Annotated in this window: 114 protein-coding genes, 3 tRNA genes and 1 other RNA gene (2 of these 118 cut by a window edge); 73 read left to right on the top strand and 45 right to left on the bottom strand. The window is 56.0% G+C overall.

What is annotated here, in order from left to right:
* The 6 genes from ACR0JG_RS10190 to ACR0JG_RS10215 all read left to right on the top strand — a co-directional run.
* Positions 1-842: the 3' portion of a sigma-54-dependent transcriptional regulator gene (locus ACR0JG_RS10190; RefSeq protein ID WP_170393221.1), read on the top strand. It extends 388 nt beyond the left edge of the window; only the last 842 of its 1,230 coding nucleotides appear in the window; its start codon lies off the left edge, out of view; it ends in the stop codon at positions 840-842.
* A 318-nt stretch (positions 843-1,160) separates the two neighbouring features.
* Positions 1,161-2,162, top strand: a complete 1,002-nt coding sequence (locus tag ACR0JG_RS10195; RefSeq protein ID WP_480438504.1) for a DctP family TRAP transporter solute-binding subunit — start codon at positions 1,161-1,163, stop codon at positions 2,160-2,162.
* Between the two features lie 116 nt (positions 2,163-2,278).
* Positions 2,279-2,956 carry a TRAP transporter small permease gene (locus ACR0JG_RS10200; protein ID WP_170393219.1) on the top strand — a complete coding sequence of 226 codons (678 nt, stop codon included), beginning with the start codon at positions 2,279-2,281 and terminating at the stop codon, positions 2,954-2,956.
* Entirely contained in the window at positions 2,956-4,332 is a 1,377-nt protein-coding gene (locus ACR0JG_RS10205; RefSeq protein WP_170662412.1) for a TRAP transporter large permease, read from the top strand. Before ACR0JG_RS10200 ends, ACR0JG_RS10205 begins: the two co-directional genes overlap by 1 nt.
* 156 nt (positions 4,333-4,488) lie before the next feature.
* On the top strand, positions 4,489-4,800 hold the full coding sequence (locus ACR0JG_RS10210; protein WP_170562909.1) for a DMT family transporter: 312 nt from the start codon (positions 4,489-4,491) through the stop codon (positions 4,798-4,800).
* A 65-nt stretch (positions 4,801-4,865) separates the two neighbouring features.
* Complete coding sequence (locus ACR0JG_RS10215) at positions 4,866-5,312, top strand: nucleoside deaminase (RefSeq protein WP_480569540.1); 447 nt, start codon at positions 4,866-4,868, stop codon at positions 5,310-5,312.
* Between the two features lie 9 nt (positions 5,313-5,321).
* On the opposite strand, the gene tpiA is transcribed toward ACR0JG_RS10215, so the two are convergent.
* Entirely contained in the window at positions 5,322-6,071 is a 750-nt protein-coding gene (gene tpiA / locus ACR0JG_RS10220) for a triose-phosphate isomerase (RefSeq protein ID WP_480569543.1), read from the bottom strand.
* 120 nt (positions 6,072-6,191) lie between these two features.
* Here tpiA and ACR0JG_RS10225 point away from each other — a divergent pair, with 120 nt between their 5' ends.
* Positions 6,192-7,106 (top strand): isopenicillin N synthase family dioxygenase, encoded by a 915-nt coding sequence (locus ACR0JG_RS10225; protein WP_480569546.1) that lies wholly within the window; start codon positions 6,192-6,194, stop codon positions 7,104-7,106.
* On the opposite strand, the gene ACR0JG_RS10230 is transcribed toward ACR0JG_RS10225, so the two are convergent.
* The gene (locus tag ACR0JG_RS10230; RefSeq protein WP_170465407.1) at positions 7,103-7,468 is read right to left on the bottom strand and encodes a HesB/IscA family protein; all 366 of its coding nucleotides are present in this window, start codon (positions 7,466-7,468) and stop codon (positions 7,103-7,105) included. The two genes, ACR0JG_RS10225 and ACR0JG_RS10230, sit on opposite strands and share 4 nt — an antisense overlap.
* Positions 7,469-7,632: 164 nt before the next feature.
* Between ACR0JG_RS10230 and ACR0JG_RS10235 the strand changes: the two genes are divergently transcribed.
* The gene (locus tag ACR0JG_RS10235) at positions 7,633-7,956 is read left to right on the top strand and encodes a hypothetical protein (protein ID WP_170393212.1); all 324 of its coding nucleotides are present in this window, start codon (positions 7,633-7,635) and stop codon (positions 7,954-7,956) included.
* A gap of 304 nt (positions 7,957-8,260) precedes the next feature.
* On the opposite strand, the gene ACR0JG_RS10240 is transcribed toward ACR0JG_RS10235, so the two are convergent.
* The 3 genes from ACR0JG_RS10240 to ACR0JG_RS10250 all read right to left on the bottom strand — a co-directional run bounded on the left by ACR0JG_RS10240 (position 8,261) and on the right by ACR0JG_RS10250 (position 9,887).
* Positions 8,261-8,623, bottom strand: a complete 363-nt coding sequence (locus ACR0JG_RS10240; protein WP_170393211.1) for an SUF system Fe-S cluster assembly protein — start codon at positions 8,621-8,623, stop codon at positions 8,261-8,263.
* 95 nt (positions 8,624-8,718) lie between these two features.
* Positions 8,719-8,997 (bottom strand): NfeD family protein, encoded by a 279-nt coding sequence (locus ACR0JG_RS10245; protein ID WP_480569549.1) that lies wholly within the window; start codon positions 8,995-8,997, stop codon positions 8,719-8,721.
* Positions 8,997-9,887 carry an SPFH domain-containing protein gene (locus ACR0JG_RS10250; protein WP_170584233.1) on the bottom strand — a complete coding sequence of 297 codons (891 nt, stop codon included), beginning with the start codon at positions 9,885-9,887 and terminating at the stop codon, positions 8,997-8,999. The genes ACR0JG_RS10245 and ACR0JG_RS10250 overlap by 1 nt, the downstream gene beginning before the upstream one ends.
* 175 nt (positions 9,888-10,062) lie before the next feature.
* Between ACR0JG_RS10250 and ACR0JG_RS10255 the strand changes: the two genes are divergently transcribed.
* The 4 genes from ACR0JG_RS10255 to lon all read left to right on the top strand — a co-directional run bounded on the left by ACR0JG_RS10255 (position 10,063) and on the right by lon (position 15,314).
* Positions 10,063-10,974, top strand: coding sequence for a nucleoside hydrolase (locus tag ACR0JG_RS10255; protein ID WP_480569552.1), 912 nt, complete (start codon positions 10,063-10,065; stop codon positions 10,972-10,974).
* A gap of 63 nt (positions 10,975-11,037) precedes the next feature.
* On the top strand, positions 11,038-12,168 hold the full coding sequence (tgt, locus tag ACR0JG_RS10260; protein WP_170510146.1) for a tRNA guanosine(34) transglycosylase Tgt: 1,131 nt from the start codon (positions 11,038-11,040) through the stop codon (positions 12,166-12,168).
* 15 nt (positions 12,169-12,183) lie between these two features.
* Entirely contained in the window at positions 12,184-12,672 is a 489-nt protein-coding gene (locus ACR0JG_RS10265) for a DUF6636 domain-containing protein (protein WP_480569555.1), read from the top strand.
* Positions 12,673-12,905: 233 nt separating this feature from the next.
* The gene (lon, locus tag ACR0JG_RS10270; RefSeq protein WP_480569558.1) at positions 12,906-15,314 is read left to right on the top strand and encodes an endopeptidase La; all 2,409 of its coding nucleotides are present in this window, start codon (positions 12,906-12,908) and stop codon (positions 15,312-15,314) included.
* A gap of 51 nt (positions 15,315-15,365) precedes the next feature.
* Here the strand turns inward: lon and ACR0JG_RS10275 are convergent, their stop codons facing one another.
* Entirely contained in the window at positions 15,366-16,952 is a 1,587-nt protein-coding gene (locus ACR0JG_RS10275) for an APC family permease (protein ID WP_170595745.1), read from the bottom strand.
* 248 nt (positions 16,953-17,200) lie between these two features.
* Between ACR0JG_RS10275 and ACR0JG_RS10280 the strand changes: the two genes are divergently transcribed.
* Positions 17,201-17,428 carry a hypothetical protein gene (locus tag ACR0JG_RS10280; protein ID WP_170393204.1) on the top strand — a complete coding sequence of 76 codons (228 nt, stop codon included), beginning with the start codon at positions 17,201-17,203 and terminating at the stop codon, positions 17,426-17,428.
* A gap of 75 nt (positions 17,429-17,503) precedes the next feature.
* Here the strand turns inward: ACR0JG_RS10280 and ACR0JG_RS10285 are convergent.
* Positions 17,504-17,578, bottom strand: a tRNA-Val gene (locus tag ACR0JG_RS10285).
* 213 nt (positions 17,579-17,791) lie between these two features.
* On the opposite strand from ACR0JG_RS10285, the gene ACR0JG_RS10290 reads away from it, so the two are divergent.
* The 4 genes from ACR0JG_RS10290 (at position 17,792) to uvrA (ending at position 21,631) form a co-directional block, all read left to right on the top strand.
* Positions 17,792-17,868: transfer RNA gene (locus ACR0JG_RS10290), tRNA-Asp, on the top strand.
* Between the two features lie 52 nt (positions 17,869-17,920).
* Positions 17,921-17,997, top strand: a tRNA-Asp gene (locus ACR0JG_RS10295).
* A gap of 127 nt (positions 17,998-18,124) precedes the next feature.
* Positions 18,125-18,667 (top strand): methyltransferase domain-containing protein, encoded by a 543-nt coding sequence (locus tag ACR0JG_RS10300; RefSeq protein ID WP_480569561.1) that lies wholly within the window; start codon positions 18,125-18,127, stop codon positions 18,665-18,667.
* Between the two features lie 105 nt (positions 18,668-18,772).
* Positions 18,773-21,631 carry an excinuclease ABC subunit UvrA gene (gene uvrA, locus ACR0JG_RS10305; RefSeq protein ID WP_480569564.1) on the top strand — a complete coding sequence of 953 codons (2,859 nt, stop codon included), beginning with the start codon at positions 18,773-18,775 and terminating at the stop codon, positions 21,629-21,631.
* A 74-nt stretch (positions 21,632-21,705) separates the two neighbouring features.
* Here uvrA and mmsB read toward each other — a convergent pair whose 3' ends face one another.
* The 3 genes from mmsB to ACR0JG_RS10320 are packed head-to-tail and all read right to left on the bottom strand — an operon-like array spanning position 21,706 to position 24,773.
* Complete coding sequence (gene mmsB / locus ACR0JG_RS10310; protein WP_170732084.1) at positions 21,706-22,578, bottom strand: 3-hydroxyisobutyrate dehydrogenase; 873 nt, start codon at positions 22,576-22,578, stop codon at positions 21,706-21,708.
* A gap of 3 nt (positions 22,579-22,581) precedes the next feature.
* Positions 22,582-23,622 carry an enoyl-CoA hydratase/isomerase family protein gene (locus ACR0JG_RS10315; protein WP_480569567.1) on the bottom strand — a complete coding sequence of 347 codons (1,041 nt, stop codon included), beginning with the start codon at positions 23,620-23,622 and terminating at the stop codon, positions 22,582-22,584.
* Positions 23,623-23,630: 8 nt separating this feature from the next.
* Entirely contained in the window at positions 23,631-24,773 is a 1,143-nt protein-coding gene (locus ACR0JG_RS10320) for an acyl-CoA dehydrogenase family protein (RefSeq protein ID WP_480569570.1), read from the bottom strand.
* A gap of 159 nt (positions 24,774-24,932) precedes the next feature.
* Between ACR0JG_RS10320 and ACR0JG_RS10325 the strand changes: the two genes are divergently transcribed.
* On the top strand, positions 24,933-25,793 hold the full coding sequence (locus ACR0JG_RS10325; protein WP_170393198.1) for a hypothetical protein: 861 nt from the start codon (positions 24,933-24,935) through the stop codon (positions 25,791-25,793).
* Between the two features lie 2 nt (positions 25,794-25,795).
* On the opposite strand, the gene ACR0JG_RS10330 is transcribed toward ACR0JG_RS10325, so the two are convergent.
* Positions 25,796-26,911, bottom strand: coding sequence for a carboxylate-amine ligase (locus ACR0JG_RS10330; RefSeq protein WP_480569574.1), 1,116 nt, complete (start codon positions 26,909-26,911; stop codon positions 25,796-25,798).
* A gap of 135 nt (positions 26,912-27,046) precedes the next feature.
* Here ACR0JG_RS10330 and ACR0JG_RS10335 point away from each other — a divergent pair, with 135 nt between their 5' ends.
* Entirely contained in the window at positions 27,047-27,898 is an 852-nt protein-coding gene (locus ACR0JG_RS10335; RefSeq protein WP_480569577.1) for a class I SAM-dependent methyltransferase, read from the top strand.
* Between the two features lie 71 nt (positions 27,899-27,969).
* The gene (locus ACR0JG_RS10340; RefSeq protein ID WP_480569580.1) at positions 27,970-28,446 is read left to right on the top strand and encodes a fasciclin domain-containing protein; all 477 of its coding nucleotides are present in this window, start codon (positions 27,970-27,972) and stop codon (positions 28,444-28,446) included.
* Positions 28,447-28,525: 79 nt separating this feature from the next.
* On the opposite strand, the gene ACR0JG_RS10345 is transcribed toward ACR0JG_RS10340, so the two are convergent.
* A complete protein-coding gene (locus ACR0JG_RS10345) occupies positions 28,526-29,125 on the bottom strand; it encodes a L,D-transpeptidase (RefSeq protein ID WP_170610467.1) in 600 nt (199 codons plus the stop codon).
* Positions 29,126-29,313: 188 nt separating this feature from the next.
* Positions 29,314-30,813 carry a CoA-acylating methylmalonate-semialdehyde dehydrogenase gene (locus ACR0JG_RS10350; RefSeq protein WP_170405524.1) on the bottom strand — a complete coding sequence of 500 codons (1,500 nt, stop codon included), beginning with the start codon at positions 30,811-30,813 and terminating at the stop codon, positions 29,314-29,316.
* Positions 30,814-30,917: 104 nt separating this feature from the next.
* On the opposite strand from ACR0JG_RS10350, the gene ACR0JG_RS10355 reads away from it, so the two are divergent.
* From ACR0JG_RS10355 to coaD, 3 genes are all read left to right on the top strand, one after another.
* On the top strand, positions 30,918-31,820 hold the full coding sequence (locus tag ACR0JG_RS10355) for a LysR family transcriptional regulator (protein ID WP_170393192.1): 903 nt from the start codon (positions 30,918-30,920) through the stop codon (positions 31,818-31,820).
* Positions 31,821-31,882: 62 nt separating this feature from the next.
* Positions 31,883-32,320, top strand: coding sequence for a CBS domain-containing protein (locus ACR0JG_RS10360; protein ID WP_170584269.1), 438 nt, complete (start codon positions 31,883-31,885; stop codon positions 32,318-32,320).
* 82 nt (positions 32,321-32,402) lie between these two features.
* Positions 32,403-32,894, top strand: a complete 492-nt coding sequence (coaD, locus tag ACR0JG_RS10365) for a pantetheine-phosphate adenylyltransferase (protein ID WP_480569583.1) — start codon at positions 32,403-32,405, stop codon at positions 32,892-32,894.
* On the opposite strand, the gene gap (ACR0JG_RS10370) is transcribed toward coaD, so the two are convergent.
* The 3 genes from gap (ACR0JG_RS10370) to gap (ACR0JG_RS10380) all read right to left on the bottom strand — a co-directional run bounded on the left by gap (ACR0JG_RS10370) (position 32,886) and on the right by gap (ACR0JG_RS10380) (position 35,190).
* A complete protein-coding gene (gap, locus tag ACR0JG_RS10370) occupies positions 32,886-33,890 on the bottom strand; it encodes a type I glyceraldehyde-3-phosphate dehydrogenase (protein ID WP_170393189.1) in 1,005 nt (334 codons plus the stop codon). The genes coaD and gap (ACR0JG_RS10370) overlap by 9 nt on opposite strands.
* 81 nt (positions 33,891-33,971) lie before the next feature.
* On the bottom strand, positions 33,972-34,115 hold the full coding sequence (locus tag ACR0JG_RS10375) for a hypothetical protein (protein ID WP_010439846.1): 144 nt from the start codon (positions 34,113-34,115) through the stop codon (positions 33,972-33,974).
* A 73-nt stretch (positions 34,116-34,188) separates the two neighbouring features.
* Entirely contained in the window at positions 34,189-35,190 is a 1,002-nt protein-coding gene (gene gap / locus ACR0JG_RS10380; RefSeq protein WP_170393188.1) for a type I glyceraldehyde-3-phosphate dehydrogenase, read from the bottom strand.
* A 182-nt stretch (positions 35,191-35,372) separates the two neighbouring features.
* Between gap (ACR0JG_RS10380) and ACR0JG_RS10385 the strand changes: the two genes are divergently transcribed.
* Together ACR0JG_RS10385 and ACR0JG_RS10390 are read left to right on the top strand one after the other, a co-directional pair.
* Positions 35,373-36,344, top strand: a complete 972-nt coding sequence (locus tag ACR0JG_RS10385; protein WP_480569586.1) for a DUF808 domain-containing protein — start codon at positions 35,373-35,375, stop codon at positions 36,342-36,344.
* An 87-nt stretch (positions 36,345-36,431) separates the two neighbouring features.
* Complete coding sequence (locus tag ACR0JG_RS10390) at positions 36,432-37,232, top strand: thioesterase family protein (protein ID WP_170510103.1); 801 nt, start codon at positions 36,432-36,434, stop codon at positions 37,230-37,232.
* Between the two features lie 50 nt (positions 37,233-37,282).
* On the opposite strand, the gene tkt is transcribed toward ACR0JG_RS10390, so the two are convergent.
* Positions 37,283-39,304, bottom strand: a complete 2,022-nt coding sequence (gene tkt, locus ACR0JG_RS10395; protein ID WP_480569590.1) for a transketolase — start codon at positions 39,302-39,304, stop codon at positions 37,283-37,285.
* A gap of 234 nt (positions 39,305-39,538) precedes the next feature.
* Here tkt and ACR0JG_RS10400 point away from each other — a divergent pair, with 234 nt between their 5' ends.
* From ACR0JG_RS10400 to ACR0JG_RS10410, 3 genes are read left to right on the top strand one after another with little or no spacing between them, the layout of a single operon-like run.
* Positions 39,539-40,372: a coiled-coil domain-containing protein gene (locus ACR0JG_RS10400; protein WP_170510098.1), complete on the top strand. Its 834-nt coding sequence runs from the start codon at positions 39,539-39,541 to the stop codon at positions 40,370-40,372.
* Positions 40,372-40,764 carry a cell division protein ZapA gene (locus ACR0JG_RS10405; protein ID WP_170393183.1) on the top strand — a complete coding sequence of 131 codons (393 nt, stop codon included), beginning with the start codon at positions 40,372-40,374 and terminating at the stop codon, positions 40,762-40,764. The genes ACR0JG_RS10400 and ACR0JG_RS10405 overlap by 1 nt, the downstream gene beginning before the upstream one ends.
* Complete coding sequence (locus ACR0JG_RS10410) at positions 40,764-41,114, top strand: MliC family protein (protein ID WP_170405544.1); 351 nt, start codon at positions 40,764-40,766, stop codon at positions 41,112-41,114. The genes ACR0JG_RS10405 and ACR0JG_RS10410 overlap by 1 nt, the downstream gene beginning before the upstream one ends.
* A 1-nt stretch (position 41,115) precedes the next feature.
* On the opposite strand, the gene grxD is transcribed toward ACR0JG_RS10410, so the two are convergent.
* The 6 genes from grxD to ACR0JG_RS10440 form a co-directional block, all read right to left on the bottom strand.
* Positions 41,116-41,478, bottom strand: coding sequence for a Grx4 family monothiol glutaredoxin (gene grxD / locus ACR0JG_RS10415; RefSeq protein ID WP_039535352.1), 363 nt, complete (start codon positions 41,476-41,478; stop codon positions 41,116-41,118).
* Positions 41,465-41,755: a hypothetical protein gene (locus ACR0JG_RS10420; RefSeq protein ID WP_170393180.1), complete on the bottom strand. Its 291-nt coding sequence runs from the start codon at positions 41,753-41,755 to the stop codon at positions 41,465-41,467. The genes grxD and ACR0JG_RS10420 overlap by 14 nt, the downstream gene beginning before the upstream one ends.
* A 43-nt stretch (positions 41,756-41,798) precedes the next feature.
* Positions 41,799-42,035 (bottom strand): BolA/IbaG family iron-sulfur metabolism protein, encoded by a 237-nt coding sequence (locus ACR0JG_RS10425; RefSeq protein WP_170393179.1) that lies wholly within the window; start codon positions 42,033-42,035, stop codon positions 41,799-41,801.
* A gap of 138 nt (positions 42,036-42,173) precedes the next feature.
* Positions 42,174-44,333, bottom strand: a complete 2,160-nt coding sequence (gene purL, locus ACR0JG_RS10430; RefSeq protein ID WP_170610483.1) for a phosphoribosylformylglycinamidine synthase subunit PurL — start codon at positions 44,331-44,333, stop codon at positions 42,174-42,176.
* A 189-nt stretch (positions 44,334-44,522) separates the two neighbouring features.
* A complete protein-coding gene (locus tag ACR0JG_RS10435) occupies positions 44,523-46,769 on the bottom strand; it encodes a mechanosensitive ion channel family protein (RefSeq protein WP_170393177.1) in 2,247 nt (748 codons plus the stop codon).
* A 269-nt stretch (positions 46,770-47,038) separates the two neighbouring features.
* Positions 47,039-47,947, bottom strand: coding sequence for a LysR family transcriptional regulator (locus ACR0JG_RS10440; RefSeq protein WP_170393176.1), 909 nt, complete (start codon positions 47,945-47,947; stop codon positions 47,039-47,041).
* 169 nt (positions 47,948-48,116) lie between these two features.
* Here ACR0JG_RS10440 and ACR0JG_RS10445 point away from each other — a divergent pair, with 169 nt between their 5' ends.
* The 10 genes from ACR0JG_RS10445 to ACR0JG_RS10490 all read left to right on the top strand — a co-directional run bounded on the left by ACR0JG_RS10445 (position 48,117) and on the right by ACR0JG_RS10490 (position 59,557).
* The gene (locus ACR0JG_RS10445; protein ID WP_480569593.1) at positions 48,117-51,536 is read left to right on the top strand and encodes an indolepyruvate ferredoxin oxidoreductase family protein; all 3,420 of its coding nucleotides are present in this window, start codon (positions 48,117-48,119) and stop codon (positions 51,534-51,536) included.
* Between the two features lie 78 nt (positions 51,537-51,614).
* Positions 51,615-52,493 carry a lysophospholipid acyltransferase family protein gene (locus ACR0JG_RS10450; RefSeq protein ID WP_170421435.1) on the top strand — a complete coding sequence of 293 codons (879 nt, stop codon included), beginning with the start codon at positions 51,615-51,617 and terminating at the stop codon, positions 52,491-52,493.
* A gap of 8 nt (positions 52,494-52,501) precedes the next feature.
* A complete protein-coding gene (gene murI / locus ACR0JG_RS10455) occupies positions 52,502-53,311 on the top strand; it encodes a glutamate racemase (protein ID WP_170405556.1) in 810 nt (269 codons plus the stop codon).
* A gap of 94 nt (positions 53,312-53,405) precedes the next feature.
* The gene (gene argC / locus ACR0JG_RS10460) at positions 53,406-54,434 is read left to right on the top strand and encodes an N-acetyl-gamma-glutamyl-phosphate reductase (RefSeq protein ID WP_223118092.1); all 1,029 of its coding nucleotides are present in this window, start codon (positions 53,406-53,408) and stop codon (positions 54,432-54,434) included.
* 7 nt (positions 54,435-54,441) lie between these two features.
* Positions 54,442-54,888 (top strand): cytochrome c maturation protein CcmE, encoded by a 447-nt coding sequence (ccmE, locus tag ACR0JG_RS10465; protein WP_480569596.1) that lies wholly within the window; start codon positions 54,442-54,444, stop codon positions 54,886-54,888.
* A 147-nt stretch (positions 54,889-55,035) separates the two neighbouring features.
* Positions 55,036-55,647, top strand: coding sequence for a holin-associated N-acetylmuramidase (locus tag ACR0JG_RS10470; RefSeq protein ID WP_480569599.1), 612 nt, complete (start codon positions 55,036-55,038; stop codon positions 55,645-55,647).
* Positions 55,638-56,216 carry a holin family protein gene (locus tag ACR0JG_RS10475; protein WP_170595715.1) on the top strand — a complete coding sequence of 193 codons (579 nt, stop codon included), beginning with the start codon at positions 55,638-55,640 and terminating at the stop codon, positions 56,214-56,216. The genes ACR0JG_RS10470 and ACR0JG_RS10475 overlap by 10 nt, the downstream gene beginning before the upstream one ends.
* Positions 56,217-56,290: 74 nt before the next feature.
* Entirely contained in the window at positions 56,291-58,255 is a 1,965-nt protein-coding gene (locus ACR0JG_RS10480; protein WP_480571078.1) for a heme lyase CcmF/NrfE family subunit, read from the top strand.
* Positions 58,252-58,707, top strand: coding sequence for a cytochrome c-type biogenesis protein (locus tag ACR0JG_RS10485; protein ID WP_480569602.1), 456 nt, complete (start codon positions 58,252-58,254; stop codon positions 58,705-58,707). The genes ACR0JG_RS10480 and ACR0JG_RS10485 overlap by 4 nt, the downstream gene beginning before the upstream one ends.
* 73 nt (positions 58,708-58,780) lie before the next feature.
* Complete coding sequence (locus ACR0JG_RS10490; protein WP_170393167.1) at positions 58,781-59,557, top strand: enoyl-CoA hydratase-related protein; 777 nt, start codon at positions 58,781-58,783, stop codon at positions 59,555-59,557.
* A gap of 8 nt (positions 59,558-59,565) precedes the next feature.
* Here ACR0JG_RS10490 and bmt read toward each other — a convergent pair whose 3' ends face one another.
* Together bmt and ACR0JG_RS10500 are read right to left on the bottom strand one after the other, a co-directional pair.
* Positions 59,566-60,579, bottom strand: coding sequence for a betaine--homocysteine S-methyltransferase (gene bmt, locus ACR0JG_RS10495; RefSeq protein WP_480569605.1), 1,014 nt, complete (start codon positions 60,577-60,579; stop codon positions 59,566-59,568).
* 121 nt (positions 60,580-60,700) lie between these two features.
* Positions 60,701-61,021, bottom strand: coding sequence for a DUF1476 domain-containing protein (locus ACR0JG_RS10500; protein WP_170393165.1), 321 nt, complete (start codon positions 61,019-61,021; stop codon positions 60,701-60,703).
* A gap of 187 nt (positions 61,022-61,208) precedes the next feature.
* Here ACR0JG_RS10500 and purC point away from each other — a divergent pair, with 187 nt between their 5' ends.
* The 6 genes from purC to ACR0JG_RS10530 all read left to right on the top strand — a co-directional run bounded on the left by purC (position 61,209) and on the right by ACR0JG_RS10530 (position 69,488).
* Positions 61,209-61,964 (top strand): phosphoribosylaminoimidazolesuccinocarboxamide synthase, encoded by a 756-nt coding sequence (gene purC / locus ACR0JG_RS10505; RefSeq protein ID WP_170393164.1) that lies wholly within the window; start codon positions 61,209-61,211, stop codon positions 61,962-61,964.
* Between the two features lie 100 nt (positions 61,965-62,064).
* Positions 62,065-62,295 carry a phosphoribosylformylglycinamidine synthase subunit PurS gene (purS, locus tag ACR0JG_RS10510; RefSeq protein WP_010439914.1) on the top strand — a complete coding sequence of 77 codons (231 nt, stop codon included), beginning with the start codon at positions 62,065-62,067 and terminating at the stop codon, positions 62,293-62,295.
* A 25-nt stretch (positions 62,296-62,320) separates the two neighbouring features.
* Positions 62,321-62,989 carry a phosphoribosylformylglycinamidine synthase subunit PurQ gene (gene purQ, locus ACR0JG_RS10515; protein ID WP_480569608.1) on the top strand — a complete coding sequence of 223 codons (669 nt, stop codon included), beginning with the start codon at positions 62,321-62,323 and terminating at the stop codon, positions 62,987-62,989.
* A gap of 36 nt (positions 62,990-63,025) precedes the next feature.
* The gene (locus ACR0JG_RS10520) at positions 63,026-64,804 is read left to right on the top strand and encodes a sensor histidine kinase (RefSeq protein WP_370644429.1); all 1,779 of its coding nucleotides are present in this window, start codon (positions 63,026-63,028) and stop codon (positions 64,802-64,804) included.
* A gap of 11 nt (positions 64,805-64,815) precedes the next feature.
* Positions 64,816-66,150 (top strand): sigma-54-dependent transcriptional regulator, encoded by a 1,335-nt coding sequence (locus tag ACR0JG_RS10525; RefSeq protein ID WP_170393162.1) that lies wholly within the window; start codon positions 64,816-64,818, stop codon positions 66,148-66,150.
* Positions 66,151-66,656: 506 nt separating this feature from the next.
* Positions 66,657-69,488: an Rne/Rng family ribonuclease gene (locus ACR0JG_RS10530; protein ID WP_480569611.1), complete on the top strand. Its 2,832-nt coding sequence runs from the start codon at positions 66,657-66,659 to the stop codon at positions 69,486-69,488.
* A 56-nt stretch (positions 69,489-69,544) separates the two neighbouring features.
* Here ACR0JG_RS10530 and ACR0JG_RS10535 read toward each other — a convergent pair whose 3' ends face one another.
* Positions 69,545-69,778: a sulfurtransferase TusA family protein gene (locus tag ACR0JG_RS10535; protein WP_170393161.1), complete on the bottom strand. Its 234-nt coding sequence runs from the start codon at positions 69,776-69,778 to the stop codon at positions 69,545-69,547.
* Between the two features lie 105 nt (positions 69,779-69,883).
* Here ACR0JG_RS10535 and ACR0JG_RS10540 point away from each other — a divergent pair, with 105 nt between their 5' ends.
* The 4 genes from ACR0JG_RS10540 (at position 69,884) to ACR0JG_RS10555 (ending at position 74,238) form a co-directional block, all read left to right on the top strand.
* A complete protein-coding gene (locus tag ACR0JG_RS10540; protein ID WP_170393160.1) occupies positions 69,884-70,636 on the top strand; it encodes a cytochrome c biogenesis CcdA family protein in 753 nt (250 codons plus the stop codon).
* An 87-nt stretch (positions 70,637-70,723) separates the two neighbouring features.
* Positions 70,724-71,938, top strand: a complete 1,215-nt coding sequence (locus ACR0JG_RS10545; RefSeq protein WP_480569614.1) for a hypothetical protein — start codon at positions 70,724-70,726, stop codon at positions 71,936-71,938.
* A complete protein-coding gene (locus tag ACR0JG_RS10550; protein WP_480569617.1) occupies positions 71,935-73,284 on the top strand; it encodes a cytochrome P450 in 1,350 nt (449 codons plus the stop codon). Before ACR0JG_RS10545 ends, ACR0JG_RS10550 begins: the two co-directional genes overlap by 4 nt.
* A gap of 72 nt (positions 73,285-73,356) precedes the next feature.
* Complete coding sequence (locus ACR0JG_RS10555) at positions 73,357-74,238, top strand: fructose bisphosphate aldolase (protein WP_170393157.1); 882 nt, start codon at positions 73,357-73,359, stop codon at positions 74,236-74,238.
* Between the two features lie 12 nt (positions 74,239-74,250).
* Here ACR0JG_RS10555 and ACR0JG_RS10560 read toward each other — a convergent pair whose 3' ends face one another.
* Genes ACR0JG_RS10560 through fumC form a run of 4 tightly spaced genes read right to left on the bottom strand, consistent with a single transcriptional unit; the run spans position 74,251 to position 76,701 of the window.
* A complete protein-coding gene (locus ACR0JG_RS10560) occupies positions 74,251-74,853 on the bottom strand; it encodes a DNA-3-methyladenine glycosylase I (protein ID WP_480569620.1) in 603 nt (200 codons plus the stop codon).
* 59 nt (positions 74,854-74,912) lie between these two features.
* Positions 74,913-75,134 (bottom strand): ribbon-helix-helix domain-containing protein, encoded by a 222-nt coding sequence (locus tag ACR0JG_RS10565; protein WP_170405591.1) that lies wholly within the window; start codon positions 75,132-75,134, stop codon positions 74,913-74,915.
* Positions 75,131-75,307, bottom strand: coding sequence for a DUF4169 family protein (locus ACR0JG_RS10570; protein WP_170393154.1), 177 nt, complete (start codon positions 75,305-75,307; stop codon positions 75,131-75,133). Before ACR0JG_RS10570 ends, ACR0JG_RS10565 begins: the two co-directional genes overlap by 4 nt.
* A complete protein-coding gene (gene fumC, locus ACR0JG_RS10575) occupies positions 75,307-76,701 on the bottom strand; it encodes a class II fumarate hydratase (RefSeq protein ID WP_170421467.1) in 1,395 nt (464 codons plus the stop codon). The genes ACR0JG_RS10570 and fumC overlap by 1 nt, the downstream gene beginning before the upstream one ends.
* A 207-nt stretch (positions 76,702-76,908) precedes the next feature.
* On the opposite strand from fumC, the gene ACR0JG_RS10580 reads away from it, so the two are divergent.
* Entirely contained in the window at positions 76,909-77,472 is a 564-nt protein-coding gene (locus tag ACR0JG_RS10580) for a hypothetical protein (protein ID WP_170421470.1), read from the top strand.
* 26 nt (positions 77,473-77,498) lie between these two features.
* Here ACR0JG_RS10580 and ACR0JG_RS10585 read toward each other — a convergent pair whose 3' ends face one another.
* From ACR0JG_RS10585 to ACR0JG_RS10625, 9 genes are all read right to left on the bottom strand, one after another.
* Entirely contained in the window at positions 77,499-77,966 is a 468-nt protein-coding gene (locus ACR0JG_RS10585) for an SspB family protein (protein ID WP_480569623.1), read from the bottom strand.
* A 76-nt stretch (positions 77,967-78,042) separates the two neighbouring features.
* The gene (chrA, locus tag ACR0JG_RS10590; protein ID WP_480569626.1) at positions 78,043-79,293 is read right to left on the bottom strand and encodes a chromate efflux transporter; all 1,251 of its coding nucleotides are present in this window, start codon (positions 79,291-79,293) and stop codon (positions 78,043-78,045) included.
* Positions 79,290-80,105: a chromate resistance protein ChrB domain-containing protein gene (locus ACR0JG_RS10595; protein WP_480569629.1), complete on the bottom strand. Its 816-nt coding sequence runs from the start codon at positions 80,103-80,105 to the stop codon at positions 79,290-79,292. Before ACR0JG_RS10595 ends, chrA begins: the two co-directional genes overlap by 4 nt.
* A 129-nt stretch (positions 80,106-80,234) precedes the next feature.
* Positions 80,235-80,666 (bottom strand): ester cyclase, encoded by a 432-nt coding sequence (locus ACR0JG_RS10600; protein WP_170393148.1) that lies wholly within the window; start codon positions 80,664-80,666, stop codon positions 80,235-80,237.
* Between the two features lie 99 nt (positions 80,667-80,765).
* Positions 80,766-81,112: a transfer-messenger RNA gene (ssrA, locus tag ACR0JG_RS10605) on the bottom strand.
* A 36-nt stretch (positions 81,113-81,148) separates the two neighbouring features.
* A complete protein-coding gene (locus tag ACR0JG_RS10610) occupies positions 81,149-81,511 on the bottom strand; it encodes a DUF4345 family protein (RefSeq protein ID WP_480569632.1) in 363 nt (120 codons plus the stop codon).
* Positions 81,512-81,573: 62 nt separating this feature from the next.
* Complete coding sequence (locus ACR0JG_RS10615) at positions 81,574-82,224, bottom strand: hypothetical protein (RefSeq protein ID WP_170421484.1); 651 nt, start codon at positions 82,222-82,224, stop codon at positions 81,574-81,576.
* A gap of 13 nt (positions 82,225-82,237) precedes the next feature.
* Entirely contained in the window at positions 82,238-83,638 is a 1,401-nt protein-coding gene (locus ACR0JG_RS10620) for a selenium-binding protein SBP56-related protein (RefSeq protein ID WP_480569635.1), read from the bottom strand.
* Between the two features lie 116 nt (positions 83,639-83,754).
* Positions 83,755-84,486, bottom strand: a complete 732-nt coding sequence (locus ACR0JG_RS10625; protein ID WP_480569638.1) for a FadR/GntR family transcriptional regulator — start codon at positions 84,484-84,486, stop codon at positions 83,755-83,757.
* Positions 84,487-84,575: 89 nt separating this feature from the next.
* Between ACR0JG_RS10625 and ACR0JG_RS10630 the strand changes: the two genes are divergently transcribed.
* The 18 genes from ACR0JG_RS10630 to ACR0JG_RS10715 all read left to right on the top strand — a co-directional run bounded on the left by ACR0JG_RS10630 (position 84,576) and on the right by ACR0JG_RS10715 (position 100,687).
* Complete coding sequence (locus ACR0JG_RS10630; RefSeq protein ID WP_170562820.1) at positions 84,576-85,367, top strand: DUF2182 domain-containing protein; 792 nt, start codon at positions 84,576-84,578, stop codon at positions 85,365-85,367.
* Between the two features lie 4 nt (positions 85,368-85,371).
* The gene (locus ACR0JG_RS10635) at positions 85,372-86,076 is read left to right on the top strand and encodes a DUF1326 domain-containing protein (protein ID WP_170393142.1); all 705 of its coding nucleotides are present in this window, start codon (positions 85,372-85,374) and stop codon (positions 86,074-86,076) included.
* Positions 86,076-86,582, top strand: coding sequence for a DinB family protein (locus tag ACR0JG_RS10640; RefSeq protein ID WP_480561530.1), 507 nt, complete (start codon positions 86,076-86,078; stop codon positions 86,580-86,582). Before ACR0JG_RS10635 ends, ACR0JG_RS10640 begins: the two co-directional genes overlap by 1 nt.
* 1 nt (position 86,583) lies before the next feature.
* A complete protein-coding gene (locus ACR0JG_RS10645; protein WP_480569641.1) occupies positions 86,584-87,678 on the top strand; it encodes a dimethylsulfoniopropionate demethylase in 1,095 nt (364 codons plus the stop codon).
* A gap of 50 nt (positions 87,679-87,728) precedes the next feature.
* Positions 87,729-88,724: an acryloyl-CoA reductase gene (gene acuI / locus ACR0JG_RS10650; protein WP_480569644.1), complete on the top strand. Its 996-nt coding sequence runs from the start codon at positions 87,729-87,731 to the stop codon at positions 88,722-88,724.
* A 184-nt stretch (positions 88,725-88,908) separates the two neighbouring features.
* Positions 88,909-89,472, top strand: a complete 564-nt coding sequence (gene frr / locus ACR0JG_RS10655; RefSeq protein WP_170393138.1) for a ribosome recycling factor — start codon at positions 88,909-88,911, stop codon at positions 89,470-89,472.
* A 9-nt stretch (positions 89,473-89,481) separates the two neighbouring features.
* A complete protein-coding gene (locus tag ACR0JG_RS10660) occupies positions 89,482-90,213 on the top strand; it encodes an isoprenyl transferase (protein WP_170421502.1) in 732 nt (243 codons plus the stop codon).
* The gene (locus ACR0JG_RS10665) at positions 90,210-90,992 is read left to right on the top strand and encodes a phosphatidate cytidylyltransferase (RefSeq protein WP_170635686.1); all 783 of its coding nucleotides are present in this window, start codon (positions 90,210-90,212) and stop codon (positions 90,990-90,992) included. The genes ACR0JG_RS10660 and ACR0JG_RS10665 overlap by 4 nt, the downstream gene beginning before the upstream one ends.
* Positions 90,992-92,164 (top strand): 1-deoxy-D-xylulose-5-phosphate reductoisomerase, encoded by a 1,173-nt coding sequence (gene dxr / locus ACR0JG_RS10670; protein ID WP_480569647.1) that lies wholly within the window; start codon positions 90,992-90,994, stop codon positions 92,162-92,164. The genes ACR0JG_RS10665 and dxr overlap by 1 nt, the downstream gene beginning before the upstream one ends.
* A 5-nt stretch (positions 92,165-92,169) precedes the next feature.
* A complete protein-coding gene (rseP, locus tag ACR0JG_RS10675) occupies positions 92,170-93,522 on the top strand; it encodes an RIP metalloprotease RseP (protein WP_480569650.1) in 1,353 nt (450 codons plus the stop codon).
* Positions 93,523-93,613: 91 nt separating this feature from the next.
* The gene (locus tag ACR0JG_RS10680; protein WP_255612105.1) at positions 93,614-93,742 is read left to right on the top strand and encodes a hypothetical protein; all 129 of its coding nucleotides are present in this window, start codon (positions 93,614-93,616) and stop codon (positions 93,740-93,742) included.
* A gap of 128 nt (positions 93,743-93,870) precedes the next feature.
* Positions 93,871-96,231, top strand: coding sequence for an outer membrane protein assembly factor BamA (bamA, locus tag ACR0JG_RS10685; protein ID WP_170800886.1), 2,361 nt, complete (start codon positions 93,871-93,873; stop codon positions 96,229-96,231).
* Positions 96,232-96,237: 6 nt separating this feature from the next.
* Complete coding sequence (locus ACR0JG_RS10690) at positions 96,238-96,822, top strand: OmpH family outer membrane protein (protein ID WP_170405633.1); 585 nt, start codon at positions 96,238-96,240, stop codon at positions 96,820-96,822.
* 72 nt (positions 96,823-96,894) lie between these two features.
* Complete coding sequence (fabZ, locus tag ACR0JG_RS10695) at positions 96,895-97,368, top strand: 3-hydroxyacyl-ACP dehydratase FabZ (protein WP_170393131.1); 474 nt, start codon at positions 96,895-96,897, stop codon at positions 97,366-97,368.
* Entirely contained in the window at positions 97,365-98,150 is a 786-nt protein-coding gene (lpxA, locus tag ACR0JG_RS10700; protein WP_170405636.1) for an acyl-ACP--UDP-N-acetylglucosamine O-acyltransferase, read from the top strand. Before fabZ ends, lpxA begins: the two co-directional genes overlap by 4 nt.
* Before the next feature lie 4 nt (positions 98,151-98,154).
* Positions 98,155-98,949, top strand: coding sequence for a UDP-2,3-diacylglucosamine diphosphatase LpxI domain-containing protein (locus tag ACR0JG_RS10705; RefSeq protein WP_170595679.1), 795 nt, complete (start codon positions 98,155-98,157; stop codon positions 98,947-98,949).
* The gene (gene lpxB, locus ACR0JG_RS10710) at positions 98,949-100,106 is read left to right on the top strand and encodes a lipid-A-disaccharide synthase (RefSeq protein ID WP_480569653.1); all 1,158 of its coding nucleotides are present in this window, start codon (positions 98,949-98,951) and stop codon (positions 100,104-100,106) included. Before ACR0JG_RS10705 ends, lpxB begins: the two co-directional genes overlap by 1 nt.
* On the top strand, positions 100,106-100,687 hold the full coding sequence (locus tag ACR0JG_RS10715) for a cadmium resistance transporter (protein ID WP_170393127.1): 582 nt from the start codon (positions 100,106-100,108) through the stop codon (positions 100,685-100,687). The genes lpxB and ACR0JG_RS10715 overlap by 1 nt, the downstream gene beginning before the upstream one ends.
* Here ACR0JG_RS10715 and mnmA read toward each other — a convergent pair.
* On the bottom strand, positions 100,684-101,829 hold the full coding sequence (mnmA, locus tag ACR0JG_RS10720; RefSeq protein WP_480569656.1) for a tRNA 2-thiouridine(34) synthase MnmA: 1,146 nt from the start codon (positions 101,827-101,829) through the stop codon (positions 100,684-100,686). The genes ACR0JG_RS10715 and mnmA overlap by 4 nt on opposite strands.
* 130 nt (positions 101,830-101,959) lie before the next feature.
* Between mnmA and sciP the strand changes: the two genes are divergently transcribed.
* The 5 genes from sciP (at position 101,960) to ACR0JG_RS10745 (ending at position 107,752) form a co-directional block, all read left to right on the top strand.
* The gene (gene sciP, locus ACR0JG_RS10725) at positions 101,960-102,253 is read left to right on the top strand and encodes a CtrA inhibitor SciP (protein ID WP_170393125.1); all 294 of its coding nucleotides are present in this window, start codon (positions 101,960-101,962) and stop codon (positions 102,251-102,253) included.
* 84 nt (positions 102,254-102,337) lie between these two features.
* Entirely contained in the window at positions 102,338-103,054 is a 717-nt protein-coding gene (gene ctrA, locus ACR0JG_RS10730) for a response regulator transcription factor CtrA (RefSeq protein ID WP_170393124.1), read from the top strand.
* Between the two features lie 125 nt (positions 103,055-103,179).
* Complete coding sequence (gene ligA, locus ACR0JG_RS10735; protein ID WP_480569659.1) at positions 103,180-105,432, top strand: NAD-dependent DNA ligase LigA; 2,253 nt, start codon at positions 103,180-103,182, stop codon at positions 105,430-105,432.
* Entirely contained in the window at positions 105,429-107,519 is a 2,091-nt protein-coding gene (recG, locus tag ACR0JG_RS10740) for an ATP-dependent DNA helicase RecG (protein ID WP_480569662.1), read from the top strand. Before ligA ends, recG begins: the two co-directional genes overlap by 4 nt.
* A gap of 110 nt (positions 107,520-107,629) precedes the next feature.
* Entirely contained in the window at positions 107,630-107,752 is a 123-nt protein-coding gene (locus ACR0JG_RS10745) for a hypothetical protein (RefSeq protein ID WP_255612104.1), read from the top strand.
* Between the two features lie 185 nt (positions 107,753-107,937).
* On the opposite strand, the gene ACR0JG_RS10750 is transcribed toward ACR0JG_RS10745, so the two are convergent.
* Positions 107,938-108,576: a MarC family protein gene (locus ACR0JG_RS10750; protein ID WP_170393121.1), complete on the bottom strand. Its 639-nt coding sequence runs from the start codon at positions 108,574-108,576 to the stop codon at positions 107,938-107,940.
* 56 nt (positions 108,577-108,632) lie between these two features.
* Positions 108,633-109,085, bottom strand: coding sequence for an iron-sulfur cluster assembly scaffold protein (locus ACR0JG_RS10755; protein WP_170405662.1), 453 nt, complete (start codon positions 109,083-109,085; stop codon positions 108,633-108,635).
* Between the two features lie 48 nt (positions 109,086-109,133).
* Between ACR0JG_RS10755 and hisI the strand changes: the two genes are divergently transcribed.
* A complete protein-coding gene (gene hisI, locus ACR0JG_RS10760) occupies positions 109,134-109,523 on the top strand; it encodes a phosphoribosyl-AMP cyclohydrolase (RefSeq protein ID WP_170405665.1) in 390 nt (129 codons plus the stop codon).
* Between the two features lie 23 nt (positions 109,524-109,546).
* On the opposite strand, the gene gluQRS is transcribed toward hisI, so the two are convergent.
* The 3 genes in view from gluQRS to trmFO are tightly spaced (at most 38 nt apart) and all read right to left on the bottom strand, a layout consistent with a single transcriptional unit that may run on beyond the window.
* On the bottom strand, positions 109,547-110,392 hold the full coding sequence (gene gluQRS, locus ACR0JG_RS10765; RefSeq protein WP_223118068.1) for a tRNA glutamyl-Q(34) synthetase GluQRS: 846 nt from the start codon (positions 110,390-110,392) through the stop codon (positions 109,547-109,549).
* The gene (locus tag ACR0JG_RS10770) at positions 110,389-111,003 is read right to left on the bottom strand and encodes a class I SAM-dependent DNA methyltransferase (protein ID WP_480569665.1); all 615 of its coding nucleotides are present in this window, start codon (positions 111,001-111,003) and stop codon (positions 110,389-110,391) included. The genes gluQRS and ACR0JG_RS10770 overlap by 4 nt, the downstream gene beginning before the upstream one ends.
* A 38-nt stretch (positions 111,004-111,041) precedes the next feature.
* On the bottom strand, positions 111,042-111,824 hold the 3' portion of the coding sequence (trmFO, locus tag ACR0JG_RS10775; RefSeq protein WP_480569668.1) for a methylenetetrahydrofolate--tRNA-(uracil(54)-C(5))-methyltransferase (FADH(2)-oxidizing) TrmFO. 558 nt of this gene lie beyond the right edge of the window; 783 of the gene's 1,341 nt are visible here — the last part of the coding sequence; the start codon falls outside the window, past its right edge; the stop codon is at positions 111,042-111,044.

A 111,824-nucleotide genomic window follows, 5' to 3' on the forward strand; every position in this document is an offset into this window, starting at 1 on the left:
AACGGCGCGAACTTGAGCGTGGCGATCCCGCAGCACGCATGCTGTTTGGGTTGTCAGATCAAGCCGAGGCCTTGCGTGAGCGAGTGCGGAGCGTAGCGCCAACACGGGCCGAGGTACTGGTTACCGGGCCAGCGGGTAGCGGAGTTTCAAAGGTCGCTGAAGTTGTCCATCTGATGTCTCCGGTTGGACAGGGGCCATTTGTCAAACGCCCTGCCTCAGGCCTGAACCCGGATGATTTGTTGCGTGTCTGTAAGGATGCGGCAGGCGGATCGCTGTATCTGGATGAGATCTCGGCGATGTCGGATGCCACGCAATACGCCGCGCTGGAACTGATCGAACAAGGGACGGAAGCCAGAATCATCGCAGGGGCAACGGCCGATTTGTCGGACCTTACTGCACAGGGAAGGTTCAATGCCGATCTGTTCTATAGGTTGGATGTCATGCGGGTGCGAATCCCGGCCCTGTCAGAACGGCCCGAGGATATCCCCGTCATCTTTCGCCGCTATGTGGCGCAGGCCGCTGAGCAGGCCGGGATTGCGGAACCTGAAGTGACACCCGAGCATCTGGCCTCGCTGATGGCGCAGGATTGGCCGGGCAATGCCCGATCGTTGATGTCGGCGGCAATGCGGTTTGTGTTGGGGATGCCGGATGAGGTTGCACAGGCCGCTGATCTGGGGTTGAGCGAGCAATTGGCGCGTGTTGAGAGGTCTTTGCTGATTGCAGCCCTTGGGCGCCACAATGGCAAGGCTGCGGATGCCGCCAAGGCACTGAAGCTGCCGCGCAAAACTTTTTATGACAAGCTGACCCGCTACCACATTAGGCCAGAAGACTATCGTCGTTAGCAAAACACTTCCGCTAGGGCGAACTGCGGTTGCGCTGTGGCTTAAGCGAGCGATTCGCTCGCATCGATTCGGATATTGTGCGGAAATTCGCACAAGGTGCTGACTGCCTGTGCGAAAAATCGCACAGCGTAGTTCTGCCGAAACACCAGATTTATAACGGACATCATTTAACCGTAAGAAATTATTTGGAAAAAACAGATTTCAGCAACATCTAAACAAAATGTTGAGAGTGAGGAGCCGATTCGGTTCACTCCGCAACATACGGCGCTGATTGGGCGCTCGATGGAAGTTTTAGGGAAGTCTGGGAGGATAAGACTGATGAAATTCCTGACAACGGCAGCAACCGCAATCGCACTGTCCGTGACAGCGACCGCTGGTGTAGCAGCTTGCGATGATGGCGAGATCGTCGTGAAGTTTGCGCATGTGACCAATACGGACAAACACCCCAAGGGCATCGCCGCTTCGCTGCTTGAGCAGCGCGTCAATGACGAGATGAACGGCGTGATGTGCATGGAGGTTTATCCGAACTCCACTCTTTACAATGATGACAAGGTTCTTGAAGCGATGCTGCAGGGCGACGTGCAGTTGGCCGCGCCCTCGCTGTCGAAGTTTGAGAAGTTTACAAAGCAATTCCGCCTGTTCGATCTGCCGTTCATGTTCAAGAACATCGATGCTGTGGATGCGTTCCAAGCCTCGGCTGATGGTCAGGCGATGAAAGACAGCATGCAGCGCCGCGGCCTGCAGGGGCTGGCATTCTGGCACAATGGCATGAAGCAGATGTCTGCGAACAAGCCGTTGGAAGATCCTTCGGATGCGAACGGCCTGAAGTTCCGCGTTCAGTCTTCGGACGTATTGGTTGCCCAGATGGAAGCAATTGGTGGCAGCCCTCAGAAGATGGCGTTCTCAGAAGTGTACGGTGCTCTGCAACAGGGCGTTGTTGACGGGCAGGAAAACACCTGGTCGAACATCTACGGCAAGAAGTTCTTCGAGGTGCAGGACGGCATCACAGAAACGAACCACGGTATCATCGATTATCTGGTTGTAACCTCAGTTGACTGGCTGGACAGCCTGGAGCCTGAAGTTCGCGATCAATTCCTGACGATTCTCGCCGAAGTGACCGAGACTCGTAACAAGGAGGCCTTTTCCGTAAACGAAGCTGCCAAGGCTTCGATCACTGACGCAGGGGGCATCATCCGGGAACTGAACCCCGAGCAGCGCCAGGCCTGGGTCGATGCGATGAAGCCAGTCTGGGATAAATTTGCCGGTGACGTTGGTCAGGACAAGATCGACGCCGCACAGGCGATCAACGCCGGGTTCTGATCCCGGTTCAAGCCACGCGTCCGGGGACTGGGGAGTTATGGACGCATAGGCTGGGCGGGCCTTAGTGGCCCGCCACACTCCCACCACTCTCATCAAAAAAATGCGGGGACAGAGAGATGTCTGGTGCGAAACCCGGCCAAGGCGGGCTGGTCGACCATATCGAAGAAACCATGATTGCGTGCCTGTTGGGTCTGATGACAATTGTCACCTTCGCCAATGTGATCGCGCGGTTTGTATTCAATTCTAACATTCTTTGGGCGCTGGAACTGACAGTATTCACCTTCGGTTGGTTGGTGCTGCTGGGTGCGTCTTATGCAGTGAAGAAGCATGCACATCTGGGTGTTGATGCGATCCTGAACATGCTGGCCCCCGCGCCACGCCGGGTTTTGGCGCTGATAGCCGTGGCTTGCTGTCTGGTGTTTTCTCTGCTCCTGCTCAAGGGTTCGTATGACTACTGGGCAGTGTTTGCCGATCTGCCGCCCACCTCGGGTCGCTGGTTTCCGACCGGCTTTGACATGAGCGCGCGCAGCCAGAGCTTCTATGAAGTTGATGATATCCCGATGGTCGCGCCGCTGCGGTTTCTGGAAGATATGATCAACTATGGCGAGTATTACGAGAAACTGCCCAAGGTCGTTCCGTATTTCGTTCTGCCTCTTTCGATGTTGCTGCTGGTGATCCGTTTTGCACAGGTCGCAGTACAGATTTGGCGCGGTGAAACTGATCGCCTTGTAGCTAGCCACGAGGTTGAGGACGAGATCGAAGAAGTCCGCGCCCAGCAGGGGGAGCATGACTGATGGACGTCGTACTACTTTTCTCGATGGTCATTGGCCTATTGTTGATCGGAGTTCCGATCGCGGTGGCACTTGGTCTCAGCTCGACCCTCTTCCTGCTGATCTATTCCGACAGCTCATTGGCTTCGGTCGCTGGCACGCTGTTCGAGGCATTTGAGGGGCATTTCACCCTCTTGGCTATCCCGTTTTTCATTCTCGCGTCATCTTTCATGACCACAGGTGGAGTGGCGCGGCGGATCATCCGGTTCTCGATCGCTTGTGTAGGGCACTTGCCCGGAGGTCTGGCAATTGCTGGCGTCTTCGCGTGTATGCTGTTTGCGGCCTTGTCGGGTTCGTCTCCGGCGACAGTTGTCGCAATCGGGTCGATCGTCATCGCTGGCATGCGTCAGGTGGGCTATTCCAAGGAATTCGCCGCCGGTGTGATCTGTAACGCAGGGACACTGGGCATTCTGATTCCGCCATCAATCGTGATGGTGGTCTATGCGGCAGCCGTGGAGGTTTCGGTCGGGCGGATGTTCCTTGCGGGCGTTATTCCGGGTTTGATGGCTGGTCTGATGCTGATGATCACCATTTACGTCATGGCCAAGGTCAAGAACCTTCCCAAAGGCGATTGGAAAGGTTGGGGCGAAGTCTTCACCTCGGCGCGCGAGGCCGGTTGGGGTCTGTTCCTGATCGTCATCATCCTCGGCGGTATCTACGGAGGTATCTTTACCCCGACCGAGGCCGCGGCTGTTGCTGCCGTCTATGCGTTCCTGATCGCAAGTTTTGTCTACAAGGATATGGGTCCGCTCAGCACCGAAGGGAATGCGCAGAACATCTCGCTGCTCAAGAAACCCTATGCATTGATCACGGCCTTTGTGCACCCCGACACCAAGCATACACTTTTCGAGGCGGGCAAGCTGACCGTCACGCTGCTGTTCGTGATCGCCAACGCGCTGATCCTGAAACATGTGCTGACGGATGAGCAGGTGCCTCAGCATATCGCAAGCGCCATGCTATCGGCGGGTCTGGGGCCAGTGACTTTCCTGATTGTGGTCAACGTGATCCTGCTGATCGGTGGCCAGTTCATGGAGCCCTCAGGTCTGCTGGTCATTGTGGCCCCGCTGGTCTTCCCGATTGCTATCGAGTTGGGTATCGACCCGATCCATCTGGGCATTATCATGGTGGTCAATATGGAGATCGGGATGATCACGCCTCCGGTCGGGTTGAACCTGTTCGTAACCTCGGGCGTGGCGGGTATGCCGATGATGAGTGTTGTGAAGGCAGCGTTGCCGTTCTTGGCCGTGCTGTTCGTCTTCCTCATCATGGTTACGTATATCCCGTGGATTTCGACATTCCTGCCCAACACATTCATGGGGCCTGAGATCATAACCAACTAGATCGGTTAAACCGAGCATATGAACCGGGCGGTGTAATCCGCCCGTTTTTTTTGTCTTGAAACTGATGCCCAAACGCATATCTGAGGGTCAGAGGACGACCTCACCATCATGGACGATTATTCGGGACGACCCGATCTCGGAAAGTGAGGTGTTCTTATGCCCTGGATATTACTATTGTTTGCCGGCCTTCTCGAAATCGTCTGGGCCGTCGCGATGAAGCAGACCGCTGGTTTCACGCGGCTGTGGCCGACGGCGATCATGGGTGTTGCGATGATCGGGTCATTTGGCCTACTTGCAATGGCCATGCGGGATCTGCCGCTTGGTACCGCCTATACGATCTGGACCGGGATCGGCGCAGTAGGGGCGTTCACTATTGGCATCCTGTTCCTGGGTGAAGCGCTGACGCCCATGCGGATCGGCGCTGCGGTTCTAATCGTGACGGGTTTGGTCATCATGAAACTGGCCTAAGCGTTGACGGCCATAGTGGTGTCGGGCAGCTTTGCGAAACAACTCCGAACAAAGGACACCTGCATATGCTGACCGACACCGATGCACGCTTGCTCCGCGTCGCCTATGATGAGGCGAAAGCTGGATTTGACGAAGGAGGCTGCCCAATCGGTTCAGTGCTTGCGCGGGGTGGTGAGGTCGTCGCGCGAGGGCGTAATCAGCGTGTCCAACTGGGCGACCCGATTGCCCACGGGGAAATGGATGCGCTGCGCAAGGCAGGGTGGCAGAAGACCTATCGCGATACTGTGCTCTATACCTCGCTGTCGCCTTGCATGATGTGTTCTGGCACGATCGTACAGTTCGGTATCCCGCGTGTTGTGATCGGAGACACCGTGAATTTTGGCGGCAATGAGGACTTCCTGCGCGATCGCGGTGTCGAGGTCATCATCGCAGATGACCCGGACTGCATTGCATTGATGAAGCGTTTTATCGAAGAGAAGCCCGCGCTTTGGGCCGAAGATATTGCCGAATGAGGTTGGCGATCAGGCGCTTTCAAGCGCCTGAATGATGCCCGAGAAATCATTTGCTTTCAGACTGGCGCCACCCACCAACGCTCCGTCAACATTTGAAACGCCAAAAATCTCGGCAGCATTACCGGGTTTGACCGATCCGCCATACAGCAGGCGGACTGACCGGCCGACACCTTCGCCAAATCGGCGTTCCAGACGTGCGCGTATGAAATCGTGCACTTCTCCGATCTCTTCCAAAGTCGGAACCTTACCGGTGCCGATGGCCCAGATCGGCTCATATGCGACAATCAGGTTCTCGCCTGTCGCTTGATCCGGGATCGAACCTGACATCTGTCCACCGATGATATCCAGAGTATTTGCTGCTTCGCGCTGCTCAAGGCTTTCACCGACGCAGATGATCGTCTTCAGGCCTGCATCCATGGCGGTGCGTGCTTTGGCACGGATGTCTTCGTTCTGCTCAGCATGATCTTCACGGCGCTCGGAATGGCCAAGGATCACTGCGCTCGCCCCTGCATCCAACAGCATCTCGGCACTCAGATCCCCGGTATGCGCACCCGAGAGCGCCGCGTGGCAGTCTTGGCCGCCAACGGCAATGCCCGAACCTTCAACCGTATTTGCCGCGCGATGAAGCAAAGTGGCTGGTGGGCATATCAGGATTTCTACCGCAGAAGATGGGTGCGAGGCTTTCAACGCTTCCAACTCGCTCAGCGCAACGCCAGTTCCATTCATTTTCCAGTTGCCTGCCGCCAACTTACGCCGCATCGCGATCCCTCCGGTTTTCTGCTTTGAACCCTCGGATATCACCCGCAGGCGGGGCTGACAATTCCGGTTGCATAGCGCTACGTGTCGGGACACATTGCGCGCGTTGTTGCGGAGGATGGCATGATAGACGATCTCGATCTCGCCAAATTGGATCTGCGTGATCCAGCTGAGATGGAAAAGCTGAGACATGCTGTTCGCCAGATCGGACTTCTAACAATCTCCAATTCCGGCCTAGATGCCGCCCGTGTGCAGCTGGTGATTGACGCGTATCGCGATTTTTTTCGTCAACCCGATGAGATCAAGCAGAGCGTCGATATGGCAGCTACGGGTGCCAACCGCGGTTGGGGTGCGCCGCGTTCCGAACAGGTGGATCTCAGGGCGAACCCGGATTTCAAAGAAGTCTTTGATAGCGGTTTTGAACTGCCAGCCGATGATCCCTATGCGGGGCGGGGATTAAGTGTGTATGCCCCAAATCTCTGGCCAGACGGGGCTGACGCCTTTCGGGGAACGATCCAGAGTTACTATTCAGACGCCTGCTCAGTTGCCATTCGCGTTTTGCGCGCGATTGCGATTGCCATCGGTAGGGATGCAAACAGTTTTGATGCCGCCTTTGATACACCAATGGCGCTGCTGCGCGGTAACTTCTATCCGCAACGCCCTGATTGGGCGGGAGAAAAGGACTTTGGTATCGGCGCGCATACGGATTATGGCTGCCTGACTTTGCTGGCCACGGACGGCACTCCGGGTCTGGAAGTTCGTATGCCTGATGGCGATTGGCAAGCTGTAAACGCCACGCCGGGACAATTCATAATCAATTTCGGGGAGATGCTGGAGTTTTGGACGGCAGGAGAAGTCAAAGCGACCGAGCATAGGGTCAAAGGCAGCGTGAACGAGAGGATCTCGGTTCCGTTGTTCTTTAATCCTTCTTACGACACAAATGTTGCGCCGCCGGGTTCATGCGCCACGATCCGCGCCGGAGAGCACCTGACGCGGCGATTTAATGAGACCTACGTCCACCTAAAAGCTGCGAGTTAGCGTTGTTCAGCCAAGGTTTCGTCGAACTTGATCGATTCTCCGCATCCGCATGCATCGACTACATTCGGGTTTCGGAACTTGAAACCGGCCTCAAGCAGTGAAACCTCGTAGTCGATCTCGGTTCCGAACAGGAACATCTGTGCCATGGGGGCGATCATCACACGCGCGCCATCCTGCTCGACCACTTCGTCATTCGGGTCCGCATCATCGACATAGTCCATGGTGTATTCCATCCCCGCGCAGCCGCCTTTCTTGACGCCGATGCGCAATCCGGTGTGACCGCCGGATTTCATAAGCCGAACAATCTGTTCAGCAGCTTTAGGTGTCATGGTCACGGCTTGTTTGCCGGGAATGCCAAACATGGTGGGCTCCGTTATCGCGCGTTATCTCTAATCTAAGGCCGACACGCGCCGGGCTCAAGAGAGAGCCTGTTCAAATACACACTCCGCGCAGGGTTGTCACGATGGTGCGCGAAGCTTTAGCGTATCTGAAGTAAAGGACAGGCATTCCAGAGAGGTTTGGATCGATGAGAGCGCAGAACTGGGCAGGAGCAGCCATTTTCACATCTATGTTGCTGGCGTCCGCGTCTGCGGCACTTGCGATAGATGACACAAAACGGCACCCGGTCAACTGTGCTACCGCACCCGGTGATCTGCGCGCAATCGCAGCTGAAAAGAAACATGCCGAGGACCAGCAGGCTGAAAGCGTGTTCTCGATCCTCCCTGCCGGTGCCTTGCTGGGTCTCGTCACAGGAACCGAGAGCAAGCACCTGAAGATGCTGTCAGGCGACTATATAAAAGAGCTGGACGCGCGCGCTGCTGAAATCAAGTCGACCTGTAACATCGAATAATCAATCAAAAAGGGCCGCTCTCGGGCAAGAGCGGCCCGGAATGGGCCCATTGAATGGGGGATGGCTATGGTCAGAGGCCCATGCAATTCACGAAGTATGTCAATTTAGCGGGGCAATCGGATAAGACGCCCGCTACTCGACATCCTGCGCCAGCACGTCCAGCAGATCGAAAAACGCATGCTTAATCACTGGGTCAGTACCTGAGGACCTTGTGACCCAGCATTGTGACAACATGAAAACGGTTAAGTAACACGCAGTACACCGTTTTGTAACATCGCCATGTTTTTTGTGAGTAAGTCGAGAGTTACATGAAACCCAGCTCAAGCCGGGCTTCATCTGACATCATTTCCATGCCCCAAGGTGGCTCCCAAGTCAGTTCGACGTCGACCTCTTTGACGCCAGCAACGGGTTCGATTGCTTCCACGATCCAACCGGGCATTTCGCCTGCGACAGGACAACCTGGCGCAGTGAGGGTCATGATCACCTTGACCGCGTTTTCTCCGGTGATGTCGATCGTATAGATCAGACCGAGATCGTAGATATTGACCGGTATTTCTGGGTCAAACACCGTCCGGCAAGCTTCGACCACGGGTTCGTAGAGCGGGTGATCGATGGTCGAGGGAGCGATCAGAGGGCTGCCTTCGAACTGTTCACTGGGGTGGGTCATTGATGCCTCGGGTCTGTTACCTGAGAAATTATATAGGGAAAGTGCCGGGCAGCGTCCAGAGGTGCCGTGGCGCCTGATCAGGGCGCCACGACAGATCAGTCGTTGATGTCGTGCTTGAAGGTTTTGACTTGGCCGTGCGGCAAGGCAAACATACGGCGCAGAACCAGCCATGCGACCAGTGACAGAACAGCAAATATCAACAGCAGAACGGGCAGGGATGGCATGAGGCCAGGGATCAGCAAAACCACTCCGGTAATGGCTGCACCGATGGCAAAACCCAGGAAAATGAAGCCGGGCAGCGCGACCTCAAGGATGCCCAGAGCAAGCGCTCCGGCCAACCAAATCCACCACGTCAGCCAGAAAGGATCGGCCATCATTTTCCTCCTTTAAGCATGTTAAAGGCATTGCCGAAGGCTTCAAGTGCGTTTGCAGGCACAACGATGGTCTGCGAGCCGGTGCCGTTGCCTAGGGCGTTCAGCGATTCCACCTGTTTCAACGCAACCTGATACTGTGCCGCTTCCAGCCCGTTGTCTTGAATGGCCTTTGCTACGACCTGAGTCGCATAAGCTTCGGCCTCAGCCGAGATTCGGCGGGCCTTGGCGGTCTGCTCTGCCGCATAAAGTTCGGCATCTGCTTGCAGCTCAACGGCACGCTTTTGGCCCTCGGCCTCGGTCACCTGAGCGCGGCGGGCACGTTCGGCGTTCAATTGCTGCAACATCGCGTCACGAGTGGCCTGATCGAGGTTCACGTCCAGAATCTCGGCGCGGGTTACTTCGATCCCCCAATCGTCAACAGCGGTTTCGACACTTTCCTGAATACGTTCAATCAGTTGCGCCCGGTTCGATTGCACTTCATCCAGGTCCATCTTACCGATCTCGGCGCGGACGATACCGGCTACAGTCGTTGCAATCGCACCGTCGACATCGCGGATGCGATAGACCGTCTTTTCCGGCTCGAGAATGCGGTAGAACACCGAGGTATCGATCTGCACCAGAACATTGTCCTTGGTAATTGCGTCTTGCGTTGCGTTTGGCAACTGACGCTCAAGGATGGATATCTTGTGGCGGGCAACATCTAGAAAAGGAACGATAAAATTGATCCCGGGCCCAAGCACCGAATGCAGGCGGCCAAACCGTTCAACCACGTATTTCTCGGATTGAGGCACGATCTTGATGCCTTTGAATATGACAATGGCAATAAGCGCCGCCGCCAGCAGGTAGATAATGTTCGAAGTGATCAGTCCGATAATCTGGTCTTCTGTCATACTGTCCTCATTTATTGTGTACTATGGTATACATATGGGGATTGAGTCGCTCAATTTCAACTCTGGTATGGATTGTGCTGGCCGGAATGCAAATCGGTGAAAACGTTCATACCGGCCAGAAATTCCCTTTTGTGGCAGCTTTGCATCCCGCTGGTGTTTGCGTTATCGGACGAGGATGAAACTGATTATCGATACAGACCCCGGCATCGACGACGCAATGGCCATTGCCTATGCCGCCGCTGCGTCCGAAATTGACCTTGTTGGTCTGACCACCGTGTTCGGCAACACCCATGTGCATCAATCCAGCCGCAATGCGCGGTTTCTGGTGGACAAACTAGGGCTGGGCATTCCCGTGGCCCAAGGCGCGCCATTCGCTTTGGGAGAGACCACGCATTCACCTTCGGAACATGTGCACGGCCCCGAAGGCTTTGGTGACCTGACCCAGATTGATGAGATAGGCGAAAACCACGCCCTGTCCGCCGCAGAGTTTCTTGTCGACATGGCGCGCAGCCATCGCGGAGAGCTGGTCGTATGCGCGGTTGGGCCATTGACCAATATCGCTGATGCCATGCGATTGGACCCTGAGTTTGCAGAGAATCTTGGCAAGCTCGTCATCATGGGCGGGGCCGTGTACTGCCCGGGCAACATCACCGAACATGCCGAGGCGAATATCTATCACGATGCCAAAGCTGCAGACGAAGTCTTTGCCGCGCCGCCGCCTACGATTCTGGTGGGATTGGATGTGACTCTGAAAACGCTCTACGAGACCGCTGATTTTGAGGCGCTCGCTGAACGTTCCCCTGACATGGGTGGTTTTCTGCGTGATATCTCGCGCTTCTATTTAAAGTTCTATAAAAAGATCGGTGGGCTTGAAGGGTGCGGACTGCATGACTCGACTGCCGTTATCGCCTGCACCCATGAACCGATGTTCGAAATGGTCGAAACGGGTTTGCAGGTGGCGTTGGACGGGGCTGAAATCGGTGCGACTCGTCCTGACCCTGCACGGCCACCAGTGCGAGTGTGCCGGGATGTGGACGGGGCGGGGGTGGTACGCCTGTTTACGGATCGTGTGGCCTCGCTACCCTGACGGGTTGCATTGCCCCAGCAGATCGGGCAAAGCCTGCCCGGTTCAGCGATCCAAGGCGTTAACATGACCCAGCGATTTTCTTTCGACCTGAAAGCCACTGACGGCAAGGCCCGCACAGGCGTGATCAACACGCCGCGCGGTGAGGTGCGGACGCCAGCGTTCATGCCTGTGGGAACCGCCGCGACCGTCAAGGCAATGATGCCGGAAAGCGTGCGGGCCACAGGTGCCGATATTCTGCTGGGCAACACCTATCATCTGATGCTGCGCCCCACGGCCGAGCGCATTGATCGTTTGGGAGGCCTGCACAAATTCATGAACTGGGACCGCCCCATCCTGACGGATTCGGGCGGGTTTCAAGTGATGTCGCTGGCGGGTCTGCGCAAATTGACCGAGAAGGGCGTGACCTTTAAATCTCACGTCGATGGCTCGAAGCACGAATTGACGCCGGAACGGTCGATGGAAATCCAACGCCTTTTGGGCTCGGACATCGTCATGTGCTTTGATGAATGCCCGGCGCTGCCCGCGGATCGCGACCGGATCACCGAGTCCATGCGACTTTCGATGCGGTGGGCTGCGCGGTCGCGCGAGGCGTTCGGCGACCGCCCCGGCCACGCCCTGTTCGGGATCATGCAAGGCGGGTTGGAACAAGACCTTCGCGAAGAAAGCGCCGAGGCGCTGAAACAGATCGGCTTTGAAGGTTACGCCGTCGGTGGCCTTGCCGTGGGTGAAGGGCAGGAGGCCATGTTCAGCTGCCTTGATTATGCGCCAGACTTCCTGCCCGAGGATAAGCCGCGCTACCTTATGGGCGTGGGCAAGCCGGATGACATTGTCGGCGCGGTCGCGCGCGGGATCGACATGATGGATTGCGTTCTACCTTCGCGGTCCGGTCGTACCGGGCAGGTGTTCACGCGCTACGGCGTGGTCAATATCAAGAACGCCCGCCATGCCGACGACCCGCGCCCGCTGGATGAGAACTGCACATGCCCGGCATGTTCAAATTACTCTCGCGCCTACCTGCATCATGTGTTCCGCTCGAATGAGATGATCTCGGGCATGCTGCTGACCTGGCACAATCTGCACTACTTTCAGGAAATCATGCAGGTCATGCGGGATGCGATTTCCGAGGGAACATTTACTGAGTGGCAGTCGCAATTCCACGCGCAACGGGAACAAGGCGATATTGAACCACTCTAGATTGTAACCCATGCGGTGACAAACGTCGCATTTTTTGCTATACTGTTCCCGCATTATTTTGCCAATTTCATTTGTTTAGTTCAGGAGGATTCAATGCCTCGCTTTGTTGTTTCTATTGCAATCGTTCTCTGCGCATCGGCATCCCATGCGGATGTTTGGACCTTCGAAACCCCGTCCGAGAACATTCAGTGCGTGGTCGGGCAGGGGGCCAGTGTTTCTGACATGTCTTGTACCATTATCGAGCGCAGCGGCGCACCGGCTTTGCCGCGCCCGGCGGATTGCCAGTCGGATTGGGGGCATGCTTTTTTCATGACCAATACGGGTGCCGTCCGCATGCTGTGCCAACCGGTAAACCATAATCGGGACGGATTTGATCGTGCAGATTATGGTGTTACTGGCGAGTTTGGCGGGTTTGTCTGCCATTCTTCTAAAAAGGGTCTGGAGTGCAAAAACGAAGTCGGTCACGGTTTTTTCTTGTCTCGCGCCAAGCAGCGGGTGTTCTGATCTGCGCTTGATGAATTATTGCCGTCTTGGTCAGGTGTTCCGCTAAAATCGGTGGATATGTCTGCGGGATGCCTTGAAGTCCCCAAATCATCGGGTCATGCTGCATCACGACAAACGGCGATGAGGTTGAAATGGGGGAACAGGTGCCCCACCTTTATCGTCCAAGACAGGAGATGGCCAAAGGTTGCCTGAATCAGGGACCAGCGCCGTCTTGCCAATGATAAGGATAGAGCATGCAAGAGCCTCTGAATTCCTCATACCCCGTCCTTCCGCTGCGCGATATCGTGGTCTTCCCACATATGATCGTGCCGCTGTTCGTGGGCCGTGACAAATCGGTCCGCGCCCTGGAAGAGGTGATGCAGGATGACAAGCAAATTCTGTTGTCCAGCCAGATTGATCCTGGTGAGGATGATCCTGAAATCGACGGTATCTACCGCTCGGGCGTTCTGGCCAACGTGCTGCAACTGCTGAAACTGCCCGATGGCACCGTGAAGGTGCTTGTCGAGGGGCAGGCGCGGGTGCAGATCACAGAATTCCTTGAAAACGATCAGTTTTTCGAAGCGCGCGCCGAGTATCTGACCGAGATTCCGGGCGATGTCACCACGACCGAAGCGCTGTTGCGCACCGTCGCGGACGAGTTTGAGCGCTATGCAAAAGTGCGCAAGAATATCCCCGAAGAGGCGCTGGCCGCCGTCGGTGAAACCACCGAGCCTGCAAAGTTGGCCGACCTTGTGTCAGGTCATCTGGGCATCGAGGTTGAACAGAAACAGGAACTGCTTGAGACGCTCTCGGTGAGCGAGCGGCTTGAGAAGGTCTATGGCCTGATGCAGGGCGAAATGTCTGTCCTGCAGGTCGAGAAAAAGATCAAAACCCGCGTCAAATCCCAGATGGAGAAAACGCAGCGCGAGTACTATCTGAATGAGCAGATGAAGGCCATTCAGAAGGAACTTGGCGATGGCGAGGACGGCAGCAACGAAGTTGCCGAACTCGAAGCCAAGATCAACGAGACCAAGCTGTCGAAAGAGGCGCGCGAGAAGGCCGAGGGTGAGCTGAAAAAGCTCAAAAACATGTCGCCCATGTCGGCCGAAGCCACTGTTGTGCGCAACTATCTCGACTGGATTCTGGCGCTGCCTTGGGGCACCAAATCCCGCGTCAAAAAGGATCTGGGTCGCGCGCAGGACATTCTGGACGCCGATCACTATGGGCTTGAGAAGGTCAAAGAGCGGATCGTTGAATATCTGGCGGTACAGCAACGTTCGAAAAAGCTGAAAGGCCCGATCCTGTGCCTTGTTGGCCCTCCGGGTGTTGGTAAGACCTCGCTGGGTAAGTCGGTTGCCAAAGCCACGGGGCGAGAGTTTATTCGCATCTCGCTGGGTGGCGTGCGCGACGAATCCGAGATTCGTGGCCACCGTCGGACTTATATCGGGTCGATGCCCGGCAAGATCATTCAGGCGCTGAAGAAGGCGAAAACCACAAACCCTCTCATCCTGCTCGATGAAATCGACAAGATGGGGCAGGATTTCCGTGGCGATCCAGCCTCGGCGATGCTGGAGGTGTTGGACCCGGAACAGAACAACACGTTCATGGATCATTATCTTGAGGTCGAATATGACCTGTCCAACGTGATGTTCCTGACCACGTCTAACAGCTACAACATGCCTGGGCCTCTGCTAGACCGGATGGAGATCATCCCGCTGGCCGGTTACACCGAAGAGGAAAAGAGCGAGATCGCCAAGCAGCACCTGATCGACAAACAGGTCAAAAACCATGGTCTGAAAGCCAAGGAGTTTGAGCTGACCGATGAGGCGCTACAATCGATCATCCGCACGTATACCCGCGAGGCGGGTGTGCGGAACCTCGAACGCGAAATCGCCAAAGTGGCGCGGAAATCGTTGACCAAGATCATCAAGAAAGACGCGGAGACCGTAAAGGTGACGCCCGACAATCTGGATGATTTTCTTGGAGTGCCCAAGTTCCGTTATGGCTTGGCTGAACAGGACGATCAGGTTGGTGTAGTCACTGGCTTGGCCTGGACTTCGGTCGGTGGTGATCTGCTGCATATCGAGGCTCTGAAACTGCCCGGCAAAGGGCGGATGAAGACCACTGGTAAGCTGGGCGATGTGATGAAGGAATCGATCGACGCGGCGTCGTCTTACGTCCGATCGATTTCGCCTCAGATCGGGGTTAAACCGCCGCAGTTCGACAAAATCGATATCCACGTGCACGTGCCCGATGGTGCGACGCCAAAGGATGGTCCGTCTGCGGGCTTGGCTATGGTGACCTCGATTGTTTCGGTCCTGACCGGTATTCCTGTGCGCAAGGACATCGCCATGACCGGCGAGGTTTCGCTGCGCGGCAACGCGATGCCGATTGGCGGGCTGAAAGAAAAACTGCTGGCTGCCCTGCGTGGCGGGATCAAGACTGTCCTCATTCCCGAAGAGAATGAGAAGGATCTGGCGGATATCCCCGACAACGTGAAAGAAGGGCTGGAGATCATCGCGGTCAAACACGTCTCGGAGGTACTGGAGCAAGCGTTGATACGTAAGCCCGAGTCAATTGAGTGGGATGAGGCCGCTGAAGAGGCCGCTGCCGCTGCCGCCAAGGCGGCCGAAGGGGCAGGACCGTCGGCAACAGCCCACTAAGCCTGAAACAGATTAATTAGAAAGGCGGGGTCATTCCCCGCCTTTTTTTGTTCAAAGTCCAATGACAGGTTTGGCCGGGTCCAGCACCTCTTCGTTTTCGATGTAAGCCTGGAATTTTTTGTCTGACAGCGCCGAGCGTACGGCGAGCGCAAAAATCACTGCCGAAAATGCCGCACACAGCACAATGTCCCAACCAAACGGGATCTGCTTTTGCGCGCCTTCTCCAAACTGACCCATGTAGGAGATCAGCCCCAAACCACAGAAATAGGGCATCAGCCAAAGCGCCTCGGTCGCGTCCATTTCATCGAGCCGATTGTGAAAGCGGATCAGCAGCAGCGCCATGCCGATGAGCAGGGCAATTCCCAGCCTCCAGACCGTGTCCCACCCGCTCCAGTAGACGATCAGGGTAGAGATCGCGAAGGCCGTGAGCCCGACAAGTTTGACGGCGGGAATACGGATTGAGCGCGGGCGGTCAGGCATCAGATCGCGTAAACACACCACGGCGATTGGGCCGACCGCGAATGAAAGCACAATGGCGGCCCCGTTCAGGGCGATTACGGTTGCGAACGGGACCGTCAGTAAAAACAGAGTGCCAATCAGAAAGTTGAGAGCCAAGGCCCAAAGCGGTACTCCGAACGATGACAAGATCTGCAAACGTTTCGGCAGGAACCCGTTTTGCGACAGGGCCAGAGCGATACGGGCGTTCGATCCTGTTGCAACCAACCCATTGCCAAACGGGCCGATGACCGACCCGACGTTCAGCAAGCTGAGGAACCACAATATTCCGACAGACATTATGACGCCATCCAAAGGACCTTGCCCACCGAAGCTGAGACTCGCCCAACCATCGCGGATCATCATGGGATCAAGCGCGCCGATAAAGGCCACCTGTAATCCAAGGTAGATCAAGGCACATAGTACAATGGACAGAACCAGAGCGGCCGGGATGTCGAATTTTGGGTTTCGAACTTCTCCTGCCATATCAACAACATGCCGGAAACCTATAAAGGAAAAGATCACCCCACCGGTTGATACTGCGGCCATGATGCCTTTCAGGCCGTAGGGGGCGAAACCGTCAGGGGCGGAGAAATTCTGCACGTCAAAGCGGGTCGCGATCAACAACACGGACAATACTATCGGAATGGCAATCTTGGCCCAGGTCAGCGTTGCATTTACCTGTGCAAAAAATTTTACGCCCAGTGCGTTCACAGCGACGAACAGCAACATGAATAGCAAGGCGACCGAAACACCAGCGCCGGTCAGTTCGCCGGTATCTGCGGCGTGGAGCCATGACGCGTAGGGCGCGAGGTATTTAAGCATGGCTTCAACTTCGATCGGAGCGGTGGTGTTGTAGCCAATCCAGGCCGTCCATCCCATCGCCATCGACACGATGTTGCCGTGTGAGAACTGAGGGACGCGTGCGATTCCTCCTGGGATAGGTAACATCGCTGAAATCTCGGCGAAGGTTATTGCCAGTATGAACATCGCAACGGCGCCAATAATCCAAGAAAGAACCGCGGCGGGGCCTGCGTGTTGCACGGCGAGTAGGGGGCCGAAAAGCCAGCCTGACCCAATGATTCCTCCAACCGAAATGAAGGTCAGGCCGACCAGGCCAATTTCCCGCTTCAGTTTCGCCATGTTATTTCTCGCCCAAAGAGGGGTGCCTTATTGGTGGCTATGACATCAGGATAAGCAGGCCACGGGAAACATGGCAAGTGCCACATATCATGCAGAAAATTCGTGAAAACGAGGTCTGCCCGATTCATCTTCTAAATCCTGCTGGGCGTGTTCTTCGAAACGCGATCGCCGGCAATAGGTATTTGAAGTGGAATCGACTCGGAACATGAGGCACGCTGGTCGTCTGTGCCAAGGTAGGAGAACCCAGGATGCCTCTGTACAATGATATGTTCGAGCTTTCGGTCGAAGATATGGATATAATCGAAGAGGCCATGCGTCATGCCATAGCTTCCAGATCGAATGGCCCTGTTGACGAGAGGGTAGAAGAAAGGGAAACCCGTGAAGACTTTGTGCGCAAGGCACACGACCTTCTGGGGCGTCTGCATGACCAAAAGGTTTTTTATCGTCCTAAATCCGGCGTGTATGTCGGAGGATGACAGCATTGTGCTCGCAGCGTTGAACCAAATGGCTCCAAAACGCTTCAACTATGCCGCATAAGCATTTGAATAATATGGTGGGTGATAAGAGATTTGAACTCCTGACATCTTCGATGTGAACGAAGCGCTCTACCACTGAGCTAATCACCCATAGCGGCGTTTGATACAGCGGCTTGTGTTTCGCCGCAAGTTCAAAGCGTTCAAATTGCAGCGCGTCAGACGAAATCCGGTTTTCACACATTGCCCGCCAAGTCGGATAGATCGGAAAAAATCAGGTTCGAGCAAAAAACTTGAAAACGCCGCTTGACGATGCCGGGGTGTAGCCATAATACACCCCAACGTTCAGAGATGAACGGGCAGTGGGCGGTTGTAGCTCAGTTGGTTAGAGTACCGGCCTGTCACGCCGGGGGTCGCGGGTTCGAGCCCCGTCAACCGCGCCATCGCTGCCAGCCTTTGATCCGGGCAAACGGATCGCACATAGACCCTAAATGCGCGGTTGTAGCTCAGTTGGTTAGAGTACCGGCCTGTCACGCCGGGGGTCGCGGGTTCGAGCCCCGTCAACCGCGCCATTTTCCTTCGATTTAGAAAGTCATACGCCCTTGTGGGCGTTTTTTTGTGCCGACATCTTACTGATCTTATGATTTATTGCCTGCAAAACATCAGGGGCAAGCAGTGACCAGTCTAAATCGAGTTATCATGGCACGGCGCAGCCGGCAGTGGGTCCGCGGCCTGAAGCCGGAAACACTTGATGTCATTGAGATTTCTGGTTCGTGGGGTAAGCAATTTGGATTTTGCAGCTATGAACAGATTTGGCATAAGCAACATGATATCTGCACCGGACCCGTTCTGAACAAACAACAGCAGGTGCGAAAGGTCGATCTGGTTTTGGCCAATCAGGTGTGGGAGCACTTGGATCGCCCGGTTGAAGCCACGCTGAACGTGCTAGAGATGCTAAGGCCCGGAGGGTATTTCTGGCTGGCCGTCCCGTTCTTCATTCCATTTCACGCTGCTCCGCATGACTGTTCGCGCTGGTCTGCGCGCGGATTGAAAAACCTGCTCACTGAGTGTGGGTTCGACCCGGATCTCATCCGGGCCGAACAGTGGGGCAATCGGCATGCCGCTTTGCGCAATCTCGAACTTGAATGGCCTCCTGTTTATGACCCTGAGACAGACAATTTGGGGAACGATCCCGATTTTCCAATCTGCGCATGGGCTCTGGCTAAGAAAACCAGTGCTTAAGCCGAGTGTCGAAAAATCGCCTGTTCTTACTTTGTTCTAATTTTTTGGTTGGAGACTCAGCCGCTCTCGCCTATCTCTGAGTGACGTTGGTTGTTGGGGGCCTGAATGGCTGAGCTGAAGAATATCGTGGTGCGCGGTGCGCGCGAGCATAACCTCAAGAGCATTGATGTCGACATCCCACGGGATCAGCTGGTGGTGATCACTGGCCTGTCGGGCTCGGGTAAGTCTTCTTTGGCATTTGATACGATCTATGCCGAAGGGCAGCGCCGCTATGTCGAAAGCCTGTCGGCCTATGCGCGCCAGTTCCTCGACATGATGGAGAAGCCCGATGTGGATCACATCAGCGGACTAAGCCCCGCGATTTCGATCGAGCAGAAGACGACCTCAAAAAACCCGCGTTCGACCGTGGGCACCGTAACCGAGATCTACGACTATCTGCGCTTGCTCTTTGCCCGTGCTGGTACGCCTTACAGCCCGGCCACAGGATTGCCGATTGAGGCGCAGCAGGTGCAGGACATGGTCGACCGGATCATGACGATGGAGGAGGGCACGCGCGGCTATCTGCTGGCCCCCATCGTTCGTGATCGGAAGGGTGAATATCGGAAAGAGTTCCTTGAGCTGCGCAAGCAGGGTTTTCAACGCGTCAAGGTAGATGGTGAGTTCTATGAATTGGATGAGCCGCCGACGCTGGACAAGAAGTTCCGCCACGATATCGACGTCGTTGTCGATCGTCTGGTGGTACGAGAGGGCATGGAAACACGCCTGGCCGACAGCCTAAGGACCGCACTGGATCTGGCGGACGGGATCGCAATCCTCGAAACCGCACCGAAAGAGGGCGACCCCGAACGCATCACATTCAGTGAGAATTTTGCCTGCCCGGTCAGTGGGTTCACCATCCCCGAGATCGAGCCGCGCCTGTTCTCATTCAACGCGCCCTTTGGGGCTTGCCCCGATTGCGACGGGCTTGGGGTCGAACTGTTCTTTGATGAACGTCTGGTCGTGCCGGACCAGACATTGAAACTCTATGACGGGGCACTTGCGCCCTGGCGGAAGGGTAAATCACCGTATTTTCTGCAAACGATCGAAGCAATCGCGCGACATTACGAGTTTGACAAGAACACTCCCTGGAAGGACTTGCCCAAGAAAGTCCAGCAAGTGTTTCTGCGCGGGTCTGGTGATGAAGAGATCCAGTTCCGTTATGATGAAGGTGGCCGCGTCTATCAGGTTACCCGAAGCTTTGAAGGCGTCATTCCCAACATGGAGCGCCGCTATCGCGAGACTGACAGCGCCTGGATTCGCGAAGAATTCGAACGCTATCAAAACAACCGACCCTGCGGCACGTGCGAAGGCTACCGTCTACGTGCTGAGGCGCTGGCCGTCAAAATTGCGGGTTTGCACGTTGGACAGGTCGTCGAAATGTCGATCCGCGAGGCGTTGGCCTGGGTCGAGGATGCCCCAAATCATCTGAGCGCACAAAAGAACGAGATCGCGCGCGCAATTCTCAAGGAAATTCGCGAGCGGTTGGGTTTTTTGAATAATGTTGGATTAGAGTATCTTACGATGTCTCGTTCAAGTGGTACCCTGTCCGGAGGTGAAAGTCAGCGTATCCGTCTGGCGAGCCAGATCGGCTCGGGCCTGACCGGGGTATTGTATGTACTCGACGAGCCATCGATTGGTCTGCACCAACGCGACAATGATCGTCTGCTGGGAACGCTTAAGAATTTGCGTGACCAGGGCAACACGGTCATCGTCGTTGAACATGACGAAGAGGCCATTCGCGAGGCGGATTATGTGTTTGATATCGGTCCCGGTGCAGGAGTGCATGGGGGACAGGTGGTCAGCCACGGTACGCCCGAGCATATCGCCGGTGATGCGGCCTCGATCACCGGTCAATATCTTTCGGGCACGCGCGAGATCCCGGTGCCTGTTGAGCGGCGAAAGGGTAAGAAGCAAAAAGTAGCCGTTGTTAAGGCGACGGGAAACAACCTCAAGAACGTTACGGCCGAATTTCCGCTGGGAAAATTTGTTTGTGTGACCGGTGTGTCTGGCGGTGGAAAATCGACGCTGACGATTGAGACTTTGTTCAAAACCGCCTCGATGCGGTTGAACGGCGCTCGCCAGACACCGGCGCCCTGTGAAACGATCAAAGGGCTAGAGCATCTGGACAAGGTGATCGACATAGATCAGCGACCCATTGGCCGGACTCCACGTTCAAATCCAGCGACTTACACCGGGGCTTTCACCCCGATCCGAGACTGGTTTGCCGGGTTGCCAGAAGCCAAAGCGCGTGGATACAAGCCCGGGCGGTTCAGCTTTAACGTCAAAGGCGGCCGGTGCGAAGCGTGTCAGGGTGATGGCGTCATCAAGATCGAGATGCACTTTCTGCCTGATGTTTATGTCACCTGCGAAACCTGTAAAGGCGCGCGATACAACCGTGAGACGCTTGAGATCAAATTCAAGGGTAAGTCCATCGCGGATGTACTTGATATGACAGTGGAAGATGCGCAGGAGTTTTTTAAAGCGGTGCCATCGATCCGTGACAAGATGGATGCCTTGGCTCGCGTTGGGCTCGGCTACATCAAAGTTGGTCAACAGGCGACCACGCTCTCCGGTGGTGAGGCGCAGCGTGTAAAGCTCTCTAAAGAACTGAGCAAGCGATCAACGGGTCGAACGCTGTATATTCTGGACGAACCCACAACGGGTCTGCATTTCGAGGACGTGCGTAAACTGTTGGAAGTCCTGCACGAACTGGTCGACCAAGGAAATACTGTTGTTGTCATCGAACATAATCTCGATGTCGTAAAAACCGCCGACTGGATAATCGACATTGGCCCGGAAGGTGGCGATGGCGGAGGTCAGATTGTGGCTGAGGGTACGCCCGAAGACGTCGCTGAATGTGAGCGTAGCCACACTGGGCGTTATCTGAAGCCAATGCTGGATGGGCAAGCCGTAGCTGCCGAATAGGAACAGAGCGAGAGAAGAAAATGCTGCGAATTTTCTTCTCTGGTGCTTCGTAGAGCGCTGCGTTCTGAGGTTGTTCAGTCTCTGGACCGCTTCTCAAAACGTGGCAGCATGGCGCTGAAATCGCGCCCCAAGCCATCTTCGTGTTCGACAAACAATTCATAGAGCTTTGTCGCAACCTGTCCCATGGGCGTATCAGCGTCCGCACTCTCGGCAGCCTGTTGGCTGAGACGTAGGTCTTTCAACATCAGCTCGGCGGCGAAACCAGGGGTATAGTTATTGTCGGATGGGCTTTCGGGTCCAACGCCGGGGGCAGGGCAATAGGCGTTCATTGTCCAGCTGTACCCTGAGGACGTGCTGACGACATCGAACATCTTTTGTCGATCCAATCCCAATTTATCAGCAAGCGCAAATGCCTCGCAGGTTGCGATCATCGTCACGCCGAGAATCATGTTGTTGCAGATTTTGGCGGCCTGACCCGCGCCAGCTTCACCGCAGTGAACCGCTTTTTGCCCCATGATTTCAAATAACGGGGCCGCCTTGGCAAAAGCTGCGTCAGATCCACCGGCCATAAAGGTCAAAGTGCCTGCAGCGGCCCCACCAATCCCGCCGGATACAGGTGCATCGACTGATAGCAGACCAGCCTGAGCAGCTTGCTGCGCCACCGCGCGGGCGCTGTCGACATCGACCGTAGAGCAATCAATCAGAACCGCACCGTCTTGCATTGCCGGAACAACTTCATCGGCCACAGCGCGCAGAATTTGCCCGTTGGGAAGCATGGTGATGACGGCGTCGGCTTCCGCAGCTGCAGCGGCGCCAGAGGACGCCTTGGAAACGCCTTCGATGGCGACATCAACTTGATCAAATCCGATGACGTCTTGGCCCGCGCGCGCCAGATTGGCCGCCATCGGGCCGCCCATGTTGCCAAGCCCTATGAATGCGATTTTCATCCCTTACTCCTCTGAAAAGCTTAATGCATCCGCACCGAGCGGTTGCAGCATCTTGGACACTGCGACGGCAGGCACATCCAAATCAGCAAACTGCCATTTTGGGTTACGATCCTTGTCGATGATCTGGGCGCGAATGCCTTCCAGAAAATCGCCATGCTCCATCGCGCGATAGGTAAACCGGTACTCCAGATCCAGCGCTTTTTGCAATGTCAGGCCGGTTCCGCGCAGCCGATGCAACATCTCGACAGCACAAGCCATGGAGATAGGTGAGTTTCGCTGCAAGGTGCCGAGAATTTTCGTCGAAAATTCTGTGTCATCATTGCGCAGGCTGTTCAGGATATCGCCAAGTCTTTCTCCGTCGAACAGCCTGTCGATCTCTCCCTGCATTTCAGCCAAGGGGCTATCCGGTGCGGGCACTGCATGCTCATCCACCAGTTCCGCCCTGCCTGAGGCCTCCAACTGGTCAATTAGCTCCGCCCAATGCTCTTGGGGAATGAAATGGTCGGCAAACCCGGCATAGATCGCATCTCCGGGCCCCATGCGGTGGCCGGTGGTGCCCAGATACTCGCCCGATCGCCCCGGCGCCAGCGCCAACATCAGCGATCCGCCCACATCAGGAACCAGCCCGATTGAACATTCCGGCATCGCGATCTTTGAGCTTTCTCCAACCACTCGATGGCTGCCATGGCACCCGATGCCAACCCCGCCACCCATGGTGAAACCTTGCAGGAAGCTGATCACTGGTTTTGAGTACTCAAAAATCAAGGCATTCAGGCGGTATTCGTCGCGCCAAAACGTTTGGCCATAAGCATAGTCCGCCTTGGTGCCGGTCGCATAAAGCTCGGCAATATCTCCGCCAGCGCAAAAGGCTTTGTCGCCTTCGGCATCGAGAATGATGAGATCGACTTGATCATCCTCACGCCAGTTGCGCAGAGCGGTATCAATGGCCATGCACATCTCATAGCTAAGGGCGTTCAGGGCGTGTGGTCGTGTCAGCGTGATGCGCCCGGCACGGCCTGTGGTGCGAATGTCGATATCGGACATCAAAGACCTCAGCGATTGGAGAGCATCTGGCGCGCAACGATCACGCGCATGATCTCGTTCGTGCCTTCCAAAATTTGGTGCACACGCAGATCCCGCACCAGTTTCTCGATGCCATAATCCGCCAGATAGCCATATCCACCGTGCAATTGCAGACACTGATCCACGACATTCGATCCGGTTTCGGTTACGAACTTCTTGGCCATCGCGCAGAATTTTGTGGCGTCCGGTGCGCCCTGATCAAGTTTCCACGCTGCCTGACGCAATAATGTGCGCGCCGCCTGTAGCTCAATCTCCATATCTGCCAGTCGGAACTGCAGCGCTTGAAACTGATCGATCGATTGTCCAAAGGCCGTGCGCTCGGACATATACTGCAACGTCATGTCCAGACCGTTCTGAGCTGCCCCCAGCGAGCAGGAGGCGATGTTCAGGCGGCCACCGTCCAGCCCCATCATCGCGTATTTGAAACCGTCGCCTTCAGCCCCGACCAGATTGCCGGATGGAATTTTGCAATCGTCAAACTGAACTTGCGCGGTTGGCTGGCTTTTCCAACCCATTTTTTGTTCCAGACCACCGAAACTCAGGCCCGGCGTGCCGTCTTCGACATAGACGGTAGAGATCCCTTTAGGGCCGTCTTCACCCGTGCGCACCATGCAGACATAGGCATCCGAATAGCCGCCGCCGGAAATGAACGCTTTTGTGCCATTGAGCGTGTAGCCTTCATTGGTCCGTTCAGCGCGCGTTTTCAGCGCCGCAGCGTCCGATCCCGATCCGGGTTCCGTCAGGCAGTAGCTGAGGACGGTTTCGAGGCTGAGGATACTTGGCATAATGCGGGACTTCAGATCGTCACTGCCAAAGCTGTCCAGCATTTTGGCGCACATGTTGTGAATCGACAGGAACGCCGCGACCGAGGGACAGGCCATCGATAGCGCTTCGAACACCAGTGTCGCATCCAATCGCGTCAAACCCGAACCACCAGCCTCTTCCGAGACATAAAGTCCACCAAATCCTAGTTCGCCGATTTTGGGCCAAAGCTCTTTGGGGATGGTTCCGTCTGCTTCCCACTGACGCGCGAAGGGGGCGATGTGGTCTTGGCCAAAGGCGTAGGCCATGTCGAAAATGGCCGTTTGTTCTTCGGTCAGCGCGAAATCCATGACGTGTGCTTCCTGATGGCTATAGAATTGAACGAGCGTTTTATTCTTCAATCCTTACAGAAATTTTTCAATGACGGCAAACCCGACGATTTAGGGGATTTCTGGACGGTGAGGTATACTGCGGGAATTCTGCTTTCTTGATCATTACGGAGTATTCTTATGTCGTCACACAAGCTTGCTGTTATCGCGATTCACGGCATGGGCAGCCAGTACAATCCTCAGAACCAGCCGCCATCCACGACCCCAACGTTTTCCAAAGGGCTGAAAAGACGCGTTTCGAACCGGGTCGGCGCGGATATGGATGATGTAATCTGGCACGAGGTGGTCTGGGCACAGATCCTGCAAGGGCGGCAGAAGGCATATCTGCGCAAGGTCAACCGCAGCCTTGGATACGACAAGCTGCGCGAGTTTGTAGTGTGCAATCTGTCGGATGCTGCTTCCTACCGACCAACTCCGGATGATGGCGATAAGATCTATGAGGCGATCCACAAGAAAATCGAGAATGTGATGGGGGTCGTCAAATACCAGGTCGGACCACAGGGGCCTGTACTGATCCTGGCGCATTCGCTGGGTGGGCACATAATGTCGAACTATATTTATGACATGCAAAGACATCTGCGCCAGGGTGGTTCACCGGTTCATCCGACAGATGTTGAAAACATGAAAACCGTTGCTGGCCTCGTGACGTTTGGGTGCAATATTCCGATTTTTCTGTTCGCATATCCCGAGAATGAGATTTTTCCGATCATGGCCCCGAACCGCGCGCTGCCGCCTGCGTTGCAGTTTTCGACCTGGTGGCGAAACTACTATGACAAGCATGATGTTTTGGGTTTTCCTTTGGGCAAAAGCGCGCCAAGCTATGAACAACTTGCTCAAAGTGGGGCCTTGAAGGATAAGCCGATCAATGCGGGCAAAATCTTTACGTCGTGGAACCCGCTTTCGCATAACGGATACTGGACGGATCGCGATTTGTATGAACCCGTAGCGGACCGGATCAAAGAGATTTTGGCGGCGGTTTGACTTTAAAGGTCGGCGTGAAATTCCTCGATCAGGTGCTTGACCACCGCCATGCCCGGATCATCCCCGCGCGCCAAAGCTTCAGCGTAAACACGGCGTTGACGGGTGGCGGAGGTGCCATTTTCTGCGATCTGCCGAAGTCGGGCGAGTTCGGTCATGGTACCCAATGCCTCGGTGTCTTCGGCCAACATGCCCATCAGCTCTCCGATCAGTTCAGCCATCGGCTTGATTGAGCGATCACCGAAATCGATCAGACCTTCGCCCACACCGTAGCGCTGCGCGCGCCAACGGTTTTCGCCGATCAGAAACTTATCATATTGCCTCCAACGAAGATTGCGGTCTTTCAGGCGGCACAGCATCCGCGTCAGCGCCTGCACTAGCGCTGCAAGAGAAAGCGTATGTTCAAGCCTTGGCTGTACGTCCATGATGCGTGTTTCTAGGGTGGGGAACCGGTGAGATGGACGTAGGTCCCACCAGATCTTCGAGGTATCCTCGATAACGCCGAGTTCGACCAGCACGCCGGTGGTGCGTTCGTATTCGCCCCAACTGCTGAACACCGGGGGCAGACCGGTCCGGGGCAGATTGTCGAACACGGTGAGCCTATAGGAGGAAAGCCCAGTATCTTCGCCGTTCCAATAAGGAGACGAGGTCGACAACGCCAGCAGATGGGGCAGAAAGTAAGAAATCTGGGGTACCAGGTCGGCGCGCAAGGCTTGATCTTCGACGCCCACATGCACGTGCATTCCGCAGATCAGCATCCGCCGCGCCACGCCGCCCAAAGCATGCTGCAGGGCGTCATAGCGTTCTTTCCGTGTATGGTGTTGATCTTTCCAGTTCGCAAACGGATGGCAAGAGACCGCGATCGGAGCCAGATTATACTCGGACGCACGTTTTGATACACAAGAACGCAGGCGCTTTAGATCTTCGCGCGCCGATCTGATCGTAGCATGTGGGCGGGTCCCGACTTCGATCTGGCACTGCAGAAATTCCGGGCTGACTTGGCCTTCGAAATCTGCCTGACAAGCTTCCATCAATGCTGCGGGCGCCTCGGCGAGCTGCAGACTGTCTTGATCGACCAGCAGGTATTCCTCTTCAATGCCGATCGTGAATTCCTGCTGCATGGCGGCCCTCGTTGGTCAATTCACATCAGTGAATACGGAAATTAGCGTTTTGCCAAGGGTTTGACCTGTCGGTTCTTGCAGAGGTCCTGCGTGCACAGGTAAAGAGCGGGCGCAACGCAATGTGGAGCCGTCCTCGTGAAACCCAGAAAATTTCCGCAGATCAATGCCGCCCTAGATGAGTTGGGCGTCAAGCTGATCGACAAGGTTACGGAACAGGATGAACGGGCGCGACTCGAAGCGTTCGAACGGGCAGGGGGATTGAACAGGCCTGCCTATGCCCTGTCACCGGGGATGGACGGATTCGATATCGCGCAACTGATCAAAGAGTATACGCGCCATGCCGATGAGCTTGCTGCGTTGAAGGACCCGGCGCGAAACCAAACCGGTTATTACACCGGCAACGGATATTACCATAGCCCGGATGCGGATGCGCTTTACTTGATGATCCGCCGCTTTCAGCCCAAGCGCGTGATCGAGGTCGGCTGCGGGAACTCTACCCGCGTGACGCGGCAGGCGATCATAGATGGTGGTTTGGATACGACGATCACGGCAATTGATCCGTACCCGCGCGCAGATATCGCCCATGTCGTCGATCAGTTTGAGCAGAAGCGACTGGAAGAAGTAGATCCCGCGCTGTTCGATCAGCTTGAGGCTGGGGATGTTCTGTTCATCGATTCAAGCCATGTGGTTCGGATGAGCAACGATGTCGCCCATCTATTCTGTCGGATCATTCCGGCGCTGAAACCCGGCGTTGTCATTCATGTCCACGATGTTTTTCTGCCTTATGAATATCCCAAACGGTTCTTCTATGACTGCCCGGGATGGGGTGAGCAATACATGTTGCATGCCTTGCTGCAATCCGGTTTCTATTCAATGCTTTGGCCCGGATATTACCTGCAGCAGGATCGCCCCGACGCCGTCGCAGCGCTGCCGTTTCTAGAAGAGGGCCGTGCGCAGAGCATCTGGGTTCAGCTCAAAGAAAATTGATTTCTGTGTGATCCGGTTCGAACCCAGGCCCGTAACCCTTTCCATAACAAGCTGGAGAGGAGTTAACAGCCATGTTCCGCCGCACATTTATGGGCGCTGCCGCCGCATTTGCACTTGCACTGCCCGTCAAGGCACAGGCCGCTGATATCGTAGATACCGCAGTTGCTGCCGGGTCTTTCAACACCCTGGTTGCTGCCGTTCAGGCCGCGGGCCTGGTTGATACGCTGAAAGGCGATGGGCCCTTCACCGTCTTTGCACCCACGGATGAAGCTTTTGCAGCTCTGCCTGACGGCACTGTTGAAACCCTACTTCTGCCAGAAAACAAGGACCAGTTGGTGTCGATCCTGACCTACCATGTCGTGCCAGCCAAAGTGATGTCCGGCGACATTGCAGGAAAGCGCGCGAAGGTTTTGACCGTGCAAGGCGACCGACTAAGCGTGAACGCAAAAAATGGCGTGAAAGTTAATGGTGCCAAAGTTGTGCAGGCCGACATCGAAGCCAGCAACGGCGTCATTCACGTTGTCGACGAAGTGATCATTCCCGAATAAATCTACCACCTTCACGAAAACAAAAGCCCCGTTCCTGATGGACGGGGCTTTTTTTGTGTTTCGTGTAGAAACTCGCCGTTTAGACCAATCGTACCTGAGTACCGACCTTTACCAGCGGATACAGCTCTTCAACGTGCTGGTTATAGAGACCAATACAGCCGGACGAGCTCTGACGTCCAATCTTGCGGGTATCATAGGTGCCGTGAACCAGGTAGGCAGGCCAGCCAAGATACATAGCGCGAGTTCCCAATGGGTTTCCAGGTTCACCACCCTCCATGCGAATTGGCAACGAGGGATCGCGCTCGCGCATTGATGGGGTTGGTGTCCAGCTTGGGTTCTCCGCCTTGCGTGTGACCTTGGTATAGCCGCGCTTGGTCAGCTCTTCGCTCATCGGGACAGAACTGGGGTACAGCTTGTAGGTTCCATCCGGCCCCCAGTAATGAACAGCCCGGCTGGTGATATCGGCCAACAATGCGCCGACGCCCAACTCGTCAAAGTGATCCTGCCAATTCTGCTGCGAGAACGATGAAATGTTACGACGTACTGGAAGCTGCGTGCTGATTGCTTCCTCGGTCTGTGGGAAAGCATCAGTGCTTTGAGCACGCACGATAGCAGGGGCCGCAATCAGCGATGCAGCGCCCAAAAGGGCGTGACGACGGGTAAAACGATTTTGGGACAAGGTTGCCTCCAGGGAGTTATGAGCTGCTCGGATGGTTGAATTACCGATAAAATATTAGTGATTGCCTGCTTTTTCCAGAGGGCGACCTCTGAATTTCTTGTGAGGTACGCGATCAGGCAGCAACTGGCGCATGCACGAAAAAACCCGACCCATGTAGGGCCGGGTTTCCTGATTTGTAAGCTGAATGATCAGTCCATCGCTTTGAAGTTGAACTCGCCACCTTCCTTGATGCCCGACGGCCAGCGCGATGTCACTGTTTTGGTGCGGGTGTAGAACTTGAAGCTGTCCGGACCGTGCTGGTTCAGGTCGCCGAACATCGATTTCTTCCAGCCGCCAAAAGTGTGGTAGGCCAGCGGAACCGGGATCGGAACGTTGATGCCGACCATGCCGATGTTCACACGGCTGGCAAAGTCACGCGCCGTATCACCGTCGCGGGTGAAGATCGCAGTGCCGTTGCCGTATTCATGATCCATCGCCAGTTTCAACGCCTCTTCATAAGAACCCGCGCGTACGGTCGACAGGACCGGGCCAAAGATCTCTTGCTTGTAGATGTCCATCTCGGGTGTGACGTTGTCGAACAGGTGCGGGCCGACAAAGAAGCCGTCCTCATAGCCCTGCAGGCTGAAGTCGCGGTTGTCGACAACCAGCTTCGCGCCCTGCTCAACGCCCGAGTTGATCAGGCCAAGGATACGCTCTTTCGCGGCAGCAGTAACAACCGGACCCATGTCTACGTCGTCGCCCGCTGTGTAGGGGCCGACTTTCAGCTTTTCTACGCGCGGGATCAGTTTTTCGATCAGTGCGTCTGCGGTTTCTTCACCCACAGGAACGGCAACCGAGATCGCCATGCAGCGCTCGCCAGCCGCGCCAAAACCCGCACCGACCAGCGCGTCAGCAGCCTGATCCAGATCGGCGTCAGGCATAACGATCATGTGGTTCTTGGCGCCACCGAAGCACTGCGCGCGTTTGCCGTTGGCGGTTGCACGAGCATAGATGTACTGCGCGATCGGGGTTGAACCCACGAACGACACGCCCTGAATGATTTCGCTGTCCAGCAGGGTGTCCACGGCCTCTTTGTCACCGTTTACGACTTGGAACACGCCCTTGGGCAGACCAGCTTCGACAAACAGCTCTGCCAGCATCAATGGAACAGAGGGGTCGCGCTCGGACGGCTTTAGAACAACTGCGTTGCCGCAGGCCAGTGCCGGGCCAACGTGCCAAAGCGGCATCATTGCGGGGAAGTTGAATGGCATGATCGAAGCGACCACGCCCAGCGGCTGACGCATCGAATACATATCGATGCCCGGGCCCGCGCTGTCGGTGAACTCACCTTTCAGCATCTGGGGCGCGCCGATGCAGTACTCGATCACTTCCAGACCACGCTGCAAGTCACCCTTCGCATCGGGAATGGTCTTGCCATGTTCCCGGCTGAGAGCCTCGGCCAGCTTGTCCATGTCGCGGTTCATCAAGCCAACCATCGCCATCATAACGCGCGCGCGCTTCTGCGGGTTGGTTGCGCCCCAAGCGACCTGAGCTGCTGCAGCGTCTTCGATCGCAGCGGTGGTCTCGGCGACACTGGCCATCGGGCATTGGTACTGCACTTCACCCGTTGCTGGGTTGAATACATTGTCAAAGCGGCCAGATGTGCCAGCGACATTTTCGCCGTTGATGAAATGGGTCAGGTTCTGCATTGCAAACTCCTCCGGATTAAGTTGCGCGAAGAATAGACTTGCGAAAATCACCTGAACAGAGGCAATATTTCAAATCAGTTTTGCAAAAATGCAAAGGGTAGAGCATGACGCCGAATTGGGATGATTTGCGGGTATTTCTGGCGGTCGCGCGCGATGAAAGCCTTTCGGGTGCGGGGCGGGTTCTCAAGATAGACCCGGCGACAGTCGGGCGCAGAATCGCGCGGCTCGAAGCGGCATTGGACGCGGTGTTGTTCACGAAATCACAGCAGGGCTATGTGTTGACGACTGCAGGACAACGCCTGATGGAGCATGGGCTGCAGGCGGAAGAAGCTATGCGCGCAGCGACTGGTGTCATGTCAGGCTCTGCCAAATCGCTAAGCGGTCAGATCCGAATTGGTGCCCCGGATGGTAGTGCCAATTACCTGTTGCCACAGGTCTGCGCCAAGATCAGCGATGCCAATCCTGATCTCGACATTCAGATCCTGGCGTTGCCGCGCATCATCAACCTATCCCGGCGAGAGGCCGACATGGCGGTAACAGTCAGTGCGCCCACCGCAGGGAAACTGCTGGTGCAGAAGATATCCGACTATCGGCTGCATATGGTCGCAACGAAGGAATACCTGAGTCGTCACGCCGAAATTCGATCCATCGAGGATCTAAAAGGGCATCGGATGATAGGCTATATTCCGGACATGATTTTCGACCGCGAGCTGGACTATCTCAACGACATTGGTGTTGAACGTGTCGCGCTTGCATCAAACTCTGTTTCCGTTCAGCTGCGACAAGTTTCGCTGGGAACAGGGGTCTGCGTGGCACATGATTTCACATTGCCGTTCCATCGGGGATTGCAGAAAATCCTGACGGATCAGGTCAGTCTGACCCGGGGGTTCTATCTGGTCCGCCATCAGGGCGATCAGCGCAATGAGCGGTTGAACCACTTTGCCGAGGCGTTGACGCGCGGAATACGGGACGAAGTAGCGCGGCTTGAGCGCGAAGCTTCACCTTGACACATTCACACATTCCGGCAACGCTTTGGAAAACAGTACGTAATTCCGGAGGTTTTTTGCTTATGCTTGTACAGGCCATTCTCAAGTCCAAGGCCAGCGGTGGCGTGATGACGGTTGAACCAACCGCGACTGTTTCTCAGGCCGCCGAGATTCTTGCGGAGAAGCGGATTGGTACTGTGGTCATTTCCGAGGATGGGGGGCAGACGGCTGCGGGCATTTTGTCCGAACGCGATATTGTTCGCGAACTGGCCGCCAGCGGTAGCGGATGCCTGGATAAGCCCGTCAGCAGCTACATGACCAAGCAACTTGTGACCGCCAGCCAGCAGGATACGGTCGAGTCGATCCTGTCGCAAATGACTGAAGGCCGGTTTCGCCACATGCCTGTACTGGAAGACGGCAAACTGGTCGGCATCGTAACGCTGGGCGATGCGGTCAAGGCGCAACTGGCTGAACTTGCTATGGAAAAAGACGCGCTTGAAGGCATGATCATGGGCCACTGAACGCGGGGGCTGTTTCAGCCTCTTGCACCTGCGGCAAAGTTATGTTTGCTTGCGCAGAAATTTTGTTGCGCTGGAGAACCCTATGCGGGTTGGATTATATCCCGGTACTTTCGACCCGATCACCATGGGTCATATCGACATTATCCGCCGCGCGGCTGCGCTGGTGGATAAGCTTGTGATTGGTGTCGCTATCAACCGCGACAAAGGTCCGCTGTTTTCGCTGGAAGAGCGTGTCGCGATGATCGAGGCCGAGTGCGCCCATCTGACCGAACAGACCGGCACCGAGATTGTGGCGCATCCGTTCGAAAACCTGCTGATCGATTGCGCCCGCGATGTGGGCGCTCAGATCATAGTGCGCGGACTGCGGGCGGTTGCGGATTTCGAGTATGAATTCCAGATGGTTGGCATGAACCGTGCGCTGGACGACTCAATAGAAACGGTCTTCCTGATGGCCGAAGCCCGGCATCAGGCTATCGCCTCAAAATTGGTCAAGGAAATCGCCAGATTGAATGGGGACGTGTCGAAATTCGTCACGCCCCGCGTCAACGACGCTCTGCGCGAGCGGTTAGGATAGCGCGCCCATCGCGGCTGCCGTATCAAGCATCCGGTTCGAGAAGCCCCATTCGTTGTCGTACCAAGCGAGGACGCGCACCAGCGTGCCGTCGGTTACTTTGGTTTCAGCCAGCGAAACGGTCGAGCTGTGTGAGTCGTGGTTGAAATCGATCGATATCAGCGGGCGATTCTCGGCAGCCAATACGCCGGGAATTTTCGCGGCGGCTTCTACGAATAGAGCATTGACCTCTTCTTCGGTCGTCGGCCGCGAAACCTCTGCGACCAGATCAACGACTGAGACATTGGGCGTAGGCACGCGAATGGCTTGCCCGGTCAGCTTTCCGGCCAGTTGCGGCAATACCAGACCCACTGCAGACGCCGCGCCGGTTGTCGTTGGAATCATCGACAGCGCTGCTGCGCGCGACAGGTAGGGGTCTTTGCCCGCAGTGTCGTGAACCGGTTGGCTGGCCGTGTAGGCATGAACCGTGGTCATGTTGCCGTGTTTGATGCCCAGTCCTGCGTCCAAAGCCGCCGCGACCGGCGACAGGCAGTTGGTGGTGCACGAAGCATTGGAAACAACGATATCGTCGGCGGTTAGCTCATGATCGTTCACGCCGAACACGACTGTCTTCACGCCGCCGTCGCCACGGGCAGGGGCCGAGATCAATACTTTCTTTGATCCGTTTTTCAGGTGCCGCTCAGCTGCTTCACGGGTCCGGAAAACACCGGTGCATTCCAGAACCACATCCACATCAGACCAGTCCAGTGCTTCGGGATCACGCTCGCTGGTCAGCCGGATGGGCCCAGCACCCACATCCAGACCTGCATCAGTCAGAGTTACGGGATTGGAATAGCGTCCATGCACGCTGTCGAACTCGAACAGATGTGCGTTCATTTCGGGCTTTGCCAGATCGTTGATTGCGATGATTTCAACATCAGTACGTCCGGATTCCATGACGGCCCGAAGAACGCCGCGCCCGATCCGTCCAAATCCATTGATTGCCAGCTTGAGTGTCATAATGCGCTCCGTCAGAACATGGTCCATAGATGGTTAGCGCTAACAAAGCCAGATTGGCGCGAAAGTCAAGAAAAACCTCTGTCAGCGCCAGAAGGCGAGCCAATCCAGGAAATCGTAGAGCTTCTTGCCCAGGAACAGCAGGTGTTCGGTGCCGAATAGTGCCACGTCCAGCATCAGACCGCCCAGAATTAGGATTCCAAGCCAGATGGCGATTTGATTTGTCATTTCTGCGCCCTGAACGTAAATGCCCGCTCAGATAACCTGAGCGGGCATAAAGGTACAAGCGATGTGCGAAGGGTCAGTTAAGGCGGCCCATCGCGACGGCGACATCCGCCATACGCACCGAGAATCCCCATTCGTTGTCATACCATGCCAATACGCGCACCATTCGGTTGTCGACAACTCGGGTCTGATCCGGCGCAAAGATCGAGCTTTCTTCGGTGTGGTTGAAATCGGTCGAAACCAGCGGCGCGGGCTCATACCCTAGAACGCGCTGCATCGGGCCTTTCGCTGCCTCTTCGACGATGGCGTTGACCTCTTCGACAGTGACGTCGCGCGAGGCGCGGAAAGACAGGTCAACGGCCGAAACATTCGGGGTAGGCACGCGGATGGCCGAGCCGTCCAGTCGCCCTTTGAGGTTCGGCAGAACCTCTCCCAGTGCTGCAGCGGCGCCAGTGGACGTCGGGATCATCGACATGGCGGCAGCGCGGGCGCGATAAAGATCGCTGTGGCGACGGTCCAGCGTCGGTTGGTCGCCGGTATAGGCGTGAATCGTGGTCATGATGCCATGCTCGATGCCGATACCTTCGTCCAGAACCTTGGCAAGCGGAGCAAGGCAGTTGGTGGTGCAAGAACCGTTCGACACCATATTGTCGTTTGCGGTCAGGCTGTTGTGGTTCACACCAAATACGATGGTCTTGTCGACATTTTTGCCGGGAGCCGACAGCAGAACCTTACCAGCGCCGCGCTCAAGATGGGTTTTGGCTTTCAGGCCGTCGTTGAATTTACCGGTGCATTCCAGAACGACATCGCAGCCTTCCCAGTCCAGCTCGTTCATATCGTAGGTCGAGAACATCTCCATCGGGCCGCGACCCAGATCCATGGTGTTGCCTTCGACCGAGACGTCGCGTGGGAAACGTCCATGGATGCTGTCGTATTTCAACAGATGCGCCGAGGTTTCCAGCGGGCCGGTGGCGTTGACCTTGATCACTTCGATGTCGTTGCGCGCCGATGCGGCGATGTGCGACAGAGTACAGCGGCCGATGCGGCCAAAACCATTGATACCGACCTTGATGGTCATCCGACGTCTCCAAAAATGCGCTTGCGTTGCAGGCCATATAGCCGCGAATATTGAATCTCAAAAGGGCAAAAATGGCATATTTTTAAGGTGTTAGCGCAAACCTGCGCCGATTGCGCTAACGCTTGCGCTAGCCGTTGGATCAGGTAGGGTCCGATCGAACAGATGAATGGAAAGGAAGCGCGATGAGTGGTCTGTTGGCCCTGTTGGACGACGTGGCGGGCATTGCAAAGGTCGCGGCGGCTTCGGTGGACGATGTGGTGGCCGCTGCCGGCAAGGCTGGGGCCAAGACTGCGGGTGTGATCATTGACGATGCGGCCGTGACGCCCAAATACGTTCAGGGTTTTGCCCCAGCGCGGGAACTGCCGATCATCTGGCGCATCGCGCGCGGATCGATTTTCAACAAGATCATTCTGTTGTTGCCAGTGGCATTGCTACTAGCCAATTTTGCGCCTTGGTTGATCACACCGCTGCTTATGCTCGGTGGTTCATATCTGTGTTTCGAGGGGGCCGAGAAGATTTTTCACGTCCTGTTTCCACATGGGAGCCATGCGATAGACGAAGATATGAAAAATCCTGATCCTGGCCATCTGGAAGAAAAGAAGGTGAAGGGTGCGATCAAGACTGACTTTATTCTTTCTGCTGAAATCATGACCATCGCTTTGGCGGCCATTGAAGCGCCGAATGTGTGGATGCAAGCCGCGACGCTGGCCGTGGTGGGCGTTGGGGTCACCGTCGCCGTTTATGGCTCGGTCGCTCTGATCGTGAAAATGGATGATGTCGGGCTGTTCCTGGCGCAAAACGCTCCGACGCCGATAGGGCGTGGAACGGGAAGGGGCCTAGTCAAAGCGATGCCCGTTGTTATGAAAGTTCTGTCTATCGTTGGTACTGCTGCGATGCTGTGGGTCGGCGGGTCGATCATGATCCACGGTATGGAGGTCCTGGGCTTTGGCTGGCTGGGCCATCACATTTACGACTGGGCAAATGCTGCGAGTCATGCTGTGTCTGAACAATGGGCAGGCGCGGTAAAGTGGATCGCGAAGGCGACAATGGATGGTGTATTCGGTCTGGCCTATGGGCTGGCGCTGATACCGGTGGCAACCAAGCTGCTGTCCCCCGCGATCAGCGCGATTTCGGGATCTGCGAATAAACACTGAAATCAGGATCATGTGACGTGAGGTTTCATCTGGCACAACGGTAAGAGCGGGGTAAGTTCCATTCGAAGCATACCCGGTGTGAGATCGATGACTAAACTCAGCCTTTCCCAAGTCCTTGCCAGTTCAGATCGGTTGAACGGGATGCTGCAGTTCCCGGTGCCGCCAAACTGGATGCAAGGCCGCACAACATATGGCGGCTTCTCGTCTGCCTTGCTGCTGGCTGCTGCGAGAAATGCGGTCGATGTTCTGCCGCCATTACGCTCGGCCCTGATCAATTTTACCGCGCCCATCGGTTCACCTCCGCTGATCGAAACCGAGGTGCTTCGCAATGGGCGGAATGTCACAACGATCAATACACGAGCAAGGATTGAGGGGAATACAGCCGCGCTTGGGACATTTACGTTTGGCAAGGCACAGGAAAGCCATGTGGCGTTCGAACATCCGGCTAAGGCAGAGATACAGCCAGAGATCACAGAACACTATTTCCCGCCAGATTTGCCAAAACTTCCCATCGCATTTCTTGAGAACTTCGACGTTCGGTTGATCGACGGGGCGCGGCCATTTGCTGGTGCAGAGCGTGGCTATGTGAAGGTTTGGGCGCGCCATAATGATGCCGATATGCGCGATAGGATCGAAGGGTTGATCGCAATTGCGGACCTATTGCCACCGGCCATATTCCCGACATTGAAGAAGCCGGGAAACAACTCGTCAATGAATTGGATTTTCAACGTGCTGTCCGAGGATATTCATACTCGCGATGGATGGTGGTTGATGGAACATCAATTGACAGCTGGACATGACGGCTACAGCTCTCAGGTCATGCGGATGTGGAACACCGATGGTGATCTAATTGTCGATGGTATGCAGTCAGTAATAATTTTCGTCTAACAAAAAAGGCCCCGGTTTTAACCGAGGCCTTCTGACTAATTTGGGTAGGTTCAACCCAGCAGTTCTTTGACCTTGGCGACTGTTGCCTCGGTCGTGATGCCAAAATGCTTGTAGAGCTCTCCGGCGGGTGCCGACGCACCAAAGCTGGACATGCCGATGAACCCGGCTTTGGCCTCGCGACCACGCTCGCCCAGAAGCCAACGGTCCCAGCCTCCGGCGCGAACCGCAGCCTCGATACCGACGCGGACGGCTCCCGCAGGCAATACGCGCTTGCGGTAGGCTTCGTCTTGTTCGGCAAACAGCTCCATACAGGGCATGGAAACGACCCGAGTGCCGATGCCTTCGGCCTCAAGTATTGCTTTAGCTTCCATCGCCAGCGAAACCTCGGAACCTGTGGCAATCAGAATCGCCTGACGCTTGTTTTCTGCGTCAGCCAATACATAAGCGCCTTGCGCGGTCAGGTTTTTGGCTTTGTGCTGGGTCCGAACAGTTGGCACGCCTTGACGGGTCAGCGACAAAACCGAGGGGCTGTCCTTTAAGGTCAGCGCCAATTCCCAGGCTTCGGCGGTCTCGATCGTATCGGCTGGGCGGAACACATAAGTGTTCGGCGTCGCGCGTGAGATCGCCAGATGTTCCACCGGTTGGTGCGTCGGACCGTCTTCGCCCAGACCAATCGAGTCGTGGGTCATCACGAACACCGTCGGGATCTTCATAAGTGCAGCCAAACGCATCGAGGGCCGCGCATAGTCGGTGAAGGCCATGAACGTACCGCCATAGGGGCGAATGCCACCATGCAGCGCCATACCGTTCATAGCAGCGGCCATACCGTGTTCACGAATGCCGTAATGGATATACCGACCCTTGCGGTTTTCCGGAAGGAACACGCCCATATCAGCCGATTTGGTGTTGTTCGATCCAGTCAGGTCAGCCGAGCCGCCAATGGTTTCGGGCATGATCGGGTTAACGACATTCAACACCTTCTCTGAAGAGGCGCGTGTGGCCAGCTTTGGCTGGTCTTCCGACATCTGTTTCTTGAACGACCGGATGGCGCCGGCCAGCTTCTTTGGTGCCTTAAACGCATAGGCGCGGTTGAATTCGGCTTGTTTACGTTCGGAGACTTGCGCAAAACGCTCCTCCCACGCTGCGCGCTCGGCTTTGCCACGTGCACCAATGGCCTCCCAAGCGGCTTTGACCTCAGCAGGGATGACGAACGCATCATGCGGCCAGTCATATGCTTCTTTGGCGGCGTTCAACTGATCCTGATCGGTCAGAGCGCCATGGCCTTTTGAAGTGTCCTGCGCCGCGTGACCCAGTGCAATGTGACTTTCACAAGCAATCATCGTCGGTTTGTTCGACTTCTTCGCCTGCACGATGGCCGCATCGATGGCCTTGGGGTCGTGGCCGTCAATCTCAAGCACATGCCAGCCCGAGGCCGCAAAACGGCGCACCTGATCGGTGCGGTCGGCGATGTCGACTGTGCCGTCGATGGTGATGTTGTTGTTATCCCAGAAGACGATCAGCTTGCTCAGCTCGTGGCGACCGGCCAAAGTGATCGCCTCTTGGCTGACGCCTTCCATCAGGCAGCCGTCGCCCGCAATCACGTAGGTATAGTGATCAACGATCTTCTTGCCATAATGCGCACGCTGAATTTCCTCGGCCATCGCAAAGCCAACGGCATTCGAAATGCCCTGACCCAAAGGTCCGGTAGTGGTTTCGACACCATCGATCAGGAAGTTTTCAGGGTGCCCGGCAGTTTTGGCGCCCAATTGACGGAAGTTCTTGATCTCTTCCAGCGTAACATCGCCATGACCGGTGAGATACAGCAGCGAATAGACCAGCATCGAACCGTGACCCGCCGATAGGATGAACCGATCGCGGTCCGGCCAGTTCGGGGCAGTGGCGTCGAATTTGAGGTGCTTTTCGAACAATACGGTCGCAACATCGGCCATGCCCATCGGCATACCGGAATGGCCGGAATTGGCGGCGGCGACAGCGTCGAGGGTCAGGGTGCGGATGGCCGCAGCCTTGTCCCAGTGTTCGGGGTTGGCATTGCGCAGCGCAGTCAGGTCCACGGGCGTAGTTCCTTTGGTTTACGGGCAGATGGGCGCTGAATACCATCCGATTGTCAAAGTGCAAGCAGAACCGCGTGGCACACCGAATTGGCGCTTCAAGAGCGGTGTGCAAGTGGTTGAAACCAAACAGTGGGTATTTTCTGTCGCATTCCGTTAGACTAGGGCCGAGCGCCGCCGCTTTTGATTCGGGTAGGCGAATATTAGAACGAACCTTGATAAAGAGGTGACACAGGCATGAGTCAGATCGAAGAACTACAACGCCGTATTATCACCGCGATGGAGCGGATCGGTAATGGTGTCGAGGCCTTGCACGATGCTGGATCCGCAGCCGGTGATGATACGTCGCTGCGAACGGCGCTTGAAGAAGAGCGGGTGGCCAATGCCCAGCTTGAGGAACGGCTGAAAACGATCAAAGAGAGGCACGCGCAAGAGATTGACGCGCTGCGTGCGCAACCGGCACCGAGTTCGGAAGTGGATGCGCTGCGTGCGCAATTGGCCGAGGCGACTTCTCAGCTCGCCACGGTTGAGGCTGCGCGGGCCGAGTTGGCGGATGCCAAGGCTGCGCTTGAAAACACGGACGAAGTCGAGGGCTTGAAGGCAGAGATTGAGACTCTGCGCTCACATCAGGGCGCCGCAAAAGAGGCCAATACGTTGCGCGCGCAGGTCGAGAAACTGACCCCAATCGCGGATCGCGCGGAAGAGATGGAGGCCGAATTGGCGCGTCTGCGGGCTGAACTGGTCGATAGCGAGCGGTTAACCGAACTCAATGCCGAGCTTGAGATGCTGCGCGCGGAACGGGCTAGCCATGGGGCCGCGATGTCCCGGTTGGATGATGATTTGCAACGGCTTCGCAATGCAAACGATCAGCTCCGAAGCGCTGTCGATGAATTACGCGCCGCCGCAGAGGACGGTGTCACGGATGCTGACATGCTGAACCGGGCCACGACAGCCGAATTAGAAGCCATACGTGCCGCGCGCGCGTCGGACGCAGCCGAAGCGCATGCGGTCCTGGCTCGGCTTGAGCCATTGCTAAGTCATGCCAATCTGGCCGAGGGAGAGGTGGAATAATGCCCGAAGTAACCATTCATATCGGTGGCCGCGGCTTTGATGTCTCGTGCCAGGACGGTGAAGAACCGTTTCTGCAAGCGGCAGCCAGACTGCTGGATGATGAGGCTCAGGTTTTGTCGGACCAGATCGGACGTATGCCGGAATCGCGGATGCTGCTGATGGCGGGACTCATGTTGGCAGACAAGGCAGCCGCGCATGAAGATCGCATGAAACTGGCCGAGGCCAAGCTGGTTGAATTGGAGACCGAATTGAAGCGGCTCCGCAGCCAACCGCAGCCGGAACCTGAACGGATCGAGGTCGCGGTAGTGCCGCCATCTGTCACGGATACGCTGGCTGAAATGGCGGCGCGCGCCGAAGCCCTGGCGGCAGTCATTGAAGAAAGGACGGCCTAATGCCGATCGCCCGAATGGCCTTTTGCGCGGCCGTCGTCTCGCTGACTGGCACGATGGCAAAGGCCGATATCGACATTCTGTCCGTGACGTTTACCTGTGAGAACAACACGCAAGTGCCGGTGTCCTACTTTAACGCCTCAAATGGCGATGGGGCGGCTGCGATGATGATCGATGATCAGTTGATCCCCATGAAACAGGTTCCAAGCGGCTCGGGCATCCGGTATGAATCCGTCGGAGGGGCAGGGACATACACCCTGCGCTCCAAGGGGTGGGATGCCACGATCAGCCATCAGGCCGAAGGCGACACAGCCCCGGAACTCGTATTGTTCAAGGACTGTAGCAGCCGATAGCTTACGCGTTTGCTTCGCGGATTTTGTCCGCTGCGTCTTTGTTGTAGCCCACATCGTTTTCATCGAACAACGTGTCCAACTCACCCGACAGCGTCATTTCAGTGATAATGTCGCAACCGCCGACAAACTCGCCTTTGACATAAAGCTGAGGCACGGTTGGCCAGTCGGAGTAGTCCTTGATGCCCTGGCGCACAGCTTCGTCAGCCAGAACGTTCACATCGGTGTATTCGACACCCATGTAATTCAGAACACCGGCCACCCGGGATGAGAACCCGCACTGCGGCATCTCTTTGGTGCCTTTCATGTAAAGCACCACATCGTTGGCTTTGACGGTTTCGTCGATCTGGGTCTTAACGTCGCTCATCTTGCTTTTCCTTTTCATCCGCTTGCGCGGCGGTCGTTCGGTTATCGGGCAGTTCAGGTGCCCATCCTTCTTCTTCAAGCCGCCGGTGTTCTGCTTGTGCAAGCGTCACCGGATCAAGCCCGTATCGTTCAATTCCCCCAACCTTGCTAAGCGTATCGGGGTCAGGGCGCATATCCGACAGTTTTCGTTTTCTGTTGCGTTTGACATAGGCTTCGATGAGGGCGGCGACAACTATCAATGCACCAAGAAGAGATATCCAGAAGGGCCAGCCACTCATCTTTTCAAAGCCACTTAGGCGCTTTTTTGAAAGTAGTGCTGTGTCATTCAGGTACCTTCGTCGTCAACGCCAGCGCGTGCAATTCCCCATCAGATCCATCCATCTTGCCTTTCAGCGCGGCGTAAACCGCACGCTGTTGCTGAACGCGGTTTTTGCCGCGAAAGCTTTCGTCCACGACCATGGCGGACATGTGCACGCCATCGCTGCCACCAACCTGAATTTCCGCATTGGGAAAGCTTTCGCGCAGCAGGGTTTCAATCTCGTGGGCGCTCATCGGCATGTAGGTTCACTCCTGTAGGTCTTTCCCAAGATGTAGAGTGATGGGAGCGGGCGTGCAAGATGTCGAGCATTTTTCAGATACGCGAATCCCGCGCCTATGGAAGACGCGAGAATTCTGGAATTCGGAAGAGACGATTTATCAGGCGACCGCGGCGGCAAAGCTCTGACGGAAGGTCTCGGTCAGTTCTGCCAAAGGAGCTTCGGAATTGCCGATCTTCACGCTGTCACCGGTAAATCGACCAACCGAGACCAGCGGGACACCGGCCTGACCGGCCGCGATCATCAGCGCCTCGGCTTGATCGAAGTTGCACGCCACAAGATAACGGGCCTGGTCTTCGCCGAATAGGAACTCGGACGATGCATCATCCAGGCAAACGCCGACGCCTGCAGCTTCAGCAAGTTCAAACGCAGCCAGTGCAAGGCCGCCATCGCTAAGATCAGTACATGCTTTGATCATCTCGCGATTGGCACGGATGAATTCCCCGTTGCGCGCCTCTGCAGCCAGATTAACATGCGGCGCGTCTCCGTCCTCGCGGTTGAATACCTCGGCCAGCAGGGCGGACTGACCCATATGGCCGTTGGTTTCGCCGATGACCAGCGCAACATGGCCATCCCGAACTTCGTTTCCGATTATCTCGTCGCTATGAGCAAGAAGACCAACCGCGCCGATGGTGGGGGTTGGCAGGATCGCCTGGCCGTCAGTCTCGTTATAAAGCGAGACGTTGCCCGACACGATGGGCATATCCAGCGCACCAACGGCGGCACCGATACCTTGGATCGCGCCGACGAACTGACCCATGATCTCGGGCTTTTCGGGGTTCCCGAAGTTCAGGTTGTCTGTGGTGGCAAGTGGTTTGGCCCCCACGGCGGTCAGGTTGCGATAGGCCTCGGCCACCGCTTGTTTGCCGCCTTCCACCGGGTTTGCACGGACATAGCGTGGGGTTACGTCGCTGGTAAAGGCTAGCACCTTGTCGGTGCCATGTACGCGGACCATGCCAGCGCCCAGACCCGGCGTGCGAGTTGAATCCGCCATGACCATGGTGTCGTATTGCTCATAGACCCATTGTTTGCCTGCGTAATTGGGTGAAGAGAGCAGGGCGCGCAGACCGTCGATCGGATCGATCTGTGGTACGTCTTCCAGTGGCGCGGACTCAGGGGTCGGTTCCCACGGGCGGTCGTATTCAGGCGCGGTCGAGGACAGTTTAGACAGGACCAGATCGGCTTTGATCTCACCATTGTGCATGATCAGGAAACGGTCTTCGGCAATGGTTTCGCCTACGATGGCAAAATCGAGGTCCCATTTTTCGAACACGGCGCGGGCCTCGGCCTCAAGCTCAGGTTTGAGGACCATCAGCATCCGTTCCTGAGATTCCGACAGCATCATTTCATAGGCTGTCATGTTCTCTTCGCGCTGCGGGACATTCTCGAGGTCCAAACGCACACCCAGACCACCTTTGTCGCCCATCTCTACAGCCGAGCAGGTCAAGCCCGCTGCGCCCATGTCCTGGATCGAGATCACGGCACCGGTCTGCATCAGTTCCAGCGTTGCTTCCATCAGGCGCTTTTCGGTGAAGGGGTCGCCGACCTGAACGGTGGGGCGTTTTTCTTCGATGGTGTCATCGAATTCGGCCGATGCCATGGTTGCTCCGCCCACACCGTCACGACCGGTTTTTGCGCCCAGATAGACGACGGGCATCCCAACGCCCGAAGCGGCCGAGTAGAAAATCTTGTCACTGTCAGCCAAACCAGCGGCAAACGCGTTCACAAGGCAGTTGCCGTTATAGGCCGGGTGGAACCGAACTTCGCCACCCACGCAAGGCACACCGAAGCAGTTGCCGTAGCCGCCAATCCCCTCGACCACTCCGTTCACCAATTGGCGCGTCTTATGGTGGCCCGGCTCGCCAAAGGACAGTGCGTTCATCGAGGCGATGGGCCGTGCGCCCATGGTGAAAACATCCCGCAGGATGCCGCCCACGCCGGTCGCCGCGCCCTGATAAGGTTCGATATACGAAGGGTGGTTGTGGCTTTCCATCTTGAACACCACGGCCTGACCGTCGCCGATATCGACGACACCCGCATTCTCGCCTGGGCCGCAGATAACCTGAGGGCCAGAGGTCGGAAGGGTGCGCAACCATTTCTTGGATGACTTATAAGAACAATGCTCGTTCCACATCGCTGAAAAGATGCCAAGCTCGGTAAAGGTCGGCTCACGCCCGATGATCTCAAGGATCATGTCGTATTCCTCGGGCTTGAGCCCATGTGCGGCAATCAGATCGGGTGTGATGGCGGGCTCTTGCATCTTCTGTCCTGTGTCCAAGTGGGCCGAGATTGCGGGCCTTTTAGGGCAATGGGCCGCTTGAGGAAAGAGCCAAACCCGCACAGGGGTCATCGGGCAATAAAAAACGGAACCGGCTATAAGACCGGTTCCGATTTGAGAGGCGTGCTGATTTGGTTCAGCCAGCGGCTGAAACGTGTCGAAGCCTAAGTGTCAGGCGGGGTTTTGCCCTTTGTTGACCGCATCTGCGGCGGCTGCGCCGGCGGCAGCTTTTTGTTCTTCAGTTATGTTCTCAGCCTCATCCAACCCCGGGATGGCGACGCGCACCTCGCGGCGGGCGAAGTCGATACCATTTGCGTTGAATTCGGCCTTCACACGGTTAAAGATTTCCTTACGCAGTGTGAATTGCTTACCGGGCTTGGCCATGAACTTGCCTCGGATGATCATACCGACATCGTCGAAGTCGAACACACCCTGAGATTTGAAGGGCTGCAGGAAGCCATCTTTGTGAACCTCGTCCTGCATCATCTCGGCACCGATCTTCTTGAAGATCTTCTTGACCTTGTTGGGGTCGGTGTCGAACGGCACAGTAAATTTCAACTTCATGATCACCCAGTCACGGCTGAAGTTGGTGAGCTTTTGAATCTCGCCATAAGGTATAGTGTGCACCGGACCACGATGGTGGCGAAGCTGCATTGAGCGGATCGAAATTTTCTCGACCGTTCCCATGGTCCCGCCGACATCTACATATTCGCCAACGCGGAAGGCGTCATCGATCAGGAAGAAGATGCCGCCAACGATATCGGCCACCAGTTTCTGCGCACCAAAGCCGATGGCCAGACCCAAAACACCAGCACCAGCCAGCAGCGGCGTGATGTTGATGCCCAAAGCGCTCAGGGCCAGTAGGCCGAAGATCACCGAGATGGTGACTTGTGCGGTAATCCGCAACAAGGGCAGAACGGTCGCCAGACGCGAACCACCCGCGCCGCCACCTTCTCCGCCGGCTTCTTCATCCAGCTCCTCGGCCGCTGTCTGTTCCTTAGCCAGACGACGGTTAATCCACAGCGAGACGATCTCGTTCAGGATGTAACCGACAGCGATGATCAGCAGGAACTCGATGATTGCGCCGCCAACTTCGGCACCGATACCTGCAGACGCAACATGGCGCAGATCAAGCTGCCAAACACGGGAAATCATGAAGACGACGAAGAGGCCAGCAATCACCCGACCGATGCGAATATAGCTGCGCTTGGCCGATCGATAGGCGCGTTCTGCTAATGGCCCTTCGCCCGACATTGGCGGCTGCAGGTGACGCACCAAACCACGTATCAATGTATCAAGTGCAGGTGCAATCAACAGCCAGAACATGGTTGTGAAATGCGCTCCACCGGACAGCACGCGGATCAGCGCCGGGTTGCGTTGTGCCACCAGGAATTCGACCAGCAGCCAAATCACAACCGAAACGCCGATTGCAAAATACGGGTAATACCGCGCGACTTCTTCGTCGAACTTGGTGTGGTCCGGGTCGGTACCCAGCATCATCTGTGACAAACCTTCGCGCGCAGTCCAGGCGATTATGCCAATATAGACGTGGATTGCTGCGTTCAGCCAAAAACCGATGCGCGTCTGATCGCCGGTTACCCCGTTGAGCGCGTTGAACCTTAGTACGAACAAGGTAAAGCCGATAAGGATCAGCAGACCGATCAGGTTGCGATGCAGGTATTTTGCCCAGTGGTCGTCAATGTTTACTAATCGGAATTGTGGCTTTTGCGGCGCAAGAACAAAGCGCGAGACTGCTGCCCCCAGACGCGGCACCCAGATTAGGTAGAATACAAATGGGGCTGCATAGATGATCTGCTCGGGGCTCAGCAATCCTCGGCCAATCGCCCGAATGACGACGTAGAATACGATAAGCCCTGCAATTTCGCGGCAAAATCGGCGGAACAGATAGTTCACAGCGCCTCTGAGATCAGCGTCACCCGAGGGCTCGGTTGCCTCATGCCAGCGGCGGGTCAGAAAAATAAATAGCTTCTCAGCAATGAAGCCGACTATCAGGACCGAGAGCACCAGCCCCATTAGCGTCAGAACACCAGCGCCCCCCAATTTGTCAGAGAAATTGCTAAATGCAGTGATTTGCGCACTGATGATATTGGGAACTGTGGTCAGAACATGTGTCCAGGATGCGACCATTTCTGCCCAGATCTCATTGAGCTCGGTCAGCGGGTCTTCCTGACCTTCCTTTTCTGCCGCTTGCTTTTCGGCAACAGCGTCAAGGCGTTCCAGAAGGATTGCCCGTACTTGGTCGTCAGACATGCGCGCAACCAGATCATCAACCTGTTCTGGCGTCAGATCTTCGGGAATTTCAACTGTAGCGGTTGTGCTTGTGTCTTGTGCATGAAGTGGCACGGCCAGGAACAAGACTGAAATCATCGCCAACAATAGGCGGAATGAGTGGAACATGAATTAGCCCTCGAACACGAAATTTAGGTGTTTTTTCGGGATCATAGGCCTACGCGTTGGATTTTCCCAGTGCTTTCCACTGAATTGCATCAGCCTGGCGCAAAAAAAAGGCCGAGCACTAAGCTCGGCCGTAGTCCAACAGGGAGGTATGAAGATGATGAGCGTTTCAGCATCACCGCCTTCATGTGCTCATTTAGGGATCAGTTTATTAACGATCAAGGTCTATTAGCAGACCCCGGCGTCATGCCCGCTATGCTCTGAGTGCATGGCTATAGCTTGCCCAATTGCCTTAGCTGTTTGCGATGGGCGATTATCTCATCCTGCACAAAGTCACGAAATGCCGCTATCCGCTTGGAATGACGCAATTCTTCGGGGTAGGCGAGGTAAACCGGGACATCAGCACTTTCGATGTCTGACATGACGGGGACCAGATCCGGGAAGTCCTCGGTCACATAATCAGGAAGTACTCCGATACCCAGATCATGCAGCACGCCCTGAAGAACGCCGAAATAGTTGTTCACGGTCAGCAACGAGCCGGGATTGTATGTCATAAGGTGACGCACCATCGACGCGCTTGCCCCAACCTGAGGGGCTGCGGGCGTTTGGCAGATCAATCGGTGCTTGGAAATGTCTTCCAGCGTTTCAGGCGCCCCACCATGAGCATCCAAGTAGCTGCGCGTTGCATAGAGCAGCATCTGCACAGTCATCAGACGTTTGCGCACGAGATCGGCCTGGCTGGGCTCTTTCATGCGGATGGCCACATCGGCTTCACGCATTGGCAGATCCAACACCCGCTCTTCAAGCATGAGGTCGATATTGAGGTCGGGATACTGTTCATAGAGCTTCGGTAGGCGCGGGGCGAGCCACAGCGTGCCGAACCCGAAGGTGGTGGTCACCCTCAGTACGCCAAAGACCTCATCTTCACTATCCCGGATACGCGCCGCAGCGGCATCCAGACGTTTCAGCATGGCCGTCGTGGCATCGAACAGCAATTCGCCTTGTTCTGTCAGAATCAGGCCGCGTGCATGACGGTGGAACAAGGTTGCATCGAGTGATTCTTCAAGCGCGCGGATCTGACGGCTCACCGCGGATTGAGATAAATTGAGCTTGTCTCCCGCGTGTGTGAGGCTGCCAGCGTCTGCAACCGCGTGAAATATTCTGAGCTTGTCCCAATCCATCGCCGCAACTTTCGTTATCCTCGCGCAGCCCTATATGAAACAGGTAACAAATTCCACAATGAAACCCGGAAATCGTTACGGAATAGAGTAAAATCACTATGCAGGTCAGTATTTATGACCTAATATGCACGAGAATAAAGCACACTAATCCGACGAGGGGAGACGTCAGATGAGTCAGCCGAAAATTTCACTCAACGACCGGTTCGACCTGTCCAAAAGCCCGGTCCTTCTGAACGGCACGCAGGCACTGGTGCGTTTGATGCTGATGCAAAAAGTACGAGACACTGCGGCGGGATTGAACACAGCAGGTCTGGTCACAGGCTATCGGGGGTCTCCGCTTGGGGCTGTAGACCTTCAGATGTCTCGTGCAGAAAAGCAACTTGCCGAAAAGGATGTCACCTTTCAATTCGGATTGAACGAAGATCTGGCTGCAACCGCATTGTGGGGCAGCCAACAGGCGGGGCTGCGTGGCGACGGAAAATTCGATGGTGTTTTTGGGCTCTGGTATGGCAAGGGGCCGGGCGTAGATCGATCCGGTGATGTGATGCGCCATGCCAATATGGCGGGCACGGCGCAACATGGCGGTGTATTGATGGCCATGGGCGATGATCACACGGGTGAAAGCTCCACCGTTTTACATCAGTCGGAATGGTCACTGGTGGACATGTACATGCCCGTGGTCAGCCCCGCTGGTGTGCAAGAAATTCTAGACTATGGCATCTATGGGTTCGCGCTTAGCCGGTTCGCCGGGGTCTGGGTCGGGCTGAAAACGATGAAAGACACGATCGAAGTGACTTCCGTCGTAGATGGCCGCCCTGACCGAATGCAGCTGGTCACCCCTCAATTCGATATGCCAGAGGGTGGGCTGAATATTCGGCTGGGTGATACGCCGCATCTGCAGGAAGCGCGCGTAATCGACCACAAGCGCTTTGCGGCAGAGGTCTTTTCGCACGCCAACAAGCTAGACAAAAGGGTCTGGGGAAAACCGGGCGCCAAGATTGGGTTTGTGGCGGCGGGTAAGAACTGGCTTGATCTGACTCATGCCATGTCGCTGCTGAACATCAACGCGGATGAGGCCGAACGGCTAGGCATTACCACCTATAAGGTCGGTCAGACTTTCCCTTTGGATATGAAGGGCTTCCACGATTGGGCTGAGGGACTGGACCTGATCGTGATCGTCGAGGAAAAGCGCAAGCTGATCGAAGTTCAGGTCAAAGAAGCGATCTTTGACGACCGTCGTGGGCGCCGTGTTTATGGCTGGTACAAAGGCGGCGCGGGGACGCTGCACCGCGAAGAACTGTTCCCGACCCGAGGAGCGCTCGACCCGATCATGATTGCCGAGAAGCTGGGTGAGATCCTGATCGAAGAGGGGCGGGATACAGATGGCGTTCGTGCCGGACTGGAGGCGCTGTCCGAAGCGCGCCGGGCTGACAATGCGCAGGAAATCGCGGCGCGTTTACCATACTTTTGTTCAGGATGTCCGCATAACAGTTCAACCAAGCTGCCTGATGGCAGCCGAGCCTATGCCGGGATTGGCTGTCACTACATGGTGCAGTGGATGGATCGCGAAACCACCGGTTTCACCCAGATGGGCGGCGAAGGGGCGAACTGGATTGGCGAGGCTCCGTTTTCAACCACACAGCATGTGTTCCAAAACCTCGGCGATGGCACCTATAACCATTCCGGCGTGCAGGCGATCCGGGCGGCACTGGCTGCGGGCACAAATATCACCTTTAAGATCCTCTATAACGACGCCGTTGCGATGACCGGAGGTCAGGAGAACGAAGGTGGGCTAAGTGCCGAACGCATCGTCGCCGAGGTCCGCGCGATGGGAGTCAGCAACGTCGCTGTCGTTTACGACGAAAAAGAAGATGTGAATTTTGGTGCGTTGCCTTCGGGCGTTGAGACGTTCGAGCGTTCAAAACTGATGCAGGTTCAGGAAAAATTCCGCGAAATCGAGGGTGTATCGGTCATTGTTTATGTTCAGACCTGCGCAGCTGAAAAGCGCAGGAGACGCAAGCGCGGCACGTTCCCCGACCCAGATAAGCGAGTGTTCATAAATACCGATATCTGTGAGGGTTGCGGAGATTGCGGCGTTCAGTCGAACTGCGTTTCCATCGTACCGAAAGAGACCGAACTTGGCCGCAAGCGTGCAATTGATCAGTCAAGCTGCAACAAGGATTTTTCCTGCTTGAACGGGTTCTGCCCGTCTTTTGTAACCGTTGAAGGGGCGAAAATCCGCAAAGAGGCGACGACCGACCTCGACTTGCCCGACCTACCGGACCCCGTTTTGCCACAGATCAACGGCACCCATAATGTCGTGATCACCGGCGTTGGTGGCACAGGCGTTGTCACCATCGGGGCGGTTCTGGCGCAAGCCGCACAAATCGACGGCAAGGGTGCCGGTATGATGGAAATGGCCGGCCTCGCACAGAAGGGCGGCGCCGTACATATCCATTGCCGTCTGGCCAACCGGCCCGATGATATCAGCGCGATCCGTGTTGCCACTGGCGAGGCGCATGCGCTGATCGGCGGTGATCTGGTGGTATCGGCCGGAGCCAAGACGCTTGGCCTCACGCAAACCGGCCAGACCGGCGCTGTTGTGAACAGTCATGAAATTATCACCGGTGACTTCACGCGCGATACAGAATTCACAATCCCCAGCGATCAATTGCAGCTTGCGCTGCAGGCGCGGTTGAAAGATGGGGTGGCACTTTTCGATGCCACCGATCTGGCGCGAGCCGTGATGGGCGACTCAATCTACTCCAATATGATGGTCTTTGGCGCAGCCTGGCAGCGTGGTCTGCTACCGATCAGTCACCAAGCGATTATGGGTGCTATTGAGTTGAACGGCGCGGCGGTCGAGCGCAACAAACGCGCCTTTGAAGTTGGTCGCTGGGCGGTGACCCACCCCAACGACGTGGCCAGTATTTTGCGCCCCAACGTGGCAGAGTTGCCAAAGACCCTCGATCAAGTGATCGAATTCCGCGCTGCGCACCTGATCGACTATCAGAACAAGCGGTTGGCGAAACGTTATCGCAAGCTGGTCGACAGCGTCGAAGATCAACACGTTCGTGAGGCTATTGCCAAAGGCTACCATAAGCTTTTGTCATATAAGGATGAATATGAAGTCGCCCGATTGCTGCTCGACAGTCGCCAGAAGGCGGAGGCCGAGTTTGATGGTGACTTTAAGATGACCTTCCATCTTGCGCCGCCAACCCTGGGGACGAAGGGCGACAATGGACGCCCGGCCAAGAAAGCGTTCGGAGAGTGGTTTCTTGGTCCGTTGAAGGTTCTAGCCAAGCTGAAAGGTTTGCGCGGCACTCCGCTGGATATCTTTGGCTACACGACAGAGCGCAAAATGGAGCGTGCTCTGATCCGCCAGTATGAAAAGGACATGAAAGAGGTTTTGCCCAGCCTGACACCCGAAACCAGTGATGCGATCGCGGCCCTTGCGGCTCTGCCATTGGACATTCGCGGTTTCGGTCCGGTTTTGGTCGCGAATGAAGCCAAGGCTGCGAAACGTCGCGAGGAATTGTTGGCTGTTATTCGCGATGGCGGGCCTCAGATGAAAGCTGCGGCAGAGTGAGGCTTTACAAGCTTGTCATCAAACCTATGCAAACTGGCTACCCGGCCTTATCTAAGCGGCAGCAAACCGGAGTAGCCAATGCCCTCGCGCCATCACGTCGCTCGTGACATCTCTTACGCCCATTCCGCAGAAACGCGGAGCGGGCGGATGGTGATCAAGTTGATGGAAAACACCACCGGTCGTCTGCGTCTTATCCGCCGCGCTGACGGGTATGAGCAGGAGGTCGCACAGGGGCGTGATTTTTGGTCCGTAATGGTGGATCGATATGGGCTGACATTAGATGTGGTGGGCGGTGCGTTGTCGAACATCCCAAAAGATGGGCCATTGATCCTAATTGCGAACCATCCTTATGGCATTCTAGACGGGCTAATGATGGGACACATCCTGTCTCAGACTCGGACAGACTTTCGCATTCTCGCCAATCATGTTTTTCGCAAAGCTGAAGACCTGAACAGCATCGTGCTGCCAATTTCGTTTGATGCCACAAAAGATGCGATGAAGCTGAATCTTGCGACCCGCAAAACCGCTCTGAACTACCTAAGCGATGGTGGTGCAATCGGGATCTTCCCGGGTGGCACCGTCAGCACTGCGGCCAAGCCATTTTCTCATCCGATGGATCCAGGGTGGCGCGGATTTACAGCGCGGATGGTTGCCAAATCCAATGCGACCGTTGTGCCGGTTTTCTTCGATGGTCACACCTCGCGTTTGTTCCAGATTGCCAGCCATCTGCACAACACTCTGCGGATGGGGTTGCTGATCAAAGAGTTCAAGAAACGTGTCGATACCCCCGTCCGCGTGGTTGTAGGAGACCCCATTGGGCGCGACATTCTGGACCCGCTGGGCAAGGATACGCGCAAGATGATGGATTTCCTGCGCAAAGCCACGTATGAGCTGTCTCCAGAGCCATTGAAGTCTTATGACTATGGCTATGAATTCGAGGAACGGCATCGCGCCTGAAGGGGCAAATGGCAGTAGGTATCTTTGATTCCGGATTGGGTGGTTTGACCGTCCTGAACGCCGCGCAGAAACGTCTGCCCGACGTTGATTTTCTTTATTTCGCGGACAGCGCGCATGCGCCTTATGGTGTGCGCGATGCCGAGGATATCTTTAACCTGACACGAAACGCTGTGCAGGACCTTTGGGATCGCGGCTGCAATCTGGTGATTCTGGCCTGCAATACCGCAAGCGCCGCCGCCCTGCGTCGGATGCAAGAAGCGGGCGTGCCAGAAGGAAAGCGTGTACTGGGCGTATTTGTGCCTTTGATTGAGGCGCTGACTGAACGGCAATGGGGCGACAACTCTCCGCCGCGTGAGGTTCAGGTGCAGCATGTTGCGCTGTTTGCGACGCCCGCGACTGTGTCGAGCCGTGCGTTTCAGCGGGAGCTGGCGTTTCGGGCGATCGGGGTTGATGTCGAGGCGCAAGCCTGCGGCGGGGTGGTGGACGCCATCGAAGAGGGCGACATGATCTTGGCCGAGGCTTTGGTACGCAGCCATGTGGATGCTCTGAAGCGCAAGATGCCGGAACCGCAAGCAGCCATTCTGGGCTGTACGCATTACCCGCTGATGGCAGAGACGTTTCAGCAGGCGCTCGGACCGGATGTGAAAGTCTATAGCCAGGGTGATCTGGTTGCGGAAAGCCTTGCAGACTACTTGCAACGGCATCCGAATATGCTGGGTGAGGGCACCGATGGCTTCCTGACAACGGGTAAGCCGGGCGTTGTGACGGATCGCGCGACTCAGTTCCTCCGACGACAAATCACCTTTGAAGCCGCCTGACCTAGGTCAAGGACGGCGCTTTTCCGATTCCGTAATTCGTTGACCGTCACAGCGGCGGTCACCCCATGTGACACATGAATGAAAGAGGTCTGACATGACCCACAAAATCGCAATTCTTGGCGCTTCTGGTTACACCGGCGCGGAACTCGTGCGGCTGATCGCCGGGCATCCGAATATGGAAATCAAAGCTCTGGCCGCCGAGCGGAAGGCTGGGCAGACAATGGCGCAGGTATTTCCGCATCTGCGCCATATGGATTTGCCGGTGCTTTGCAAGATTTCCGAGATCGACTTTAGCCAAATCGACCTGTGTTTCTGCGCTTTGCCGCACAAGACCAGTCAGGAAGTCATTCGTGAACTGCCCAACACCTTGAAAATTGTTGACCTGTCGGCAGATTTCCGGCTTCGCGATGGCGACGAATACAAGAAGTGGTATGGGAATTCACATGCCGCGCTTGGGCATCAGGAAGAGGCGGTTTATGGTCTGACCGAGTTCTACCGTGACGAAATCCGCGGCGCTCGGCTGGTTGCCGGGACCGGATGCAATGCCGCGACGGGTCAGTATGTGCTGCGTCCGCTGATTTCGGCGGGTGTGATTGATCTGGATGACATCATTCTGGACCTGAAATGCGCGGTCTCGGGCGCAGGTCGGGCGCTGAAAGAGAATCTATTGCACGCAGAACTCAGTGAAGGGGCGAACGCATATGCCGTTGGCGGGACGCACCGGCATCTGGGCGAGTTTGATCAGGAATTCACGGAACTGGCTGGACGGACGGTGCATGTGCAGTTCACACCGCACCTGATCCCAGCCAACCGGGGTATTCTGGCCACAACCTATGTAAAGGGTGACCCGCAGAGCGTGTATGAGACACTTCAATCGGCCTATGAAGCCGAGCCCTTCATTGAGATGCTGCCATTTGGCGAGACGCCGTCGACCCACCATGTGCGGGGGTCGAACTTCTGCCATATCGGTGTCGTTGGAGATCGGATCGAACGCCGTGCAATCGTGGTGGCAGCATTGGATAACCTGACAAAAGGTAGCAGTGGGCAAGCCTTGCAGAACGCCAACCTGATGTTAGGTGAGGATGAAACCCTGGGTCTGATGATGGCCCCCTTGTTCCCGTGAGGACGGTATGAAAACGCTTAAGAAACGTCGTCGTGTACAAGTCATTCTAGTGGCTGTTGCGGCCCTGATACTGGCGACGGGTCTGATCGGATATGCGATGCGTGATGGCATCAACTTTTTCCGCTCACCCAGTCAGGTGATTGCAGAACCGCCGAAACCGACCGAGGTGTTCCGTCTCGGTGGATTGGTCGAAGAAGGTTCGATCATTCGCGGGCAGGGTGAGACTGTGCATTTCGTCGTGACCGACGGCGGTGAAAGCGTAAAGGTCGCTTTTACCGGTGTTCTGCCTGATCTGTTCTCGGAAAATCAGGGTATGGTGGGCACCGGAAGTTATGTGAACGGAGTCTTTGAAGCCACTGAAATCCTTGCGAAACACGATGAAACCTACATGCCAAAAGAGGTTGTGGACGCATTAAAAGAGCAAGGCGTTTATCAGGAATCAGGCGATAGCTGAATGCAGCATCGCTGAATGCCATCGGCGTCAAATTTCTAAACAGAAGAAGCGGGGCGTTGCGTGCGAGAGGTAGGCAGCGCCCTTTGTTTTGCAGTGGTGTTAACGAAATTGTCCGACCGTTTGCCAAAATTTGGCATAGGGGTGACGATGTTGACGGTACGACAGATTGCAAAAGGGATCGTGGCGCGGGAAGGTGGTTTTGTGGATGACCCCGATGATCCCGGCGGTGCCACGAAATACGGGGTGACGATCCATACCATGCGCCGATTGGGTCTTGATCTGGACCGAGATGGTTCGGTGACGCAACAAGACGTGCGCATGCTTAGCAAAGCGCAGGCCGTCGATATTTTTCTGGAACACTATTTTGAGAAACCACGCCTTCAGGTGCTGCCGAAAGCCGTACAGGCATCCGTGTTCGACATGTACGTCAATGCAGGAGCTCAAGCGGTGAAAATCCTGCAGAACCTGCTGCGGCAGATGGAGTATTACATTACGGTTGACGGGGTCATCGGCCCTCAGACTGCGCAGGCTAGCCGGGAGGCGGCTAGTCCAAAGCCTCTGGTGTTTCGTGATGCCTATGGGGTCGCAAGACGAAACTATTACTTCCGTTTAGCAGACCGGCGGATCGCTCTTCGCAAATATGCCAGAACTCGCGCGGGCGGCAAAGGCGGATGGATCAAGCGTGCCGAAGAGTTTTTATCGCCCAAGTATCATCTGAGCGAGGACGCGTTTCAGAAAAGGGTTTCAGGATGGGTTTGATCTCGGGTTTGTTGGCGCTCTTGTTTGGCGGAGGTCGCAATGTGGTTCGCGAAACTGCGGAAGTGTTTCGCGAAAATGTAGAAAGCGGTGCCGAGCGTTCTGTCGAACTGCGCGGTGCGGCCATGGCGCAATTCGGCACTGAATTCCAAGCTCCAAGCAAAACCAGGTTTGATCGATTCATGGATGGGCTGAATCGCCTTCCGCGACCGGCGCTGGCTTTGGGAACATTGGGTTTGTTTCTGGCCGCCATGATCGATCCGTTGTGGTTCGCAGCACGAATGCAGGGAATTGCGCTGGTGCCAGAGCCACTGTGGTGGCTGTTAGGGGTGATCGTGTCGTTTTACTTTGGCGCGCGGCATCAGATCAAAGCGCAGGATTTTCAAAGGGAAATCAGCGCGACAATGCTGAGGGCGCCTGAGGTGATCGCCAATCTTGAAACGATCCGCGGGTTGCGTGATGACAGTCCGGGTGTCGCCGATACTGGCTCGGACGCATCGTTGGCCGAAGCAGTCAACCAGCCGGATTCGAACCCTGCATTGGAGGACTGGAAGCGGCTACGAAAGACCTGAGGCGCGACATTATGTGCGGTGATCCGAGGCGAATGTGAATGGCACTTGCACCGGTGCCGCAGTATAAGCAGGCCATGATTACAGAGCTCGGCCACTTCGCACTGATCCTAGCCTTCCTCGTCGCCATCGTCCAAACCGTGGTGCCGTTGATTGGGGCTGCAAAACGCTGGAATGGGTGGATGGTTTTTGCCGAACCGGCAGCCATCACGCAGCTCATTTTGGCCTCGTTTTCTTTTGGTGCGCTGGTCTGGGCGTTTACCACATCTGACTTCTCGTTGCGGATCGTGGTCGAAAACAGCCATTCGGCAAAGCCGATGCTCTACAAGATCAGCGGGACTTGGGGAAACCATGAAGGCTCGATGCTGTTATGGGTCCTGATTGTCGCAATATTCGGCGCGATGGCCGCCATTTTCGGGGCTGGTTTGCCTCCGACCTTGAAGGCACGGGTTCTGGCTGTTCAGGCGTCGATCGGCGTGGCGTTCTATGCCTTTATCCTGTTCACGTCGAACCCGTTTGATAGGCTGCCTGTCCCTCCGTTTGATGGCCGGGACCTGAACCCGCTGTTGCAGGACCCCGGTTTGGCCTTCCATCCGCCGTTCCTGTATCTGGGCTATGTGGGCCTCAGCATGGCGTTCAGCTTCGCCGTTGCCGCGCTGATTGAAGGCCGCGTCGATGCGGCTTGGGGACGTTGGGTGCGGCCTTGGACTTTGGCGGCCTGGGTTTTCCTGACAATTGGCATCGCGCTTGGATCCTGGTGGGCCTATTACGAATTGGGCTGGGGCGGGTTCTGGTTCTGGGACCCGGTAGAGAATGCCAGCTTCATGCCTTGGCTGCTGGCCGCTGCGCTGCTGCATTCCGCCATCGTGGTCGAAAAACGCGAGGCGTTGAAAAGCTGGACGATCTTGCTTGCGATCATTGCGTTCGGGTTTTCGCTGATCGGAACCTTTATCGTGCGCTCGGGGCTGCTGACGTCTGTCCATGCCTTTGCCAATGACCCTGAGCGTGGTGTGTTCATCCTGTTCATTCTGATCATCTTTACCGGCGGCGCATTGACCCTGTTTGCTGCACGTGCGCAGGCGATGGAGGCGAAAGGTGTCTTCGGAATGGTCAGCCGCGAAAGTGCGTTGGTTTTGAACAACATCTTGCTGGCCGTTAGCTGCTTTGTCGTGTTCTTTGGTACGATGTGGCCAATGGTGGCCGAGATGGCGTTTGACAGAAAGCTCTCGGTGGGCGCGCCGTTCTTCAATGCGGCATTTACGCCATTCATGGTTGTCCTTGGAATCGTTCTTCCTGTTGGTGCAATGCTGCCGTGGAAGCGGGGCAGGCTGGGCCGTGCGGCATGGTCTTTGCGCTATGCCTTTGTGCTGGCTGTTGCGATCGCAATTCTGGTCTGGGTAATGCAGACCGGTCGCAGCGCCTTGGGACCAGTGGGCCTGTTCCTTGGGGCGTGGATCACCTTCGGCGCCATTGTCGATCTTTGGAGCCGCACGGGCCGCAAAGGCAATCTGGCACGCCTGTTCCGACTGCCGGGCGCGGATTGGGGCAAGGCGGTGGCCCATACTGGCTTGGGTGTCACAATGTTTGCAATCGCGGGTCTGACCGCGTGGGAGGTTGAGGATATTCGTGTCGCGCAACCGGGTCAGCCATTCGAGGTTGGGCAGTTCACGTTAACGCTGCAAGACGTGCGTCAGGTACAGGGGCCGAACTATTTCTCGACCATGGCGGATGTGATCGCTGAAAAGGACGGGCGCTATATTACAACCCTGAACCCTGAAAAGCGCGACTATCCGGTCGCGCGGATGCCCACAACCGAAGCCGCGATCGATTATCGCTTTCTGCGTGATCTGTATGTCGTGATCGGGGATCAGCAAGCAGATGGCGGCTGGGTGATGCGGACCTATATCAAACCTTTGGCCAACTGGATTTGGGGCGGATGTATCCTCATGGCTCTGGGCGGTGTGCTCAGCTTGTCGGATCGCCGATTCAGGGTTGCAGCCGGTGCACGAAAAACGCCTGCAAGCGGGGTTCCTGCCGAATGAAACGCTTGCTGTTGATCCTGCTTCTGATCGCGTCACCTGTCATGGCTGTTCAGCCGGATGAGGTGCTTGACGACCCGGCGCTCGAGACACGAGCACGGGATATCAGTACCGGTCTGCGCTGCTTGGTGTGCCGGAACGAAAGCATTGACGAAAGCAATGCTGAACTTGCGCGTGATCTGCGTATCTTGGTGCGAGAACGTCTGGTTGCGGGGGATACTGATCAAGAGGTTATGGACTTCATCGTTGATCGCTATGGCGAATATGTGCTGCTGAAACCTACCGCGACCGGCGCCAATCTGTTGTTATGGCTGTCGGCTCCTGTCATGCTGCTGATAGCGGCCGGCATGGGGTGGAACTTTTTGCGCAAGCGTTCGCAGCATCAGGAAGTAGCGCATTCAGAAGGCCTTAGTGAGGAAGAACAAGAGCGTCTGCGCCGAATTCTGGAAGACTGACGCGCGGTTCTTCTTTTCCTTTTTCCGCATTTGCGTCAGTGTTTTGCAGAACGCTGCGCAGCTGAGGTTTTGCATGGAATACGAAGCGGTCCTTCTGGACATTACTGATAACTTGGCGGTTTTGACATTGAACCGGCCGGATAAGATGAATGCGTTGACTACGCAGATGCGGGCCGAGATCACCTACGCAATGAAAGACGCCGCGCAACACGCTCGCGCGATCGTCCTGACCGGTGCTGGACCTGCCTTTTGTTCGGGGCAAGATCTTGGCGACGCGTCGAGCACAGGAAAGATCGACCTCGAACGCGCGCTTCGGGACGAATATGAACCGATGCTTGAGGCTGTCTATGATTGCCCCGTGCCAACTATAGCGGCAGTTAACGGACCAGCAGCGGGGGCGGGGGCTAACCTGGCACTTTGTGCCGATGTGGTGATAGCAACCGAGAGTGCCTATTTCCTGCAAGCTTTCGCTCGGATCGGTCTGCTGCCCGATGCAGGCGGCACCTGGTTCATGCCGCGTCAGATGGGGTTTGCCAAAGCGATGGGTGCAGCGTTGTTTGCAGACAAGATCAGCGCGCGCCAGGCGGATGAATGGGGATTGATCTGGGAAGCGGTTGCGGATGATGAGTTCGACGCTCATTGGCGCAAGAGAGCTGCGTATTTGGCGAATGGCCCAACCTCTGGGTTTCGCGCGATCAAACAAGCGATCCGGGGAACTTACGATAGAACATTACCTCAGCAACTTGCAGCCGAAGCCCACCTGCAGGGCGAATGCGGACGTACCCGAGACTTTGCCGAAGGCGTCGTAGCATTTCTTGAAAAGCGCCCTGCGAAATTCGAAGGGCGCTGATCATTCAATCAGGCCCGGCGGCGGCGACGAGTGCGCCGTTCGGGAACGGCCTCGTCCCCAGTGCCATCTGAGGCTGAGGTAAACGGACCAAGCGCCGATACGATCTGATCCAGGGTCGGGCGCTCGCCGCGCGGACCGTTATCTAACGCCTCGCGCATTTTGCGCAAATGCGCAGGCATAGTGCCACAGCAACCGCCAATGATCGTTGCACCTGCATCGCGCGCCATGGCGGCGTACTGGCCCATCAGTTCAGGCGTTCCATCATAATGGATATGACCGTCCACATATTTCGGGATCCCTGCGTTGCCCTTGGAAATCAGTGGACGTTCGTTTCCTTGGGCAGCGAACCCAAGCACCGTCCGCAGTATATCCGAGGCACCAGTGCCGCAATTCGCCCCGAACGCAACTGGAGGATTGGGCAGAGTTTCCACGATCATTGCGAGATCAGAAGATGTAACACCCATCATTGTGCGGCCAGCCGTGTCAAAACTCATGGTGCCGCACCACGGCATATCTGCCAGAGCGAACGCTTCTGCCGCAGCCCGGAATTCTTCCGGCGCGCTTATGGTCTCAAGCCACAGAACATCTGCGCCTCCGGCCTTCAATGCCTCAGCTTGTTCATGAAACATCTCGACGGCTTCGGCGTGTGAGAGGCTACCGACAGGTTCCATGATCTCGCCGGTCGGACCAACGGATCCGGCCACGATGATTGGGCGGCCTGCTTTATCAGCGACTTCGCGACCCAGTTCAGCGCCAGTACGGTTCAGCTCGGCCACGTGGTTCTGGGCGTCGTGTAACTTCAAACGCGCGGCTGTTCCACCAAATGTGTTTGTCAAAAACAGATCACTGCCGGCATCGACCGAGCCCTGATACAGAGCACGAATCTTGTCAGGCGCATCGACATTCCACAATTCCGGCGCATCGCCTGATTGCAGGCCCATGTTGAACAGGTTCGTCCCGGTCGCGCCATCCGCCAGAATGACGTCTACGGTTTCCAGAAGGTTGCTGAGCGCGTTTGTCATTGGAGTATTCCAAAATTGGGGCCACAGCCCGTAAAAATATGAGACGCCCCGTGTCTCATGACCGGGGCGTCAAATCAAATTCATAAAACTCATGAAGATCATGAGTTTTGAAGCTCAGGCATCAGGACTCGGCTTCTGCCATCACCTGCTCTTTGGCTTCGACCAGAAGTTCGACCATCTTCTCGCGGATTTTAGCCTCATCCGCGAGATCACCGAGGTATCCTTTGACCGCCTCGACAACATCGTCTTCGCTGACATTTTGCAGGTCGGTGTGGACCAGTTCCTGCCCGTATTTACGCGCCTGTTCCACAGTCTCGCCTTTCAGCGCCGAGGCCCATACAGCCATAAATCGATTGCGGCGCATCCGGGCGATGAACTGCATCTTTTCGTCATGAGCGAATTTGTTTTCAAACGCGGCTTCACGTTCGTCGAATGTGGTCATTGGTTGGGGACCTCTTGGGTTAGATGTTCTTTTCTGATGATATGACTATACGACGCCCTGTGCGCAAGGTATTTGCGCTGCGTCAAAGCCTCTCGGGGTTGCGAACTTGCGGGAAAGCGGGGCTTGCACTATGAGGGCGCCAACGTGAAGGGACTCATTCCCTTTCCCCAGACTGGAAAGGTCGCTCATGGCGCGTCGCAAGAAGATTTACGAAGGTAAAGCCAAGATCCTGTATGAAGGTCCCGAGCCGGGCACCATCGTGCAGTACTTCAAGGATGACGCCACAGCTTTCAACGCCGAGAAGAAAGACGTGATCGATGGAAAGGGCGTTCTGAACAACCGGTTGAGCGAATTCTTCATGACCGGTCTGGCCCAGATCGGAGTTCCGACGCACTTTATTCGCCGTCTGAACATGCGGGAGCAACTTGTGCGGAATTGTGAGATCATTCCACTGGAAGTGATCGTCCGCAACTATGCCGCCGGATCGATGTCCAAACGCCTCGGTATCGCCGAGGGTACTCAACTGCCGCGCCCGATTGTTGAATACTGCTACAAGGACGATGCGCTGGGTGATCCGTTGGTGACCGAAGAGCACATTGCGGCATTCGGCTGGGCGAGCCAGCAGGATATGGACGATATCCTGAGCCTTGCACTGCGCGTTAATGATTTCATGAGCGGCGTGATGCTGGCGGTTGGTATTCGTCTGGTCGATTTCAAAATCGAGATCGGGCGTGTGTTCGAAGGCGATTTCCAACGACTGATCATTGCGGACGAAATCAGCCCCGATAGCTGCCGTCTATGGGATATCGAAACCGGTCAGAAGCTGGACAAGGATGTGTTCCGCCGTGATCTGGGTAGTCTGACTGATGCATATTCTGAGGTCGCCCGCCGTCTTGGCGTTCTGCCCAAAAGCAATGTCACAAAACCAACGCTGATCAACTGATCCTGTCTCATATCGACAGGGTTGTCCGACAAGCCCAAGCGGGGTATCCCGCGCCCAACGAAACGGATCGATGCGCGGTCCATCAGTGGAGTTCTCGAAAATGAAAGCACGTGTGCATGTGATGCTCAAGAACGGGGTTCTGGACCCGCAGGGCGAGGCTGTGCGTCACGCATTGGGTGCGATGGGCTTTGATCAGGTCGAAGGTGTCCGTCAGGGCAAGGTGATCGATCTGGAACTGGCAGACGGCGCGACCGAGGCGGACGTAACCAAGATGTGCGAAAAGCTGTTGGCCAACACGGTCATCGAACGCTTCGAGATCGAACTGCTCTGAGTTTTCCGACCTAGGAGGGTCCGCCATGCGCGCAGCCGTCATCGTTTTTCCTGGTTCCAACTGTGATCGGGACCTTGCCGTCGCCTTCGAGCAGGCCGGTTTTTCCGTCGATATGGTCTGGCATAAAGATGCCGCGCTGCCCGAGGGCATAGATATTGTCGGTGTTCCGGGTGGGTTTTCCTATGGTGACTATCTGCGCTGCGGCGCGATTGCGGCCCAATCGCCCATTTGCAAAGCGCTGGCCGCGCATACCGAGCGTGGTGGCTATGCCGTCGGTATCTGCAACGGTTTTCAGGTTCTGACCGAAACCGGAATTCTGCCTGGCGCGCTGTTGCGCAATGCCGGTCTGAAATACATCTGCAAAACGATCGGTCTGAAGGTCGAAACCAGCGATAGCGCCTTTACTGAAGGGTACAATGCCGGGGATGTGATCGATATCCCGATTGCGCATCACGATGGCAATTATTTCGCAGACGATGAGACCTTGGCCGAGTTGAGGGATCAGGATCGCATTGCCTTCACATATGCCGAAAATCCCAATGGTTCGCGTGACGATATTGCAGGGATTTTATCGCACAACCGGCGCGTGTTAGGCATGATGCCCCACCCAGAACGAGCGGCGGATTCAGGCCACGGAGGCACTGACGGGACGGCGCTCTTCCGCGCATTGGCCGGGGTGCTGACGCCCGCGTGACTTGAGGTCATCAGTCGGGACGCGTAGCGTCAGTACATGAGCGCGGAAGATCAAGCAGACAGCAAAGGGTTTCTGAACCGGTTTCGCGGCGCGCCTATGGGCTGGCGGCTGCGTCTTGCCGTGTTTTTGTTGCTGCTTGCTACTGTCGCCACAGTGTGGATCACCAACAGTCTGCTAACCAGTCGCTTCACCGAATCGACCAGAAACCGCGCCGAACTGCGGTTAGCCTTGTATTCCGGCAACCTGCTGAGTGAGTTGCGACGCAACGCCATAGTGCCGCAGTTGCTTGCCCGTGACCCCACCCTGATTTCGGCCCTGCAATCCAGCGATTACACGCTGTCGAGCCAGCGCCTGATCTCTTTCGTTGAAGAAATCGGGGCGGCCTCGCTGGTTTTGCTGGATGGGGATGGCCTGACACGTGCTGCAACCGACCGGAACCGGTTGCAGGAAAGCCACCGGAACTCGCCTTACTTCATCGATGCTATCCGGTCGAATGCCACTATATTCTCGGTTATTCCACGTGAATCCGGCGGTTACAGCTTTGTCTACTCGCGGCGAATCGAGGCGAATGCAGAGATCCTTGGCGTGATCGTTGTCGAAGTTGATTTGCAGAAATTTGAACGCGCCTGGGCTGGTATTTCTGACGCGGTGATGGTCACAGACAGCACTGGTACGATCATCCTCTCGACCGAGCCTCAGTGGCGGGGTCTGGATGAAAGCGGTGCCATGTTGCGCCAACCCCCTCAGAACGCGATCCAGCGCGCAATCCGGGCCACAACCGATTGGAGTGCTTTGCCCCCGGATGCCTATCTTCAGGGCGAGGCTGTGATGCGGATGGAGACCCGTATTCCGTTCCGGGGCTGGCAAATGACCTCGTTCACCACCTATTCATCGATCCGCGAGCGGGTGAACAGCGTTCTGGCGCTTGAGATCATGGCATTTGCGATTCTTCTGGCGCTGACCTTCTATGCGCTCAGCCGCAGGGCGACGTTGCGCATGACCTTGTTCCAGCGCGAGTCGGCGGAGCTTCGCGCATTGAACGTAAGGCTGCAGCGGGAAATCGCTGAGCGTGAACGTGTTGAAAAGACGCTGGAAGTTGCCGAACAAACCCTTGCCCAGAGCTCAAAACTGGCAGCACTTGGCGAGATGTCTGCGGCAGTCAGTCACGAGTTAAATCAACCTCTGGCTGCGATGAAAACTTATCTGGCCGGCGCGCGTCTGCTTTTGCGTCGAAACCGGCCCGAAGAGGCGTTGGCCAGCTTTGGGCGGATCGACGGATTGATCGAGCGGATGGGAGCGATCACGCGCCAGCTCAAATCCTATGCGCGCAAAGGTGCAGATGCGTTTTCGCCAGTAAATCTTGGCGAAGCGCTGGCCTCGTCCCTGTCGATGATGGAACCGCAGCTGCGTCAGCGGCATGTGAAGATAACCCAGATTTTGCCCGAAGAACCTGTTATAGTGATGGGTGATCGGATGCGGATCGAACAGGTTATGGTCAATCTCTTGCGCAATGCGCTGGATGCGACCAAGTCTGTGGATGAGCCGGATGTCGAGATCATTCTCGCTGCAGGTGAAACTGCGGTACTGACCGTGCGGGACAATGGCCACGGGATCGAGGATATCGAAAACCTGTTCGAGCCGTTTTATACGACCAAACGCCCGGGGGACGGCGTTGGTCTGGGGCTTGCCATCTCGTCCGGGATCGTGAACGACCATGGCGGACGGCTGACCGCGCGCAACGGCCAACAGGGTGGCGCGGTGTTTGAGATGCAATTGCCCATATTGGGAAGCGACGGCCTTGAGGCCGCGGAATAGAGGAAGTGACTATGGCACAGGCCATGAAAATCGCCATCGTGGATGATGAACAGGACATGCGCCAGTCGATCAGCCAGTGGCTGGCTTTGTCGGGGTACGACACCGAAACCTTTTCAAGCGCCGAGGATGCGCTCAAGGTCTTGGGGCCAGAATACCCCGGGATCGTGATTTCTGACATCAAGATGCCTGGAATGGATGGCATTCAACTGCTGAAAAAGCTGATGGGGGCCGATAGCACGCTTCCGGTGATCATGATCACGGGACATGGCGACGTGCCAATGGCCGTAGAGGCGATGCGTGTCGGGGCGTTCGATTTCCTTGAAAAGCCGTTTAACCCCGATCGCATGTCCGAACTGGCCAAACGCGCCAGCAATGCGCGTCGTCTGACGCTCGACAACCGAGCCCTGCGGCGTGAGCTGTCTGGCGGTACGCAGATCATGAACAAGCTGATCGGTGCCAGCCCCGTCATGGAGCGGTTGCGTGAAGATATTCTGGATCTGGGGCAGGCGGATGGTCATGTCCTGATCGATGGGGAAACCGGAACCGGAAAGACTTTGGTGGCGCATGCATTGCACGCGGTTGGTAGCCGGGCGGGTAAGAAATTCGTCCTGGTTTCTTGCGCAGCACTTGAGGAAGAAGCGCTGTCGAAACGCCTGTTTGGCCCGATGTTGCCCGAGGACACGCAGTTGCCCGCCATCGAAGAGGCCCGCGGCGGTACGCTGGTTCTCGAGGATGTCGAAGCCCTGAGTGATACGCTGCAGGCCCGTCTCTTGAGCGTTATGAATGAGCAGGGCACCCCTGCGGAAACGCGGATCGTTGCGATTTCGAACCTGCAGGAAGCGGGCAAAACCTCAGAAGATGTATTGCGTCCCGATCTGTTCTATCGGTTGGCGGCGCTGCGCATCACCATGCCTCCGCTGCGACAGCGGGGTGAGGACATCCTGACGCTGTTCACCCGTCTGAGCGAACAGTTCGCAGAGGAATATGGCTGCGACGCGCCTCAGGTCAGTGCGCAGGAAGCGGCTCAGCTGCTTCAGGCCCCGTGGCCCGGGAATGTGAGGCAGTTGATCAACATTGCTGAGCGTGCGGTGCTGCAGTCGCGGCGCGGGTCGGGGACAATTGCTTCGCTGCTGATGTCGGATCACGAAGAGATGCAGCCTGTGATGACAACTGAAGGCAAGCCGCTGAAGGAATATGTTGAAGCCTTCGAGCGGATGCTGATCGACAATACGATGCGCCGTCACAAGGGATCGATCGCCTCGGTGATGGAAGAACTCTGCCTGCCACGCCGGACACTGAACGAAAAGATGGCGAAGTACGGGTTGCAGCGTTCGGACTACCTGTGAAGGTGGAGGAGGGGGCTGGCCCCTCTTGAGCCTGCGGTTCAATTCAACCCCTGGATATTTCTGAACAGATGAAGGGACTCTTCGGCGCGTTCTTGGGTCGCGATGCAGTTTGCCCATTGTCTTTTCCACAGGACTGCTTTTATTGTGATCGAACGGGCCGGGTATTTTGTGCCTGCAAGCCCCGTGTTTTGAGTTTCGCTGCTGAGCTGATGGTGAGGATAGATCCCGCGCGGCGCGGCAGACCGATTATGCCCCAATGGGGCAGATGAACGCCTGAACCCGTCTATGCGGGTGAAAGGAATAAATGGGCAGGCCGCATATAGACGCGCCTGTCGGAGAAGAACCGCGATGACGCGCGCGCAACGATTGAGTATACGGGCAGGGGGCCAAAGCGCCAGACCCTGCCGCGCGCCGTCCGATATCGCCCGTACAAGACACCTCCCCAAAAGCGCCTGTCCGCCTGGACGGGTCAGGACAACGCGTTTGGCGCGGTGCACCAAGGACACATGGCTAAGAAAATGCTTATCGATGCCACCCACGCGGAGGAAACCCGCGTTGTGGTGGTCGACGGAAACAAGGTTGAGGAATTTGACTTTGAATCCGAAAACAAACGCCAGCTTGCTGGCAACATCTATCTTGCAAAAGTAACACGGGTTGAGCCGTCGCTGCAGGCGGCATTTGTGGACTACGGCGGGAACCGGCACGGGTTTCTGGCGTTTTCCGAAATACATCCCGACTACTACCAGATCCCCGTCGCTGACCGCGAGGCGCTGATGGAGGAAGAGCGCGCCTATGCCGAGGCGATGAAGGCGCGGGATGAGGCCGAGGAAACAAAGCCCAAGAAGCGCCGGTCGCGTTCGCGCTCGAAGGCCGCTGACGTCAAGACGGACGATCCGGTTGAGACGCTGGAGGTTTCTTCAGAGCCGACCGGAATGGAAACCATCGATCTGGATGACGGTGAAGAGACGGAGGTGCCCGAAGGGACGTCTCCGATGGAAATCGTTGCCGAGACGCCGGTGGAAGAGCCTGAGGATGCCGCCGAGCCTGTTGCTGAAGAAGCTCCGACCGAAGAAGCCGAGTCCGAAGATGTAGATCAGCAGGCGGAAGCGCCAGAAGAGACTGCTGAGGTAGCGGAAGACGCACCTGTCGAAGCAACTGATACCGACCAAGAAGAACCTTCGGATGAGGTCGAAGCCAAGTCTGACGAAGAGGAGGCGGAAGCTTCTGGCGATGAGCCCGAGGCGGATGGCGAGACAGAAAGCAAAAGCGCTGACGCGGCTTCGAAAGACGATACCATCGAGTCGGTGGCGGACGAAGACGATAGCGAGGATATCCGTCCTCCGCGCAAGCCACGCCCGCGCCGCTACAAGATTCAAGAAGTTATCAAGGTGCGTCAGGTCCTGCTGGTGCAGGTGGTCAAGGAAGAGCGCGGTAACAAGGGTGCGGCACTTACCACGTATCTGTCTTTGGCGGGTCGGTACTGCGTACTGATGCCCAATACCGCACGGGGCGGCGGAATTAGCCGCAAGATCACCAATGCCGCTGACCGGAAGAAACTGAAGGACATTGCCGCTGAAATTGACGTGCCCACGGGCGCGGGTCTGATCGTGCGCACGGCCGGAGCCAAACGGACAAAATCAGAGATCAAGCGCGACTATGAATACCTGCAACGACTGTGGGAGCAGATCCGCGAGCTGACGTTGCAATCCATTGCGCCTGCGAAAATTTATGAAGAAGGCGACCTAATCAAACGCTCGATCCGCGACTTGTATAATCGCGACATCGATGAGGTTCTGGTTGAAGGCGAGGGCGGGTATCGCATCGCCAAAGACTTCATGAAGATGATCATGCCGTCGCACGCCAAGAACGTGAAGCGATACGAAGACGCGCTGCCGCTATTCGCGCGATATCAGGTGGAAAGCTATCTGGCCGGGATGTTCAACCCGACGGTTCAGCTGAAATCCGGTGGCTATATCGTGATCGGGGTGACCGAAGCGCTGGTGGCGATCGATGTGAACTCGGGTCGGGCGACCAAAGAAGGTTCGATCGAGGAAACCGCGTTGAAGACCAATCTGGAGGCCGCCGAAGAAGTGGCGCGCCAATTGCGTCTGCGCGATCTGGCCGGTCTGATCGTGATCGATTTCATCGATATGGACGAGCGCAAAAACAACTCGGCCGTTGAGAAGCGACTGAAGGACAAGCTGAAAACGGATCGTGCCCGTATTCAGGTGGGCCGGATTTCGGGCTTTGGACTGCTCGAAATGAGCCGTCAGCGTCTGCGTCCTGGAATGCTTGAGGCGACGACCCAGCCATGCCCGTCTTGCCATGGTACCGGCCTGATCCGGTCGGACGACAATATGGCACTGTCAATCCTTCGCCAGATTGAAGAGGAAGGCACTCGCCGCCGTTCGCGTGAGGTATTGGTGCGTTGCCCGGTTAGCATCGCCAACTTCCTGATGAACCAGAAACGCGAACACATCGCGCAGATCGAAGCGCGGTATGGTTTGTCGGTTCGGATCGAAGGGGACGTTCATTTGGTCAGCCCCGACTTCTCGATGGAGAAGTTCAAGACCGCTAGCCGCGTTGTTCCTGAAGCAACTGCGCCGGTGGTTTCGGTTGATGCGTCGCTGATGGATATGGTCGACGCCACGGATGAGGACGAAACCGAAGAAGAAACTGCGGTTCAGAGCGAGGAAGAGACCAAGCCCAAGCGTAAACGGCGTCGGCGCCGGCGCAAGAAGAGTTCGGGCAATGGTGACGCGCCGGATGGCAATGCGGACGAGTCTGACGCAGACAGAGTAACCGACTCGAGCAACGAAGCTGAGAGCGTCGATACCAAGCAGACCGAGGCTGAGCCTGTTGCTGAGGAAGATGCTGAGAAAGCGGCCAAACCGAAAAAGCGCCGGGCACCGCGCCGACGCAAAAAGGATACTGAGGCCACAGTCGAAGCAAGTGAGACGCAGACCGAAGCGGATAATGCGAACTCCGATCCGCAGAAAGAGCCGGTCAATGCTGAGGCCGCCGAGGCTGAACAGCAAGAGCCAGCCGATGAGTCTGAAAGCATCGAACCAGCCGTTGAGCCCGATAGTGCTGATGCACCATCAGAACTTGAGATCGCCGAAGCAACGTCGGCTTCTGAAGTCGCTGAAGAAGTGCCAGAGGAACCTGCTGAAGCGCCTGAACTGGTTGCCGAAGAAGCCGAAGAATCGACCGTGGCAGCAGAACCCGAAGTCATTGAGGCTGCCACCCCAGAGCCGGTCTTGGAGGCAGTGGCAGACGAACCCGAACCCGCGCCGGCCAAGCCAAAGCGCCGAGGGTGGTGGTCATTGGGACAGTAAGAAAAAGGCGGGCCAACTGGCCCGCCTATTTCATTAGGGTGCGTTCCAAAGAATCCTCAGGCCGATTTTTGGATCACATATATCTGATGACCATCTACTGTGTCTTGCGAGACAAGTGTATGGCCAGATTCGGTACAGAAATGCGGTACGTCGATAATCGCGGCAGGATCATCGGCCAGCACGCGCAGCATACCCCCCGCAGGCAAGGATTTCAGGCGCTTCCGAGCCTTCAAAACAGGCAAGGGGCACAACAATCCCAACGCATCCAGTGTTTCAATCTCATTGGTCATGGGGCTGAGATATTTCTAACGAGCCATACTGTCCAGCGCGCAACCACGAGGATGTGACCGAATGGCCTCGTGACGAAACCCGCGCGATACCATATGTGCTGAGTCATGTTCGGAATTGAGATCATAGACGCGGGCCTTCTGCCTGCCATGTTTATCGCCATGCTGGGCGGGTTGATAAGTTTTCTGTCTCCCTGCGTGCTGCCGATTGTGCCACCGTACCTCGCGTATATGAGCGGTGTGACTATCAACGAGATGCAGGATGAGGCGCGCGCGCGGCGCAAGGCGACCCTGGCGGCACTGTTTTTTGTTTTGGGTCTATCGACAGTGTTCCTGCTGCTAGGCTTCACAGCCTCGGTCTTTGGGGCGTTTGTCCTTCAGAACCAGGTGCTTTTCGCCAAACTCTCGGGTGCTGTCGTCATTGTCTTTGGCCTGCACTTTCTGAACGTGTTCCGCATTCCTTTGCTGGATCGTGAGGCACGCGTTGATACGGGTGACTCCAGCGGATCTGTGTTCGGGGCATATATTCTGGGACTAGCCTTCGCCTTCGGTTGGACGCCGTGCATCGGCCCACAATTAGGTGCAATCTTGTCGCTGGCCGCCTCCGAAGCATCAGTCACGCGTGGCACCGTATTGCTCGGCGTATATGCGGCAGGCCTGGGCATTCCATTCTTGCTGGCTGCGATGTTCCTGAACCGCTCGATGGCGGTTATGAACCGCATCAAACCGCATATGGGCACAATCGAGAAGGTGATGGGCGGGCTGCTGCTGTTTGTTGGCATCATGCTTGTCACCGGTTTGTTCACCGAATTCAGCTGGTGGTTGCTGGAAACATTCCCGGCATTGGCAAACCTCGGTTAACCCTCTGGCATTAAACGCGGATGGATAGACGCCAGGTCTTACCTTGGCGTCAACGCTGCGCTAATCTTTGGCGCAGAGGGCCGGGTAATGAGCAGTCAGCAATCCAATCCGCAGGTGCGCAAACGCCGGGTGTTTTACATTCCCGGCTACGACCCGCTTCATCCGCGCCGATATCGAGAGCTCTACCGCAAAGAGGGGGGCGCCCAGGCTGAGATATCGGGATACCAGATCGATATTAGCGCTAGGACGGGCGAAGGTCCCTACGGCTGGCAGGTGACTTCTCAGCAGGACGGCAGTCCTGTTGATGCAGATGTTCAGGTTCTGGTCTGGTCGGATATCGTGCGTGACAGCATGGCTCAATCGATACCAGCAACCTATCTGCAACTGGCGAGAACCGCCTGGATATATATCTCGACCGGTACGCTTTGGCGGCTGATGCAGCTGCGCAAGGGGCCCGTAATTGCGGCGCTATACCCGGTGGCAATGCTGCTGCTGCAGCTTTTTGCATCGTTGTTGATTGCTTGGGGTTTAGTCGCTGTATTGAAACCACTCGTTGGGTGGTGGTCTTTGGTACCTGCTGCCGGGGTAATCTATGCTCTGATGCAATGGTTCCGAAAGATCGATAATCGACTGTTCGCTTATTACCTTATGCATGACTATGCCCACTCGGCGAAGCTATACGGCGCGTATTCGCAAGATCTGCAATCGAGGCTGCGGGAGTTTTCTGACCTGATCACCGAGACGCTGGACACAGACACCGATGAGGTGCTGGTCGTGGGTCACAGCTCTGGCGCCCATCTTGGTGTGTCAGTGTTGGCAGATGTTTTACGACGACGGGGCGGTGTACAGGATAAGCCAGTCTTATCCTTTCTGACCTTGGGACAGGTGGTGCCAATGGTTTCGTTTCTACCGCAGGCACACACGCTTCGCGCTGATCTTAAATATCTATCCGAACGCGCGGATATGACTTGGATCGATGTCTCTGCACCGGGAGATGGCTGCGCGTTTGCGTTGTGCGATCCGGTCGCGGTCAGCGGCGTCGCTGGCCCCGAAAAATGCGGGCCGCTGGTTCTTTCTGCGGCCTTCACCCAAACACTGTCCCCCGCGCGATGGCAGCAATTGCGTTGGCGCTTTTTTCGCCTGCACTTTCAATATCTTTGTGCGTTCGATCAGCCTGGACTCTATGACTATTTCCGCATCACCGCAGGTCCTGAAACATTGAAACAGCGGTTTGAAAGGCGCGCCCCATCACGATCGCGCATAGAACGGGCTGTTTCGAAATACGTCGCGGTGGAAGCATGACGCCCCCAAAGCCCGAAGCAAGACCGGATAAAGTCTCGCTGTGGCGGTATCTGCGTCTGTTTCGGCAAGACTTGCTGTCTGCTCAGCCCCAGCGTCTATATCGAGCGTGGATGGCTGAATTCCGAACGCCGTTCTTTCGCTCGTATATGGTCAATCAACCCGATCTGATCCGCGCTGTTCTGAAAGAGCGCCCGGATGCGTTTCCAAAATCAAATCGCATCAGCGAAGGCTTACGCCCCTTATTGGGCCGGTCCGTGTTCCTGACCAATGGCGAAGTCTGGAAACGGCAGCGCAGGATCATTGATCCCGCCTTTGAAGGCGGACGTTTGAAAGACACGTTTCCCGCAATGTTAAATGCGGCGCAGGCTTGTGCGGATCGGCTTTCTGGCAGGGTTGGGCAGAAGGTGGAATGTGAAGAAATCACAAGCCATGTCGCGGCGGATGTGATTTTCCGCACCCTGTTCTCGGTTCCCATCGAACATGAGGTTGCCGCGCAGGTCTTCGATAAATTCCGAATCTATCAGCGCGAACAGCCCTTGCTGAACCTGGCCGCATTCGTTCCGGTTCCAAGCTGGATGCCCCGATTTCATTCTCGCAAAACTCGCCAAACCGCCAGCGAGATTCGGGATCTGATCAGCCGATTGACGGATGAACGCGCTATAGCAATCGAAAACGGGTCGGCCCCCGATGATCTGGCCACCAAGATAATGACGACAACAGACCCGGAAACCGGAGACCGGTTTGATGCGCAGGAAATGGTCGATCAGGTCGCCATCTTCTTTTTGGCGGGGCATGAAACCAGCGCGTCTGCACTGGCTTGGACGCTCTATCTGATGGCGATGCATCCGGACTGGCAGGAAAAGCTGGCTGAGGAAGCGAAAGCTCTGGACATGCCCAAGTTTTCTACCATGTCCCAACTGAAACTCAGCCGCGATGTGTTTCGTGAAGCTTTGCGCCTGTATCCACCAGTTCCAATGATGGTGCGCGAGGCGACATGTCCTGAACGCTTCCGTGATCGGGATATTTCGCAGGGTTCTCAGATCGTTGTAAGCCCCTGGCACTTGCATCGGCACGAAAGGCTTTGGGACCGGCCAGACGAATTCGACCCCACGCGATGGAGGACAGAAAACGGAAAGAAATGCCAGCGCGAGGCCTATATTCCCTTTTCGGCTGGCCCCCGGGTCTGCACGGGTGCAGGGTTCGCGATGGTAGAAGGTCCTTTGATCTTATCGATGCTCTTGCGTCGTTACCGATTCGAAACAATACCAGACAAAACGCCGATACCGGTCGCGCATTTGACCGTCAGATCGAAAGACGGAATTTGGTTGCGCTTGGTTGAGCGCTAACAAACTACCATCGCTCTTCGGCATGCTGTATGCGGATTGAAAATGCGGAATCATATTGAACGGGATTGAGTTATGTCGAAAGCAGAACAGCGCGCGCAGATGTCCGAAGGCGCAGGATTTATCGCAGCACTGGACCAAAGCGGCGGTTCAACCCCCAAAGCGCTGGCTTTGTATGGTGTTGAAGCATCGGATTACGGATCAGACGAAGAGATGTTCGGCGAGATTCAGAAGATGCGCGCGCGGATCATTCTGGCTGACGATTTCACCAAGGATAAAGTGATTGGCGCGATCCTGTTCGAACGGACTTTGGGTGAAGAAATCGACGGCAAGAAGGTCGCGGATTATCTGTGGTCCGAAAAAGGCATCGTGCCGTTTCTAAAAATCGACAAGGGACTTGAGGATCAGGCCAACGGTGTTCAGATGATGAAGCCAATTCCGGGGCTGGCTGAGACGTTGGCCAAGGCGGATGGTGTTTTTGGCACCAAGGAACGTTCAGTTATCCACGAAGCCAATGCTCAGGGCATTGCCGACGTTGTCGCGCAGCAGTTCCAGGTCGCACGCGTGGTCACTGATGCGGGAATGGTCCCAATTGTCGAGCCTGAGGTAAACATCCACTCGGAAACCAAGGCCGAGGCTGAGGACATTCTGAAATCAGAAATTCTGAAGAACCTGGATCAATTGGTCGAGGGTCAGGAAGTGATGCTGAAGCTGACGATCCCCAGCCAGGCCAACCTGTATGATGAGGTGGCGGATCACCCGCGCGTCCTGCGTGTTGTGGCGCTTTCCGGCGGATACTCGACCGAGCAGGCCTGCGACCTGCTTGGCCAAAACAGCAAGATGATCGCGTCGTTTTCGCGCGCACTGACCGAAGGGCTGTCCAAACAGCAATCTGACGCAGAATTCAACGCAGCGCTCGGCGGGAATATCGACAATATCTTCCGCGCCTCGATCTGATCGTGGGGTAATCTATTCGGGCTTGATGAAATCGCGGCGCATCTGCGCCGCTTTTTCGCGCATGACACATCCAATGGCGTGATCATTGATCAACCCCATGGCCTGCATAAAGGCAAAGATCGTGGTGGGGCCTACGAATTTCCAACCGCGTTTCTTCAGATCTTTCGACATCGCAATGGATTCTGCCGATGTGGAAGCGCTTTGCGGGGCGGGTGGCGCCGTAGGCTCGTACCTCCAGACATAAGCGGCCAATGATCCTTCGGAAGCGATTAGGTCCTGCACGCGGCAGGCATTGTTGATAACGGCTTCAATCTTGCCGCGGTGTCGCACGATGCCTTTGTCGTTCAGAAGTCGATTGATATCTGCATCAGAAAATTCTGCTATCTTGTTGAAATCAAAGTTTCTAAACGCTGCCCTGAAATTCTCGCGTTTTGACAGAATGGTGCGCCAACTCAAGCCTGACTGAAAGCTCTCGAGGCACAGTTTCTCGAACAGTCGTCTGTCATCGGAAACCGGATATCCCCATTCGTTATCATGATAGTCAAAGAATTCGGGGGCGGCCTTGCACCACGAACACCGAGGTTTTCCATCTGGGCCCGTTGCCAAATCGTTCATGAATGTACCCTTTTTGTTCTCCGCGAGAATAAGCGACGCGATTGTTTGAAATCAAGTACTCAATCGGTTTGACGATACCAATTCAGAATGAAGACACGAATGGCCGAAGCTAGTCCGGTTTCCGGGTCGCGCTCTGCATCAATATTTGCCGCCAGGACATTGATTGGGATATCTTTTTTCCGCGCGATGTCACGGAAGGCTTGCCAGAACTCATCCTCAAGCGAAACTGATGTTCGATGACCTTGCAAGGTCAGGGAGCGTTTGACAGGACGTCCACTCATTCGTCGACCTTGTGACCGTCAAGGTCCCGGCGCTGGCGGTCTTGCTGCAGCTTTACAACGGTCCTGTCGGCTTTGGATTGTCCGTGTTTCGCAGCGTTTGCATCCGCGCGGGCCTTTTTTTCAGCCCGCGCTTTTTCTTTTCGAAACCGGTTCAGGTTAACCGGTTTACCCATCAGTCCTTGGGTCCAATCATATGCTCGGGCCGTACAACCGCATCAAACGTCGCCTCATCCACAAAGCCCAACGCTATCGCTTCTTCCTTAAGTGTTGTGCCGTTCTTGTGCGCTGTCTTGGCGACGGTCGTGGCGTTGTCATACCCGATTGTCGGCGCCAGAGCAGTCACCAGCATCAGGGATTCCTTCATCAGCTTGTCGATGCGTGGCTCGTTAGCTTTGATGCCCAACAGCATCCGCTCGGTAAAGCTGTCGGTTGCATCGCCGAGCAGCTGGATCGACTGCAGCAGGTTATAGGACATCATCGGGTTGTAGACGTTCAACTGGAAATGGCCCTGCGAGCCTGCAAACTTCATTGCTGCGTCGTTGCCCATCACATGCGCGGCCACCTGAGTCAGCGCTTCGGCCTGTGTCGGGTTCACCTTTCCGGGCATGATGGAGGAACCGGGCTCGTTTTCGGGCAGGATAAGCTCACCCAATCCTGAGCGGGGCCCCGAACCCAACAGACGGATATCGTTGGCAATCTTGTAGCAGGAACCGGCGATCGTGGCCAACGCGCCCGACAGGAAGACCATGGCATCATGTGCGGCCAGAGCTTCGAATTTGTTCGGCGCGGTCACAAAGGGCAGGCCGGTGATATCGGCCATATTCTTGGCGACAGCCTCATCCCAGCCGCCATGCGTGTTCAAACCGGTACCCACAGCAGTACCGCCTTGAGCCAGTTCATAGATACCGGGCATTGCAGCTTCTACACGCGCAATGCCCTGACGGATTTGGTGCGCATACCCGCCGAATTCCTGTTCCAACGTCAACGGCGTGGCATCCTGCGTATGGGTGCGGCCGATCTTGATGATACCGGCAAACTCTTTTGCCTTGGCTTCCAGCGCCGAGGCGAACTTCTCAAGCCCGGGCATCAACACATCGCGCACACTCATCGCTGTGGCGATGTGCATCGCGGTGGGGAAAGTATCGTTCGAGGATTGACCCATATTGCAGTGATCATTCGGGTGAACGGGATCTTTCGAGCCGATCTCGCCACCCATAATCTCAATCGCGCGGTTCGCAATGACCTCGTTCGAGTTCATATTGGATTGCGTGCCCGAGCCGGTTTGCCATACGACCAGAGGAAAGTTGTCGTCAAACTTGCCTTCGAACACTTCACCGGCCGCTTGTATGATCGCGTCGGCGATCTTGGCGTCCAGCTTGCCGATGGCTTTGTTTTCAATTGCACAGGCCTTTTTGATCACACCCAACGCGCGCACGATGGCGACGGGCTGCTTTTCCCAGCCGATGGGGAAGTTCATGATCGAACGCTGCGTTTGCGCGCCCCAGTACTTATCGGCAGGCACCTCAAGCGGGCCAAAGCTGTCGGATTCAGTGCGGGTTTGAGACATCGGTCGCTCCGGTCTGGTATGCAGTCGTATGCCGTTTACCCGCAGCAAGGCTGTGGCGCAATCGGCCAGTTGAGCGCACCTTAAACTTGGGCCGCGAAAAGGTATAGACGCGGCACAGCTACAAATAATTTCTGTTAGCGAAAACAGTGCCATTGTACGTCGGCGGGCTAAAGTTAAGATGGAACAATAACCCTGACGGAGGCAACCATGCGCGTGTCACTTCTCAAAAGCCCTTTGTATACGCTTGCGTTATTGTTTGCCGCGAGTTTTTGGCTGGCAGTATTTGTGCAACACGCTCAGGCGACGGGAATCGAGCCGTTCGTGGGCGACTATACCGGTTCGGCCGACGTTGTTGATGCGGATGGTACGGCGACCCCTAGGGATATGAGCGTTTCAATTCAGGAAATCAAAGGGGGCTTCAACGTGAGTTGGACCACCACGACTTACAAAGCCGACGGTCGCATCAAGGATGAGAAATACTCGGTTGATTTTCAAAGCTCGGATCGGCCCGATGTTTATTCTGCGGCCATGAAGCGTAATGTGTTTGGCCATGAGGTGCCGCTTGACCCGATGAAAGGGGAACCCTTTGTTTGGGGGCGGATCGAAGGAGATACTCTGACGGTGTTTTCGTTGTTCATAGCCGAAAACGGTGGCTATGAGCTTCAGCAATTTGACCGGACACTAGCTGATGGCGGGCTCGACCTGTCATTTTCCCGGTTTCGCGATGGGGTTAAGTCGCGCTCGGTCGAGACATTCCTTCAAAAAGAATAAACCCCGCATCAAGCGGGGTTTTCTGGTCATTTCCGGAAGCTGTCCAGCGAGACCACGTCCGCATCATGCTGCGGTTCTGCCTCTTCAGCCTCAAGCTCAATCGGGGCCTCTTCCGTCACATGGATCTCTTCGTCCTCGTCTTCCGGGCTTTCAAAGCGCAAGCCAAACTCAACCGAAGGATCCACGAAGGTCTTGATCGCCAGATAGGGGATGTAAAGCGGTTCCGGCGCATCCCCGAAATTCAGCGTAATCGAAAAGCCATCGTCACCGACTTCGAGGTTTTCGAACCAGTGCTGCATGACAATCGTCATCTCGCCTGGATAGCGCTCACGCAGCCAATCGGCCAACTCAACGCCCTCATGCCGTGTATCAAAAGTGATAAAGAAATGATGCGAACCGGGCAGGCCGGTTCCGGACACGTCGGTCAGGACGGTCTTGATCAGGCCTCGCATGGCCGTGTGCATCAGATTCCCGTAGTCGATGTCTTGCGACATGGTTGATCCTCGAAAGTGGTTAATCCCAGCATAGTTCATTCGGACGGAAACGAAAGGCTGTGCTGGGCTGTATTGATTACAAAATCTGCATGCCTAGTCCGGCCAGAACCATGATACCAAGTGTGGTTGCTAAACCGGATTTCATACGGAAAATCAACAGGCCAGCCAGAACGGTCAGCACAATTGCGCTGAATTCAAGCGACGAAAGGTCGGGTAGGGGGAGAGAAACTGGTCCCCAATGCCACCCCGGAATTGAGGTGAACAAGACGTTTAGCCCGAACCACACGGAGAGGTTGAGAATCACTCCGACGACCGCAGCTGTGATTCCGTGCATAGCGGCCCCAAGACGCGGACGCTCGGGGATTCTGTCCAGATGCGGGGCTGCAAGAAAAATCCACAGAAAACACGGTACAAACGTCGCCCATAAAGCGACAATGCCCGCCGCAAACGCCAGCGAGGCGCCTCCGGCAATCTGACCGCTAAGCATGGCCACAAACTGAGTCACCAGAATCAGTGGCCCAGGCGTGGTTTCGGCCAGACCTAGCGCGTCGATCATCTGGTCCGTGTTGATCCATTGGTAGGTTTCGACCACGGTCTGGGTCATATAGGCCAGCACCGCATAGGCACCGCCAAAAGTTACAACCGCAAGGCGGGCAAAGAACCAGCCCAGATCGCTGAGCAGTTCCTGACCGCTCAAAGACAGAACAAACAACGGCCCCAGCCAAAGAATAAGCCAGAAAACCGCTGTGCGAACAGGATTGGCAAGTGTTGGGCTGGTTTGAACGGCAACGGGCTTGTCGTCTTTCGAAGTCACGAATCCCCAAACGGCAGCGCACAGTATGATTAGAGGGAAGGGCAGGTTGAAGACAAAGATCCCCAAAAAGGCTAGGCCCGCGATAACCCGGTGCTCGACGTCTGTAAGCGCTTTCCTCGATAGGTTCCGTAATGCTTGCAGGACGATGATGATCACCGTGGCCTTGATGCCCAAGAATCCGGCTTGAACCAAAGGCAATGTGCCATAGGCCGCATAGAGCAAAACCAACAGCGCGATCACCAGAGCACCCGGCAGTACAAACAAACTGCCTGCGATTAACCCACCGGCCACTCCGCGCAGCCGCCATCCTGCATAAGTGGCAAGCTGCATGGCCTCGGGACCCGGCAACAGCATGCATAAGGAAAGCGCGCGCAGATAGGTCTGTTCGTCCAGCCAGGGGCGCCTTTCAACCAGCTCCTGATGCATGAGTGAGATCTGGGCGGCGGGGCCTCCGAAGGACAGCAGCCCGATGCGCCCAAACACCCTGATCAACTCTTGATATGAAGGGGTCATCTGCCGTGACCCGCGGGCCAGTCATGCGTCTCGCTAGAGCCATCGCGCGCCCAGCGATAGAGAGCATCATAGATATGCAATCCAGCCTGCAATTGCTGCTGGTCATCCCGATACTGGCGCGACAAGCCGACCGAAAGGGCCAGTAACCCGGCGGCCTCAGGCGCCAGATCGTGCCTGTTTGTATCGGCGGCACGTATGATCGTCGCCATGCGGTCCAGAGGCTCAGATCGAAGCTTGAAGTCATCCAGCATCGTGTCAAAGGTACAATTGTCGCCGCGATGGCTCCAATCAGTTCCTTCAACATCAAAGGGTGTGGCGCCGAAGTGCTCGGCAACCCCCTGAATTTCATCCGGTGCTACAAACAGGAACCGAGCGCGCCTGTCGACAAACCTGCGGATCAGCCAGGGGCACGCGATGCGATCAATCTTGGGGCGATGCCGCGTCACCCAGACCGTGTTGCCTTTTGCAACTGCAGGAAGGGGAGGCACAGGCACGACCATTGCGCCCGGCATAGCGCGCCAGGCGAACATTCCACCTTCCAGAAATTCTGCCACCACCCCTTCAGCCTGCAGCCATGAAACAACGCCCTGACTCAGCTTTTTGCCTTTCTGGCAAATTACTACGCAAGAATGATCGCCGGTATGATTTCTTATGCCATCAACATTTTGATATGGCATTCGGAATGCGCCGGGTATGAGGGAGGGATCATCGTCGAAATCCCCGTCTGTGCGCACATCAAACAGGATAGGAGCCTGAGGCGTACCGATCAGGCGCAAGAGTTGTCGGGGTGTAATTGCATTGGGGGCAGCCATTGCATGTTTCCTTATTGCTTTGGATACATGCGAACTTGGGCTGCCGCCTCACGGGGTGTTCGCAAGCTTACCCCTTGATCCTCTGCTAGCGCGCAAATGCGGGATGGGTCAAGCTTGCGGTCAAGTTTATCAGGCCCAGTCCAACCTTTGCCCGGTCATGCAAACCGGAAGAGTATCCTGTGGGAACTGCCCCAGCTGTTCAAAAAGTGTAATGAAATCAAACTGATTATAGGCCTCGACCATCTTGTCCCCTTTGAAGCGCGCCATGACTTGTCCGGTAACTTCAAGCGGGGCACCGTTATCGGCCCGGAAAGTGCGGACATGCAGAATACCCGAGACCCAATCACCATTTTCGATGATCTTCGGCAGTTCAACTGTGATCTCGCCCAGAACATGACGAAACGCCATGACCAGATCGCGAAAGTCGTCCGCGCCAACCTGCATTTCGGGTATCAACCCTTCGGCCATCGTATCCGGGGCAAAAAACTGATCGATTGCATCGGTATTGCCTTGTTCCCAGACCTCTGAATACCACGCCCTAAGCCTGTCAGAATTCGTCATCTCAGCCCTCCTGTCGCTTGTTCAGGAAGATGAAGCAGAGAAGTGAATAAACCCTGAATCCCAGGTGAGTTATGGGCATGGAGCAGACATAATCGGTAAAATGCAGGTTTCTGTTGCCAGGTACCTGCGAACCCCGCCTTACGCGGCTAGGCGCAAGGGCTTAAGTTTCGGTCTTGCTACTGCTTACGCAGCAACTGCAACCGGAGCACGATTGTCGTTTGCAATTGTACTAGTTTCGCCGGTAACGGTGGCAGACAGCCGAGACAAAGCTAACCCCTTTAGACGTTCGTCGATCCTATTTCGGCCCCATGATCCTCAAACGAAGGATGTTGGTGGAGCCGCCGGGTACCGCCCCCGGGTCCGATCCGCTTATTACGAGCGCGTTTATGTCCATAGTCCCGAAGGACCCCTCATATATAGGTTAGGACGTGGTCGGATGCAAACCCGGAATGCTAAGGTTGACTTATATCAAATTCAATAAGTTAAGCAGCTCTGTTCATGTTGGCGAGAATAAGCCAAAGGGCCAGAACAAGCTCGATTCCACCAAAAGTCAGCGCCTTGACGAACGGGGGATTATCCAGCGCCAAAGACACAAACCGACCCAACGCCGCCCCTGCATAAACAACGCCCAGCATGACATATGCCATCGGTGTGTTGAGCCAGAGAACCACGGCACCTGTCACCACGAACAACCCGCCAACCGAGGCTCGCATCTCACTAAGTCCCATGGTGCTTTTGGTGGGGGCTAGGTCCAGCGCGTTGGCTGTGTAGGCCGGGGCCAGAAATCCGAACAAACCAAAGCCGATGGTCAGCAAGGCGGCAATCACGTTAAGGGCTGTGATCATGGACTTTTTCCCTTTCTGCTCTGCCCGCAGAGTCTAGCGCAGCGCAATGTAAAGAAAAGCATCTAAATCGCTGACCACAAGCCTATAACTCCGACCGCGATCAGGCTGAGAGCCCAGACAAGTTCCAGATTGAACCAACTGCGTGACAGAAATTGAAGGCCCAGCCAGCGATAGACGGCGAAGGCCAGAATGCCCCCGCCAAGGATCATGGCGGCTGTGTGAAGTGCAGCGACCGTCAGTACGAGCAGGCCATTGCTCGCCATGATCTGAGAGACTGCGATCTGGCCCGTTTCCAGCTCGTCTGATCCACACAATCCAAGATAAATCGGAACCAACATCAACGCCGCGCCGTGTGCAAGCGCAACGAGGAACGACCAAAGTGCCAATTTGCTTGGCGGTACGCGCGACAACATCCGGGGATGCCGGCGTGTTATGGCGATGTAAACACCCATTGTGATCACAATCAACGCAGCACCGATACGAATTTCGCGTTGATATTCAACCAGAACTGCCATCATTGCAAATGGCAGTAGGACCCCCAGCATGGCGACGAAATGACCACCAGCCAGGGCGGTCAATGCGCGCCACAAAGCTGATGGCCGTTGTTCCATCAGCGCCGAAGATACCGCAAGCGGCCAGCCCATTCCGGGATTCAGGCCATGATAAGCGCCGCTAAGCACAACGGCCAGCCAGAGACCAGCCGTTGATGTCATCAGAGTCTCCAACTCAGACCGATGGGTAGCAGAAACTATCGGTAGAACAGTCTCCACCCTCAAGCCGGATTTGGTGGGCCCGATATCCGTCGGGGAAGTCGACCCAGAACTTCGGATCCAATGTCAGGCCTCCGTTTTCGCCAACATCCGCCTTGACCATCGCAGCCCCGCGTTCACCGGGATAGAACTGATCATCCCAAGTGGAATAAAGCGAATTGGTCCAATATACCCGCTTTCCATCGCGGCTGATTTCAACCATCTGCGGCCCGTAACCAAAGTCTTGCCCGTTGGGATGTTTTGTTTTCTTGACGATCCCCCCGATCTCGACTTTGCCCGCAAGGGTCGGGTTCATCGGATCAGAGACATCGTATTGATGCATCTCACCCGTGCCCCAACAGGCCACATAAAGGTATTTATCGTCTAAGCTGAGATCGATATCCGTGACCAGTGGCGGAACGGCAGAGAAGCCTTTCAGCAATTCAGGCAAGTCATCAGGATCAGCGGGCTGCGGATCGATCGTGATGGTCTTCTTGGCCTCGAACGTGCCATCATCATTACGCCACCAAGTAAAAATCGCGCCCTGCAGGTTGGTCGTGTCAACCACCACACCACAGAACCCATATTGTTTGACCGGATCGTGAGCGGGCCGGATTTCCAGGGCCATCTGGTGATTTTCACCCAGATCGATGGTCTGAATATTGGTCCGGCTGCGCAGGTTCCAGAAATGGATGCTGTGCCCGTATTTGTTGGACAGCAGATCCTCGGCCACGATGCCGTTTTCGAATTGCGGAGGCAGTCCCCATTCCGAACTGACCATATAGTCGCGTGGCAGGTTCCACCAGAAATCGTAGTGTTTGTCTTGGATACCTCGCTCGATCTCGTAGCGCCCGATGATCTCGAAGCTCTCGCAATCCATGATGAAAATGCCCGGAGGGCCGTCCGTGCCGTCTTCGCCACCGCCTCCAAGCGTGCTCACGTAGATCCCCTCCGGTCCGCAATGGATCGTGTGCGGGCGGGAATATCCAGTTTTAGCAAGAACTTCTTCGGGTTCGATTATCTTGTGTATCTTGGCCTCAAGCGGGTTCTTGACGTCGATAATGTAGATCCGGCTGGATCGTATGCCAGGAACAATGAGGTAACGGCGTTCCAGAAACGCATGGCCACTAAGCGGTGACAGCGCAGAGGAACAAGCGTTCCACCCGAAATGGTGAAACTCATCGCCTTTCTCTGGCATGATCACCTGATGAACAATTTTTCCGTAATCATCCGAAGTTGGATCCACGTTCACGACGGCCAAACCGTCTGGTTGGGAAAAATCAGGGCTTAGCATCAACGTGAATGCAAGCGTTTCAGTGGGGCCCTCCATCGCCAGTTTGGCTGATGGGTAAAAGGTTGGGTCCGGTCTTTGGTTCATAACGTCCTCCCGTAAGTCATTGATCTTCAATTCATGTTGGAAGTTCCGGTCTTAACGCCGGATGTCATGCTGCCTGCTCGGGCACCTCGCCGTCCTTCGTTCCTTTTTGCCTGTGGTCAGGCGGGTTTGCGTCGTCTTTCGGCCACGTCCTGCGCCAGTTGCCGTGTGTAGGCCTCAAGTTTGATCAATGCTGCATCGACCGAGCCGGCATCACGCACTTCTAGCGCGTCTGTGATGTCACTGTGGAGGGCGATGATCTCTTCGCGGGATCGGGCCGTGAACGTAATCATGTTCATCAGAGGTTGCATAGCCTCGACCGCACCGGCCAATTGGTAGGACAGAACGGGGTTGCCCGCGCCATCCACAAGCGCGCGATGAAAGGCGACGTCGGACGCGCAGAAAGCCTCATCTGTGAGACCTGGTTGCGCCTGACGAAAAATCTCGGCCCGCATGGTGGCAAGTTGATCCGCAGTACGACGTTGTGCCGACAAAGCAGCGCATGCACGTTCGAGCGCATAACGCGCTTCGCATGCGGTGTCGAAACTGACTGCGTTCATCGACAGCAGCAGTGTCGAGGTTGTGACTTGTTGGGAATAGGCGTCCTCAAAACTCAGTCGGTTCACAAACGCACCACCCGATGCCCCGCGTTGCGTGCGGATAAGGGACTGCGCTGCCAGACGTTTCAATGCTTCGCGAACCGTAGGCCGTGATACTTTGAACTGATCGGCCAACTCAGATTCCGATGGCAGACGCTCATCGACGATCAGCCGACCCGAGATAATTGCGTCCCGGATCGCCTGAGCAATTTGAGCGGACAGATCTGCAGTACTCTGAGGGTCGATTTTCATGGTTGTTTTCAGCGGTGCGTAATTTTTATTTGTCTGACATTTAAAAGTCTGACATTTGAAAAGCAAGAGAGTTGAGTCGGGAGGAGCAAGTGAGTCGCTCAATTTTCCGCAGCGCGCTTTGGTTGGGCTTCTACATCACGATCCTTTGGTCGTGGTGGATGATGGTCTCGATGAGCCGCGATATGGACGTGGACTGGATCGGTCGACCTGGACCGATGGGTCAGGCGATGGCGGCCATGGATCCGCGTATGGACATGTATATGCCCATGGCCGAGTTCGGCCCACTTTTCTGGATGTGGGCGATCATGATGGCGGCCATGATGCTGCCGACATTAGTCCCCACGTTGCGCAGTTATGATGATCTGATCCGCAGCGCGAACGGTACGCGGGCAGGGTGGCTGGGCGTTCTATCCGGATATTTCATAGTTTGGGTGGGCTTTGCTGCGCTGATCACTGGCCTGCAATTGGCGCTGCTGTTTGGCGGCGCGGTTGATATGTTGGGAATCGCTAAATCGCCATATCTGGCCGCCGGCCTGTTGATCGCCGTGGGTGCCTTTCAGTTTTCTCGGGCGAAAGAAGTCTGCCACGGTGTTTGCCATGCACCGATGACGTATTTTCTGGGCCACTGGAAAACCGGATTCGGCGGCGGTGTACGTATGGGCGTCGGACTGGGTGCGTTCTGTGTCGGTTGCTGCTGGGGCTTCATGGCGTTGGGCTTTGTCGGCGGCGTCATGAGCCTGCTCTGGATGGGGCTGGCGACCCTGTTCATGGTATTGGAAAAACTTCCCCAGATCGGGCACGCCGTGACCCGTCCTATGGGATTCGTCTTGATTGCGGGTGGTTTTGCACTGCTCGCTCATCACATTGTTTACGGAGGATAAGTCGATGGCTAAAAATAGAAAACCGGATGCAGACAAGCTGCCGGTCAGTCAAAGAATTGACAGCCGGATGCCAAATCCCAAGCGGCGTGAGATGAGCCCGACCGATTGGGCGGTTAAGGGTGAACTGATCCTGAATTGTTCGTGCGACGTATTCTGCCCATGCGTGGTTTCGCTGGGTGCACACCCTCCGACCGAAGGGCATTGCCACGCGTGGATGGGTATCGCGATCGACGAAGGCCATTACGAAGGCGAAGATTTGTCCGGTCTGAATGTAGGTCTGCTGGTTGATATCCCCGGACGCATGGGCGAAGGCCAGTGGAAAGTCGCGGCTTATGTGGATGAACGTGCTAGCGGCAAGGCTTACAATGGACTGTTGCAGATATTCAGCGGTCAGGCAGGTGGCACAACCGGGCTGTTCACTATGTTGGTCAGCGAGATCATAGGGGCTGAACGTGCACCGGTTCAGATCGAAAGGGACGGCACCAAACGCCGGATCATGATAGGGCGCAAGATTCAGGGTGAGATCGAAATGCTGGCGGGCAAAGACCCAGAGCACCCGGTGATGGTTTCAAATTCGAAATACTGGATGGGGCCGGACATCATTGTAGCAAAAGGCACGAAATCCAAGGTGCGCGACTATGGTCGCGTATGGGACTTCGGCGGCAAGTCAGCCGAGATCTGCCCGATTGACTGGCACGGGCCTAAGTAATGATAACCGGTGCCTATGCCCGTGAAATGGCGCGATATAACCACTGGCAAAACAACCAGTTAAAGGGCTTTCTCGAAGCTCTTTCAGACGAAGAATTGGCACGGGATCGCGGCGCTTTTTTCGGGTCGATCATGGGAACTGCCAATCATCTGCTTTGGGGGGATTGGATCTGGATTTCCCGGTTTGACAAGGGACCGGGGCCAGGTGGTGGCATTCCTAAGAGTGTCTCGATCTGCACTGGCATGGCCGACTGGCTGCCGCTGCGCGATACGATTGACGCCCGTATTGCGAGATGGGCCAATACGTTGGGGGATGATGTCCTGAGCGGTTCGTTCACGTGGTACTCGGCTGCAAAAGAGAACGACGTAACAAAGCCTTACGGGCAATGCGTCATTCATATGTTCAATCATCAGACGCATCATCGCGGACAATTGCACCAAATGCTGACCGAGGCTGGTTCGCAGGCACCTGTCAGCGATCTTGTCTTTCTGCCAGAGGATTTCTGACATGGCAGTCATCTCACCGAACCGGCGCGTGCGCAAAACCCCATTCACTCCGGGCGTCGAGGCCGAAGGCGTCATAGGGTATACCGTTTATAATCACATGCTGCTTGCGACGGTTTTTGAAAGCGTCGAAGCTGATGCGGCGCATCTGAAACAGCATGTTCAGGTCTGGGATGTCTCGTGTGAGCGGCAGGTACAGATCAAAGGCCCGGATGCGTTGCGGCTGATGAAGATGCTCAGCCCGCGCGATATGGACAAAATGCAGGCGAACCAGTGCTATTATGTGCCGATAGTAGATCACAATGGCGGCATGCTGAATGATCCTGTTGCGATCAAACTGGCGGATGATCACTATTGGTTGTCGGTTGCCGATGGTGACCTTTGGCAGTTTGCTCTGGGAATCGTGATTGCGCTGGGGCTGGATGTCGATATTTCTGAGCCGGATGTGTCGCCCTTGGCGGTACAAGGCCCCAAGGCGGACGAGCTGATGACGCGCGTCTTTGGTGATGAAGTCAGGGATATAAAGTTCTTTCGATACAAACGGTTGGCGTTTGAAGATACATCATTCGTCGTCGCCCGGTCTGGCTGGTCAAAACAAGGCGGGTTCGAGATATACGTCGAAGGGTCGGATTATGGCATGCCGCTATGGGACATGCTGTTTTCCAATGGCCGCGATCTGAACGTGCGGGCAGGTTGCCCAAACGGGATTGAGCGTGTTGAAAGCGGTCTGTTGAGTTTCGGGTCGGACATGCGGCGCGAGAATACGCCCTATGAATGCGGGCTAGCACGGTTCTGCAATTCTCCGCTAGATTATATCGGCAAAGCCGCTTTGGCGGATCAGGCGAAAAACGGTCCGCCCCGGCAGATCCGTCCGCTTGTCATTGAAGGTGAGATCGGACCGTGCACCGAATCTTGGCCGCTGATGGCCGGGGGCCGGCAGGTCGGGCAGGTGGCTTCGGCTGCGTATTCACCCGAGTTTGGAGTGAATGTAGCCATTGGAATGGTCGACCGGTCCCATTGGGCGCCAGGTACGCGGATTGAATTGGTGACCGAACATGGAATGCGATGGGCCGAGGTGCAGGAAAAATTCTGGCGCTAAGCCCTTGTTTCAGGAACACAGCCGATTGAGGCAATAGAAGGAGTAAGTTCATGTTTAATGCACTTGTCGTTGAAAAAGATGAAGAAAGTGGCCTCGCAAGCGCTTCGGTGAAGCAGATTTCTCTGGATACGCTGCCGGATGGAGAAGTGACGATCGCCGTTGAATATTCAACGGTGAACTACAAGGACGGCCTGTGCATGTCGCCCAAAGGCGGTGGTCTGGTGCGTAGCTATCCTCATATTCCGGGCATCGATTATGCGGGCACGGTCGAGCAGTCCTCGGATGCACGCTACAAACCTGGCGACAAGGTCGTGCTGACGGGCTGGCGCGTAGGTGAAGCGCATTGGGGCGGCTATTCACAAAAAGCAAACGCGCGGGCAGATTGGCTGGTGCCGTTGCCGGATGGGTTGAATACACGGCAGGCGATGGCAGTTGGCACTGCCGGGTTCACGGCTATGCTGGCCGTCATGGCGCTGGAGGATCAAGGTTTGCAGCCGGGTCATGGTCCCGTGCTGGTCACAGGTGCTGCAGGAGGTGTCGGCTCGGTCGCGACGGCCATTTTGGCCCATCTGGGCTATGAGGTTGCAGCTGTGACCGGGCGTCCTGAAACCGAAGATTATCTCAAATCACTGGGTGCAACCACAATTGTCCCGCGTGACGAGTTGAACGAGACCACCAAGCGTCCGCTGGAAAGTGAAACTTGGTCCGGATGTGTCGATGCGGTGGGCGGAGCGATGCTTGCCCGCGTGCTGGGGCAGATGAAGTATGGGGCCTCGGTTGCTGCGGTTGGCCTTGCCGGTGGTGCGGCGCTGCCCGCAACCGTGATCCCATTCCTGCTGCGCGGTGTAAATCTGTTGGGCATCGACAGCGTGATGCAGCCATATGACAACCGGGTCCGTGCCTGGACGCGTATCGCAACCGATCTGCCCATGGATAAGCTTGAGGCGATGGTCCATGCAGCAACCCTTTCTGATCTGCCCCAGTTGGGAGCAGACATCCTGCAAGGTCAGGTAAAAGGGCGTGTCGTGGTAAACGTGAACGCTTGATAGACAAAACAGACAACGGATCGGCCGGAGCATGCATCCGGCCGACCCAATTGTCGGGAATGAGGCCGAAATGCCGGAAACAGTTCTGGCCATTGCCACATTTCGTGACCATGATTGCTATACATCCCATTTGTGATGGCTTAAGACCCATCCGAACATCACCTGAAGACGGGGAGTGAGCAGCATGTCTGATGATTTCGAACTCGATACCGATGATCTGAAACGCCGCATGGACGGTGCCATGGCCAACCTCAGAACCGAATTCGCTTCGCTGCGGACCGGTCGTGCATCGGCTTCAATGCTTGAGCCCGTCATGGTCGATGCTTACGGCGCGATGACTCCGATCAATCAGGTTGGTACCGTGAACGTCCCTGAACCGCGCATGGTAACCGTGAATGTTTGGGACAAGGGCCTCGTCGGCAAAGTTGAAAAGGCCATTCGGGAAAGCGGTTTGGGTATTAACCCGCAACTGAATGGTACCATCATCATGCTGCCGATTCCCGAACTGAACGAAGAACGCCGTCGCGAGCTCGGCAAGGTCGCGGGTCAATATGCAGAAAGCGCACGGGTTTCGATCAGGAATGTGCGCCGTGATGGCATGGACCAGATCAAAAAGGCCAAGGCAGACGGCATGTCCGAGGACGATCAGAAATTCTGGGAAACCGAGGTTCAGGAGCTGACGGATACCATGATCAAATCCGTCGATGATGCGCTCGAGACCAAACAAGCCGAGATCATGCAGGTCTGAGCCTCGGATATGCCAAAGGATCCCGATACCTCTCCGATTGCAGGGCCGCGCCACGTTGCTATCATCATGGACGGCAACGGTCGCTGGGCACAGTCGCGCGGGCGGCCTCGATTGTTTGGCCATCATGCAGGTGCGCGCCGCGTCCGTGAGGTGGTCGAGGCCTGCCCAGGTTTAGGGATCAAGTATCTGACAGTATTTGCGTTTTCGACTGAAAACTGGAAACGCACTCAGGTCGAAGTTGCAGGCCTGATGAGCTTGTTTCGCCGTTACATCGTCAAAGAGACCAAGACCTTGAAAGATAACGGCATTCGGGTCCGTTTCATTGGGGATAGAGTTCGGCTGGATGCCAAGTTGACCGAGCTGATGGATACGCTTGAACGCGAAACACAGAACAATGACCTGGTTCATCTAACCGTTGCCTTGAACTATGGCGGTCGTGACGAGGTGGCGCGCGCGACCAGACGTTTGGCACGTGACGTTGCCGATGGCATTCTGCGCCCCGAGGACGTGGACGAGGAAACTCTGCCCAAATATCTGGACACGCGCGTTCTGCCAGACCCCGATTTGGTGATCCGTACCAGTGGTGAAGCGCGGATTTCTAATTTCCTGCTGTGGCAGTCTGCCTATTCCGAGTACGAATTCATCGATACTCTGTGGCCTGATTTCACCGCTGCAGAACTGGAACGGCTGTGCCGCAACTATGGATCGCGTGAACGGCGGTTTGGAGCGGTCCCGGCATGAGTGATGGCCGATGGTCTGATCTGACTGCCCGGGTTTTGTCGGCTTCGGTTCTTGTGACTATTGCGGCAGTCGAAGTTTGGCTAGGCGGCCTGTGGTTTGAGATATTTATCGGCACCGTCTGCGGTCTGATGATATGGGAACTGATCCGGATGATCGACCCAGAACGTCGGGGTGTCGCGATTCAGCTGGCGATACTGACCGGGTTCGCCGTGGTCCTAAGCTATCATCTACCACCGCTATACAAGCTTCCATGTTTGGTGGCCCCGGCTTTGGTAGGAGCAGGACAGATCAACCGCGCGCGCGGGATATACGTCCTGTTTGCCCTTTGGATAGCGATGTCGGGGCTGGGATTCATATCGATCCGAGAAAACCTGGGATTTGGATGGATGGTTTGGCTGATCCTTGTGGTCGTGGCCACGGATGTCGCCGGGTATTTTGTGGGCAAAACGCTTGGCGGACCTAAGTTCTGGCCCAGAGTTAGCCCCAAGAAGACATGGTCCGGTACGGTTGGAGGCTGGGTTGCCGCCGCGCTGGTCGGAACAGTTTTTGCGCACTATGCCGGTTTCGGCATTGCTTTTATCGTTGTCTCGGTTCTTGCCTCTATGGCCAGCCAGATCGGTGATATTGTTGAAAGCGCGACAAAACGTGGCTTTGGCGTTAAGGACAGCTCAAACCTTATACCCGGCCATGGCGGGTTTCTGGATCGGTTTGATGGGATGATGGGCGCGTCAGTCTTTGTGTTGCTCGCAGGGCTGTTTTACGCGCCCGGAGGTATGTGATGCGAAGGGTATCCATATTTGGCGCGACTGGTTCCATTGGCCAGAATACGATTGATCTGATCGCAAGAAATCCGAATGCCTATGACGTGGTCGCGTTGACCGGTGGACGCAACGTCGCGCAGCTTGCACGCGATGCGGTGCGCCTGGATGCAGACGTGGCGGTGACTGCGTTTGATGACAAACTCGATGATCTGCGTGACGCATTGGCCGGCAGCAGAGTGCGAGCGGCTGCGGGGCAGGCCGCTCTGATCGAGGCCGGGGCGCGACCGGCGGATTGGGTGATGTCTGCAATTGTCGGTTCCGCAGGACTGGCTCCGGGGATCGAAGCGTTGAAACAAGGGGCGACACTCGCGCTTGCCAACAAGGAAACGCTGGTTTGTGCCGGGCCGCTGGTTCTGGAATCGGCTCGGGCGCATGGCGCCACGCTATTACCCGTGGATAGCGAACATTCGGCAGTTTTTCAGGCGCTTGTGGGCGAGGATATGACTAGCGTCGAACGGATCATTATCACCGCAAGCGGTGGAGCGTTCCGGGATTGGCCGCTTGGCGATCTGGCCAAAGCAACTGTTGAACAGGCATCGAGTCATCCGAACTGGAACATGGGACAGCGGATTACGATCGACAGCGCATCTATGTTCAACAAGGCATTGGAAGTTATAGAAACCAAAGAATATTTTGGCGTTAACCCATCGAATATCGAAGTCCTCGTGCACCCCGAATCCATCGTTCACGCACTGGTCGGATTTCAGGACGGCGCCTTGATGGCGCATCTGGGGGCTCCGGATATGCGCCATGCCATCGGGTACGCGCTGCATTGGCCCGAACGGCGCGATTTACCTGTTGCGCGTCTGGATCTCGCGCAACTGGGTCAGTTGCGATTTCATGCACCGGATGAAGCGCGTTACCCGGCTTTGCGTCTTGCCCGCGAAGTGATGCAGCGCGGCGGCTTGTCCGGTGCGATCTTCAACGCCGCCAAAGAGCGCGCATTGGACCACTTTATAGAAAACCGGATACGTTTTTTGGATATGGCAGACACGGTGTCGGCCGTGTTGGAGCGTTTTGAGGCCTCAGACAGCCTGATTGATGCACCATTGACCCTTGATAATGTACAGCAAACGGACCATCTCGCACGTCAGTGGGTCGATGAAACCGTATTGGAACGAGCAGGATAGAACTTTTGGACATACTCTCTTTGATCCCGCAATTTGGCAATCTGCTCTACACGATAATAGCCTTCGTTATTGCGCTTTCAGTGATTGTCGCGGTGCACGAATACGGCCACTACATCGTTGGTCGGTGGTCTGGCATTCATGCCGAAGTGTTCTCGATCGGTTTCGGCCCGGTTCTATGGAGCCGCGTAGACAAGCGCGGCACTCGCTGGCAGGTCGCGCTGCTGCCATTTGGCGGTTATGTCAAATTCCTGGGGGATGCCAATGCCGCGTCCGGCAAAGACGTAGACGCGATGAGTGAGATCTCTGCACAAAGCCCGGAAGAGCTGCGCCGCACCATGCACGGTGCCCCGCTTTGGGCGCGTGCGGCTACTGTTGCGGCAGGGCCAGTCTTTAATTTCGTGATGTCGATATTGGTGTTTGGCCTGATTTTCTGGTCGCAGGGTGTTTCCCGTGAACCTTTGACAGTTGGTGCACTGCAGCCGTTGCCTGGTACAATTCAGGGTCTGCAGGAGGGCGATGAGATTATCGCCGTCGCAGGCATTCCAACACCGGATTTCGATGACGCAAACAACTGGTCCGATTTCATCAATTCGCTGCCTGTAGAACCAGAGCTGGACTATACGGTTATCCGAGATGGAGAGACCACTGATGTCGTGGCACCTTGGCTCTTTCCACCGCTAATCCAACAGGTTACGCCGCGCAGTGCCGCGATGGACATACAGTTGCAGCAAGGCGACGTAATCACGGCGGTAGACGGTGATCCGATCTTTGCGTTCGAGCAGCTTAAGGAACATGTCGAAGGATCGAACGGGCGCGTATTGCTGCTGGATGTATGGCGCGACGGGGCGGATTTAGAATTTGCACTTGCGCCCCGACGCACGGACGAGCCGACGTCGGATGGTGGTTTCATCACCCATTGGCGCATCGGTATCGTAGGCGGCATGATGATCGATCCCGAAACCGTTCCAGCGGGCATTTGGGATTCGATCGAAGGTGGCGTGGTCCAAACCGGGCGCATCATCGAAGGCTCACTGTCGGGAATGTGGCACATGATCACCGGAGCGATCAGCACCTGCAACATTTCCGGGCCGATCGGTATTGCCGAAACCTCGGGTGCTATGGCCAGCCAGGGGGCTCAGAACTTCATCTTCTTCATCGCCGTATTGTCAACGGCGGTCGGGTTGCTGAACCTGTTCCCGATCCCAGCCTTGGATGGGGGGCATTTGCTATTCTACGCTTATGAAGCTGTGTCAGGTAGACCACCCAGTGATAAAGCGCTGAGGGTACTGATGGGGGTCGGTGTCACACTGATCCTGTCATTGATGCTTTTCTCGGTCAGTAATGATCTGTTCTGCTGATTAAGGCGATCTTGGCACCGTTCCGACGCAAAATTGCCGCAATTCAAGCCTATCTTATTGGGGTACATCGATAAGTGTAGGCTTGAGTTCAATGACCAAGGCGTTTCAAAAATCCTATCAGAGTGTCAGCGTCCTGTTCCAGTTGAACTGGGATATGCTGCTCAGCTTTGCCGTGACCGCACTGGCCCTAGCTGTTGGTGGTTATCTGCTCGGTTTGTGATTCTCCTGAACATTTCTGACTTACGTGCAACGGCCTTATGGGCCGTTTTTGCTTTTTCGTCTTTTGACATGGCCCCACAATCGGGCTACTCAGCAGCTAAAGGCTGAAAATTCTGGGTAGTGATAAAAATGACTGACAGCAGGCGCACGGGCACATACTGCGGCTCGCGGGGGCGGAAAAACAACATTTTGTGGCAGGCACTAACGTTCTTTTTCCTTTTTGCTACACCGGGTTTACTGGTTCTGACGCAGCCCGCACAGGCGCAATCTTACACCATCAACAGCTTCGAAGTTGAGGGCAATCGACGGATCGAGACTTCGACGATTATCGCCCGCACCGGAATCGAACCGGGGCAGACTGTTACGGCAGGACAATTGAATGATGCCTTCCAGCGTTTGCTTGACAGTGGTGTTTTTGAAACAGTCGAACTTACACCACGTGGCAGTACGTTGGTCATCGCGGTCGAGGAATACCCGACCATCAACCAGATTAGCATCGAGGGCAATCGCCGCGTAAAAGATGATCTCCTGCTCGAAGCGATATCGTCCCAAACCCGCCGCGTATTCACGCCTCAACAGGCCGAAGCGGACGCTGACCTGATTGCCGAAGTATATTCGGCGCAGGGCCGCGTATCCGCGACGGTTATCCCGCGCATCATTCGTCGCAGCGATAACCGTGTCGATCTGGTGTTCGAAGTCGCCGAGGGAACGACAATCGAGGTCGAGCGAGTCAGTTTTGTAGGAAACCGCGCGTTTTCGGACCGTCGCCTGCGCCGCGTGCTTGAAACAAAGCAGGCGAACATTCTGCGGACCTTCCTTCGCGGCGACACCTTCATTGCCGACAGAATCGAATTCGACAAACAGGTGATCCGAGATTTCTACCTGTCACGCGGTTATATCGATTTTCGCGTCAATAGTGCCAATGTCGAATTCACCCGTGAACGGGATGCATTCTTTCTGGTTATGAACGTCACAGAAGGACAGCGGTTCTCGTTCGGTCAGATTACGACCGTCAGTGAGATCCCGGGTGTGGACCCAGCGCCTTATCAGGCGGCTCTGAAAGTCAAACCAGGTGTAATTTACTCTCCGACGGTGCTTGAGAACTCGATCGCGCGGATGGAGCGTCTGGGGCTGAAAAACGGCGTCGATTTCCTGCGGGTCGAGCCCCGGGTAACGCGTAATCCCCGCGATCTGACGTTGGATGTCCAGTTCGTGCTGACCCGTGGCCCGCGTATCTTTGTGGAACGCATCGATATCGAGGGGAACACAACCACGCTAGACCGTGTGATCCGCCGCCAATTCGATACCGTTGAAGGCGACCCCTTCAATCCCCGCGAAATCCGCCAGAGCGCCGAACGTATTCGCGCCTTGGGTTTCTTCTCGGTCGCTGATGTGGAAACCCGCGAGGGATCGTCGCCAAGCCAGGTCATCGTGGACGTGGATGTCGAAGAACAACCAACCGGTTCGTTGAGCCTGGGTGGTAGCTACTCGGTCTCGGACGGTTTCGGGATCGCAATCGGATTGAATGAATCGAACTTCCTCGGCCGCGGGCAAAACCTGGGTATCACGTTGTCGACAGCTCAGGATTCTGAACAGTACGTTATCAACTTTACCGAGCCTTATTTGCTGGGCCGTAAGCTACGCTTTGATCTTGGGCTTGGTCTGGCCAGCACCAATTCGAGCTTTGCCAGCTACGACACAAAAACAGTGTTCTTCCGCCCACAGCTGAGCTACGCGATCGGTGAACTGTCGGCGCTGCGTCTTCGCTATGGTTGGGATCGCAGCGAAATGACCCAGCAGAGCAATGAGCGGAACGGCGCTGTCATCTCATCAGAGATCGATCAGGGGAAACGAACCAGCAGTTCTCTGGGTGTGTCCTACGTATACGATAGCCGTATTGGTGGCCTGAACCCCACAGCGGGCGTCCTGTTCGAAGTCGGCGTGGATGCTGCTGGTCTTGGCGGGGACAATGAATTCTTCAAAACCACGGCACGGGCGATAGCCCAGAAACGCGTCCTCAACGAAGAAGTCGTATTGCGCGCGACGCTTGAATTGGGTGCACTGAACTGGACCGGGGACGATTTCAGCCGCACGCTCGACCGGTTTGTTCTAGGTCCTAGCACATTCCGCGGGTTTGAGCCTGCTGGTATCGGGCCGCGTGACCTTTCGAACGGGCAGGACGATGCCATCGGTGGCAACTACTACTGGGTTGCTCGTTTCGAATCGGACTTCCCGCTGGGGCTGCCCGAAGAACTGGGGCTGCGTGGCGGCGTCTTCTACGATGTTGGCAACCTCTACAATCTCAACAACGTCAACACCGCTGGCGCTGATATTGTTGGTGAAAGCGGTTCGATCCGGCATGTTGTAGGGGTATCCGTACTGTGGGAAACACCGTTTGGTCCGCTTCGCTTCAACTTCTCGCAGGCCCTCAAGAAAGAGGACTTCGATAAAGAGCAAAGCTTTGACCTGACCGTTCAAGCCAGGTTCTGATCGCGAATGATCACCGAAGTTAAGAACATCCTGCAGGGCCCGCTAAGGGCCCTGTGCGTTTTGGTACTGCTAGCTGTAGCAATGCCGCTGGGTGCGCAGCAATTGGGCGTGCCACAAACAGACGTTCTGACAATCTCCAGTGAGCGTTTGTTTGCAGATTCCGCCTTTGGGCAGCGCGTCTTTCGCGAGATTGAAGCCGAAAGCACCCTTTTGGCTGAAGAAAACGAACGGATTGTGGCGCAGTTGAGCAAGGAAGAAAAAGATCTGACCGAAAAGAGGTCAGATCTTTCGGCGGACGAGTTTCGCCCGCTTGCCGAAGCTTTTGACGAGAAAGTTCAATCACACCGTGACGGCCAGCGCGCCAAACTGGACGCATTAGCGCGGCGCGGCGAAGAGGCGCGTGGTCAGTTTTTTGAAATGGCGCAACCGGTGCTGATCGAACTGCTGCGTGAATTTGGCGCTTCGATTGTGATCGAGCGGTCCAATGTGGTTCTAAGCACGGACGCCTCAGATATTACCAACGCTGCGATCGCCAGGATCGATGCCGCAATCGGCGACGGCGCTACACTTGAAAACAATAACAACGAATAGGCTGGCTTGCCCTTGGGTACGGGTATTGCTAACCACGCTTGAAAGAGACATCCAGAACAGGACATCCGCACCATGACCACGGAAACCAAGAGCGCCGACATTCAGCTGATTCAGCGTATATTGCCGCATCGCTATCCGTTTTTGCTGGTCGACAAGGTTGTGGATATCGATGGCTATCAATCAGCGGTGGGCATCAAGAATGTCACCATGAACGAGCCGCACTTTCAGGGCCATTTCCCCGGAACTCCGATCATGCCTGGCGTGACCATTGTCGAGGCGATGGCGCAGACTGCAGGGGTTATGCTGGGTGTCGGCATGGATGTCATCGACAGCGAGTTGCTGATCTATTTCATGAATATCGACAAATGCAAATTCCGCCGCAAGGTCGTACCAGGCGATGTTCTCGAAATGCATGTCGAAACTGTACGCGGTAAGAAAGGTGGCAAGATCTTCAAGTTCAGCGGCCGCGCGACAGTCGAGGGCGAGGTTGCTGCCGAAGCTGAATTTTCGGCCTATGTCGACTGGGACATGGAAAAAACAACATGAGCGGTATTCATCCCAGCGCCATTATCGAAGACGGTGCGCAGATCGGGCAGGGTTGTACGATTGGTCCATTCTGCCATATCGGTCCGCAGGTCCGTCTGGGCGATCGGGTCGAATTGAAATCCCATGTCGTAGTCACCGGCGATACGTCAATTGGTGATGACACAGTGATTTTTAGCTTCGCAGTAGTCGGTGAAATCCCACAAGATAAGAAATTCGGTGGTGAGAACACACGCCTTGAAATCGGTGAACGCAATCGCATTCGCGAGCATGTGACCATCAACACCGGCACGGATGGCGGCGGTGGTATCACCCGGATTGGCGATGACTGCTTACTGATGGCCGGTGTCCACGTGGCGCATGATGTACAAATCGGCAACCGGGTCATTCTGGTGAATCACGCTGGCGCAGCTGGTCACTGTATTATCGAGGATGACGTCATCGTTGGCGGAATTTCGGGCTTACATCAGTTCGTGCGCGTAGGTCGCGGTGCCATCATTGGCGCGCTTACGATGGTCCCGAATGATGTGATCCCATATGGGCTTGTTCAGGCGCCTCGGGGCGAGCTGGATGGCTTGAATCTGGTCGGTTTGAAACGGCGTGGTGTAACGCGTGAAGATATCTCGGCATTGCGCGCGGCCTTCAAGGAACTGTCAGAAGGAGACGGCACCTTCATGGATCGCGCCACCCGGCTGGGCGAGGATGCAGACAACGAATATGTGCGCCAGATCGTCGAATTTGTGACGGGGCAAACAGACCGTTCGTTCCTGACCCCGAGGAAGTAGGCCAATGCTGGCATTGATCGCAGGAACTGGCGCTTTACCAGACGAGGTGGTCAATTGTCTGCCAAACCGCCCGCTGATCTGCGCTCTGGAAGGGTTTGAGCCCGATACACTGACCACCGACTTGGTTTTTCCATTGGAGCAACTGGGTAGCTTCGTCGCCGATCTCAAAGCCCGCGGCGTGACCGAGATTTGCATGGCAGGGGCAGTGCGTCGTCCGACTGTCAATCCAGCTCGCATTGATGCGGCGACGATGCCGCTGGTGCCGATCCTGCAAAAGGCCATCATGGCCGGTGACGACGGCGCATTGCGCGCGGTCATTGGTATATTTGAGGATGCCGGTTTGACGGTCCGTGCGGCGCATGAGATCGCACCGGATTTGCTGCCGCCTCTTGGCTCATTGACCGAAGCCCAACCTTCTGAAGCTGATCACGCCGACGCAGATCGAGCGGCAGGAATCCTGCGCAACATGGGGACGGCGGATATCGGTCAGGCTTGCGTAGTACTGAAATCCCAAGCGTTGGCGATCGAGGGCATCTATGGCACCGCATGGATGCTGCAATCCTTGACTCAGCGCCCCGACGCGGGCGGTGGCATTCTGTACAAGGGTCCAAAACCAGATCAGGATCGCCGCGCAGATATGCCTGCCATCGGACCCGACACCGTTTCGGGGGCCGTCGCGGCGGGCCTGTCGGGCATTGTCATCGAAAAGGGCGGCGTCATTGTTTTGCAGCGCGACCGCGTGATTGATGAATGCAATCGCCTTGGTTTGTTTCTTTATGTCCGCGAGCGCACGGTCTGATGCGCGTATTTCTGGTCGCCGGTGAACCCTCGGGCGACCGTTTGGGGGCCGCGTTGATGGAAGGTCTGCGTACCCTTTTGCCAGAGGTGCAGTTTGATGGGGTTGGCGGGCCGCTAATGCAGGCGCAGGGGCTGACCAGCCGATTTCCCATGTCCGAACTCAGCATTATGGGGTTGGTCGAGGTTCTGCCCAAGTTCTTTCACCTGAAACGCCGTATCGCTGAGACTGCTCAGGCAGTTCTAGACACGAAGCCTGATGTACTGATCACTGTCGACAGCCCGGATTTCTCGTTGCGTGTGGCTAAGCTGGTAAAGGCCTCCAGCGAGATTCGCACTGTCCACTACGTTGCCCCCAGCGTCTGGGCCTGGAGACCGGGGCGCGCAGACAAGATGGCGAAAGTAATCGATCACGTCCTTGCGCTGTTACCCTTTGAACCGCCTTATATGGAGCGGGCAGGGATGGAGTGTGACTTTGTCGGCCATCCGGTTGTGAACGAACCCATTGCGTCCGATCAGGATATCCAGCGATTCCGCGCGGCTCACGATCTGGGCGACGCGCCCATCGTGCTGGCTTTGCCCGGCTCTCGACGGGGTGAGGTCGAGCGGCTGGCTCCGATCTTTGGCGCTGCTTTGCAGGAATTTCTGAAAGACCGTCCCGGTATGCGCGTGGTCGTGCCCGCAGTTGCACATATGGTTGATGCGGTCGTCGAACAGGTTCGGAACTGGCCGGGGAATCCGATAGTTGTCGATCCGCGGGAATTGCCCTCGGACGACGCGCAAGCGCAGAAACGGGCAGCGTTTGCCGCAGCTGATCTTGCATTGGCTGCATCCGGCACGGTCTCATTGGAACTGGCCGCGCAGGCAACACCGATGGTGATCGCCTATAACCTCAACTGGCTGACCACGCTGATCGCAAAACGAATGGTTAAGCTGGACACCGTCACACTGGTCAATCTGGTCTCGGAGACACACGCAGTACCCGAATGTCTGCTGGATGAATGCCAACCGGACAAGATCGCTTCGGCGTTGGAACAGGTGGCCGCCACCCCCGACGCCCAACATCAAGCCATGGCGACGACGATGGAGCGTCTTGGTCGCGGTGGCGAAGCACCGGGTTTGCGTGCGGCAAGGTCCGTTTTGGACAGAATGAAATCGTGATGCTGGATCATGTGATCTTTGCTGCTTCTGCCTTCATGGCGCAGGTTTTGACCAATCTCGACAACCTTGCAGCTCTTGTAGCGTTGATGATGGTGTCTGGTCCGCGCCGGACCGTTGCGGGGTTCCTGCTGGCGCAGATGTTAATCATCGCTGCCGCCTTATTGTTGGCCTTGGGTGTCGATGATGTGGTGCCACATTGGGCTGGATATCTGGGCGTGATACCACTTGGCCTCGGGCTGATCGGAGTTATCCGTCAGTTCCGCGGATCGGAGACCGAGGAGGCCCCTCAAATATCCACGGGTGCTTCGACATTCGTCACCATGCTGCTGTTCATAAGTTTGTCGATGGACACGTTCGCTGTGCTTGCGCCGCTATTGGCCGACTCAGCCCCCAGCTATCGGATTGCGGGTGTCACCGGCGCGGTGGCAGCAGCGCTGACGCTGACCATGCTGGGGCTTTGGGGTGCACAATCCCCAATCATGACTGGCGGTTTCGCACGTCGGCTTGAGAAACTGGTGCCTTACGTAATGATTTGTGCCGGGATCTATATCCTCAGCAACTCGTGGACTGACGCGATTTAGTAACCGCGCCAGATCCAGCCGCCGCCAAAGATACGGCTGCCATCGGTTTCGTAGAACACACAAGCCTGACCCGGAGAGATACCTTCCTCGGGCGTCAGCAATTCAACCTCGGCTGTTGTGTCCGAAAGGGGGCGAATAATCGCCTCACGCGGGGGGCGGGTCGAGCGGACTTTGACCGAAACATGCCATTCGTTCTTTGACGTGAACGGTTCGTCACCCAGCCAATTGATCTCGCGCACGGGAACGGTTCTTGTGGCCAACATCTCTTTGGGGCCGACAACAACCTGTTTCTTGTCCACATCCAGCTTGACCACATACAAAGGTTCGCTGAGACCACCGATACCGAGCCCACGACGCTGACCGATCGTATAGTGAATCACCCCGTTATGCTGCGCCAGAACGCGGCCATCGGCGTGTACGATCTCACCGGGTTCTGCGGCTCCGGGGCGCAGTTTTTCGATCACGCTGGCATAGTTTCCGTTGGGCACAAAACAGATGTCCTGACTGTCCGGCTTGTCCGCAACGGCCAGCCCATATTGTGCCGCCATCTCGCGCGTGGCGTCCTTGGAGGGTAGGTGGCCTAACGGGAAACGCAAGAAAGCCAACTGTTCCGGTGTGGTCGAAAATAGGAAATAGGACTGATCGCGATTTGCATCCTCAGCGCTATGAAGCTCGGCGCCATTGGGGCCCATCTTTCGCTGGATGTAATGGCCTGTGGCCATGCAGTCGGCCTCAAGGTCCTTGGCGGTCTCAAGCAAGTCCTTGAACTTCACCCGTTCATTGCAACGGATGCAGGGCACCGGAGTCGCGCCGGCAAGATAGCTGTCGGCGAATTCGTCGATTACAGCGTCCTTGAAGATATTTTCATAGTCCAAGACGTAGTGAGGGAACCCGCGTTCTTCCGCCACGCGACGCGCATCGTGGATGTCGATCCCCGCACAGCACGCGCCTTTCTTGGCCAACGCCGCACCGTGATCGTAAAGCTGCAGAGTAACACCTACGACATCATAGCCTTGATCAGCGAGATGGGCCGCCACAACAGAGCTGTCCACACCGCCGGACATGGCCACGACAACCCGCGTTTCCGAGGGTGGTTTGGCAAAGCCAAGCGAGTTTAGCGGGGTCTCGGTATCGAGGGCCATAGGCGGTTCCTGTCCGGGTTAAGAAAGACCGGCAGAATATAAGAAAATTCTAGACACTCTCAAGGGGCGGTTTCACGCCCTTTTAAGTAGGCTGGGTGCAGCTTTGTCGCAGCAGCAGAAGGTATGAGAGATGTATTTGCACAAAGTGGAAGGTCCAAGGTCGGTCACCCTGCCGGACGGGAGCGTGCTGACACGCGCCGATTTGCCTCCTGCGGATACGCGGCGCTGGGTGGCGTCGCGCAAGGTGATCGTCGTGCGTGGTGTACTTTATGGGTTGATTTCGTTGTCCGAAGCCAAAAAGCGCTATGGCATCAGCGATGAAGAGTTCAACTCGTGGGTCTCAGCAGTTGCTGAGCACGGGATCGATGCGTTGAAGGTGACGGCCTTAAAAAAATATCGACAACTTAAAGGTGAAAGTGAATAAATGATTCAACGGTAACGTCAGATTAACCATTTTTATTCAGGCTCAAATCAGTTGAAGAATTTGACCTAAATTGGAGCAGTGAACATGCGCATACTTCTTGTCGAGGATGATCCAACCACGTCCAAAAGCATCGAACTGATGCTGACACACGCCAATCTCAACGTGTATGCGACGGACCTTGGCGAAGAAGGCATCGATCTGGCCAAGCTATATGATTACGACCTCATCCTGTTGGACTTGAATCTGCCGGATATGAACGGCCATGAAGTATTGCGCCAACTGCGCATAGCACGGGTAGAGACACCGATCCTGATTCTGTCGGGCGCTGATGACACCGAAAGCAAGATCAAGGGATTTGGATTTGGAGCAGACGATTATCTGACCAAACCTTTCCATCGCGAAGAGCTGGTGGCGCGCATTCATGCGATTATCCGCCGCTCTAAGGGGCATTCTCAATCCGTGATTCACACCGGGCAGGTCGCCGTAAATCTGGATGCCAAAACCGTAGAGGTGAACGGAAAAACCGTACACCTGACAGGCAAGGAATATCAGATGCTGGAACTTCTGAGCCTGCGGAAAGGGACAACACTGACCAAAGAAATGTTCCTGAACCATCTCTACGGCGGCATGGATGAGCCCGAGCTCAAGATTATCGACGTCTTCATCTGCAAGTTACGTAAGAAACTCAGCAATGCGACCGGTGGTGAGAATTATATCGAGACGGTCTGGGGCCGTGGATATGTCCTGCGGGATCCACAAGCCAACAACATGGGTGAAACCCGCATGGCCGTGGGCGCCTAATCTGATCTGATTGCTACCGTCAATGGTCCGGGGCGGTAAATCCACTCGCGTGTCAGCACAACACTGGACCTGACCATGGCCTCGTCCTATCACTGGTTTTCAAGACGATGTGACAGGGCGGGGCCATGAGCGATACCACAGCAATCGCAGATCTGACAGAAGATGAAGCACGGGAAGAATTGGCCCGGCTCGCCAACGAACTGCTGCGGGCAAACCAGCTTTATCACACTGAAGATGCTCCAGAAATTTCGGATGCCGACTATGATGCTCTCAAGCGTCGCAATGCCGAGATCGAGGCGCGATTCCCCGAACTGAAACGCTCCGACAGCCCTACTGAACAAGTGGGCGCACGCGTTTCAGATGGATTTGCAAAAGTGACCCACGCCGTGCGTATGATGTCACTGGGCAATGCGTTTGATGACACGGATGTTGCCGATTTTGACCGCTCGATCCGCAAATATCTGGGACTGGGAGATGAGGCACCGCTCGCCTATACAGCTGAGCCCAAAATCGACGGCCTGTCATTATCCCTGCGGTATGAGCAGGGTGAACTGATGCAGGCTGCAACACGTGGTGATGGTGAGACCGGTGAAAACGTTACCGCAAATGCGCGTACGCTTTCCGATATTCCACACCGAATTGAGGGTGCACCAGACGTTCTTGAGGTTCGCGGCGAGGTCTACATGTCTCACCATGATTTCGAGGCTTTGAACGCACGTCAGGTCGAAACAGGTGGAAAGACCTTTGCAAATCCGCGCAACGCTGCGGCTGGTTCGCTCCGTCAACTGGATTCCGAAATAACACGATCTCGCCCGCTGAAATTCTTTGCCTACGCCTGGGGTGAGTTGTCTGCACCGCTAGCTGAGACTCAGATGGACGCAATTGATCGCCTCAAAACCTTGGGGTTCCAGGTCAATGCGCTGACAAGGCGTTGCTCAACGACTAATGAGATGTTGGAACATTACCGTCAGATTGAAGCTCAGCGCGCGACCTTGGGCTATGACATTGATGGGGTCGTATACAAGGTCGATGATCTGAGTCTGCAGGCCCGGCTGGGTTTCCGATCTACCACGCCCCGCTGGGCGATTGCGCACAAATTTCCTGCCGAACTGGCTTGGACGCGGCTTGAAGCCATCGACATTCAGGTGGGTCGTACGGGCGCGCTTAGCCCGGTAGCGCGCCTGCATCCGGTAACCGTTGGCGGGGTAGTTGTTTCGAACGCGACCCTACACAATGAAGATTATATTGCAGGGCGGGACGCCAAAGGCGGGGTCATTCGTGAGGGCAAGGATATTCGCGTTGGAGATTGGGTTCAGGTCTATCGGGCCGGGGATGTGATCCCGAAAATCTCGGATGTTGATCTGTCGAAACGACCCGATGATGCGCGGCCCTTCGCTTTCCCGACGAAATGCCCGGAATGTGACAGCGACGCGATCCGGGAAGAGGGGGATGCGGTCCGCCGCTGCACAGGGGGGCTGATATGTCCCGCTCAGGCGGTTGAAAAACTCAAACATTTCGTATCGCGCAAGGCGTTCGATATCGAAGGGCTTGGCGCAAAACAAATCGAGATGTTTTTTGGCGATCCTCTTCTGCCAATAAACACACCCGCTGACATATTTACATTGAAAGATCGTGACACCGAAAACCTGGCTCGGTTGAAAAACCGCGACGGCTGGGGCGAGACATCGGCCAGCAACCTGTTCGCAGCGATCGATGATAAGCGGACCATACCGTTCGCCCGTCTGTTGTTCGCTCTGGGGATTCGTCATGTGGGCGAAGTTGGGGCACGAGATTTGGCGTTGTTTTATCGGGAATGGGATGTAATGGCGGCCTCCATTGATACGGCCCGGCCTGCCGCGCTTGCGCAGCGTGCAGCCGATGAAGCGGAAGACGCCGAGAGAATCGCGGCTACTGCAGAAGCGAGACGCGCGAAAGTTAAAGAAGTTCGGGATGCGGCTTTCGTGCGAATGGATGTTTCGACAGATGCCGCCAGCGCCTGGGCTGATCTGATTGGTATCGACGGAATCGGCGCCACGCTCGGGTTGTCACTATCTGATGCGTTTGCCAATTCGGAGGAACGCCAAGCATTTGATGATCTGCGTAAACATCTGACGGTTGTTCCACCAGAGGCTCCTGCGTCAGACAGTCCGGTCGCAGGAAAAACCGTCGTGTTTACGGGAACGCTTGAAAAAATGACACGCGCCGAGGCCAAGGCCCGCGCCGAAGCGCTGGGGGCCAAGGTATCCGGCTCGGTCAGTCAGAAAACTGATTTGCTCGTGGCGGGCCCGGGCGCAGGGTCCAAGGCGAAAAAAGCGGCTGATCTGGGCATCGAAACCTTGGATGAAGATAGCTGGCTTCAACTGATTGGCGATCTATGAGCGGCAGGCCTGAACAGCTCTTTCCGCTGTTTGCGGGTCTTGAAACACTAGATGGTGTGGGGCCGAAGACCGCGCAGCTTCTGGGCCAATTAGGGATCGATTCACCGCGCGATGTATTGTTTTCGCTACCCTATGCGGTGATTGACCGGCGGCGACGCGATACGATTCAGGGCGCCGACCTTCCGACGACTCTGACTGTTGAGGTGACAATCGGCGCGCATCGAGCATCGCGGAACAAAGGGGGCGCATATCGCATTCATGTTGAAGACAGTCAGGCGGATTTCCAACTGGTGTTTTTTCATGCCCGAGGGGACTATCTGAAGAGGCTGTTGCCGGAGGGCGCACGCCGGGTGGTATCGGGAAAGCTTGAGCTGTTCGATGGCATGGCTCAGATGGTACACCCCGATCATATGGTCGCGCCTGAAAACGCAGGCGAATTGCCCGAGTTTGAGCCAGTTTATCATCTGACGCAGGGTGTAACGCAAAAAACTGCCTATAAAGCTGCTCAAAGCGCGTTGGCGCGAGTACCTGCATTGGCCGAATGGGCCGACCCCGCTCAGGTGGCACAACAGAATTGGCCTGATTGGGCAACTGCTATTCACGCGGCGCATCACCCGCAGGGGGCGGACGACGTAGCACCTTTTTCGCCCGCGCGGGAACGTCTGGCTTACGATGAGCTGCTCGCACATCAACTGACGCTGGCCCTGGCACGACAGCGTGAGCGTAAAGCGCGAGGGATCGTCAGTCTCGGCACCGGCGTGTTGCAATCCAAGGTGCTGGCAAGCCTTCCATATCGACCAACCGGAGCGCAGACACGCGCGATCGAGGAAATCTCGGCAGATATGGCCGCTGAGACGCGGATGAACCGGTTGCTTCAGGGCGATGTGGGGGCAGGAAAGACTCTGGTAGCATTTGTTTCGCTGCTTATAGCCGTCGAAGCTGGCGGGCAGGGGGTGATGATGGCCCCTACCGAAATCCTTGCCCGGCAGCATCTTGAAGGGCTGCGACCATTGGCAGAAGAAGCCGGAGTTGTGCTGGAAATCCTGACCGGGCGCGACAAGGGGGCTGAGCGTCGAGCGAAGCTGGCTGCGCTGAAGCAGGGAGATATTCAGATATTGGTCGGTACCCACGCGGTGTTTCAGGACGATGTTGAATTCAAAGCGCTAAGACTGGCCATCGTTGATGAGCAGCACCGTTTTGGCGTCCGCCAACGCATGGAGCTGTCCGAAAAGGGCCAACGCGCGGATGTGCTGGTGATGACCGCTACGCCCATCCCGCGCAGTTTGGCGCTTGCGCAGTACGGCGATATGGACGTCTCGGTGCTGGATGAAAAGCCGCCGGGTCGTAAACCGATCAAGACCGCAGTCGTCAGCACGCAACGCATGGACGAAGTTGTGGCCCATCTGCGCGGTGCGATTGATGCAGGCAAACAATGCTATTGGGTGTGCCCATTAGTCGATGAATCCGAGGTCTCGGACCTGACTGCAGCTGAAGAGCGTTTCAAAAGGTTGCGCGCGATCTTGGGGGACGATGTGGTGGGTCTGGTACACGGCCAAATGCCGCCCGCCGATAAAGACGCGGCAATGGCGGCGTTTCAGAGTGGTAAGACCAAAGTCCTTGTCGCTACTACGGTGATTGAGGTTGGGGTGAACGTGCCCAACGCCACGATCATGGTGATTGAGCGGGCAGAGATTTTTGGTCTGGCGCAGTTGCATCAGCTTAGGGGCCGAGTTGGACGTGGTGAAGATGCCTCAACCTGTTTGTTGATGTATCAACCACCGCTTAGCGAGGGTGGTCGCAAACGGCTGGAGGTACTCCGAGAAACTGAAGACGGCTTCCGCATTGCTGAGACCGATCTACAGATGCGCGGTGCGGGTGACCTTATCGGAACGGCTCAATCTGGTTTGCCAAAGTTCCGGATTGCTGATCTTGAAAGGCAAGCTGGGCTGATGGCGGTGGCGCAATCAGATGCGCGCGCTTTGCTGTCCGCAGACCCCAAATTGACCTCGGATCGGGGGCAGGCTGCGCGTGTTCTTCTGTGGCTTATGAAGCAGGATCAGGCGATCCGTTTGATATCAGTGGGTTAGACCGAGAATCCCACTAAGTTCACAAATGTTCTCAAAAAGTTCTTTACCGACTCGTTGAAATATGAGAACAAAAGGTCAACAAAGGATTAAACCTGACCGGAGGTGAGACCATGCTGAGCCAGATCAAAACTGCCTTTACCCGTTCACAATCCACGATTTTGCAGGATGCAGCGGGCGCGGTTTCACTGGTTGTGATGCTGGTGGTTGCCCTTCACCTGCCAACCGGGTTCTAAGCCTTTCTGCCTGCGATCTCGTGCCGATCACACCGCGCTTGTCTCCCCGTCATAGTCAAGGGTGACCTGCCTGTCCCATTTCCCTTGAAGGGGCCTGCCTCGGCCCCGTGCGGTGATCCGGACCCTACATGAGAAACGCATGACTTGCCGCCGCCCTTTCCGCCCGGAAGGTGCGGCGGTTCTTTTTACAGCTGTCCGGTTTTGATGATTTCGATCGTGGCGGATAGAACTGAATTTACGGCGACGGATGCAAGGATCATCCCCATCACGCGGCTGATGATCGCCGCGCCGGAATGCCCGATCAACCGGATGATCGGCTCGGCCAGCAGCATCAGCACAAACGCTATGGCAATAACGACCAACATAACCAGTGCAGTGATGCTCTGATCGGCGACGCTGTATCGGTTGTTGTCCGTTAGAACCACTATCGCCAGCATCGCGCCCGGTGACGCAAGCGAAGGGACGGCCAAAGGGAAAATGGCCGGATTGGTCTTGTGCATTTTGTCGTCCAAGTCTTCTTCGGCCTGGCGCTGCTCGATCACCTGTTTGCTTTCGCCAAAGATCATGGTCAGAGCGAAGAGAAACAGAATAATTCCGCCTGCAACCTGAAACGAGTTAAGGCCGATATCCAAAGCCTCGATCACAAGTTGCCCAAAGATCAGAAAGAACAGCAGAATGCCTGCGCTGACCAACGCGGCCAGTAAAGCAGTTTTACGACGCGCACCCGTCGCGATTCCAGCAGTGACAGCGATAAAGACGGGGATGGTGCCGATCGGGTCGATCACGACCCAGAGCGTCACAAAATGTTCCAGCAAATTGTTCACGTTAGCCCCCCCCAATCATTGGGGGCACCCTATACGGCTTTGTATGGAAAAGCCAATCAGGCGCAGTTGGCTTGTTCGGCCTGCTCCATCGCCTCGGCGGTCGCGTCAAGCGCCAGCAGGATTGACGCGTGGCGGTTCTTGTAGTCCCGCGCGGGCATCAGAACTTCGAGCCCGTCAAAGGGCGCCTCGGGGGCAGGGCCGTCTTTCTTCAGCATTGCGGAAAGCTGATCACGTGCGGTTTCGACCTGCGACCGCGTCGCCCCGATCACGGCGCTGCCTACGACCGAAGCCGAGGCCTGACCCAACGCACAGGCCTTGACGTCTTGCCCAAAGTCCACGATCCGCCCATCTTCGAGCTTGACGTCTACAGTCACGGTCGATCCACACAAAGGGGCTCGTTTCTTTACCGTCGCATCGGGATTATCCAAGCGATCCAGATGAGGAATATCCGCAGCTAGCGCCAAGATGCGTCCGGAATAGAGCTTGATCAGATCGGTTTCGCCGCTCATGGCTTTCCCTCGTTGTCCATTCCCCATACATAATGGCGGGATTCTGGGATGCAAAAGGTTTTTGCGATGGCTGACGCAGTCTTGTTCGATCCGTCGACACTGAAATTCAATGAGGCGGGTTTGATCCCCGCGATCGCACAGGACGAAGCGACGGGCGAGGTTCTGATGATGGCCTGGATGAATGTCCAATCCATCGAGCGCACGTTGGGAACCGGACGGGTTACGTATTGGTCGCGGTCGCGACAGGCGTTCTGGATCAAGGGCGAAAGCTCAGGCCACTTTCAGGCCCTGGTGGATTTTCGCGTCGATTGCGACAGGGATTGCCTGCTGATTGTGGTGAACCAAACGGGGCCAGCCTGTCACACCAATCGGCGAAGTTGTTTCTACACGGCCGTCCGCGATGGGACCGAAGTCGAGCTCATGAAGCCGATGGAATAGTGGGGCCTCTGATGGTGGTCAGGTCAAATGCCCACCATCTCTCTGATTTCAGCGGGAGATGCTCCTTGTTCGCGATAAAGCGAGATGGCGCGTGCGTCGTCACGTTTCGCGAGGCGTTTGCCGTTGTTGTCCCGGATCAGACGGTGATGATGATAAACAGGTGTCGGCAACCCAAGCAGCCCTTGTAAAAGGACATGTATCTGCGTGGCATCGAACAAATCCTCGCCCCGGACCACATGGGAGATGTTCTGGTCCGCGTCATCAACCACAACGGACAAGTGATACGAACTGCCCATATTGCGCCGAACGAGAATGATATCGCCAACCGCGTTCATGAGGTTGTGCGCATCAAGCTCATGCGTTCCCAAATACTTCGCACCAGTTTCACAAAATCCACGAAGTTCGGATGCCTTGATAGCCTTGTGCATGTTCAGGCGCAGAACATCCCCATCTGAAGCATCCGACAAAGGGCGGTCGCGGCACGTGCCTGGATAGATGCGCCCGTCAGGTCCGAACTGGGGTACACCTTCCTGCGGAGCATCGGCCGCAGATTCGATATCGGCACGATTGCAGCTGCAAGGGTAGACAAGGCCCATGTTTTTCAGAATTTCCAATGCCTCTCTGTATCGCGGCAGCCTGTCCGACTGGCGCATCGCCGGGTGCGGCCAGCGCAGTCCAAGCCAGTGCAGGTCGTCGTAGATCTGGGTTTCCCAATGGGACCTGGATCGCGATTGATCAATATCTTCGATCCGTAAAAGAAATGATCCACCCGCAGCCCGTGCCTGATCAAACGCAAGAAGCGCGGAATAGGCATGCCCCAAATGCAGCGGACCTGTTGGCGATGGCGCAAAACGCGTTGTGAATATCACTTTTTTTCAACAACATATACGTCAGATTTCATGTCCACACCCGGTAGATGCGGACCGTATTCGCGGAATAACAGCCTTGCGTGACCCATGTCCAGCCAGTCGTTCAGCCGCCCGGTGTAAGTGCGGTCAGCCAAAGTGTGATCGTTGAAGGAAAACGCCAGATATCCGCCACGTGGCAGCGCGTTCATAAGTAGATCAAAGGTTTCAGGCGGCGCGGCACCAACGCCGATGACGCCAATGCATGTTATGGTTGAGTAAGCCTCGGCCTCAATGGGGTTGGGATCAGTAACTTCGAAGTTTATCAAGTTGCGATAAACCCCCTTGGCAGCGGCACCTTCCAGCATCTTTGGTGTTGGATCCATCCCATCGATGACACGAAAACCCGCCTTGCGAAGTGCTAAACCCGACAACCCGGTACCGCATCCGTAGTCCAGCACCGGCACATCAGCATCTGAGACAAAGGATTTCAATGCTGCCGCAACACGGTCCGGGGTGACATATCCGTGCTCACCGACTTCATCATCGTATGAGGCCGCCCATTTTTGGTAGTGATCGTGCGTTTCCTGGGCAGAATTCAGATTGTATGTGTCTTTCAGAAACTTATCGCTCATACCTTACATGTTAGGCGCAGGCTGGGGGCGACGTCCAGTCAACACTGCTTTACCCAATCGCTCCAGACTTCTTTTGCGCGATCGGTATAGGCCTTGTAGCGGTCCTTGCGGCCTCGGCGCCCCCCCTTCAGGCCGTCGACCGGACGAAACAAACCGAAATTCACGTTCATCGGCTGGAAGGTCTTGGCTTCGGCGCCGCCCGTGATGTGGTGGATCAATGCGCCCATCGCACTGTCTTGCGGTACGTCGGGAAGGGATCGGCCTAGTATTTCGGCAGCGGCCAAACGGCCTGCCAAAAGGCCCATCGCTGCGCTTTCCACATACCCTTCCACCCCCGTGATTTGCCCCGCAAAACGAATATTTGGCCTAGACTTAAGCCGCATCTGCGCGTCCAGCAAAGTCGGAGAGTTGATGAAAGTATTGCGGTGAATGCCACCCAATCGCGCAAAGCTGGCATTTTCCAGACCCGGTATCATACGAAATACCTCGGTCTGCGCTCCGTACTTCATCTTGGTTTGAAAACCGACGATATTGAACAACGTGCCCAAGGCATTGTCGCGCCGCAATTGGACGACGGCATAAGGTTTTACGTCCGGTTGATGCGGATTTGTCAGGCCAACAGGTTTCATCGGGCCATGGCGTAAAGTTTCACGACCGCGCTCGGCCATAACCTCGATCGGCAGACAGCCGTCGAAATAACCAGCGGTCTCTCCCTCGTGGAATTCGGTCTTATCTGCAGCCAGCAGCGCATTAATGAAGGCTTCGTGCTGGTCACGATCCATCGGACAGTTGAGGTAGGCGGTGCGCTCTTCCTCAGTCTC

The organism is Ruegeria sp. AD5, from assembly GCF_056542345.1.

Excerpts from the sequence above, each read along its gene's own strand:
- ACR0JG_RS10195 (WP_480438504.1), top strand. The coding sequence starts at position 1,161 with ATGAAATTCCTGACAACGGCAGCAACCGCAATCGCACTGTCCGTGACA.
- ACR0JG_RS10200 (WP_170393219.1), top strand. The coding sequence starts at position 2,279 with ATGTCTGGTGCGAAACCCGGCCAAGGCGGGCTGGTCGACCATATCGAA.
- ACR0JG_RS10205 (WP_170662412.1), top strand. The coding sequence starts at position 2,956 with ATGGACGTCGTACTACTTTTCTCGATGGTCATTGGCCTATTGTTGATC.
- ACR0JG_RS10210 (WP_170562909.1), top strand. The coding sequence starts at position 4,489 with ATGCCCTGGATATTACTATTGTTTGCCGGCCTTCTCGAAATCGTCTGG.
- ACR0JG_RS10215 (WP_480569540.1), top strand. The coding sequence starts at position 4,866 with ATGCTGACCGACACCGATGCACGCTTGCTCCGCGTCGCCTATGATGAG.
- tpiA (WP_480569543.1), bottom strand. The coding sequence starts at position 6,071 with ATGCGGCGTAAGTTGGCGGCAGGCAACTGGAAAATGAATGGAACTGGC.
- ACR0JG_RS10225 (WP_480569546.1), top strand. The coding sequence starts at position 6,192 with ATGATAGACGATCTCGATCTCGCCAAATTGGATCTGCGTGATCCAGCT.
- ACR0JG_RS10230 (WP_170465407.1), bottom strand. The coding sequence starts at position 7,468 with ATGTTTGGCATTCCCGGCAAACAAGCCGTGACCATGACACCTAAAGCT.
- ACR0JG_RS10235 (WP_170393212.1), top strand. The coding sequence starts at position 7,633 with ATGAGAGCGCAGAACTGGGCAGGAGCAGCCATTTTCACATCTATGTTG.
- ACR0JG_RS10240 (WP_170393211.1), bottom strand. The coding sequence starts at position 8,623 with ATGACCCACCCCAGTGAACAGTTCGAAGGCAGCCCTCTGATCGCTCCC.
- ACR0JG_RS10245 (WP_480569549.1), bottom strand. The coding sequence starts at position 8,997 with ATGGCCGATCCTTTCTGGCTGACGTGGTGGATTTGGTTGGCCGGAGCG.
- ACR0JG_RS10250 (WP_170584233.1), bottom strand. The coding sequence starts at position 9,887 with ATGACAGAAGACCAGATTATCGGACTGATCACTTCGAACATTATCTAC.
- ACR0JG_RS10255 (WP_480569552.1), top strand. The coding sequence starts at position 10,063 with ATGAAACTGATTATCGATACAGACCCCGGCATCGACGACGCAATGGCC.
- tgt (WP_170510146.1), top strand. The coding sequence starts at position 11,038 with ATGACCCAGCGATTTTCTTTCGACCTGAAAGCCACTGACGGCAAGGCC.
- lon (WP_480569558.1), top strand. The coding sequence starts at position 12,906 with ATGCAAGAGCCTCTGAATTCCTCATACCCCGTCCTTCCGCTGCGCGAT.
- ACR0JG_RS10275 (WP_170595745.1), bottom strand. The coding sequence starts at position 16,952 with ATGGCGAAACTGAAGCGGGAAATTGGCCTGGTCGGCCTGACCTTCATT.
- ACR0JG_RS10280 (WP_170393204.1), top strand. The coding sequence starts at position 17,201 with ATGCCTCTGTACAATGATATGTTCGAGCTTTCGGTCGAAGATATGGAT.
- ACR0JG_RS10300 (WP_480569561.1), top strand. The coding sequence starts at position 18,125 with ATGGCACGGCGCAGCCGGCAGTGGGTCCGCGGCCTGAAGCCGGAAACA.
- uvrA (WP_480569564.1), top strand. The coding sequence starts at position 18,773 with ATGGCTGAGCTGAAGAATATCGTGGTGCGCGGTGCGCGCGAGCATAAC.
- mmsB (WP_170732084.1), bottom strand. The coding sequence starts at position 22,578 with ATGAAAATCGCATTCATAGGGCTTGGCAACATGGGCGGCCCGATGGCG.
- ACR0JG_RS10315 (WP_480569567.1), bottom strand. The coding sequence starts at position 23,622 with ATGTCCGATATCGACATTCGCACCACAGGCCGTGCCGGGCGCATCACG.
- ACR0JG_RS10320 (WP_480569570.1), bottom strand. The coding sequence starts at position 24,773 with ATGGATTTCGCGCTGACCGAAGAACAAACGGCCATTTTCGACATGGCC.
- ACR0JG_RS10325 (WP_170393198.1), top strand. The coding sequence starts at position 24,933 with ATGTCGTCACACAAGCTTGCTGTTATCGCGATTCACGGCATGGGCAGC.
- ACR0JG_RS10330 (WP_480569574.1), bottom strand. The coding sequence starts at position 26,911 with ATGCAGCAGGAATTCACGATCGGCATTGAAGAGGAATACCTGCTGGTC.
- ACR0JG_RS10340 (WP_480569580.1), top strand. The coding sequence starts at position 27,970 with ATGTTCCGCCGCACATTTATGGGCGCTGCCGCCGCATTTGCACTTGCA.
- ACR0JG_RS10350 (WP_170405524.1), bottom strand. The coding sequence starts at position 30,813 with ATGCAGAACCTGACCCATTTCATCAACGGCGAAAATGTCGCTGGCACA.
- ACR0JG_RS10355 (WP_170393192.1), top strand. The coding sequence starts at position 30,918 with ATGACGCCGAATTGGGATGATTTGCGGGTATTTCTGGCGGTCGCGCGC.
- ACR0JG_RS10360 (WP_170584269.1), top strand. The coding sequence starts at position 31,883 with ATGCTTGTACAGGCCATTCTCAAGTCCAAGGCCAGCGGTGGCGTGATG.
- coaD (WP_480569583.1), top strand. The coding sequence starts at position 32,403 with ATGCGGGTTGGATTATATCCCGGTACTTTCGACCCGATCACCATGGGT.
- gap (WP_170393189.1), bottom strand. The coding sequence starts at position 33,890 with ATGACACTCAAGCTGGCAATCAATGGATTTGGACGGATCGGGCGCGGC.
- ACR0JG_RS10375 (WP_010439846.1), bottom strand. The coding sequence starts at position 34,115 with ATGACAAATCAAATCGCCATCTGGCTTGGAATCCTAATTCTGGGCGGT.
- gap (WP_170393188.1), bottom strand. The coding sequence starts at position 35,190 with ATGACCATCAAGGTCGGTATCAATGGTTTTGGCCGCATCGGCCGCTGT.
- ACR0JG_RS10385 (WP_480569586.1), top strand. The coding sequence starts at position 35,373 with ATGAGTGGTCTGTTGGCCCTGTTGGACGACGTGGCGGGCATTGCAAAG.
- ACR0JG_RS10390 (WP_170510103.1), top strand. The coding sequence starts at position 36,432 with ATGACTAAACTCAGCCTTTCCCAAGTCCTTGCCAGTTCAGATCGGTTG.
- ACR0JG_RS10400 (WP_170510098.1), top strand. The coding sequence starts at position 39,539 with ATGAGTCAGATCGAAGAACTACAACGCCGTATTATCACCGCGATGGAG.
- ACR0JG_RS10405 (WP_170393183.1), top strand. The coding sequence starts at position 40,372 with ATGCCCGAAGTAACCATTCATATCGGTGGCCGCGGCTTTGATGTCTCG.
- ACR0JG_RS10410 (WP_170405544.1), top strand. The coding sequence starts at position 40,764 with ATGCCGATCGCCCGAATGGCCTTTTGCGCGGCCGTCGTCTCGCTGACT.
- grxD (WP_039535352.1), bottom strand. The coding sequence starts at position 41,478 with ATGAGCGACGTTAAGACCCAGATCGACGAAACCGTCAAAGCCAACGAT.
- ACR0JG_RS10420 (WP_170393180.1), bottom strand. The coding sequence starts at position 41,755 with ATGAGTGGCTGGCCCTTCTGGATATCTCTTCTTGGTGCATTGATAGTT.
- ACR0JG_RS10425 (WP_170393179.1), bottom strand. The coding sequence starts at position 42,035 with ATGCCGATGAGCGCCCACGAGATTGAAACCCTGCTGCGCGAAAGCTTT.
- purL (WP_170610483.1), bottom strand. The coding sequence starts at position 44,333 with ATGCAAGAGCCCGCCATCACACCCGATCTGATTGCCGCACATGGGCTC.
- ACR0JG_RS10435 (WP_170393177.1), bottom strand. The coding sequence starts at position 46,769 with ATGTTCCACTCATTCCGCCTATTGTTGGCGATGATTTCAGTCTTGTTC.
- ACR0JG_RS10440 (WP_170393176.1), bottom strand. The coding sequence starts at position 47,947 with ATGGATTGGGACAAGCTCAGAATATTTCACGCGGTTGCAGACGCTGGC.
- ACR0JG_RS10445 (WP_480569593.1), top strand. The coding sequence starts at position 48,117 with ATGAGTCAGCCGAAAATTTCACTCAACGACCGGTTCGACCTGTCCAAA.
- ACR0JG_RS10450 (WP_170421435.1), top strand. The coding sequence starts at position 51,615 with ATGCCCTCGCGCCATCACGTCGCTCGTGACATCTCTTACGCCCATTCC.
- murI (WP_170405556.1), top strand. The coding sequence starts at position 52,502 with ATGGCAGTAGGTATCTTTGATTCCGGATTGGGTGGTTTGACCGTCCTG.
- argC (WP_223118092.1), top strand. The coding sequence starts at position 53,406 with ATGACCCACAAAATCGCAATTCTTGGCGCTTCTGGTTACACCGGCGCG.
- ccmE (WP_480569596.1), top strand. The coding sequence starts at position 54,442 with ATGAAAACGCTTAAGAAACGTCGTCGTGTACAAGTCATTCTAGTGGCT.
- ACR0JG_RS10470 (WP_480569599.1), top strand. The coding sequence starts at position 55,036 with ATGTTGACGGTACGACAGATTGCAAAAGGGATCGTGGCGCGGGAAGGT.
- ACR0JG_RS10475 (WP_170595715.1), top strand. The coding sequence starts at position 55,638 with ATGGGTTTGATCTCGGGTTTGTTGGCGCTCTTGTTTGGCGGAGGTCGC.
- ACR0JG_RS10480 (WP_480571078.1), top strand. The coding sequence starts at position 56,291 with ATGATTACAGAGCTCGGCCACTTCGCACTGATCCTAGCCTTCCTCGTC.
- ACR0JG_RS10485 (WP_480569602.1), top strand. The coding sequence starts at position 58,252 with ATGAAACGCTTGCTGTTGATCCTGCTTCTGATCGCGTCACCTGTCATG.
- ACR0JG_RS10490 (WP_170393167.1), top strand. The coding sequence starts at position 58,781 with ATGGAATACGAAGCGGTCCTTCTGGACATTACTGATAACTTGGCGGTT.
- bmt (WP_480569605.1), bottom strand. The coding sequence starts at position 60,579 with ATGACAAACGCGCTCAGCAACCTTCTGGAAACCGTAGACGTCATTCTG.
- ACR0JG_RS10500 (WP_170393165.1), bottom strand. The coding sequence starts at position 61,021 with ATGACCACATTCGACGAACGTGAAGCCGCGTTTGAAAACAAATTCGCT.
- purC (WP_170393164.1), top strand. The coding sequence starts at position 61,209 with ATGGCGCGTCGCAAGAAGATTTACGAAGGTAAAGCCAAGATCCTGTAT.
- purS (WP_010439914.1), top strand. The coding sequence starts at position 62,065 with ATGAAAGCACGTGTGCATGTGATGCTCAAGAACGGGGTTCTGGACCCG.
- purQ (WP_480569608.1), top strand. The coding sequence starts at position 62,321 with ATGCGCGCAGCCGTCATCGTTTTTCCTGGTTCCAACTGTGATCGGGAC.
- ACR0JG_RS10520 (WP_370644429.1), top strand. The coding sequence starts at position 63,026 with ATGAGCGCGGAAGATCAAGCAGACAGCAAAGGGTTTCTGAACCGGTTT.
- ACR0JG_RS10525 (WP_170393162.1), top strand. The coding sequence starts at position 64,816 with ATGGCACAGGCCATGAAAATCGCCATCGTGGATGATGAACAGGACATG.
- ACR0JG_RS10530 (WP_480569611.1), top strand. The coding sequence starts at position 66,657 with ATGGCTAAGAAAATGCTTATCGATGCCACCCACGCGGAGGAAACCCGC.
- ACR0JG_RS10535 (WP_170393161.1), bottom strand. The coding sequence starts at position 69,778 with ATGACCAATGAGATTGAAACACTGGATGCGTTGGGATTGTTGTGCCCC.
- ACR0JG_RS10540 (WP_170393160.1), top strand. The coding sequence starts at position 69,884 with ATGTTCGGAATTGAGATCATAGACGCGGGCCTTCTGCCTGCCATGTTT.
- ACR0JG_RS10545 (WP_480569614.1), top strand. The coding sequence starts at position 70,724 with ATGAGCAGTCAGCAATCCAATCCGCAGGTGCGCAAACGCCGGGTGTTT.
- ACR0JG_RS10550 (WP_480569617.1), top strand. The coding sequence starts at position 71,935 with ATGACGCCCCCAAAGCCCGAAGCAAGACCGGATAAAGTCTCGCTGTGG.
- ACR0JG_RS10555 (WP_170393157.1), top strand. The coding sequence starts at position 73,357 with ATGTCGAAAGCAGAACAGCGCGCGCAGATGTCCGAAGGCGCAGGATTT.
- ACR0JG_RS10560 (WP_480569620.1), bottom strand. The coding sequence starts at position 74,853 with ATGAACGATTTGGCAACGGGCCCAGATGGAAAACCTCGGTGTTCGTGG.
- ACR0JG_RS10565 (WP_170405591.1), bottom strand. The coding sequence starts at position 75,134 with ATGAGTGGACGTCCTGTCAAACGCTCCCTGACCTTGCAAGGTCATCGA.
- ACR0JG_RS10570 (WP_170393154.1), bottom strand. The coding sequence starts at position 75,307 with ATGGGTAAACCGGTTAACCTGAACCGGTTTCGAAAAGAAAAAGCGCGG.
- fumC (WP_170421467.1), bottom strand. The coding sequence starts at position 76,701 with ATGTCTCAAACCCGCACTGAATCCGACAGCTTTGGCCCGCTTGAGGTG.
- ACR0JG_RS10580 (WP_170421470.1), top strand. The coding sequence starts at position 76,909 with ATGCGCGTGTCACTTCTCAAAAGCCCTTTGTATACGCTTGCGTTATTG.
- ACR0JG_RS10585 (WP_480569623.1), bottom strand. The coding sequence starts at position 77,966 with ATGTCGCAAGACATCGACTACGGGAATCTGATGCACACGGCCATGCGA.
- chrA (WP_480569626.1), bottom strand. The coding sequence starts at position 79,293 with ATGACCCCTTCATATCAAGAGTTGATCAGGGTGTTTGGGCGCATCGGG.
- ACR0JG_RS10595 (WP_480569629.1), bottom strand. The coding sequence starts at position 80,105 with ATGGCTGCCCCCAATGCAATTACACCCCGACAACTCTTGCGCCTGATC.
- ACR0JG_RS10600 (WP_170393148.1), bottom strand. The coding sequence starts at position 80,666 with ATGACGAATTCTGACAGGCTTAGGGCGTGGTATTCAGAGGTCTGGGAA.
- ACR0JG_RS10610 (WP_480569632.1), bottom strand. The coding sequence starts at position 81,511 with ATGATCACAGCCCTTAACGTGATTGCCGCCTTGCTGACCATCGGCTTT.
- ACR0JG_RS10615 (WP_170421484.1), bottom strand. The coding sequence starts at position 82,224 with ATGACATCAACGGCTGGTCTCTGGCTGGCCGTTGTGCTTAGCGGCGCT.
- ACR0JG_RS10620 (WP_480569635.1), bottom strand. The coding sequence starts at position 83,638 with ATGAACCAAAGACCGGACCCAACCTTTTACCCATCAGCCAAACTGGCG.
- ACR0JG_RS10625 (WP_480569638.1), bottom strand. The coding sequence starts at position 84,486 with ATGAAAATCGACCCTCAGAGTACTGCAGATCTGTCCGCTCAAATTGCT.
- ACR0JG_RS10635 (WP_170393142.1), top strand. The coding sequence starts at position 85,372 with ATGGCTAAAAATAGAAAACCGGATGCAGACAAGCTGCCGGTCAGTCAA.
- ACR0JG_RS10640 (WP_480561530.1), top strand. The coding sequence starts at position 86,076 with ATGATAACCGGTGCCTATGCCCGTGAAATGGCGCGATATAACCACTGG.
- ACR0JG_RS10645 (WP_480569641.1), top strand. The coding sequence starts at position 86,584 with ATGGCAGTCATCTCACCGAACCGGCGCGTGCGCAAAACCCCATTCACT.
- acuI (WP_480569644.1), top strand. The coding sequence starts at position 87,729 with ATGTTTAATGCACTTGTCGTTGAAAAAGATGAAGAAAGTGGCCTCGCA.
- frr (WP_170393138.1), top strand. The coding sequence starts at position 88,909 with ATGTCTGATGATTTCGAACTCGATACCGATGATCTGAAACGCCGCATG.
- ACR0JG_RS10660 (WP_170421502.1), top strand. The coding sequence starts at position 89,482 with ATGCCAAAGGATCCCGATACCTCTCCGATTGCAGGGCCGCGCCACGTT.
- ACR0JG_RS10665 (WP_170635686.1), top strand. The coding sequence starts at position 90,210 with ATGAGTGATGGCCGATGGTCTGATCTGACTGCCCGGGTTTTGTCGGCT.
- dxr (WP_480569647.1), top strand. The coding sequence starts at position 90,992 with ATGCGAAGGGTATCCATATTTGGCGCGACTGGTTCCATTGGCCAGAAT.
- ACR0JG_RS10680 (WP_255612105.1), top strand. The coding sequence starts at position 93,614 with ATGACCAAGGCGTTTCAAAAATCCTATCAGAGTGTCAGCGTCCTGTTC.
- bamA (WP_170800886.1), top strand. The coding sequence starts at position 93,871 with ATGACTGACAGCAGGCGCACGGGCACATACTGCGGCTCGCGGGGGCGG.
- ACR0JG_RS10690 (WP_170405633.1), top strand. The coding sequence starts at position 96,238 with ATGATCACCGAAGTTAAGAACATCCTGCAGGGCCCGCTAAGGGCCCTG.
- fabZ (WP_170393131.1), top strand. The coding sequence starts at position 96,895 with ATGACCACGGAAACCAAGAGCGCCGACATTCAGCTGATTCAGCGTATA.
- lpxA (WP_170405636.1), top strand. The coding sequence starts at position 97,365 with ATGAGCGGTATTCATCCCAGCGCCATTATCGAAGACGGTGCGCAGATC.
- ACR0JG_RS10705 (WP_170595679.1), top strand. The coding sequence starts at position 98,155 with ATGCTGGCATTGATCGCAGGAACTGGCGCTTTACCAGACGAGGTGGTC.
- lpxB (WP_480569653.1), top strand. The coding sequence starts at position 98,949 with ATGCGCGTATTTCTGGTCGCCGGTGAACCCTCGGGCGACCGTTTGGGG.
- ACR0JG_RS10715 (WP_170393127.1), top strand. The coding sequence starts at position 100,106 with ATGCTGGATCATGTGATCTTTGCTGCTTCTGCCTTCATGGCGCAGGTT.
- mnmA (WP_480569656.1), bottom strand. The coding sequence starts at position 101,829 with ATGGCCCTCGATACCGAGACCCCGCTAAACTCGCTTGGCTTTGCCAAA.
- sciP (WP_170393125.1), top strand. The coding sequence starts at position 101,960 with ATGTATTTGCACAAAGTGGAAGGTCCAAGGTCGGTCACCCTGCCGGAC.
- ctrA (WP_170393124.1), top strand. The coding sequence starts at position 102,338 with ATGCGCATACTTCTTGTCGAGGATGATCCAACCACGTCCAAAAGCATC.
- ligA (WP_480569659.1), top strand. The coding sequence starts at position 103,180 with ATGAGCGATACCACAGCAATCGCAGATCTGACAGAAGATGAAGCACGG.
- recG (WP_480569662.1), top strand. The coding sequence starts at position 105,429 with ATGAGCGGCAGGCCTGAACAGCTCTTTCCGCTGTTTGCGGGTCTTGAA.
- ACR0JG_RS10745 (WP_255612104.1), top strand. The coding sequence starts at position 107,630 with ATGCTGAGCCAGATCAAAACTGCCTTTACCCGTTCACAATCCACGATT.
- ACR0JG_RS10755 (WP_170405662.1), bottom strand. The coding sequence starts at position 109,085 with ATGAGCGGCGAAACCGATCTGATCAAGCTCTATTCCGGACGCATCTTG.
- hisI (WP_170405665.1), top strand. The coding sequence starts at position 109,134 with ATGCAAAAGGTTTTTGCGATGGCTGACGCAGTCTTGTTCGATCCGTCG.
- ACR0JG_RS10770 (WP_480569665.1), bottom strand. The coding sequence starts at position 111,003 with ATGAGCGATAAGTTTCTGAAAGACACATACAATCTGAATTCTGCCCAG.